This is a genomic window from Streptomyces scabichelini (assembly GCF_011045015.1).
Classification (GTDB): Bacteria; Actinomycetota; Actinomycetes; order Streptomycetales; family Streptomycetaceae; genus Streptomyces; species Streptomyces scabichelini.
Window position 1 is genome coordinate 1 of record NZ_JAAKZY010000005.1, and the last position, 115,343, is coordinate 115,343.

The 115,343-nt window shown below is 70.5% G+C and carries 71 protein-coding genes and 6 pseudogenes (1 of these 77 running past the window's edge); 30 read left to right on the forward strand and 47 right to left on the reverse strand.

Going from position 1 to position 115,343, the window contains the following annotated elements; genetic code table 11:
- From G5C60_RS02580 to G5C60_RS02595, 4 genes are all read right to left on the reverse strand, one after another.
- The coding region (locus G5C60_RS02580; protein ID WP_165254513.1) for an SDR family NAD(P)-dependent oxidoreductase at window positions 1-6,736 on the reverse strand (6,736 nt) is incomplete at its 3' end.
- Window positions 6,733-20,391 carry an SDR family NAD(P)-dependent oxidoreductase gene (locus G5C60_RS02585; RefSeq protein ID WP_165254514.1) on the reverse strand — a complete coding sequence of 4,553 codons (13,659 nt, stop codon included), beginning with the start codon at window positions 20,389-20,391 and terminating at the stop codon, window positions 6,733-6,735. The genes G5C60_RS02580 and G5C60_RS02585, both read right to left, overlap by 4 nt.
- Before the next feature lie 2 nt (window positions 20,392-20,393).
- A complete protein-coding gene (locus G5C60_RS02590) occupies window positions 20,394-43,757 on the reverse strand; it encodes an SDR family NAD(P)-dependent oxidoreductase (protein ID WP_165254515.1) in 23,364 nt (7,787 codons plus the stop codon).
- Window positions 43,758-44,290: 533 nt separating this feature from the next.
- The gene (locus tag G5C60_RS02595) at window positions 44,291-44,674 is read right to left on the reverse strand and encodes a DUF4180 domain-containing protein (RefSeq protein ID WP_165254578.1); all 384 of its coding nucleotides are present in this window, start codon (window positions 44,672-44,674) and stop codon (window positions 44,291-44,293) included.
- Window positions 44,675-45,372: 698 nt separating this feature from the next.
- Between G5C60_RS02595 and G5C60_RS02600 the strand changes: the two genes are divergently transcribed.
- From G5C60_RS02600 to G5C60_RS02610, 3 genes are all read left to right on the forward strand, one after another.
- Complete coding sequence (locus tag G5C60_RS02600; protein ID WP_165254516.1) at window positions 45,373-46,602, forward strand: cytochrome P450 family protein; 1,230 nt, start codon at window positions 45,373-45,375, stop codon at window positions 46,600-46,602.
- 288 nt (window positions 46,603-46,890) lie between these two features.
- Window positions 46,891-47,583 carry a formylglycine-generating enzyme family protein gene (locus G5C60_RS02605; protein ID WP_241266442.1) on the forward strand — a complete coding sequence of 231 codons (693 nt, stop codon included), beginning with the start codon at window positions 46,891-46,893 and terminating at the stop codon, window positions 47,581-47,583.
- 56 nt (window positions 47,584-47,639) lie between these two features.
- Window positions 47,640-48,314 (forward strand): 4'-phosphopantetheinyl transferase superfamily protein, encoded by a 675-nt coding sequence (locus tag G5C60_RS02610; protein ID WP_165254517.1) that lies wholly within the window; start codon window positions 47,640-47,642, stop codon window positions 48,312-48,314.
- A 19-nt stretch (window positions 48,315-48,333) separates the two neighbouring features.
- Here G5C60_RS02610 and G5C60_RS53520 read toward each other — a convergent pair whose 3' ends face one another.
- On the reverse strand, window positions 48,334-48,576 hold the full coding sequence (locus G5C60_RS53520; RefSeq protein ID WP_338145663.1) for a flavin reductase: 243 nt from the start codon (window positions 48,574-48,576) through the stop codon (window positions 48,334-48,336).
- Between G5C60_RS53520 and G5C60_RS02620 the strand changes: the two genes are divergently transcribed.
- The gene (locus G5C60_RS02620) at window positions 48,556-50,403 is read left to right on the forward strand and encodes an MMPL family transporter (protein ID WP_165254519.1); all 1,848 of its coding nucleotides are present in this window, start codon (window positions 48,556-48,558) and stop codon (window positions 50,401-50,403) included. The two genes, G5C60_RS53520 and G5C60_RS02620, sit on opposite strands and share 21 nt — an antisense overlap.
- 346 nt (window positions 50,404-50,749) lie before the next feature.
- Here G5C60_RS02620 and G5C60_RS02625 read toward each other — a convergent pair whose 3' ends face one another.
- The gene (locus tag G5C60_RS02625; protein ID WP_165254580.1) at window positions 50,750-51,331 is read right to left on the reverse strand and encodes a helix-turn-helix domain-containing protein; all 582 of its coding nucleotides are present in this window, start codon (window positions 51,329-51,331) and stop codon (window positions 50,750-50,752) included.
- Window positions 51,332-51,413: 82 nt separating this feature from the next.
- Between G5C60_RS02625 and def the strand changes: the two genes are divergently transcribed.
- The gene (gene def, locus G5C60_RS02630) at window positions 51,414-52,076 is read left to right on the forward strand and encodes a peptide deformylase (protein WP_165254520.1); all 663 of its coding nucleotides are present in this window, start codon (window positions 51,414-51,416) and stop codon (window positions 52,074-52,076) included.
- 16 nt (window positions 52,077-52,092) lie between these two features.
- On the opposite strand, the gene G5C60_RS53525 is transcribed toward def, so the two are convergent.
- The 4 genes and pseudogenes from G5C60_RS53525 to G5C60_RS02650 all read right to left on the reverse strand — a co-directional run bounded on the left by G5C60_RS53525 (window position 52,093) and on the right by G5C60_RS02650 (window position 55,247).
- Window positions 52,093-52,959, reverse strand: coding sequence for a helix-turn-helix domain-containing protein (locus tag G5C60_RS53525; protein WP_338145664.1), 867 nt, complete (start codon window positions 52,957-52,959; stop codon window positions 52,093-52,095).
- Between the two features lie 60 nt (window positions 52,960-53,019).
- Window positions 53,020-53,488: pseudogene (locus G5C60_RS53945) on the reverse strand (transposase); the annotation flags it as partial.
- 374 nt (window positions 53,489-53,862) lie between these two features.
- Window positions 53,863-54,216 carry a hypothetical protein gene (locus tag G5C60_RS02645; protein ID WP_165254521.1) on the reverse strand — a complete coding sequence of 118 codons (354 nt, stop codon included), beginning with the start codon at window positions 54,214-54,216 and terminating at the stop codon, window positions 53,863-53,865.
- A 278-nt stretch (window positions 54,217-54,494) separates the two neighbouring features.
- Window positions 54,495-55,247, reverse strand: coding sequence for a fibronectin type III-like domain-contianing protein (locus tag G5C60_RS02650; protein WP_165254522.1), 753 nt, complete (start codon window positions 55,245-55,247; stop codon window positions 54,495-54,497).
- Here G5C60_RS02650 and G5C60_RS02655 point away from each other — a divergent pair.
- The 5 genes from G5C60_RS02655 (at window position 55,190) to G5C60_RS02675 (ending at window position 62,049) form a co-directional block, all read left to right on the forward strand.
- A complete protein-coding gene (locus G5C60_RS02655) occupies window positions 55,190-56,338 on the forward strand; it encodes a hypothetical protein (RefSeq protein ID WP_165254523.1) in 1,149 nt (382 codons plus the stop codon). The two genes, G5C60_RS02650 and G5C60_RS02655, sit on opposite strands and share 58 nt — an antisense overlap.
- Window positions 56,339-56,620: 282 nt before the next feature.
- Entirely contained in the window at window positions 56,621-58,348 is a 1,728-nt protein-coding gene (locus tag G5C60_RS02660; RefSeq protein ID WP_165254524.1) for an ABC transporter substrate-binding protein, read from the forward strand.
- On the forward strand, window positions 58,348-59,337 hold the full coding sequence (locus G5C60_RS02665) for an ABC transporter permease (RefSeq protein ID WP_165254525.1): 990 nt from the start codon (window positions 58,348-58,350) through the stop codon (window positions 59,335-59,337). Before G5C60_RS02660 ends, G5C60_RS02665 begins: the two co-directional genes overlap by 1 nt.
- Window positions 59,330-60,343, forward strand: coding sequence for an ABC transporter permease (locus G5C60_RS02670; protein ID WP_338145666.1), 1,014 nt, complete (start codon window positions 59,330-59,332; stop codon window positions 60,341-60,343). The genes G5C60_RS02665 and G5C60_RS02670 overlap by 8 nt, the downstream gene beginning before the upstream one ends.
- On the forward strand, window positions 60,340-62,049 hold the full coding sequence (locus tag G5C60_RS02675; RefSeq protein WP_165254526.1) for a dipeptide ABC transporter ATP-binding protein: 1,710 nt from the start codon (window positions 60,340-60,342) through the stop codon (window positions 62,047-62,049). Before G5C60_RS02670 ends, G5C60_RS02675 begins: the two co-directional genes overlap by 4 nt.
- Window positions 62,050-62,349: 300 nt before the next feature.
- Here the strand turns inward: G5C60_RS02675 and G5C60_RS02680 are convergent, their stop codons facing one another.
- Together G5C60_RS02680 and G5C60_RS02685 are read right to left on the reverse strand one after the other, a co-directional pair.
- Window positions 62,350-63,186, reverse strand: a complete 837-nt coding sequence (locus G5C60_RS02680) for a TIGR03619 family F420-dependent LLM class oxidoreductase (protein ID WP_165254527.1) — start codon at window positions 63,184-63,186, stop codon at window positions 62,350-62,352.
- Window positions 63,183-63,872, reverse strand: a complete 690-nt coding sequence (locus G5C60_RS02685) for an alpha/beta fold hydrolase (protein ID WP_165254528.1) — start codon at window positions 63,870-63,872, stop codon at window positions 63,183-63,185. The genes G5C60_RS02680 and G5C60_RS02685 overlap by 4 nt, the downstream gene beginning before the upstream one ends.
- A gap of 63 nt (window positions 63,873-63,935) precedes the next feature.
- Between G5C60_RS02685 and G5C60_RS02690 the strand changes: the two genes are divergently transcribed.
- Window positions 63,936-64,310: a MerR family transcriptional regulator gene (locus G5C60_RS02690; RefSeq protein WP_165254529.1), complete on the forward strand. Its 375-nt coding sequence runs from the start codon at window positions 63,936-63,938 to the stop codon at window positions 64,308-64,310.
- A 264-nt stretch (window positions 64,311-64,574) separates the two neighbouring features.
- Here G5C60_RS02690 and G5C60_RS02695 read toward each other — a convergent pair whose 3' ends face one another.
- From G5C60_RS02695 to G5C60_RS02730, 9 genes and pseudogenes are all read right to left on the reverse strand, one after another.
- Window positions 64,575-65,723, reverse strand: a complete 1,149-nt coding sequence (locus G5C60_RS02695; protein ID WP_165254530.1) for an LLM class flavin-dependent oxidoreductase — start codon at window positions 65,721-65,723, stop codon at window positions 64,575-64,577.
- Window positions 65,716-66,453: pseudogene (locus tag G5C60_RS02700) on the reverse strand (LLM class flavin-dependent oxidoreductase). Before G5C60_RS02700 ends, G5C60_RS02695 begins: the two are co-directional and overlap by 8 nt.
- Window positions 66,450-67,823, reverse strand: coding sequence for an NtaA/DmoA family FMN-dependent monooxygenase (locus G5C60_RS02705; RefSeq protein ID WP_165254531.1), 1,374 nt, complete (start codon window positions 67,821-67,823; stop codon window positions 66,450-66,452). Before G5C60_RS02705 ends, G5C60_RS02700 begins: the two are co-directional and overlap by 4 nt.
- A 20-nt stretch (window positions 67,824-67,843) precedes the next feature.
- Window positions 67,844-69,061: an LLM class flavin-dependent oxidoreductase gene (locus tag G5C60_RS02710; RefSeq protein ID WP_165254532.1), complete on the reverse strand. Its 1,218-nt coding sequence runs from the start codon at window positions 69,059-69,061 to the stop codon at window positions 67,844-67,846.
- 132 nt (window positions 69,062-69,193) lie between these two features.
- Complete coding sequence (locus G5C60_RS53950) at window positions 69,194-69,340, reverse strand: putative leader peptide (protein WP_420907335.1); 147 nt, start codon at window positions 69,338-69,340, stop codon at window positions 69,194-69,196.
- Window positions 69,341-69,351: 11 nt separating this feature from the next.
- Window positions 69,352-69,639 (reverse strand): annotated as a pseudogene (locus G5C60_RS51455) (GNAT family N-acetyltransferase); the annotation flags it as partial.
- Between the two features lie 275 nt (window positions 69,640-69,914).
- Window positions 69,915-70,475, reverse strand: coding sequence for an LUD domain-containing protein (locus G5C60_RS02720; protein WP_241266443.1), 561 nt, complete (start codon window positions 70,473-70,475; stop codon window positions 69,915-69,917).
- The gene (locus G5C60_RS50920) at window positions 70,450-70,869 is read right to left on the reverse strand and encodes a hypothetical protein (protein WP_206439030.1); all 420 of its coding nucleotides are present in this window, start codon (window positions 70,867-70,869) and stop codon (window positions 70,450-70,452) included. The genes G5C60_RS02720 and G5C60_RS50920 overlap by 26 nt, the downstream gene beginning before the upstream one ends.
- A 158-nt stretch (window positions 70,870-71,027) precedes the next feature.
- Window positions 71,028-71,165: a hypothetical protein gene (locus tag G5C60_RS02730; RefSeq protein WP_165254512.1), complete on the reverse strand. Its 138-nt coding sequence runs from the start codon at window positions 71,163-71,165 to the stop codon at window positions 71,028-71,030.
- A gap of 852 nt (window positions 71,166-72,017) precedes the next feature.
- Here G5C60_RS02730 and G5C60_RS02735 point away from each other — a divergent pair.
- Together G5C60_RS02735 and G5C60_RS02740 are read left to right on the forward strand one after the other, a co-directional pair.
- A complete protein-coding gene (locus G5C60_RS02735; protein WP_165254533.1) occupies window positions 72,018-72,587 on the forward strand; it encodes a winged helix-turn-helix domain-containing protein in 570 nt (189 codons plus the stop codon).
- A gap of 342 nt (window positions 72,588-72,929) precedes the next feature.
- Window positions 72,930-73,988: a hypothetical protein gene (locus G5C60_RS02740; RefSeq protein ID WP_241266444.1), complete on the forward strand. Its 1,059-nt coding sequence runs from the start codon at window positions 72,930-72,932 to the stop codon at window positions 73,986-73,988.
- A gap of 92 nt (window positions 73,989-74,080) precedes the next feature.
- On the opposite strand, the gene G5C60_RS02750 is transcribed toward G5C60_RS02740, so the two are convergent.
- From G5C60_RS02750 to G5C60_RS02770, 5 genes are read right to left on the reverse strand one after another with little or no spacing between them, the layout of a single operon-like run.
- Window positions 74,081-74,932, reverse strand: a complete 852-nt coding sequence (locus G5C60_RS02750) for a MurR/RpiR family transcriptional regulator (protein ID WP_165254534.1) — start codon at window positions 74,930-74,932, stop codon at window positions 74,081-74,083.
- Complete coding sequence (locus tag G5C60_RS02755) at window positions 74,929-75,852, reverse strand: ABC transporter substrate-binding protein (protein ID WP_165254583.1); 924 nt, start codon at window positions 75,850-75,852, stop codon at window positions 74,929-74,931. The genes G5C60_RS02750 and G5C60_RS02755 overlap by 4 nt, the downstream gene beginning before the upstream one ends.
- A gap of 33 nt (window positions 75,853-75,885) precedes the next feature.
- Entirely contained in the window at window positions 75,886-76,575 is a 690-nt protein-coding gene (locus G5C60_RS02760) for an ABC transporter permease (RefSeq protein ID WP_165254535.1), read from the reverse strand.
- Window positions 76,572-77,237 carry an ABC transporter permease gene (locus G5C60_RS02765; RefSeq protein WP_165254536.1) on the reverse strand — a complete coding sequence of 222 codons (666 nt, stop codon included), beginning with the start codon at window positions 77,235-77,237 and terminating at the stop codon, window positions 76,572-76,574. The genes G5C60_RS02760 and G5C60_RS02765 overlap by 4 nt, the downstream gene beginning before the upstream one ends.
- Entirely contained in the window at window positions 77,230-78,342 is a 1,113-nt protein-coding gene (locus tag G5C60_RS02770; RefSeq protein ID WP_165254537.1) for an ABC transporter ATP-binding protein, read from the reverse strand. The genes G5C60_RS02765 and G5C60_RS02770 overlap by 8 nt, the downstream gene beginning before the upstream one ends.
- Before the next feature lie 136 nt (window positions 78,343-78,478).
- On the opposite strand from G5C60_RS02770, the gene G5C60_RS02775 reads away from it, so the two are divergent.
- The 3 genes from G5C60_RS02775 to G5C60_RS02785 are packed head-to-tail and all read left to right on the forward strand — an operon-like array spanning window position 78,479 to window position 81,902.
- The gene (locus tag G5C60_RS02775) at window positions 78,479-79,480 is read left to right on the forward strand and encodes an ornithine cyclodeaminase family protein (protein WP_165254538.1); all 1,002 of its coding nucleotides are present in this window, start codon (window positions 78,479-78,481) and stop codon (window positions 79,478-79,480) included.
- Window positions 79,477-81,003, forward strand: a complete 1,527-nt coding sequence (locus G5C60_RS02780; protein ID WP_165254539.1) for an aromatic amino acid lyase — start codon at window positions 79,477-79,479, stop codon at window positions 81,001-81,003. The genes G5C60_RS02775 and G5C60_RS02780 overlap by 4 nt, the downstream gene beginning before the upstream one ends.
- Window positions 81,000-81,902 (forward strand): amidohydrolase family protein, encoded by a 903-nt coding sequence (locus G5C60_RS02785; protein ID WP_165254540.1) that lies wholly within the window; start codon window positions 81,000-81,002, stop codon window positions 81,900-81,902. The genes G5C60_RS02780 and G5C60_RS02785 overlap by 4 nt, the downstream gene beginning before the upstream one ends.
- Here G5C60_RS02785 and G5C60_RS02790 read toward each other — a convergent pair.
- Window positions 81,886-83,544 (reverse strand): urocanate hydratase, encoded by a 1,659-nt coding sequence (locus G5C60_RS02790; protein WP_165254541.1) that lies wholly within the window; start codon window positions 83,542-83,544, stop codon window positions 81,886-81,888. The genes G5C60_RS02785 and G5C60_RS02790 overlap by 17 nt on opposite strands.
- Window positions 83,545-83,566: 22 nt before the next feature.
- Here G5C60_RS02790 and G5C60_RS02795 point away from each other — a divergent pair, with 22 nt between their 5' ends.
- Genes G5C60_RS02795 through G5C60_RS02810 form a run of 4 tightly spaced genes read left to right on the forward strand, consistent with a single transcriptional unit; the run spans window position 83,567 to window position 87,353 of the window.
- Window positions 83,567-84,286: a GntR family transcriptional regulator gene (locus G5C60_RS02795; protein ID WP_165254542.1), complete on the forward strand. Its 720-nt coding sequence runs from the start codon at window positions 83,567-83,569 to the stop codon at window positions 84,284-84,286.
- Window positions 84,283-85,197, forward strand: a complete 915-nt coding sequence (locus G5C60_RS02800) for a 3-hydroxyacyl-CoA dehydrogenase family protein (protein WP_165254543.1) — start codon at window positions 84,283-84,285, stop codon at window positions 85,195-85,197. Before G5C60_RS02795 ends, G5C60_RS02800 begins: the two co-directional genes overlap by 4 nt.
- Window positions 85,194-86,774 carry an aromatic amino acid ammonia-lyase gene (locus G5C60_RS02805; protein ID WP_165254544.1) on the forward strand — a complete coding sequence of 527 codons (1,581 nt, stop codon included), beginning with the start codon at window positions 85,194-85,196 and terminating at the stop codon, window positions 86,772-86,774. Before G5C60_RS02800 ends, G5C60_RS02805 begins: the two co-directional genes overlap by 4 nt.
- Window positions 86,775-86,816: 42 nt before the next feature.
- Window positions 86,817-87,353: a cupin domain-containing protein gene (locus tag G5C60_RS02810; RefSeq protein ID WP_165254545.1), complete on the forward strand. Its 537-nt coding sequence runs from the start codon at window positions 86,817-86,819 to the stop codon at window positions 87,351-87,353.
- Between the two features lie 156 nt (window positions 87,354-87,509).
- Here the strand turns inward: G5C60_RS02810 and G5C60_RS02815 are convergent, their stop codons facing one another.
- The gene (locus tag G5C60_RS02815) at window positions 87,510-87,722 is read right to left on the reverse strand and encodes a glutathione S-transferase family protein (RefSeq protein ID WP_206439031.1); all 213 of its coding nucleotides are present in this window, start codon (window positions 87,720-87,722) and stop codon (window positions 87,510-87,512) included.
- A 206-nt stretch (window positions 87,723-87,928) separates the two neighbouring features.
- Here G5C60_RS02815 and G5C60_RS02820 point away from each other — a divergent pair, with 206 nt between their 5' ends.
- Genes G5C60_RS02820 through G5C60_RS02845 form a run of 6 tightly spaced genes read left to right on the forward strand, consistent with a single transcriptional unit; the run spans window position 87,929 to window position 94,784 of the window.
- Entirely contained in the window at window positions 87,929-88,717 is a 789-nt protein-coding gene (locus G5C60_RS02820) for a GntR family transcriptional regulator (RefSeq protein ID WP_165254546.1), read from the forward strand.
- A gap of 35 nt (window positions 88,718-88,752) precedes the next feature.
- Window positions 88,753-88,980 (forward strand): 4Fe-4S dicluster domain-containing protein, encoded by a 228-nt coding sequence (locus G5C60_RS02825; RefSeq protein WP_018568287.1) that lies wholly within the window; start codon window positions 88,753-88,755, stop codon window positions 88,978-88,980.
- 36 nt (window positions 88,981-89,016) lie between these two features.
- Window positions 89,017-90,360, forward strand: coding sequence for an ABC transporter substrate-binding protein (locus G5C60_RS02830; RefSeq protein ID WP_165254547.1), 1,344 nt, complete (start codon window positions 89,017-89,019; stop codon window positions 90,358-90,360).
- Complete coding sequence (locus G5C60_RS02835) at window positions 90,357-91,241, forward strand: ABC transporter permease subunit (protein ID WP_165254548.1); 885 nt, start codon at window positions 90,357-90,359, stop codon at window positions 91,239-91,241. Before G5C60_RS02830 ends, G5C60_RS02835 begins: the two co-directional genes overlap by 4 nt.
- Complete coding sequence (locus G5C60_RS02840) at window positions 91,225-91,998, forward strand: ABC transporter ATP-binding protein (protein ID WP_165254549.1); 774 nt, start codon at window positions 91,225-91,227, stop codon at window positions 91,996-91,998. Before G5C60_RS02835 ends, G5C60_RS02840 begins: the two co-directional genes overlap by 17 nt.
- 11 nt (window positions 91,999-92,009) lie before the next feature.
- Entirely contained in the window at window positions 92,010-94,784 is a 2,775-nt protein-coding gene (locus G5C60_RS02845) for a fumarate reductase/succinate dehydrogenase flavoprotein subunit (protein WP_338145667.1), read from the forward strand.
- Here G5C60_RS02845 and G5C60_RS51470 read toward each other — a convergent pair.
- The 7 genes and pseudogenes from G5C60_RS51470 to G5C60_RS53955 all read right to left on the reverse strand — a co-directional run bounded on the left by G5C60_RS51470 (window position 94,763) and on the right by G5C60_RS53955 (window position 100,214).
- On the reverse strand, window positions 94,763-94,963 hold the full coding sequence (locus G5C60_RS51470; protein WP_241266461.1) for a hypothetical protein: 201 nt from the start codon (window positions 94,961-94,963) through the stop codon (window positions 94,763-94,765). The genes G5C60_RS02845 and G5C60_RS51470 overlap by 22 nt on opposite strands.
- Before the next feature lie 223 nt (window positions 94,964-95,186).
- Window positions 95,187-95,797, reverse strand: a pseudogene (locus tag G5C60_RS02855) (acyl-CoA dehydrogenase family protein); the annotation flags it as partial.
- The gene (locus G5C60_RS02860) at window positions 95,794-96,990 is read right to left on the reverse strand and encodes an LLM class flavin-dependent oxidoreductase (protein WP_165254551.1); all 1,197 of its coding nucleotides are present in this window, start codon (window positions 96,988-96,990) and stop codon (window positions 95,794-95,796) included. The pseudogene G5C60_RS02855 and the gene G5C60_RS02860, both read right to left, overlap by 4 nt.
- A gap of 53 nt (window positions 96,991-97,043) precedes the next feature.
- Window positions 97,044-98,240: an SfnB family sulfur acquisition oxidoreductase gene (locus G5C60_RS02865; RefSeq protein ID WP_165254552.1), complete on the reverse strand. Its 1,197-nt coding sequence runs from the start codon at window positions 98,238-98,240 to the stop codon at window positions 97,044-97,046.
- Window positions 98,237-98,794, reverse strand: a complete 558-nt coding sequence (gene ssuE, locus G5C60_RS02870; RefSeq protein WP_165254553.1) for an NADPH-dependent FMN reductase — start codon at window positions 98,792-98,794, stop codon at window positions 98,237-98,239. The genes G5C60_RS02865 and ssuE overlap by 4 nt, the downstream gene beginning before the upstream one ends.
- Before the next feature lie 29 nt (window positions 98,795-98,823).
- Window positions 98,824-99,945 (reverse strand): dimethylsulfone monooxygenase SfnG, encoded by a 1,122-nt coding sequence (sfnG, locus tag G5C60_RS02875; RefSeq protein WP_165254554.1) that lies wholly within the window; start codon window positions 99,943-99,945, stop codon window positions 98,824-98,826.
- Window positions 99,946-100,133: 188 nt separating this feature from the next.
- Complete coding sequence (locus tag G5C60_RS53955; RefSeq protein WP_397640147.1) at window positions 100,134-100,214, reverse strand: putative leader peptide; 81 nt, start codon at window positions 100,212-100,214, stop codon at window positions 100,134-100,136.
- 137 nt (window positions 100,215-100,351) lie between these two features.
- Between G5C60_RS53955 and G5C60_RS02880 the strand changes: the two genes are divergently transcribed.
- Entirely contained in the window at window positions 100,352-100,918 is a 567-nt protein-coding gene (locus G5C60_RS02880) for a LysR family transcriptional regulator (protein WP_165254555.1), read from the forward strand.
- A gap of 82 nt (window positions 100,919-101,000) precedes the next feature.
- Here the strand turns inward: G5C60_RS02880 and G5C60_RS02885 are convergent.
- Window positions 101,001-101,212 (reverse strand): annotated as a pseudogene (locus G5C60_RS02885) (hypothetical protein); the annotation flags it as partial.
- Window positions 101,213-101,372: 160 nt separating this feature from the next.
- Between G5C60_RS02885 and G5C60_RS02890 the strand changes: the two are divergent.
- Window positions 101,373-102,059: an SDR family oxidoreductase gene (locus G5C60_RS02890; RefSeq protein WP_165254556.1), complete on the forward strand. Its 687-nt coding sequence runs from the start codon at window positions 101,373-101,375 to the stop codon at window positions 102,057-102,059.
- 251 nt (window positions 102,060-102,310) lie between these two features.
- Here G5C60_RS02890 and G5C60_RS51480 read toward each other — a convergent pair.
- From G5C60_RS51480 to G5C60_RS02910, 5 genes and pseudogenes are all read right to left on the reverse strand, one after another.
- Window positions 102,311-102,433: pseudogene (locus tag G5C60_RS51480) on the reverse strand (IS6 family transposase); the annotation flags it as partial.
- A gap of 79 nt (window positions 102,434-102,512) precedes the next feature.
- Window positions 102,513-103,667 (reverse strand): XdhC family protein, encoded by a 1,155-nt coding sequence (locus tag G5C60_RS02895; RefSeq protein ID WP_165254584.1) that lies wholly within the window; start codon window positions 103,665-103,667, stop codon window positions 102,513-102,515.
- A gap of 98 nt (window positions 103,668-103,765) precedes the next feature.
- Window positions 103,766-106,009: a xanthine dehydrogenase family protein molybdopterin-binding subunit gene (locus tag G5C60_RS02900; RefSeq protein WP_338145668.1), complete on the reverse strand. Its 2,244-nt coding sequence runs from the start codon at window positions 106,007-106,009 to the stop codon at window positions 103,766-103,768.
- The gene (locus G5C60_RS02905; RefSeq protein ID WP_165254557.1) at window positions 106,006-107,001 is read right to left on the reverse strand and encodes an FAD binding domain-containing protein; all 996 of its coding nucleotides are present in this window, start codon (window positions 106,999-107,001) and stop codon (window positions 106,006-106,008) included. Before G5C60_RS02905 ends, G5C60_RS02900 begins: the two co-directional genes overlap by 4 nt.
- On the reverse strand, window positions 106,998-107,483 hold the full coding sequence (locus G5C60_RS02910) for a (2Fe-2S)-binding protein (protein ID WP_338145669.1): 486 nt from the start codon (window positions 107,481-107,483) through the stop codon (window positions 106,998-107,000). The genes G5C60_RS02905 and G5C60_RS02910 overlap by 4 nt, the downstream gene beginning before the upstream one ends.
- Before the next feature lie 292 nt (window positions 107,484-107,775).
- On the opposite strand from G5C60_RS02910, the gene G5C60_RS02915 reads away from it, so the two are divergent.
- A complete protein-coding gene (locus tag G5C60_RS02915) occupies window positions 107,776-108,360 on the forward strand; it encodes a TetR/AcrR family transcriptional regulator (RefSeq protein WP_165254559.1) in 585 nt (194 codons plus the stop codon).
- Between the two features lie 98 nt (window positions 108,361-108,458).
- On the forward strand, window positions 108,459-108,689 hold the full coding sequence (locus G5C60_RS02920) for a PAS domain-containing protein (RefSeq protein ID WP_165254560.1): 231 nt from the start codon (window positions 108,459-108,461) through the stop codon (window positions 108,687-108,689).
- Here the strand turns inward: G5C60_RS02920 and G5C60_RS02925 are convergent.
- From G5C60_RS02925 to G5C60_RS02950, 6 genes are all read right to left on the reverse strand, one after another.
- Window positions 108,683-109,717 (reverse strand): NAD(P)-dependent oxidoreductase, encoded by a 1,035-nt coding sequence (locus G5C60_RS02925; RefSeq protein ID WP_165254561.1) that lies wholly within the window; start codon window positions 109,715-109,717, stop codon window positions 108,683-108,685. The genes G5C60_RS02920 and G5C60_RS02925 overlap by 7 nt on opposite strands.
- Window positions 109,714-110,337 (reverse strand): histidine phosphatase family protein, encoded by a 624-nt coding sequence (locus G5C60_RS02930; protein ID WP_165254562.1) that lies wholly within the window; start codon window positions 110,335-110,337, stop codon window positions 109,714-109,716. The genes G5C60_RS02925 and G5C60_RS02930 overlap by 4 nt, the downstream gene beginning before the upstream one ends.
- Window positions 110,334-111,821 (reverse strand): FGGY-family carbohydrate kinase, encoded by a 1,488-nt coding sequence (locus G5C60_RS02935; RefSeq protein ID WP_165254563.1) that lies wholly within the window; start codon window positions 111,819-111,821, stop codon window positions 110,334-110,336. Before G5C60_RS02935 ends, G5C60_RS02930 begins: the two co-directional genes overlap by 4 nt.
- Window positions 111,818-113,326 carry an FGGY family carbohydrate kinase gene (locus G5C60_RS53530; protein WP_165254564.1) on the reverse strand — a complete coding sequence of 503 codons (1,509 nt, stop codon included), beginning with the start codon at window positions 113,324-113,326 and terminating at the stop codon, window positions 111,818-111,820. Before G5C60_RS53530 ends, G5C60_RS02935 begins: the two co-directional genes overlap by 4 nt.
- Window positions 113,327-113,331: 5 nt before the next feature.
- Window positions 113,332-114,456 carry a sugar ABC transporter permease gene (locus G5C60_RS02945; RefSeq protein ID WP_206439044.1) on the reverse strand — a complete coding sequence of 375 codons (1,125 nt, stop codon included), beginning with the start codon at window positions 114,454-114,456 and terminating at the stop codon, window positions 113,332-113,334.
- A gap of 122 nt (window positions 114,457-114,578) precedes the next feature.
- A protein-coding gene (locus tag G5C60_RS02950) for an ATP-binding cassette domain-containing protein (protein ID WP_165254565.1) crosses the window boundary here: on the reverse strand, window positions 114,579-115,343 show its 3' portion. The gene runs 63 nt beyond the window's last position; 765 of the gene's 828 nt are visible here — the last part of the coding sequence; its start codon lies off the right edge, out of view; its stop codon occupies window positions 114,579-114,581.

The window sequence follows — 115,343 nt, forward strand, 5'->3', positions numbered from 1 at the left end:
TCTCCGACAGGAACAACACCGCCGCGAGCCCCGCCCGCAACTCCTCCCGCAACACACTCAAAGAAGGACCCGACTGAACAGGAGCCGGAGAAACCGGAGGAGTTGGAGGAGTTGGAGGAGTTGGAGAAGCCGAAGGAACCGGCCGCTGCTCCACCACCGGCGAAGCGACCTCCTCGGCCGGTATCAACTGCGCTACATAAGCAGCCAACTCCGCGACCGACGGGTAGTCGTACAACCGCGTCGCAGTCAACGACGTGCCATACGCCTTATTGATCGACTTCACCCACTCCACCCCGATGATGGAGTCCAACCCCAATTCCACGAAATTACGCCGAGGATCAACCTCACTCTCCGACAGGAACAACACCGCCGCGAGCCCCGCCCGCAACTCCTCCCGCAACACACTCAAAGAAGGACCCGACTGAACAGGAGCCGGAGAAACCGGAGGAGTTGGAGGAGTTGGAGGAGTTGGAGAGGCCGAAGGAACCGGCCGCCCCGCCGCATCGCCCATGTCCGTCAGTACGACGTTCCGGGGCTTGGCGACAGGAGTTGTCGTCGGGACCACCGCTGCGCCCGGATCCTGGAGCAGGATCCGATGCTTCTTCCCGGGGACGGCAATCGGTGCGGCCCGCTCGGCGGACGCACGCAGCGCGGTCGGTTCGGCCGGCTTCTTCGGTTCCTGTACCGGTGGGAGCTCCCGAGCGGTCGTCCGTACCGGAGCACGACGCCCGTCAGTGGCCCAGTGCGTCGAGCGCTCGAAGGAGTAGCCGGGCAGCGTGATGATCCGTGGCTTGTCGCCCGTGAAGAGCGCCGACCAGTCCGGGGCGGCGCCCCGGCTGTAGAGATCGGCCAGGCCGCGGCACACCTCCCGGTACCGCTCCACCGGGACGCCGGGTGACCGGAGCACGTCCAGCAGTGCTCGCGCCTGGACCTCCTGCAACGAATGATCCTGGTCGCGTGGTACTTCGCCGCGTTCGACCATGGGGTGTTCCTGGCCGCTCTCGGCCGCGGACAGCACGGAGAGAGCGTCCTCGACACCATTGACGACGACTGAGCAGCGGTGGGCGAAGTGCTGCCTGCCCTCCAGCAGGGTGTAGGCCATGTCCCTCAGCCGCTGGTAGTCGAGTTCCCCCTGCGCGAGGGCCGACCGGAGCTCCTGGACGCGCCTTTGCAGTCCCTCCGGGGTCTTGGCGGACAGAAGCAGCAGCAGAGGCGGGGCCTCGGCGACCGGGGCACGGCGCGCGGGCTCGGAGTAACTCTCCACCACCATATGGACGTTGGTGCCGCTCATCCCGAAGGAGCTCACCGCGCCGAGCCGCGTGCCCGTGGGTCCCGCCGGCCAGGACTTGGTCTCCTTGTTGACGTAGAAGGGGCTGTCCTTCCACGCGATGTAGTCGCTGTCCTGGTCGCAGTTCAGGCTCGCCGGGACGACGCCGTGCCGTACCGACTGGACAAGGGCGATCAAGCCGACAAGGCCGGACGCCGCCAGGGTGTGACCGACATTGGTCTTAGTGGACGTCAGCGCGCAGAAGCCGGTCTTGTCGGTGCGTTCCCGGTACGCCTCGTTGAGGGCGTTCACCTCGATGGGGTCGCCGAGTTGGGTGCCCGTGCCGTGGGCCACGATGTGCTCGATGCGCTCGGCGTCGATTCCGTGCCGCTCGTAGACCTGTCGGTAGAGGCGTCCCTGAGCTGCCCCGCTCGGAGCGGTGATGCCGTTCGTCCGGCCGTCGTAGTTCATACCGCTGCCGCGGATCACCGCGAGGACGCGATCGCCGTCCTCTTCCGCCTGGGACAGGCGCTTGAGGACGAGGGCGGGGACGGCCTCGCCGAGGACCATGCCGTCGGCCCGCTTGTCGAAGGCGTGGCAGACGCCGCTCTCGGAGAGCATTCCGGACTTGGCCATCTCGGTGTAACCGCGCGCGGTGGTCGCCAGGTTGACGCCAGCGACGACCGCGGTGTCGCACTCGCCGCCGCGAAGGCTGGCGCATGCCTGGTGGGCGGCCGTCAGCCCCGAGGAACAGGCGGTGTTGACTGCCAGCACCGGGCCGGAGAAGTCGAGGAGGTAGGCCAGGCGCGAGGCCAGGATCGCCTCGTGCTGGGCGGTGATGCCGCCCTCGCCCCGGGTCAGCTCGGGATAGTCGCCCTGTTCGGCACCGACGAACATGCCGATCGTCCCGGCGCGGAGCTTGCGTTCGCCGTAGCCCGCGTCCTCCAGGGCACGCCAGGTTTCCTGGAGCAGCAGGCGCTGGCGCGGGTCCATGTTCCGCGCCTCACGCGGCGAGATCTCGAAGAACGCGGCGTCGAACTCCGCGATTCCCGGGACGAATCCGCAGCGGACGGCCTCGCGCCGCTCGGCGTCCAGCCCGTCCCAGTCGGCGTGCCGGTCCTCCGGGACGGGTGACAGCACGTCCTTCCCCTGCAAGAGGTTCTCCCAGAACTCGTCGACGGACCGAGCGGCGGGGAAACGGCCGCTCATGCCGATGACGGCGATCGGTTCCGGCTCCCTGTGCGTCCTGGGCCGCGGCGCCGGAGCGGACACGGACCGGTCGTCGGCCGTGGCGCCGGAGACCTCCGCAACCGCGGTCACGGCGGGCGCCGGGGAACTGTCCGGGGCCGCGGCCTGCACCTCGCGGTGCTGCCCCAGTGCCTCCCGGTGTTCCGCGATCAGGTGAGCGACGAGCTTCTGCGGGGTGGCATGGGAGAAGAAGATCGAGGGCAGCACCTCGATCGCGAGACTCTCGCCCAGGGCCCTGGCCAGCTTGACCAGGCTGACCGAGTCGAACCCGAGCTCGGAGAAGTTCTCGTCGGCGTGGATCTGCTCGCGGGGGACCCGCAGTACGTCGACGATCACCGTCTCGAGGGCCGAGAGCACCAGCGCTTCGACGTCCGTGCGTGAGGCCGTCGGCGCCGGGTCCAGGTCCGGGCCCGGTTCCGGTTCCGGTTCCGGTTCCGGTTCGAACATGCGCCGTACGCGTGCCGCATCGCCGGCCATCACGATCTGCTGTGTCTCTCCCTGTCCCAGGAGCTGTTCGAAGAGCGCGAGGCCCTCGGCTTCCCCGAGGAGGCGCAGCCCGCTGGTGGCGAGGTACAACTCGATGCCCTCCGCGTCGTCGAACCCCATGCCGCCGCCACTCCACAGGGGCCAGTTGAAGGCGACCGTCGCGCCGGACAGGGCTCCTTGGCGGACCCGCTGGTCGCGATGGCGGGCGTAGGACGTCTGGAAGCGGTTGGCCACCGAGTAGGCGCAGCCGCCGAAGTCACCGAGGACCGCCGAGGTCGACGAGAAGTAGCAGACGAAGTCGAGGGGTTCCGCGGCCAGCACGTCGTCGAGCACGCGCGTGCCGTCCACCTTGGCGGACAGCAGATCCTGAAAGGACCCGGCATCGCCGTCGAGCAGCGAGCTGCGTTCGGTGACGCCGGCGGCGTGTACGACGCCGTGGATCGGGCCGAACCGCTCGCGCGCCGCGGCCACCGCCTCCCGCATGGCCTGCCGATCGGCGACGTCGGCCTGCCGGTACAGAACCTCGCCGCCCAGCGCCTCGATCTTCGCGATGCTGCGACGCTTGTCGGCGTCGAGGGCCGAGCGCCCGGTCAGCACCATGCGCGCCGACCAGTTCCTGGCCAGGTGCTCGGCGAGCAGGAGACCCAGGCCGCCGGTGCCGCCCGTGATGAGGTATGTGCCGTTCGGCCTGAGGAGGTGCTTGCCCGCACCGGGCAGGCTCGGGCGGACCCGGCTGACGTATCGAGCACCGGCGCGGTACAGCGCGCTCCCGGACGTCCCGGCGGACCACTCGTTCCACAGGCGTTCGAACCAGGCGCCGCGGGCTGTCCTGCCGGACGGGTCCTGGACCTCCTCCAGGACCGCGGCGAACCGCACGTCGGGCAGCGCCCTGCCGAGGGAGCGTTCGAAGCCGAGCCACGACTCCGCGTACGCCCGCTCGACGCCATCGCGGAATTCCCCTGCCTGCAGGACACGGCCCACCGGCAGCCCTGCTGCGGCGATCGCCTGCAGGAGGTGCACGGTGGCGGTGTACGAGCCGGGCTCCGTCGCGTCGTCCAGGAACCACAGGTTCAGGACGCCGTCGACCGCGCCGTACCGCGACCGAATGTCTTGGAAGACGCGGACGCAGTCGTCCAGGCTCTGGTGATCGGCTTCGTAGGAGTGGTCGGACGTCCGGGCGAAGCCCTGTCCCCGCGTGACGAACAGCAGTGTGGCGGCGGGGTCGAGCTCGCGTGCGGTACGGGCCAGTTTGGCCCGGTCCGCCGGGTCGACGATGAGGCAGACCAGGGTGTGCGGCGCGGCGGCGCGGCGGACGGCGGGCAGCGCCTGCGGCTCCCAGAACTCCGCGAAGAGGAGGGCCGCCGGGCCCTGGTCGTCGCCGGTCACGAGGGCGGCGGACCGCTCTGTGGTTCCGTGCGCAGCGAGGGCCGCGGATGAGCGCGTGGTGTCGATCCAGTACCGGTTCCTGGCGAACGGGTAGGAGGGCAGGGCGATGCGGGCCGGGCACCGGCTCCCGTGCAGTGCGTGCCAGTCGACGGTGCTGCCGTCGACCCACAGCGCGAGCAGTGCCGGGAGGTCCCGCCGGGCGAGCGCTTCGGACACGCCCGTGCCGGCGGCCGATCCGCTCGCCCGGCCGCGGACCACGTCCTCGACGTCCTCGCGACCCTCACCGAGGGACCGGAGACGAGCGAGCAGGTCCGGCATGGTGGCCACGACCAGGCCGAGCCGCTCCCGCATGGCCTCGCGCCCCACCTGGAGCGTGTGGGCGAGCACGGGCAGGTCACCGGTCGAGAGGTTCTTCTGCTCGATCCAGTCCGCGAGTTGCGCCGCCTTCTGCCGTAGGCGCTCGGTGGTGCGGGCCGACAGGACGACCGGGACGGGACCGCTGGAGGCGGCGAGGTCCGGCGCGTCGTACGGGTCCGGCCGGTACTCCTCGATGACCAGGTGCGCGTTGGTACCGCCCGCCCCGAAGGAGGAGACGCCGGCGGTCCGAGGCAACTCGCGCTCCTCGCCGTCGACGGTGACGACCGGCCGCGGCCAGTAGGCGAGTGTCTGCTGGACCGCGAAGGGCGTGCCGTCGAAGTCGATGTTCGGGTTCAGTTCGGTGGAATGGATCGAGGGGGCGATCTTGCCGTGCCTCATCTGGAGCAGCACCTTGGTGAGCCCGGAGATGCCGGCGGCGCTCTCGGCGTGGCCGATGTTGCTCTTGACCGATCCGATCGCGCAGAACCGGCCGTCGCGCGTGTGCTCGCCGAAGGCCCGGGCGAGTCCGGCGACCTCGATGGGGTCACCGAGCGCCGTGCCGGTGCCATGCGCCTCGATGTAGCTGACCGAGTTCGGGTCGATCCCGCCCTGTCGCCATGCGTCGGTGATCGCGCGGGCCTGGGTGACCGGACTGGGGACGGAGTAACCGTTGGTCTTTCCCCCGTGGTTGACGGCGACGCCCCGGATGACCCCGTGGATGTGGTCCCCGTCCCGCACGGCTCGCTCCAGAGGCTTCAGCAGCACGGCGCCGACACCTTCGCCGGGGACGTATCCGTCACCCCCTTCACCGAAGCTCACGCAGCGTCCCGTACTGGAGACGAATCGGCTCTGACCGAGGATCAGGTACTTGTTGGGGTGCACCGACACGTTGACCCCACCGGCGATCGCCATGTCGCAGACACCGGAGCGGATGCTCTGGCACGCCAGGTCGATGGCCGTCAGCGACGAGGAGCACATGGTGTCGACGCTCATGCTCGGGCCGTGGAAGTCGAAGTAGTACGAGACCCGGTTGGCGACGGCCGAGATGTTCCCGGACACGGCCACCGGGTTCTCGAGGGCCTGTTCCTGGGCTCCGTACAGCTGGTATTCCGAGTACATGACTCCGGCGTAGACGCCGATGGTGGGGGTGCGGCCGGAGTCCGTCGGCGCGTTGAGCCGGTCCCGGGTGTAGCCGGCGTCCTCGACGGTCTCGTAGACGCACTGGAGGAACAGGCGCTCCTGGGGATCCATCCGCTCCGCCTCGACGGGCGAGATGTTGAAGAACAGCGGGTCGAACTCGTCGACGCCGTCCACGAATCCGCCCCACCTGCTGTACGTCTTGCCGGGCGCGTCCGGGTCCGGATCGAAGTACGCCCCGTGATCCCACCGGTCGGCCGGTATCTCGGTGACGCAGTCGCGTCCGGCAGCCAGATTCGCCCAGAACTCGTCGACGGTACGGGCCTTGGGGTAACGCCCGGCAAGCCCGATGATCGCGATGTCCAGTCCCTGCCGCTCGGGGCGGGCGGGCCCGGGTCGGGACACTGAGGGCGACGGCTTCTCGGCCTGCTGCGCCGACCACCTCGTCGACGAGAGGGGCTTGCGTCGCAGCGGCCCCGTGGATCGGACACCCGTACGGTACGCCGCCACGTCGGCGGCCGGGGTGTCGGCGACCGGGGTGGCGGCAGCCGGGGCGACCGCGTCCGTCGCGGCTTCTCCGAGGAGACTCGACACGTCGAACCGACGGGTGGCGGCCAGGTGCCGGGCCAGCTCACGAGGCGTACCGAACTCGAAGAACAGGGTGGTGGGCAGCGCCCCGAAGACTGCTTCCATCCGCTCCGTCATGGTCATCGCCATGACCGAGTCGATGCCGAAGCTGTCGAAGGCTGCCCGACCGTCGACCCGGACGAGGGGGAGCTTGGTGATCTCGGAGAGGAGGCGCTCAAGGTACTCGCTCACCTTCTCCTCGAGCAGGTCGCTGTCAAAGTGCTTCACGAATCCGCCCCATCGGTGGAGAAAGTAGGGAACTTCCGCTGTGTCGGGACCGGTGCGTCCCCCAGGGCGCGGCCGACAGAAGGAACCGAGACCATCACCTGGCCGTACTCGGAGCGCAGGATCCGGTGGAGGTCCCCGATGCCGTCGGCCCGCGGCGGCCAGATGACGGACTGGCTGTGCCCGAAGCGCTCACCGCCCGCGACGAGGTCCTGCCGGTGCCGCGCGTAGGCGTCCAGGAAGGCGTTCACCGCGGCGCCGTCGACCTGGCCGACGCCACCGTTCACTCCGGAAAGGGAGGAACAGGTCACGAAGAAGTCCAGCGGGAGCGACCGGGTCGCGGCGTCCAGGTTCACGACACCCGCCGTCTCCGGGGCGAGGACGTCCAGGAAGTCCCGGCCCGACTTGTCGACGATGAGTGCGTCGCGGGCGATTCCGGCGCTGTGGATGACTCCGTCGATCCCCCGGTGCCGCTCCAGGATCCGCGCGATCAGTGCGTCCGCCTCGGACGGGCTGGAGATGTCGGCTTGCTCGTAGCTCACCGCGCTGTCGCCCGCCAGGTTCTGCAACGCCTCACGGGACTCGCGGTCCAGAGGGGACCGGCCGACGAGGACGACGGTCGCGTTCCCCGTCTGTGTGGCGATCTCCCGCGCGACGGCACGTCCGAGCGCACCCGCTCCGTCGGCGACGAGGTAGGTTCCGTTCTCCTTCCACGGCAGTGTGTGGGGGGCGGAGCGGACCTCGCACTCGGCCCAGGCCGGCACCTCGCGCAGGCCGTCGACGTACCGCACGAGAGTCTCGTCGGGGCAGCCGCGGTTCTCCCGGATCCGCAGCACGGCGCGCTCGGAGGTGTCCGTCCGGTCCAGCACGACGACCTGTCCGGTGACAGCCGGGTTCTCGAGGCGGGCCGTCCTGAGCATGGCCGCGAGTCCGGAGAGCAGCGTCGCGTCGGGTGTACCGGGAAGCACCAGCTGGACGTGGTTCCGGCCGTCGGCTCCGCGCATGATGGAGCGCAGGTGCCGCAGAACCTGCAGGCCGTAGGCGGTGTACCGGCTGTCCGGGACCTCGTCATCGGCGGTCAGGACGAAGACATCGGCGTCGTCGCCCCGCAGGAGGGGCGCCAGCTCGGGCAGTCCGGCGAGCAGCACGGTCGGTCGCGCGGCGGTGAGGCCGGAGGGCCGGGCCGGTGCGGGTCGGGCTTGCCACTGCGAGTGCAGCAGCACCGGTTGTCCGCTGCGAGCCTCCGTCCCTACGACAGAGGGCGTGTCGCGGTGTTCCGCCGCCGGAGCGAGCGTCGTCGGTCCGTGGTCGGCACGGTCGGATGCGGCCCGATCGAACTGGAGACCGCCGATCCGGATGCGGACCCGGCCCTGCTCGTCGGCCAGGTCGAGGTCGAACCCGGGGGCCTGCGCATCGCCGGCCTGCCGTGCGCCGGGCCGAACCCAGGCCCACATCGAGGCCGTGCAGGCATCGAGAACGAGGACTTCGTCGATGGCGCGGATCACCGCAGGTCCACCGCCGGCGTACGCCCCGTCCTGCCCGGCCGACCGGCCGAGGACATCGGAGCACGCCTGCACCGCGGCGCCGAGCAGGCCCGGATGCAGCACGAACCCGTCCTCGGTGTCGCGCGCCGGGGCAGGCAGCGCCAACTGGATCAGAGCGTGTCCGGGTCCGGTCCCAATGCTCTGGACGGCGCGGTACGCGGGCTCATGAGCGGGTCGGTCGTCGTGGTGGCGCCCGTAGTACTGCTCGGCGGTCAGGCCGGATCCCCCGCAGGCCCTCCGCAGAGCGGGCACGTCGAGCACGGTCTCCTCGGCTCCGTCCGCGAAGTAGAGGACACCCTCGCTGTGTTCGACGGCGTCAGCGTCGCCGTCCCCGCCCGACGGTGTGCTCCTGATCCGGAACCGGATGTCGCCGTCGTCCTCCGGACGCAGACCGACGTGCACTTCGCGCAGGCCGTCGGCCGGATCGAGCGGCCGCGCGAACACGACGTCGCGCAGCACTACCGGCGCCGAGGGATCGACGGTGGCCCGGCTGCTGAGACAGCTCGCGGCCACGGCCATCTCCAGGAAGGCCGCGCCGGGCACGGTCCGAGCGACGCGATCGCCCAGGAAGCGTTCCTGTCCGGTCACGACGGAAGTGAAGCGCTGCTCGGTGAAGTCGGAGGTGTTGACCTGTACGAGCGGATGCAGCGGCGCCGGTCCGCCGAGCGCGTTCGGCTCGGGAGCGGACAGGTCGTCGAAGGCGGAGTACCGCTCGGCCGCGAAGGGGTAGGTCGGCAGCGCGACCCGCCGCGGAGTCTCGGTTCCGTAGAGGGACCGCCAGCTCACGGGCACGCCGTTGACCCACAGTTCGAGCAGCTTCTCGTACTTCCCCTTCTCGGCCCACGCCGCGATCATCACGTCGAGGTCGGAGTCAGACGCGAACAACGTGAGAGTCTGGGCGCCACCGGCGACCGAGCCACGGACGATCTCACCGCCCGCGAACTCGCCTGCCAGGAACCGGCCGAGCTTCTCGACCAGGTCGGGCACGGAGGAGGCGACGACACCGAGGCGTTCCTCCCGTGGTTCGCGGCCGACCTGAAGCGTGTAGGCGACGTCCGTGAGCGCGAGATCCGCGTTCTCGGGGCGGCCAAGCCACTCCACCAGGCGCTCGGCCCGCGCCCTCAGCTGCTCGGTCGTGCGGGCGGACAGCGGTACCACGGCACGTGGGACAGCGGCGGCCGGCGAACCCGGCGTGGTGCTGTCGGGGACGTACTCCGCTATCACGACATGTGCGTTGGAGCCCCCGGCCCCGAACGCCGACACGCCCGCGACGCGCGGCAACGCACCGCGCGTGCCGTCGTCCGACACGGGGGCCGGCCACTCCGCCGGCTCCTGCTGCACCACGAACGGGCTCTGCTCGAAGTCGATGTGCGGGTTGAGCGTCGAGGCGTGCAGGGTCGGGGCGAGACGGCGGTGCTGGAGCTGGAGCAGCACCTTGGTGATGCCGGCGATACCGGCCGCGCTCTCGGCGTGCCCGATGTTGCTCTTCACCGAGCCGATCGCACAGAACCCCCGGTCGTCGGTGTAGGGACCGAATGCCTTGGAAAGCCCGGCGATCTCGATCGGGTCGCCCAGGGAGGTGCCGATGCTGTTCGCGTCGATGTAGCTCACGTCCCGCGCGTTCACACCCGCTCGCCGCAGGGCCTCGCCGATGACCTCGGCCTGCCCCAACGGTTCCGGTACGGAGTAACCGCTCGTCCTGCCCCGGTGGTTGGCGGCGGTGCCCTTGATGACTCCGTAGATCCGGTCGCCGTCCGCGATCGCTCGCGCCAGCGGCTTGAGCAGGACCGCGCCCACGCCCTCGCCCGGTGCGTAGCCGTCGCCTCCGGCGCCGAAGCTGGCGCAGCGACCGTCGCTCGACGCGAGCCGCCCCTGGCTGAGGAGCAGGTACTTGTTCGGGTGCAGCGAGAGGTTCACTCCCCCGGCCACCGCCGTGTCGCAGTCGCCCGACTCCAGGCTCCGGCAGGCCAGATGCACGGCCATGAGCGACGCCGAGCACATCGTGTCGACGCTGAGGCTCGGGCCGCGGAAGTTGAACACATGGGACACGCGGTTCGCGACGGACGCGGAGCTGCCCGACACGGTCGGCGCCGCTCCGGCACCCTGCGACAGAGCGCCGTAGAGCTGGTACTCCTGATACATCACTCCGACGAAGACACCCACCCGGCCGTCGAGCAGGTTCCCCGTACGGTCCTTGCCGGTGTCCCGGACGTACCCGGCGTCCTCCAGTGTTTCGTGCACGCACTGGAGGAACAGCCGCTCCTGCGGGTCCATGATCTCCGCCTCGCGCGGGGAGATGTTGAAGAACTGCGGGTCGAAGTCGTAGGCACCGTCGAGGAATCCGCCCCACTTGCTGTACGACTTCCCGGGGGTCCCCTTGGCCGGATCGAAGAAGCGCGCGTGGTCCCAGCGGTCGCCCGGGACCTCGGTGACGCAGTCCTTGCCGGCGGCGAGGTTCTGCCAGAACTCCCGCACGTCACGGGCCTGGGGGTAGCGCCCCGCCAGTCCGATGATCGCCGTGTCACCGGTTGCCGCGCCCGGGGCCGGGTCGGCCGTGCTCCCCGCCGGAGCGACGGAAGGTACGGGCCAGGTCCGTCCCGCCCCCAGGACGGGCCGCTCAGGGGCGTCCGGCGCGACGGCGGGTGTCTGGCGATGCCCACCTGCTGCGGGGAGAAGCTCGCCGACCTGCTGAGGACGGGTCTCCAGGAGGTGGCGTGTCAGGGCGGTGATGGTCCGGTGCTCGAAGAACAGGGTCTTCGGAAGCGGGCCGAAGACTCCTTCGAGGGTGCGGGTCATCTCCATGGTCATGACGGAGTCGACGCCGTAGTCCTCCAGCGACGCCTCGGCGTCGATCCTGTCGGCGGGCAGGTCGATGACCGAGGCCAGGAGCCGCTTGAAGTAGGCCACGGCCTGCTGCGCGGTGTTCTCGTCCGGGCCCTCCGCGGGCACTGCCGCCCTGCTCCCGTCGGGGACCTCCGCGGCCGCGGCATCCGGCGCGGGCCGGGACCGGGGTGCGGGGCTGTCCACGAGGAGTCCGGCGAGGAGGGTCCGCGCGATCCTCGGGCGGTCGCCCGAAACCACCATCACCTGGTCGGACGGCGATGCCAGGGCCAGGTACAGGGCGCGCAGCCCCTCCCGGTCCGGCAACGGCACGAGCCCGAAGCGTTCGTGCAGCGACCGCTCCGTCGGCGCGTCGACACGCATCCCGCCGTCGGCCCACAGGGGCCAGGCGACCGACAGTGTCCTGCCCCGTCGCTCGCCCCGGGCCACCAGCGCGTTGCGGTGGGCCGCGAAAGCGTCCATGAACGCGTTCGCGCAGGCGTAGTCGGCCTGCCCGACATTGCCCAGAGCCCCCGCGACCGAGGAGAAGGCGACCAGGAAGTCGAGGTCCGCGTCCTGCGTGGCCTCGTCCAGGTGCACCAGTCCTGCGACCTTCGGTGCCAGCACGCGGGAGAACTCGTCCGCGTCCTTCCGCATGACGAACGCGTCGCTGGTGGACCCGGCGGCGTGCAGGATCCCGTCGATCCGGCCGTACCGCTCCCGGGTCTCCTGAACGAGCGTCACGACGTCGTCCCTGACCGTCACATCGGCCTGTACGTAGATCGTCTCCGCGCCGTGCTTCCGCAGTCGTTCAAGGAGCGCGTCCTTGTCCGCGTCGCGGGGCGAACGGCCGGCGATCACGATCCGGGCGCCACGGACCTGCTCCGCGATGTCGTGGGCGAAGACCGCGCCCAGGCCGCCGGCGCCCCCGGTGATCAGGTAGACGCCCCCGTCCTTCCAGGGCGTCACGGCCGGCCGGCAGTCGAGGTCCTCCTCGCGCCACTTCAGGACCTCGCGCAGGCCGCCGAGGTAGCGCACGGCGAAGTCCGCGAGCACCGCGCGGTCCGCCGTCACGCGGGACGCGGCGCGCTCCGGGGCGTCCTGCCGGTCCACCAGCACCAGCTGGCCGAGCAGCCGCGGATTCTCCAGTCCGGCCGATTTCAGGATGGCGGCCAGTCCCGTCCACAGCGACGACTCGACGGCCGGGGCGACCAGTTGGACCCGGACCGGGTGGTGGGCGGGCTCACCGAGCAGCCGCTTGACCTCGGCGAAGACCTGCAGCGCGTAGTCGGTGTAGCGGCGGCCGACGTCCGTGGCGTCCGATGTCAGCCGAACCACTCGCGTGGTGTCCCGCGCCTCGAGCCTGGTGTCCTGCGCCTCGAGTGCCGCGGCGACTTCGGGGAGCTCCACGACCAGCACCAGGCCCTCGGGCGCCGGAGCCGTGACCGGCGCCGGGTCCGCGGCCACCCAGTGAGGAGCGGCGAACAACTCCCGGGTGGTCGTCGCAGCCGTCTGGGCGCGCAGGGCGACGCCCTTGAGCCGGACGCACACCCGCCCGTCGTCGTCACAGACGTCGATGTCGAGGCGACGCAGGCCGTCGCCCTCCCGGTCCGCGCTGTCTCGCACCCAGGCCCACGCCTCCGGTGGGCAGGGCCCGAGGATCTCGACCTCGTCAAGGGCGAACGGCAGCGGCGGTGCCTCGCCGTCAGCCGCGGACAGCAGGCCCGCACACGCCTGCAGGCTGGAGTCCACTGTCGACGGATGGAGCCCGTAGGCGTCCCGGGTGTCCCGCACGGTCGACGGCAGCGCGATCCTGGCCAGGACCTGTCCGTCACCCGTCCACAGACGCTCGATGCCGCGGTGACCCGGACCGTAAGCGATGCCGCGCGCCTCGGCGGTCGCGTACAACTCGTCGGCGTCGGGTCCGGGGATCCGGCACGCGTCGCGCAGTCGCGACAGGTCGACGCGGACGTCGGGGTTCTCGGTCGCGGGTTGCGAGGTCACGTACGCCACGCCCTCGCTGTGGACCGTGTCGGCGGTTCCGGCGGCCGGGTCTCCCGGGCTGAGGATCTCGAATGCGACCTCGCCGTGCTGCTCGGGCCGCAGCCGGACCTGGACGGTCAGCCCCGGCTCGTGCAGGGTGACCGGCCGCGTCCAGACGACGTTCCGGATGCTCGACACGCGGTACGGCTCGTCGAGAGAGGCCGCCACGGCGGCGCGCGCCAGCTCCAGACAGGCGGCACCGGACAGCACGGGCTTGCCCTTGACCTGGTGGTCCCGCAGGAAGAACTCCTCGCCGGTGTAGACCGATGTGAAGCGCTGCCCATGGAGAGTGGAGGTGTTGACGTGCAGGAGCGGATGGAGCTGCGCCTGGCCCTCCGCGCGGCTCGGTTCGGTCGCGGTGCCGTCGGCCAGCCAGTGGCGCTCGCCTTGGAAGGGGTAGGTCGGCATCGATATGCGGCGCGGTGCGAATTCGGATGCGTCGTGGAGCTTCGTCCAGTCCACCACGAGACCGGTCGTCCACAGCTTCACGAGTTCGTCGTACGCGCGCTGCGCGAGCGCCGCGTCCAGCGTCCGTGTCTGTTCCGCGTCGGCGGTGAAGACGGCCAAGGCGCCCTGTCGGCGTTCCACCCTGCCCCGGTACAGGCCGGTGATCCCGGTCTCGCCGTCCAGGAACGCCCGTAGTTTCACGGTGAGTTCACCGGTCGTGGCCGCGATGAGTCCGAGGCGTTCCTCGTACGCGTCCCGACCTGTCTGGAGGGTGTGGGCGATGTCCGCGAGCCTGGCCGCGGCGCCCTCGCCCTCGGCCGTCCAGCGCAGCAGCTGATCGGCCTGCGCCAGCAGGCCGTCGTCCGTCCGCGCGGAGAGGACGATGACGGCGGGACCGCCCTCCGGCGGGAGACCGTCAGCGGGGCGGGCAGCCGGGATGTGCTCCTCGACGATGACGTGTGCGTTGGAGCCCCCCGCCCCGAAGGACGAGATGCCGGCGATCCGCGGCATCGCGGTGCCGTCGGCGCCCGTCGGACGACTCCACTGTGCTGACTCCCGCGCCACGTAGAAGGGGCTGCCGTCGAAGTCGATGTGGGGATTGAGCACTTCGGAGTGCAGGGAGGGCGCGAGTTCGCCGTGCTTCATCTGCAGCAGCACCTTCGTCAGCGCGGCGATGCCGGCCGCGCTCTCGGCGTGCCCGATGTTGCTCTTGACCGACCCGATCGCACAGAACTGCTTCCGGTCGGTGTGCTCGCGGAAGGCCCTGGTCAGTCCAGAGATCTCGATGGGGTCGCCGAGTGAGGTGCCCGTTCCGTGCGCCTCGACGTAGCTCACCGCTGCCGCGTCGACTCCGGCCTCACGCAACGCCTGGCCGATGACGTTGTACTGCGCACGGGGATTGGGGACGGAGTATCCGTTGGTCTTGCCGCCATGGTTGACCGATGTGGCCCGGATGACGCCGTAGATGGTGTCGTTGTCCTCGCGTGCGCGGGCGAGCGGCTTGAGCAGGACCGCGCCGACGCCCTCACCCGGGACGTAGCCGTCGCCGCCCTCTCCGAAACTCTCGCAACGGCCCTTGCTCGACGCGTACTTGCCGCTGCCGAGCATCAGGAACTTGTTGGGGTGCAGCGAGAGGTTCACGCCGCCCGCGACGGCCACTTCGCAGCCGCCCGTCCGCAGGCTCTGGCAGGCCAGGTGCAGCGCGGTGAGCGACGACGAGCACATGGTGTCGACGGCCAGGCTCGGACCGTGCAGGTCGAAGACGTACGACACCCGGTTGGCGATGGTCGACGCGCTGCCGGACAGCGTGACGTTACGGCCGCGTGCCTGCTCCTGGGCGCCGTAGAGCTGGTACTCCTGGTACATCACCCCCACGAAGACGCCGACGTTGCCGGGCAGGCCGTGGCCTTCGTGGCGGCTCAGGGTCTCGCGTGTGTACCCGGCGTCTTCGAGCGTCTCGTGCACGCACTCCAGGAACAGTCGCTCCTGCGGGTCCATGAACGCCGCCTCGCGCGGGGCGATGTTGAAGAAGAGCGAGTCGAAGCGGTCGACGCCGTCCAGGAAGCCGCCCCACTTGGTGTACGTCTTGCCGGACGCGTTCTTGTCCGGGTCGAAGTAGGGACCGTGGTCCCAGCGGTCGGCGGGAATCTCGGTGACGCTGTCGCGGCCCTCGGCCAGATTCCGCCAGAACTCCCGGACGTTCCGCGCCTGGGGATAGCGGCCCGCCAACCCGATGACGGCGATCTCCGTGTCCCCGCCCACCGGCTCCCGACGGCTGCGCCGCACGACCGCCGGGCGGGTGTGCGCGGACCGGGTTCCGGCGATGCCGTCCGTCGAGGTGACGGACGGCTCCTGGGCTTCGTCGACGAGCAGTTCGACCAGGCGCGGCCGGTGGGCACCGAGGAAGTACCCGGCCAGGGCGCTGATGCTCTGGTACTCGTAGAACAGCGTCTTGGACAGCGATCCGAAGACCTTCTCGAGCCGGTTGGTCAGGTTCATCGCCATGATCGAGTCGATGCCGTAGTGCTCGAGGGCGTCGTCCGCGTCGATCCGCTCGGCGGGCATGCGCAGCTCGGAGGCGAGAAGGCCGACCAGGTACTGGCCGGCGCGCTCCTCCAGCGTGCCACCCGGGCGGGCGCCGCCGTCCTCCGCGGCGGCGACGGCCGGTGACGTCGTCTCACCGTGCGGGAGTGCGCGGCCTGCCCGCTCGGCGGAAGCGTCCGCGGCGTACGCCCTGGAGGTGAAACCCCGCAGGAGACACCGCGGCGCACCGGCGTCGTCGAGGAGGTCGATGTCCAGCTTGCGGATGCCGAGCTCGGGCTGGTCGTCGTCGCTGTAGCGGACCCACGCCCACATCTGCGCGGTGCACGGGCCGAGGATGTCCAACTCGTCGAGTGCGAAGGGGAGATGGAGCATGGCGGGGGCAGGGTCGGCGAGGTCGCCGTCCCGGCCGAACAGTCCGACAGCGGACTGCAGGGCGGCGTCCAGCAGGCTCGGGTGCAGCACGTACCCGTCGGCATCGGCGGGCGTCCCGGACGGCAGTCGCAGCCGTGCCAGCGCCTGCCCGTCGCCGATCGCCACGCTTTCGACGCCGCGGTGCGCGGGACCGTATGCGAGACCCATGGACCGGTAGATGCGGTAGCACTCTTCGGCGTCCATCAGTACGACACCGCAGGCCGCCCGCAGCGCGTCCACGTCCACGGCCGCCGGCGCTCCGCCATCGGCGAGGGCCCGTACCGTGCCCTGGCTGTGCACGACGGCGTCCGTGTCGGGCTCACCACCGGCGACGCCGGAGATCTCGAAGGCCACCTCCCCGGCGGCTCCGGCTTGCGCGGCGTACAGGGTCGTCATGACGCGTGCGGCGTTCTCGGCGACCGTCAGCGGCTGGGCCCACACCACGTTGCGCAGCGCGGTCCGACCCGGGCGCCCGTCGAGCGAGGCCTCGAGCGCGGCCCGGGCCATCTCCAGGTACGCGGCGGCCGGGAGCACCTTGCGGCCGTTGACGACATGGTCGGTGAGGAAGAACTCATCACCTGAGAAGACCGAGCCGAACCGCTGGGCGTCGAGGGTGGAGGTGTTGGTGTGGACGAGCGGGTGAAGCCGGGCAGCGCCGGAATCGACGGGGCCCGGTTCCGCGGCCAGGTCGCCCACCCAGTAGCGCTCGCGGGCGAAGGGATAACCGGGCAGCGGAAGCGTCCGGGGGCGCTGTGCACCGTACAGCTTGCCCCAGTCGACGCTCAGGCCCTTGACCCAGAGGCCGAGCAGCCGGTCGAACTTTCCCTTCTCGATCCACACGTCGACGGTCGTGGCCATGTCGCCGTCGTCACCGAGGGCGGTGAGCGCCTCCCGGTGCTCCTTGACGTTGCCGAGGTACAGGTCATCGACATCCTCACCGGCGACGAACGCGGCGAGTTTCGCGGTGAGTTCGGCAGCTGAGGCGACGGCCAGTGCGAGCCGTACGTCCATCGCCTCACGGCCGAGCTGAAGCGTGTGGGCGACGGCGCCGAGGTCGGGGCCGGCGGGGTTCTGACCGCGCAGCCAGTCGAGCAGGTCCCGGGCCCGCTCCCGCAGCCGCCCGGCATCCTTTGCCGAGAGGACGATCAGGCGCGGGGCGCCTTCCTGTGCGGGGGCGGGTGCGGGGTCGGCCCGGCGGTATTCGGCCACGACGACATGTGCGTTGGAGCCGCCGGCGCCGAACGAGGAGACTCCGGCGATCCGGTCGCCTTCCGTGGTCTCCCCGTCGCCGCCGATGACCGCGGGCCGCGTCCACTCGGTCGTCTCCCGCTGGAGACGGAACGGTGTCCGGGTGAAGTCGATGTTGGGGTTGGGATCCTGCGCGTGCAGGCCGGCCGCGATGCGCCCGTGCTGCATCTGGAGGATGACCTTGAGCAGTCCGGCGATGCCGGCGGCGGCCTCCAGGTGACCGATGTTGCTCTTCAGGGAGCCGATGGCGCAGTGCTGCGGGGACCCGGTGCCGGACGCGAACGCCTGGGCCAGGCCGTCGACCTCGATCGGATCGCCCAGCTCGGTGCCGGTGCCGTGCGCTTCCACGAAGCTCACCTCGTCTGCACGGACGCCCGCACCGGCGAGCGCCTCGCGCACGACCTCGGCCTGCGCGACCGGGCTCGGGACGGTGTAGCCGTTGGTCCGGCCGCCGTGGTTGATGCTGCTGCCGCGCAGGACGGCCCGGATGTCGTCGTTGTCCCGCTCGGCGTCGGACAGCCGCTTGAGCAGGACGACAGCCACGCCCTCCCCCGGCACGAAACCGTTGCCACCGGCTCCGAAGCTGCGGCACCTGCCGTCGTCCGAGAGCATCCGCTTGCCGGACATCAGGGTGTAGTTCGAGGGGTGCAGGTAGAGGTTGACCCCACCCGCGACGGCCAGGTCGCACTCGCCGCGGCGCAGGTGCTGGATCGCTTCGTGGACGGCGCTCAGGGACGACGAGCAGAGAGTGTCGACCGGCAGGCTCGGCCCGGTGAGGTCGAGGAGGTACGACACCCGGTTCGCCACCGACGCGAACGACGTCAGGGGGTGCAGCTTCTCGTTCCGCTTCCACAGGTCGGGCCCGTACAGGTCGAACCCGGTCTTCGAGACGCCAGCGAAGACGCCCACCCTGCGACGGTGTGCGTCAGCCAGGCGCTGCCGGGTGTACCCGGCGTCCTCCAGCGCGTTCCAGGACTCCTGGAGGAACAGGCGCTCCTGCGGGTCCATGTTCATCGCCTCTTGCGGCGAGATGCCGAAGAAGAGGGGGTCGAACTCGGCGAACCCGTCCAGGAATCCGCCCCACTTGCTGTAGCTCAGGCCCGCCGCCACCGCCTCGTCGCGGTCCGGGTGGTAGAAGCCCTCCAGCGGCCAGCGGCCCTCGGGGATCTCCGTGACGCAGTCACGCCCGGCGGCCAGGTTCTCCCAGAACTCCCGCAGGTTGCGGGCCTGCGGGAACCGCCCGCTCATGCCGATGACGGCGACCGCGTCCTCGGTGCGCTCGGAGGTGGGCGGGGCCGCGGCAGGCGTCGGCCGCTCGGCGGCGGAGACGTTCGTCGGCCGCCGAGCCGGATCGGCCTGCCGGGCCGCCGCCACCGTCCCCGTCCAGTCCAGACATCCCTGCCGGTGCGCCCGGAGGAAGTAGCGCGCGAGGGCATCCAGCGAATTGAACTCGTACAGCAGCGTCTTGGGCAGGTCGGGGAAGACGTCGGCGAGCTTCCGGTTGAGCCGGGTGACGACGATGGAGTCGATGCCGTAGTTCGCCAGCGGCACCTGAGCGTCGATCTTCGCGACCGGGAGGCCGATGACGCCGCTGAGCAGCTGTCCGAGCCTGCGGACGACCCTGTCACGCAGCGCCTCCTCGCCGATGTCCTCGGCAACTGCCGGGGCGGATGCGGGAACCGGGGCGGCTGCGGCGGTGGTCGCCGGCTGCCCGAGAAGCGTCCGGCGGATGCGCGGGCCGTCGCCCTCGACCGCCATCGCCTGGCAGTGGTCCGACCCGAGGGACTCGTGGAAGACCCTGATGCCCGACTCGGTGCGCAGGGCGTGCATGCCCGTCCGCTCGCGCAGAGCCTGCTCCGTCTCCGCGTCGACCGGCATCCCGCCCTCGGCCCACAGCGGCCAGTTGAGCGAGAGGCTGCGCCCCGTGCGCAGGCCCTGCGCGACCAGACCGCCCCGGTGGTGCGCAAACGCGTCCAGGAAGGCGTTGGCTGCGGCGTAGTCGCACTGGCCGACGTTGCCCGTGACCGCCGCCGTGGAGGAGAACAGGGCGAAGAAGTCCAGTGCGTCGTCCCGGCTTGCGGCGTCCAGGTTGAGGGCGCCGGCCGTCTTCGGGGCGAGGACCTCGCGCACGTCCTTGGCGCTCTTGTGCGAGACGAAACCGTCCCGGAGCACCCCGGCGCTGTGGATGATGCCGTGGATGGCACCGTGCTCACGCCGCACGTCGGCCAGGTACGCCTCGACAGCGTCCGGGTCGGCCACGTCGAGGCGCGCGTACTCCACCCGCGCGTGCGGACGGTTCAGGCCCTCGAGCAGTCGTCGCCGGTCACCGTCGAGCGCGGAGCGGCCGCTCAGCAGGACGGACGTGTTCTGTACGGATCGCAGCAGATCCCGGGCGAAGATCAGTCCGAGCCCGCCGAGGCCGCCGGTGATGACGTACGTACCGCCTTCCCGCCAGGGCAGGGCCGTGTGCTCGGGGCTCGCTGTCTCCTGCCAGGTCAGTACCTCACGTACGCCCTCGCGGAACCGCACGACGGCGTCGCCGCTGCGCTCACGGCTCGCCAAAATGCGGACGGCGGTGTGCCCCGGCTCGTCGGCCGGGTCGACGAGGAGCAGCTGGGGCACGATCCCGGGGTTCTCCAGGCCCGCGCTCCTGACCATGCCGATCAGGCCGGACAGAAGGGCGTCCTCTCCCTGCGGGGAGCAGACCAACTGAACCAGCGTGGGGGGCAGTTCCGGGTCGCCGGTCAGGGGGCGGAGCGCGGTAAGCACCTGGCCCGCGAGGTCGGCGTAACGGTCCGCGAGCCCGGTGGCGCCGGTCCGCAGGGGGCGCACGTCGATCGCCGCGTCCTGCTCGCGCAGTGCGTGTTCCAGTGCCGACGGCCCGGCGAGCAGCACCACGTGCCCCGGCTTCCGCCCGGTCGCGGGGCCGTCGGCCGCCTGCCAGACCGGGTGGCACCGCACCAGCTCGGGCGACGGCGCGTCCGTGACGTCCGCGGGCGATCCCCCGGAGCCCTGACGGTCCTTCAGGAACCGCTTGACGTGCTCCTTAGAGACGCGGTCGGCCTTGAGATCCAGCAGAAGCCGTTCCAGCTGGCTGTCCATGATCAGCGCCCCTCGTTGTCGGTGTTCCGGCCGGAGCCGTCGAGGACGGACCGTCGGATGTGCTCGGCGGCGGCTTCGACGCCGAGGGAGCCGCTCACCACCTCGTCGAGGACGTCGTCGATCCGCGCGTCCGGCAGACCGTCCTCCGGCTCCCCGTCGGCGACGGGGTGGCTGTCGGGGAGACGGCCGTCGACCGGCCGCTCCGCGATCCAGTACCGCTCTCGGGCGAACGGGTATGTGGGCAGCGGGACGACGCGCCCCACTCCCGCCGGATGGAGCACGTCCCAGTCCAGCTCGAAGCCGTTCACCCACAGGTCGAGCACCTTGGCGTACTTGCCCTTGGCCAGCCACGTCCCGACGACCGCGCTCATGTCCGCGTCGGCGGTCAGCGCCGTCAGCGCGCTGTCGGTGCGCGCGGCGCGGCCGCGGTGGAGTCCGGCGCCGTCCCCGGAGCGGTCCAGGAAGGCCCGCAGCCGGTCCCGCAACTCGGCGTACGAGCGGACGACCGTCCCCAGTCGCTCGCTCATGGCCTCGCGTCCGATGTGCAGGGTGTACGCGACATCGGCCAGGGCCGCCCCGGACCGCTCCGTCTCCGGGAGCGCGTCCAGCAGAGCGCTCGCCTGCTCCCGCAGCCGCTCCTCGTCCTTGGCGGACAGGACGATCACGGCCGACTCGCCGTCCGTGACGGCCCCGGGATCCGGCTGGTCACGGACGTACTCCTCGATCACCACGTGGGCGTTGGAACCGCCCGCGCCGAAGGACGAGACGCCGGCCCGGCGCGGCACCTCGGAGCTGACGCCGTCGACGGTGACGACCGGCCGCTTCCATTCCGCCCCCTTGCGCTGGACGACGAACGGCGTCGCGTCGAAGTCGATGTGCGGGTTGAGCTCGTCGGCGTGCAGGCTGGGGGCGAGTTCACCGTGCTGCATCTGCAGCACGGTCTTGAACACGCCCGCGATGCCGGCGGCGGCCTCGGCGTGGCCGATGTTGCTCTTGACGGAACCGATCGCGCAGAACTCCAGATCCTGGGTGTCGTGGGAGAACGCCCGGGTCAGGCCGTTGATCTCGATCGGGTCGCCCAGCGCGGTGCCGGTGCCGTGCGCCTCGACGTAGCTGATCGTGCGCGCGTCGATGCCCGCCCGGTCGAGCGCGTCCCGCACCACCCGGCCCTGTGCGACCGGGTTCGGCACGGTGTATCCGTTCGTGGTGCCGCCGTGGTTGATGCTGGTGCCGCGGATGACGGCGTGGATGTGGTCGCCGTCCCGCTCGGCGTCCTCCAGTCGTTTGAGGACGAGCGCGCCGACGCCCTCACCGGGGACGAAGCCGTTGCCGCCGGCGCCGAAGCTGCGGCACTTGTCCTCGTCGGCGAGCATCTGCAGACCGCACAGATTGATGTAGCTCGACGGATGCAGATAGAGATTCACCCCGCCGGCCACCGCCAGTTCGCAGTCGCCGTGGAGCAGGTGCTCGCACGCCTCGTGGAGCGCCGTCAGCGAGGAGGAGCAGAGCGTGTCGACGGGCATGCTCGGGCCGTTGAGGTTCAGCTTGAACGAGACGCGGTTGGCCGCCGACCCGAAGGAGGTGTACGGCTGGGCGGTGTCGCCGCGGCGCCATCGCTCGGGACCGTAGAGGTTGTGTCCGGCACGGGTGATCCCCACGAAGACGCCGACGCTGGACCGGTGTTCCCGTTCGAGGCGGGCCCGCGTGTAGCCGGCGTTCTCGAAGGCCCGCCACGCCTCCTGGAGGAAGAGCCGCTCCTGCGGGTCGATCTCCGTGGCGTCGTTCGGCGTCATCTCGAAGAACAGCGGGTCGAATTCGGCGAATCCGTCGAGGAAGGCGCCCCACTTGCTGTAGCTCCTGCCCTTCGCCGCGGCGTCCTCCTTGTCCGGCTCGTAGAAGCCGTCGAGCGCCCACCGGTCGGCGGGGATCTCCGTGACGGTGTTCCGGCCTTCGCGCAGCACCGACCAGAAGGCGTCGAGCGTCTCGGCCTGCGGGAAGCGCGCGCTCATTCCCACGATCGCGACGCCGCCGGTGTGCCGGGACAGCGGTGCGGGACGAGCTGCCGTGCGGCCGGCCGCGGGCCGCACCGCGGCCTCGGCCGGCGCCTGCGCGTCCGGGACGGCGGGCCGCGCGGCAGCCGCCGGCGCTCCTTGTTCGGCGGCCGGGTCGTGGCCCACCCCGAGGGCGCGGGCCACGGCCTCGCCCCGCTCGGTGACGAAGTACTCGGTCAGCGCCTCGATCGTGCGGTACTCGAAGAACAGGGTGCTGCTCGTCTCCCCCAGGTCCTTCTTGAGGCCGGTCAGGAGTTGCAGGATGAGAATGGAGTCGATGCCGTAGGCGGACAGCTGCTCGCGGGCGTCGATGGACTCGACCGGGATCAGGAGGGTCCGCGCGACCAACTCCTTCAGGTAGGTGCGCACGGTGTCGGTGAGCACCGCCTCGTCCACCCGGGCCGGAGCGGTCGGGGGCACCGGCTGCGCGACGGCTGACGGCGGTCCGGAGACCGGCGCGGGGAGCGGCTCGGCCGCGGACCGCGGCTGCTCGCCACGAGACCCGCGAATCACCCCGTCACTGAAGCCGACCACTACCTGCTGGCCGAGGGAATGTGCGTCCCGCGCGGGGAACTCGACGTCTACGAAGCCTTCCCACTCCAGCACCGACTGCCACGTCTCAGGCCGCAGGCCGGGCCCCCCGGTTTCGCGCAGATCGCCGTCGTGCGGCCACCAGCCGTCCAGCAGCGCGAACGTCAGCATGCCGAAGACGGTGTAGCCGTCGATCTCGTTGACGACCACGCCCCCACCGGACCGCAACAGCGCTTTGCTGTTCCGCAGTGACGTGCGGATCTCCTCGGTGGCGTGCAGCACGTTGGTCGCGATGACCAGGTCGTACCCGCCCTCGTCGAAGCCCTGCTCGGCGACGGACCGGCCGGCGTCGAAGATCTCGCAGCGCAGGAAGGGATTCCGTGCGCCGAACTCCCGGCGGCCGTGGATGAGGAACGCCTTGGAGAGATCGGTGTAGCAGTATTCGCCGACGTTCTGCTGGTACGGCTGGAGACGGTCCATGACCGTGGCGGTGGTGCCGCCCGTTCCGGCACCGATCTCCAGGATGCGTATCCGGGCTTCGGGATCCTGCGCGAGCCTGCGCTCGACGAGCGCGACGACACAGTCACCGACCACGTCGTTGAAGTAGTCGGCGATCATGTTCCGCTTGTAGATGCCCTCGACCAGGTCCAGCGAGGAGCCGGGGAAGATCACGTCGACAGCGGGGACGGCGCCGATGAGTACCTCCGGCAGCGCGCGCAGCGTCTTGTCGACCAGGTCGACGGACGCGCTCAGTTCGGGGTCCGCGAGCCACTCGCGCCTGCTGCGCTGCCACTCGGCAGCGGTGGCGTCCGGATCGACGGGGTTGGACGCGGCGGCGCGGTAGCAGCCCTCGGACCCGCTCGCCACGAGCCAGCCCTGCCGCGCGAACAGCTTCAGGGTCTCCGACGCCCAGCGGTCGTACTTCTTCAGAATCCCGCCGGCCTGCCGAAAGGAGTCCGCGTCGACGGTGCCCGTCCCGATCCAGCCGCTACCGTGCAGCGCGCACCACAGCAGCCGCAGAAGCAACTCGTCCAGCGTCCGCAGCTTCGACTTGGCCTGGGTCTCCACCGTCCGCAACTGCTCCCCGCGCGCGGGCAGCATCGGGGCGAGCGGCTCGCTCGGGCCCTCCGCCGGGTCAAGGACGCGGATCACTTCGCGATCGGTGTAGCCCTCGAACCGCTCGGGCTCGCTGGTGTTGAGGTAGGCCACCTGCCCGAGCGGAGCGGCCAGCAGCCGCTCGACCGCGTCCATCGCCAGTGCGGGGTCGATGTCGCCGAGGCCCTCGCGCCGGTAGATGCGCTCACGGACGTGCTCCGGCACGTCGAGTCCGCTGCCGACGGCGCCCCAGAAGCCCCAGTTGACCACCTTCACGGCGTACGGGCGTGATTCCGAGAGCCGGCGGGCCAGGGCGTCCTCGAAGGCGTTGCCGGCCACGTAACTGCAGTAGCCCATGGCCGGGTTGACCGACGCGATCGAGGAGAAGAAGAGCATGAAGTCGAGTCCGGCGGCGTCGAAGACCTCCGCCATGCACACGCTGGCATCGACCTTCGCGCTCAGGCCCTGCCTGAACTGCTGCTCGGTCGTGTTGGGCAGGCTCTGGTCCACCAGGCCGAAGGCTGACTGCACCACTCCGTGGACGGTGCCGAACCGCTCCTGGATCCGGGCGTACGCGCCCCGCAGAGAGTCCATGTCGGCGGCGTCGGCCCGGACGTACCACGGCGCTCGGCCGAGCGCGGCCAGCCGGTCGATCTCCGCCTGGATGGCGGCGTCCTTCTCCCGGCGGCCGATCCATACGACCTGGGCCCGGTAGCGCCGGATCAGATCCTCGCTCCAGAGCCGGCCGATGCCCCCGGCCCCGCCCAGGACGACGTAGACCCCGCCCTCCTTGTACGGGGAGCGAGCCGGTGCCAGCAGCTCCACCTGGTACAGGCCGCGCCGGTACCACTGGCCGTCTCGCAGCGCCCGCACGGTGGCGGCCGGGGCCGTGAGCAGCGTACGGGCGGGGAGTTCGTCCGACACGCCCAGGTCGAAGGAGCCCACGCTCCAGTTGGGCAGTTCCTTCGCCATGACCTCGGCCAGGCCCAGCACGGCCGCATCGGCGGGCAGCACCGGCTCGCCCTGCCGCACGGCCTTGGTCTGCCGCGTCACCACGGTCCACGTCAGCTCGTCGGCGCCGTAGCCGAGCTCGAACAGCGCCTTGACCAGCCGGAAGAACGCGACCACTCCGGCGTCGGTGCGGCGCAGCAGCGCGCCGGGCCCGTCGCCCGCGTCCGCCGGGGAGATCCAGACGAGGTGGCGGACCCTGCCGACACCCCGCAGCTGCTCGGTGAGCGATTCGGTGCTCGCCGAGCCGTCAGCGACGAAGTGCGCGTCGGGGCACTCGGCCGCCAGGGCGGCGCGCTCCGTGGCGTTGCCGCCCACGACGACGGTGCCGCTCCGCGTGTCCGGGCCGGGGCCCGGCTCCGGGGCCGGTTCCTCGACCCACAGCGGCGCCAGCGCCAGATGGCCGGCAGCGGTCTGCGAGCTCGGTGCGGGCGTGCGGTCGGCGGTCCGGGCGGGCTCTGTGCGGCGAGGGCTGTCCCCCGAGGGCAGCCAGTGGCGCTGCCGTTGGAAGGGATACGTCGGCAGCGGAACGCGGCGGTAGGTGCCGCTCTCGAAGAGCCGCTCGTACCGGAGCTGGTAACCCTGCAGGTAGAGGGCGCAGACAGCTTCCAGGTGCTCCCGACGGGCCGTCCCGGTCGCGCCGTCGGCGCACTCCCGCAGACAGCTGTCGCCGTACTGCTCCAGAGCTGCCTGCGGGCTCACCGCGTTCTCCGTGAGGTCGGCGGTGCGTACCTCCTGCTCCCGTCCATCCGTGAGCCACCGGCCGAGCAGCTCCACCAGTTGGGCGGTGTCGCGGGCCACGCATGCCAGCCGGACGGGGCAGTGCCGCCGGCCCCGCACCAGGGTCGAGCTGATGTCGCCCAGGTCGGTGTCCGGGTGGCGGCGCAGGTGCTCCACCAGCCGTTCGGCCTGGCTCCGCAACTGCTCCGGGGACAGGGCGGACAGCACCACGAGGTGGTCCTGGACGGGCGCGGTGTCGCGGCGCGGCAGGTCGGGGGCCTCCTCGACCACCACATGGGCGTTGGTACCGCTGAACCCGAAGGAGCTGAGTGCCGCGCGCCGCGGATGGCCGGGCTCGGCCGTCCAGGGGCGGTGCACCGTGTTGACGTAGAACGGGCTGCCCTCGAAGTCGATGTGGGCGTTGCCCTTGTCGAAGTGGAGGCTGCGCGGCAGCTCGCGGTGGCGCAGGGCGAGCAGGATCTTGATGAGCCCCGCCATCCCCGAGGCGGGCGCGGCATGCCCGATGTTGGTCTTGACCGAGCCGATGGCGCAGTACTCGCGTTCGTCGGTGTAGTGACGGAACGCGCGGGTCAGCGCCTGGAATTCGATCGGGTCGCCGAGCTGGGTACCGGTGCCGTGCGCCTCGACCAGCTGGATGCCCGCGGGGTCGATGCCGAAGGTGTCGTACACCTGGCGCTCCAGCCGCTCCTGCGACTTGGCGCTCGGCGCCGTGATGCCGTTGGACGTCCCGTCCTGGTTGATGCCCGAACCGCGGACCACGCCGTGGATGTGGTCACCGTCGGCGAGGGCGTCCCGCAGCCGCTTGAGCATGACGACGCCGGCACCCTCGCCGGGGACGAAGCCGTCCGCGCCCTCGGCGAAGGTGTGGCACTGACCGGTCTCCGAGAGCATCCCGGCCTTGTGGGCGTTCAGGTAGTAGTCGGGGGCGCACTGCGCGGACACTCCGCCGACCAGGGCCGTCTCGACCTCGCCCGTACGCAGGGCCTGGCACGCGAGGTGGAGGGCGACGAGGGATCCGGAGCACGCCGTCTCGACGGCGATCGCGGGACCCTGCAGGTCGAGGAGGTAGGAGAGGCGTGCCGGGATGATCGCCTCGGCATTGCCCCACATGGCCTGCGCGGGGGCGTCCTCGCTGGAGCCGGGCAGGTAGTCACTGACCTGGGTGCCTATGTAGACGCCGCAGGACCGGCCGCGGATGGCGTCACCCGCGTGACCGGCGTCCTCCAGTGCCTTCCACGCCTCCTCCAGCACGATCCGCTGCTGCGGGTCCATGTAGGTGGCTTCGAGGCCGGATATCTGGAAGAACATCGGGTCGAACCGGTCGATGTCGTCCATCAGCGAGGCATACCGGGGGTACGGCGCGCCCGGCGCCACGAAGGCCGACATGTCCCAGCGGGAGATCTCGCCGACCAGGCTGCGGCCGTCGGCGAGGTGCTGCCACAGCTGATCGGTGTCCTTGGCCGTGCCGAACCTCCCGCTCATGCCGATGATGGCGACCGGCTCGCCGGCAGGGTCGGGGACGGCGGCGGACACGGCAGGCCGCGGCGTGCCGGCCACGGCGGGCACGGATACCGCGGCGGGCGCGGTCACCTCGGCAGGCGGGGCCTGCGGCTCGGGTACGGCCGTCGGGGCGGCCGCGGGAATCGGGGCCGCTGCCGGGAGCGGCGACAACGAGTCGAGATGGTGCTCCGCCACGTAGGCCGCCAGCGCGCGCACCGAGCTGTGGTCGAAGAGATCCGTGACGGAGAGCGAGATGCCCAGGTCGGTGCTGAGTTGCTGCGTGAGCTCGACGCCGAGGATGGAATCCACGCCGTAGTCGGCGAAGGAGTCCTCCTCGGCTATCTCCCGGCGATCCAGACCCAGCGACGTCTGGAGCCGCTCGACGATCACGGACCGCACCCGCTCCTGCGCGTCGTCCGCACCCTGCGGCGCGGGGCTGTGCGCGCCGGTCCGCTCGCCGGTCCCGGCCACCACGATCTGGTGACCGGCGTCGTGCACGGGGGCGGCGGGGAAGGACACGGCGGTGAAGCCCTCCTCCTGCAGCACCTGCTGCCAGGTTTCGGGGGCAAGCCCCGGGCAGCCAGGTATGCGCAGGTCGGGGTCCTGGTAGCGCCACCAGCCGTCGAGCAGCCCGAAGGTCAGGTGCAGGAACGGGGTGCGCGTCGCCAGCTCGTTGAGGACGAGTGCGCCGTCCGCGCCCAGCAGCGCCCGCGCGTGCCGTGCCGCCGCCCGGATGTCGCGGGTCGCGTGCAGGACGTTGGTGGCGAGGACGATGTCGTAGCCGCCCTCGTCCAACCCCTGCTCCGCGGGGGCGCGTTCCGCGTCGAACAGCTCGAACCGCAGATACGGGTGGTCGGCGCCGAACTCCTGCCGCCCGTTGCGCAGGAAGTACTGGGAGACGTCGGTGTAGCAGTACTCCGCCACGCTGTCTCGGTACGGCATCAACCGGCGCAGCACCTTCTCGCTGGTGCCGCCGCTGCCGGAGCCGATCTCGAAGATGCGGACACGGTGGGCGGGGTCGCGGTCGAGCAGGGCCTCGACGCGGGCCGCCACCAGCTCCGCCACAAGCTCGTTCAGCGCCGTGGCGCTGTCGCAGTCCCGGTACACACCTCGTACGAGACTCATCGACGACCCGGGGAAGATCACGTCGGTCGCGGGCCGTCGGCCCGCGAGGACCTCGGGCAACGCGCGGATCACCGGCTCCAGCATGTTGACGTAGGGGTTGGCACCTGCGCTCTCCCGGCACACCACCTCCCAGCGCCGCCACACGTCGGCGCCGTCGAGACGCGCTCGGTCGGTCGGGGTGTAGCGCTCGGCGTCGTGCTCGAGGTAGCCGTGCTCGGCCAGGATGCGCAGGCTCTCGGTGAGCCAGCGGTCGTAGCCGCCACCCGGATGCAGGGCGGCCCTCAGGTCGGCGACAGACCCGCCGGCGCGGTTCATCCCCACCGTCCGCAGCTGCAGCAACAGCAGTTCGCAGAGCAGGGCGTCGTCGAAGCCCCGGGCGCTGCCGGAGTCCGCGAGCACGCGCTGCAGCAGCCGGTCGTCCGTGCCGCCGGAATCGGTGGGACGGGTGTCGTCACCGGTCCGCCGCGGAGCAGTGGTCTTCTCCAGGGCGAGCTGGTGGTACGGCCCCGAGAGCAGGAGGTCCAGCGCCGCCATGCCTTCGGCGGGTTCGATGGAGCCGATGCCGCTCTGCTCCATCCGCTGTTGGTACGCGGACGAGGCGACGACGCCGACGCTGCCCCAGTAGCCCCAGTTCATCACCTTCACGGTGGTGGGACGGCTCTGCTGCCACAGCCGGGCGAACGCGTCCTTGAAGACACAGCCGGAGACGTAGTTGCTCTGCCCGGCGGATCGCTGGAAGGAGTTGGTCGAGGAGAAGAACAGCACGAAGTCCAGCGGGGCGTCCGCGAAGACCTGCGCGATGCGGACGCTGACGTCCACCTTCGCGCGCACGGCGGCCCGGAAGCGTTCCTCCGGCATCCTGGCCACGCTCTGGTCGAGCAGCGCGAGCGCCGAATGGACGACGCCGTTGATCTCGGGGAAGCGAGCCCTGATCCGCGCGACGGCGGCCGCCAGCGCCTCCCTGTCCGTGGCATCGGCCTGCACGTACCAGGGTGCCGGTCCCAGGTGGGACAGTTCGTCGATCCTCGCCCTGATGGCCTCGTCCTCGGGACGGCGGCCGATCCAGACCACCTGTGCCCCGTAGGTGCGTACGACGTGCTCGGTCCAGACGGCGCCGAGGCCGCCGGCGCCGCCGATGACCACGTAGACCCGGTCACGCCGGTACGGCACCGCTTCCGCGGGGAGCGCGTCGAACGGCACCGGTGCCAGGGTCTGCCGGAACCAGCGCCCACCACGGTGGGCCCAACTGCCGTCGGACGGCTCCGCCGGCAGGCGCAACGCCTCGCGCAGCACGTCGTCCCGCACTGCCTCCACATCGGCCAGGCGCACCCGCCACCGCGGGTTCTCCTTCGCCAACGACCCAAGGAGGCCGTGCACGCCGGCGTGGGCCGGGTCGATGCGATCGGTGTCGACGACGGCCTGGCTGCGGACCGTGAGGGCGGTCCACTCCAGGTCCCGCTTGTCGTAGCCGAGTGCCAGCAGCGCCTTGGCCAGCCGGAAGCCGGCGTACACACCCTCCTCCTGACGGGTAATCAGGTCCTCGCTCTCCGGCAGCACCTGAGTACCGCCGCCCGCGACCCAGACGACGCCGCCGTAGTGGCCGCCGCGCGCGAGCCGCTCCCGCAGACCGTCGACGGTGTCGTCGGCCCGCAGCAGCAGAACGTCCACGTCCTCCCCGCGCCCGGTGAGGACGGAGGCCAGCTCCTCCGGGTCCGTGCCGACCAGCAGCGTCCGCCCCCGCGGCCCGTCGCCGTCCGCCGAGGGTCCGGGCTGTGCCGGCTCCCAGCGCGGCTCGAGCAGCACCGGGCTCCCGGCGGCGGGCCGCTCCGACGTCGGCGGCAGCTCGGCCGCGGCGCGCAGGGGCCGGGTGCTGAACGCCCTGAACCTCACCCGGACCTCGCCCTGGGCATCGCACAGGTCGACGTCGAACTTGTCGCCGCTCTCCGTGGTGCGCCTGAGCGACGCCCACATGACCGGCTCGCAGGGGCCCAGGATCTCCACCGCTTCGACGGCGTACGGAAGATGGAGGCCGCCGCCGTACCGCAGGCCGACGGAGGCCTGCAGTGCGGCGTCCAGCAGTCCCGGGGGCAGCACTTGGGTGCCCGGGCCGTACTCGGGCGCCTCGGGCAGCGCGAGTTCGGCGAGGACTTGGGCGTCTCCCACGAAGAGCCGCTTCAGCCCCTGGAACGAGGGCCCGTACACGATGCCCTGACGCCGGTAGACGAGATACACCTCCGTCGCGGCCATCTCGTAACGGCCGCACTCGGCCCGCAGTCCCGCGAGATCGAGCCGTGGCCGCGCCGCCGCTCCGCCATGGGACTCGATGCGCCCCTGGCTGTGTACGACGGGGCCGTCGGCGCCGGGGGCCAGGACGCGGTAGCGGGTGACCGCGACGCCGTCCGGCTCCAGTTCGACGTGGAGGTCGACCGGGGTGTCCCCGACCCCGACCGGCCGCAGCCACACGACGTCGCGGAGCGTGACTCCGGCTGCCGGTGCGCTCTGCTGTGCCGGAAGCGCGGCATGGGCGGCGCGGACCAGCTCCAGGTGGGCGACGCCCGGCAGGATCTTCTTCCCGCCCACGACGTGGTCGCGCAGGAAGGACTCCGATCCGGTGAGCAGCGTGTCGAGCCGGCGTCCCGTGGCATCGGCACGGCCGGGTGCGGCCGCGAACATCACGTCCGGTGCCGGCCGCGTCGTGCGCTGCCGCCACAGGCGCTTCCTGGCGAAGGGGTAGCCGGGCAGCTCGACCGGCGCGGTGCGTCGGCCGCCGAACAGGCGGCGCCACTCCAGGTCGTACCCCTGGCAGTACGCCCTCGCCGCGGCGCGCAACGCGTCCCGCACAACGGTGCCGTCGTGGTGCTGTCCGGCCGCCTCCTCCAGCAGCCGGTCCCCGGCCCGCCGGGCCTCGCCGCTCGGCGCGAAGTCCTTGGGCACCTCGCCGGTGAGGACGTCGGGGTCGTGCGCGTCCGCGGACCACGAGCGCAGCAGGCGCACCGCCTCGGCTGCGTCGCGGGCGACGACGGCGCAGCGGTGCCGGAAATGGGGCCTCCCATCGAGCAGCGTCGCACCGACGTCACGCAGGCCGGGCTGCTGCTGCCCGGGGTCCTCCAGGAAGTCGATCAGGTCGGCGACACGCTGCCGCAGCGAATCCTCGGACTTGGCCGACAGGGCCAGCAAGTGGGCGGGCATCTGAGTGACCTCGTTCTCTCCGCCCGCCGGGCGACTCTCGACCACCATGTGCGCGTTGGTGCCGCTCATGCCGAAGGAGCTGATGGCAGCGGTCCTTCGGCGCCCGGCGGCCTGGGGCCATGCCCGGTTCGTCTTGTTGACGAAGAACGGGCTGTCCTTCCAGTCGATGTACTCGTTCTCCTGCGCGCAGTGCAGGGACCCGGGGATCGTCTCGTGGCGCATGGCCTGCAGGACCCCGATGAGGCTGACGAGCCCGGAGGCCGCGAGCGTGTGCCCGACGTTCGGCTTCACGGACGTCAGGGCGCAGTACCGCCGCTTGTCGGTGAAGCCCCGGAAGACGTCGTTGAGCGCGTTGACCTCGACTGGGTCGCCGAGCCGCGTGCCGGTGCCGTGGGCGACCACGTACTCGATGTCGGCCGGGTCGACGCCGTGCCGCCGGTAGGTGTCGCGGAGCAGCGCGACCTGGGCGTCGCCGTTCGGGGCGGTGATGCCGTTGGACCTGCCGTCGTAGTTGATGCCGCTGGCACGGATGACGCCGTGGATGCGGTCGCCGTCGGCCACAGCGGCCGAGAGCCGCTTCAGCACCACGACGGCGACGGCCTCGCTGAGCACCATGCCGTTCGCGCGCTTGTCGAAGGCGTAGGTGACGCCGTCCTCGGACAGCATTCCGGCCTGCCGGGTACGGGTCAGCAGCTGCGAGGTCGTGATCAGGCTGACGCCCGCGGCCAGAGCGACGTCGGACTCGCCGTTGCGGATGCTCGCACACGCCTGGTGAGCGGCCACAAGACCCGACGAGCACGCCGTGTTGACGGCCATCACGGGCCCGCTCAGGTCGAGCAGGTACGACAGGCGGGCGGCGAGGATGCCGTCGTGGTTGGCGGTGACGCTGCCCGTCTCGGGGTCCAGGGTGTCGTAGTCACCCTGCTCGACGCCCACGAACATGCCGATCCTGCGGGTCGCCGCGGGTGTCCAGCCCGCGTCCTCGAGGGCGCGCCACGATTCCTGCAGCAGCAGCCGCTGGCGCGGGTCCAGGCTCCGCGCCTCGTTGGGGGATATCTCGAAGAACAGCGGGTCGAACTCGTCCGGTCCTGACACCTGCCCGACGCGGAATGCCGCGAAGGAGCTGTCCTGCGGCTCGCCCCACAGGTCGAGGCGCTCGCGCGCGACGGGGCTGACGACGTCGCGGCCCTCCGCGAGGACGGACCACAGCTCGGAGGGGTTGTCGGCGCCGGGGAACCGCCCGCTCATGCCGATGACGGCGATGGCGTCGTCGTCCTCCGTACGCGTCTCCCGGACGCCGCGGTCCGCGCCCGCGTCCGGGGTGCCGCCCGGATCGCCGACGGGCCCCGGCCGGCCGACGGGGCCCGGCTCGTCCTGTGGCGGTGCGGGCTCCGCCTCTGCGGGTCCGGAGACGGTGTCGTCGACGCCGCGGTCGCCGTAGAACGCGGCCAGGAGATCCTTGTGCTCGGTGGCGAAGTACTCCCTCAGTTTCCGCAGCGTGGAGCGGCTGTAGAAGAGGGCGGGCGTGACCTCGACGCCGAAGTGCTTGCCGAGCCCGGTGGCCAGTCCGGCCAGACTCACCGAGTCGAAGCCGTAGTCGGCGAGGTTGTCGTCCTCGTAGAGCCGGTCCGGGGACAGGCTGACCGCGCCGCTGACGATCTGCCGCAGGTCGTGCGCGAGGCGTTCCTCGACAACGGGGGCCGACGCCGTGTTCGGGCCGCCCACGACCGCGGTGACGGCGGGGCGGGCCGCGGTCGCCGCCGGTCGCGCCGGGGCGGCGGCCGGAGGCGTCAGCCCCAGGAAGCGCGACACCCGGCTCGGATCGCCGACCAGGATCATGTGCTGAGCGGCCTCCTGGGCCAGCAGCCGCTCGAACAGGGCGATGCCGTCCGCTGTCTCCAGGAAGTCCTGGCCGCTCGACTTCAGCAGCATCGTGGTGGTGTCGTGGTCGAAGCCCATGCCGCCCTCGCGCCACAGCGGCCAGTTGACGACCACGGTCCGGCCGGACAGGCGGCCCGCGCGCACCTGGGCGTCGCGGTGTCGTGCGTACGACATCTGGAAGCGGTTGCCGACCGCGTAGTCGCAGGTGCCGAAGTCGCCGATGACGGCGGCGGTGGAGGAGAAGTAGCAGACGAAGTCCAGCTCTTCACCCGCCAGCACCTCGTCCAGCGCGATCGTCCCCCGGATCTTGGGGTCAAGGACGTCCTCGAAGGAACGCAGATCCTTCCGCAGGATGCTGCCCTGCCCCTGGACACCGGCCGCGTGGACGACGCCGTGCAGTGCCCCGAAGCGCTCGTGCGCCTGTGCCACGGCCCGCTTCATCGCGTCCGCGTCGCAGCTGTCCGCCTGGACGTACACGATCCGCTGCCCGGCGCCGAGTCCGCGCAGCGCCTCCTGGCGTGCCTCGTCCAGCGGGGAGCGGCCGGTCAGGACGAGGTTCGCCGCGAAGTGCTCCGCGAGGTGCCGGGCCACGATCAGCCCGAGCCCACCGCAGCCGCCGGTGATCAGGTAAGTGCCGCCGTGCCGGAGGGCACCGGAGCGGTTCTCGTCGAGCGTGGTCTCACGGACGCGGCTCACGAAGCGGCCGCCCGAGTGGTACAGCGCGCTGACCGCCCGCTCTTGACGCAACTCGGCGACCAGCCTCGCCACCCAGGCGGCGGTGTCCGCCGGCCGCAGTGGATCGGCGGCGTCCTGGAGCACGGCCACCACGGACAGCTTCGGCATCACCATGCCCAGCGATCGCTCGAAGCCGAGGTGCGCCTCCAGCAGCGCGCGCTCCCGGCCGTCGCGGTACTGCCCGGCCACCATGCAGCGGCGTACGTCGAGCCCGGAGCCGGCGATGGCCTGAACCGTCAGGACGACGTCACCGAAGTCGCCGTCGACGGCTCCTGGTTCGAGCGCCTCCATGCTGACGACCGCGTCGACGGGAGCGGGTCCGGCCGCGATGTCCCGGAAGGCTTCCAGGTAGTCCTGGGCCGAACCGCGGCGGACCTCGTAGCGGTCAGGGTGTGTCTTCCGACAGGTGTCTCCGTGTCCGACGAAGACCGTGTGGAGGCCGGGGTCGAGTTCCCGTGCGGCCCGCGCGATCGCCTCCTGACGCTCCGCTCCGGTGCACAGGAAGACGATGCCGTGCGGCGCACGCTCGGTGCCCGCGTCCAGAGGCGCGGGCTCCCAGTCCTCCACGAAGGCGAGTGGCCGGGTCCGTTCCTCGGCGGACCGGTCCGCGTGCGCCACGGCTCCGGCCGCCGCTGCCGGCTCGGCCGGGGCCACCGTCCGCGGCGGCTGGGGCGCGAGCGCGGGAGGCGCGTCGAGCCAGTGGCGTTCCTGGACGAACGGGTACGTCGGCAGGGAGATGCGGAGCGGCTCGGTGTGGCGGGCGAGGGACGTCCAGTCGAGGGCCAGGCCCTTCACCCAGACGTTGGCCAGCTTGTCGTGCCGGCCCTGGGCGAGCCACTGCTGTACCAGGTCCCGCATCTCCTCGTCGGCTTCGAGGAGAGCGACGGCGTCCTTGTTCTGCCGCACGCCCCCGCGGAAGACGTTCGCGGTCTCCTGATCACCGTCGAGGAACGCACGCAGTCGCTCGCGCAGCGCTTCCCGCCCGTCGGCGATCAGGGCCAGGCGTTCCTCCATGGGCTCGCGGCCGACCTGGAGGGTGTAGGCGATGTCCGCCGGATCGGCGTCGTGGCCAGCCCCGGCCAGCCACGTGAGCAGTGCCTGGGCCTTCTCCCGCAGCCGCTCGTCGTCCTTCGCCGACAGCACCAGCAGCTCCGGACGCGGGGCCCGGGCCGGACGTGCGGGCCGCTCGGGCCCGGGCTGGTACTCCTCGATGATCACGTGCGCGATGGCGCCGTGCGCGCCGAACGACGAGACGCCGGCGATCCGGGGCAGGGTCCGCTGCACCCCGTCGACCGTCCGGGTGGGCCGCTCCCACGGTTCCAGCCTGCGCTGTACGTAGAAGGGCGAGTTCGGGAAGTCGATGTACGAATTCAGCTGCTCGGAGTGGAGGGAGGGCACGAGCATCCTGTGCCGCATCTGGAGCAGGACCTTGGTGACGGCGACGACGCCGGCCGCGCCCTCCAGGTGACCGATGTTGGACTTCACAGAACCGATCGGGCAGTACTGCTTCCTGTCGGTGTGCTTGCGGAACGCCCGGGTCAGACCGGTGACCTCGATCGGGTCGCCGAGGGCGGTGCCCGTGCCGTGGCCTTCCACGTAGCTGATGTCCTCGGCCGAGAGCCCGGCATCCGCCAGCGCGGCCGCGACCATGTCCGCCTGCGCCAACGGGTTGGGCACGGTCATGCCGTTCGTCTTGCCGCCGTGCACCGTGGCGACGCCTCGGATCACACCGTGGATGTGGTCCCCGTCCTCGACCGCCTGGTCGAACGGCTTGAGCAGGACGCAGCCGACGCCCTCGCCGGGTACATAGCCGGTGCCGCCCTCGCCGAACGAGCGGCAGCGTCCGTCCTCGGAGAAGAAGTTCATCTGGCTGAGCGAGACGTACTTGTTGGGGTGCAGCGACAGATTCGCGCCGCCGGCGAACGCGAGCGACGAGGAGCCGTTCCGGATGCTCTCGACCGCCATGGCGATCGCGTAGAGCGACGAGGAGCAGGCGGTGTCGACGGTCAGGCTCTGCCCGTGCAGGTCGAAGAAGTAGGAGACGGCGTTGGAGGCGGCGGCGCGGTCGGACAGGACGACGTCCTCGCCGCTGTACAGCTGGTACTCGTTCCACATCATGCCCAGGTAGACACCGACCTTGCGGGCCTTGTCGGGGCTGAGGGACTTGCGTGTGTACCCCGCGTCCTCCATCGCCTCCCAGGCGGACTGGAGGAACAGCCGGGTCTGGGGGTCGGTCAGTGCGGCCTGGTTCGCCGACATGTTGAAGAACAGCGCGTCGAAGTTCTCGGCGCCGTCGATGAAGCCGCCCCATTTGCTGGAGCTCTTGCCGGGTGTCTTCTCGGCGGCGTAGTACAGGTCCTTGTCCCACCGGTGCGGCGGGATCTCCTCGATGCAGTCCTGGCCGCGCTCCAGCACCTTCCAGAACTCGTCGAGGTTGCGCGACTTCGGGTACCGGCCGCTCATGCCGATGATCGCCACGTCACGCGGGCGTCCCGCGGCCCGGCCGTTCGCCTTCTTCGCCGACGGTGCCTCGCCGGGGTCCGGGGCGCCGGTCCTCACCTCCGCGAACCGGCCCTGCGGCGTGACCGGCCGGGAGGGCACGGCGACCCCGGGCGCGCTCTTCGCCGGCGCTTCCGGAGCCGCCGCGGTGGACCGCGCCGACCCCAGAAGCTCGGTCAGGCGTGCCGCCTGGTGCTCGGTGAAGTACTCCGCCAGTTCCTGGATCGTGCGGTACTCGAAGAACAGCGTTCCCGGAAGGGAGTCGAAGTCCTTCGTCAGAAGCCGCATCAGCTCCATGATCTGGATGGACTCGATGCCGTACTCCCCCAGCTCCGCGGCGGCGTCGATCCGCGCCTTCGGAATGTGGAAGACCTGCGACAACCGGTCCCTCAGATACTCGACCGTCCGGGTGAACATCTCACCCGTGTCCTCCACAGGCGCCGGTTCCACGCCCTTCGTGACGGCCGTGGGCTCGTTCACGGTCACCGGCTCCGGCTCGGCACCGGCCCGTTCAGCCCCGGCCCGCTCGGCCCCCGCGACCCGCAGGACCTTCTCGATCTTCCGACGCTCGCCCTTCGTCACGACGACCTGGGTCTCGTCGGACATCAGGATCTCCAGCAGCGCCCCGATACCCTCCTCGGTCCGCAGCCCTCGCATACCCGAGTGGTCGTGGTAGAGGGTCTTCGCCGGGCCGTCCTCGGCGAGCTCGCCGAGCATGCCGCCCTCGTCCCAGTACGGCCAGTTGACCGATACGCTCCTACCGTGCCGCAGGCCCTGCGCCCGCAACTCCTCCCGGTGCCGGACGTAGCCGTCGAGGAACCGGTTGGCCGCGGCGTAGCTTCCCTGTCCGAAGTCGCCGACGTAGGCGGCGATGGACGAGAACACGAGGAAGAAGTCGAGCGGGTCCTCGGCGGTCAGTTCGTCGAGATGGACGGTCCCGTGCGTCTTCGGCGCCAGGACCCCCTCGAATTCGGCCCAGTCCACGTCCAGGACGCCTGTACCGCCCATGACGCCCGCGCCGTGGAAGACACCGTCCAGATTGCCGAATCGTTCCCGCGCCGCGTCGAGCGCCGTGCTCACACCGTCGCGGTCGGCCACGTCACAGGCGAGGTAGAGGATTTCGGCCCCGGCGGCCTCCAGTGCGGCGAACTCCTCCCGCAGCGAGGCGTCCGGCTCCCGGCGGCCGAGCAGGACGAGCCGCGCACGGCACTCCCGTGCGAGGTACCTGCCCAGGTGCAGGCCCAGGGCCCCGGCGCCACCGCTGAGCAGGTAGACGCCGCCCTCCTTGAGAGGCAGCTCGGAGGCACCGCTGCGCGCTCGCGCGGTCCACGGCCGCAGCACCCGCTCCGAGCGGGCGCCGTCGGCGTGCCGGATCTCGTGCCAGCCTCGCGGGGCGGAGCCCTCCGCCCGGCCGAGCTCACGCAGCACGCTGCCGGCGACGGCGTCCGCGTCCCCCGTGTCGGCGACCTGGAGGCTTCCCACCCGGAACAGGTGGTCGACCGCCGTCATGGCACGGCCGAAGCCCAGAAGCGCCTCCGCTGCCGCCCGCTGCGGCCCGGCCCGGTCCGGCAGCACGGAAAGGTACTGGACCTCCTGCTCGGTCCCGCTCCGGTGCACGGACCGGAACAGGTGCAGCAGGCCCTTCAGCTCGATCGTGAGGTCGGACGGGTCCGGGGTCAGCGGCCAGAAGTTGACGATCGCCCGCGGTGACAGGTCACGTTCGCCCAGGGTCCGCAGAAGCCGGTCGAAGTCCTCGGCACTGCGGCGGTCCACGGTGAACAGGTCCGGTCCCGACTCCTGGAACGCGCTTCCGCTCCGCACACGCACGACGCGGCCCACGTACTCCGACCCGAGTCGGGTGCCGCGCGTGTCCTCGTCGTCGAGGATGAGCAGGGTACGCCCGGCGCCGGGGGACTCCGCCTCGCGGGCGGAGCGGGCGTCGGTGTCGGCATCGGTCCAGCGCGGGACGTAGTAGTGCAGCTTCTCGCTCTTGTCGGCCGTGAACTCCTTGAACACCAGGCCGGTGAGACGGACGCACTCGATGCCGCTGTCGTCGCAGATCGCGAGGTCGACACTCATCGTGCCGTCACGAGCGATCCGGTGGACGGTGGCATGGCAGTAGGACTGCCGCGGAATCGGTGCGAAGACCACGAGCTCTTCGAGGCTGAACGGAATGCGCAGCACGCCGTCCTGCTCCCCGATGCCGCGCAGCGCGTTGAGCGCGGCATCGAACAGCGAGGGATGCAGGGTGAAGCGGGGGTGCTCCTCTTCGAGGCCGTCGCCCAGCACGATCCGGGCCAGGGCCTCGGTCTCGCCGCAGTACAGCGTCTCCATCGCCTGGAAGGTCTCGCCGTACCCGAATCCCAGTTCCCGGAGGCTCGCGAAGATCTCGGCGTTCTCGCGGCGGGTGGTGCACCGCGCCTTGATCGCGGGGATGTCGATCGCGCCACGCGGCCGCGTGGGCCGGTCGGCTGCGTAGCCCGCCCGGCCCTGGGAGAAGACCGTGCGTTCTCCCTCGGTCCCGTCGTGGACGACGAACTCCAGCGCGTCCTGTTCGAGCGGAGTCAGCTCGATGTGCACGGTCCGGGACGCACCGTCCATGACGATCGGACGGCCCCAGATGATGCCGCGCAGGGTGACGCTGTCGGAGCCGGTGGCCAGCCGGGATGCGGTGTACGCCATCTCCATGTGGGCGACTCCGGGCAGCAGGATCTTCCCGTCCACGACGTGGTCGCGCAGGAAGAACTCGCTCGCCGACAGGCATTTGGCGAAACGCTGCGACCGGAGTGTGGAGATGTTGCTGTCCAGCAGCGGGTGCAGCACGGTGGACGCGGGAAGGGTGTTCGGCAGCGCCGCGCGGCCGGACCTCGCCGAGTCGGCCCAGTAGGTCTCGCGGGCGAAGGGGTAGCCGGGCAGCGACACGCACGGGAGCGGCCGGTCGCCGAAAAGGTTCTCCCAGGCCAGCTCGTAACCCTGACAGTAGAGGTCGGCCAGAGCCCGGACCGCGTCCCGGTACCGGGTGTCCCGGTCTCCCGCGCGGACGCGTCCTATCAGCTCGTTCCCGTACTCGGTGAGCGCGTTCTGCGGGCGGAAGTCCCTCCCGGGCAGCCCGCGGAACACCTGGGGGGCCTTCTTGCCGTCGAGAACCTGCTGCAGCAGCCGCTCGGCGTCCTGGGGGGTGTCCGCGACCAGCGCACAGCGGTGCGCGAAGTGGTGCCGCCCCGCGAGCAGGGTGCTGCTGATCCGCCCGAGCCCGACGTCATCGGCCCCACCGGCCCGGAGGAAGGCGAGCAGGTCCGCCACCCGCGTCCTGAGCGCCTCCTCGGTCTTCGCCGACAGCGCGAGCAGGTACGAGGGCCGGGAGACGGCCGGATGCCCGGCCGATCCGTCGCCGTGGCTCTCCACCACGACGTGGACATTCGTCCCGCTGATGCCGAAGGAACTGACGGCGCCCGTCCGTTCCCGCCCCGGTCGGGCCGGCCACGGCCGGGCCTCCTTGTTGACTCGGAACGGGCTGCGCGTCCAGTCGATGTACTCGCTCTCCTGCTCGGAGTGCAGACTCGCGGGCACCGTCCGATGCCGCAGGGCCTGCACCAGGGCGATCAGGCTGACCACGCCCGAGGCGGCCAGGGTGTGCCCGATGTTCGTCTTGACCGAGGTCAGGGCGCAGTACTGGGTCTTGTCGGTGTGCCGGCCGAACGCCTCGGTCAGCGCGTTCACCTCGATGGGGTCACCCAGCCGGGTGCCCGTGCCGTGGGCGATCACGTGCTCGATGTCGGCCGGTTCGACGCCGAACCGCTGGTACACGGAGTCGAGCAGGGCGACCTGTGCGGGCTGGCTGGGCGCGGTGATGCCGTTGGTGCGGCCGTCGTGGTTGAGGCCGCTCGCCGTGATGACCGCGTGCACCCGGTCACCGTCGGCGAGGGCCTTGGCCAGCGGCTTCAGTACGACGGCGGCGATCGCCTCGCCCATCACCATGCCGTTGGCACGCTTGTCGAAGGCGTGGCAGACCCCGTCGGGCGACAGCATCCCGGCCTGGGTGGCGTGCTCGTAGAACTGGGGCCCGGCCAACAGGCTGACGCCCGCGGCGACCGCCGTGTCGCACTCACCGCTGCGCAGGCTCAGGCACGCCTGGTGCACGGCTGCCAGACCGGCCGAGCAGGCCGTGTTGACGGTCAGGACCGGCCCGGAGAAGTCGAGGAAGTAGCTGAGTCGCGCGGCCAGGATTCCGTCGTGGCCGGAGGTCAGCGTCTGTTCGTCCTCGGCCAGACCCGGGTAGTCGCTCTGTTCGGCGCCGACGAACATGCCCATGGTGTTGTCGCGGAGTTGCTTCGCCCCGTATCCGGCGTCCTCCAGGGCCCGCCAGGACTCCTGCAGCAGCAGACGCTGCCGGGGGTCCATGTGCTCGGCTTCCTTGGGGGAGATCTCGAAGAAGAGCGGGTCGAACTCGGCCTCGCCGGGTAACCATCCGCCCCTGACCTCCGAGGCGCCGGCGACGCCGGCCCAGTTGCCCAGCCGGTGCGCGGGGATCGGCGTCACGGCCTCCCGGCCCTCGGCGAGCAACTGCCAGAATTCGTCGACCGTGCGGGCCTGTGGAAAGCGGCCGCTCATACCGATGACGGCTATACGGTGGTCGCCGTCATCACGGGCATCGGCTCCGGGCGGCGTCGCAGGGCGGGGCGCAGGGGCGGACTCGTCCCGTGTAACGGTGGACGCCTCTCCCGCGGCGGGGGCCGTCTCGTCGACGGTGTTCTCGTCGGCGGCCGCGTACTTCCCCACCACGGCGTCGGCGTACTGCTCCTCGAGGAGACGGTCCCTGAGCATCTCCAGGGTGAAGTATCCGTAGAAGAGCGACGGCGCGACGTCGATGCCGTAGTGCTCGCTCAGCCGAAGGGCGAGCTGCGTGTTGCCGACCGAGTCGCACCCGAGGTCGGACAGCCGGTCCCGTGGATGGATCTCGTCGGCGGAGAGCTTCAGCACGTCGCTGACGAGGCTGCGGAGATCCGCCTCGACACGTTCCCGGACGTCGGTGTCCGTCCGCTCCCCCCGGCGTGTTCGCGCGGTCTTGTCCGGCACGAGCCCCCCCTGCTTGATATCGGACTCCGGCTCCTCGCCCGTCGCGGACGCCGGCGTCCCGGTGGGAGCGTTCTCCTCTGCGGCGTCCGGTGTGATCCAGAAACGGTGCCGGTCGAACGCGTAGGTCGGCAGCCGAAGCCGCCGTCCCGGGAACGACGTGAACAGGGCCTCCCACCGGTGGTCGTGTCCTTCGGCGAAGGACTCCGCCAGGTCCAGCAGCCGCTCCCGGTACTCGGCGGCGGGGAGATCGGTGCCGAGGTCGAACTCGACCTCGTCGGCGGGCCGCAGTGCTCCGGCCGGCTCGCTGTCCGAGGGCGTGCCCGCCGGCTCGTGGAAGCAGTCGTCGGCTCGCCCGGTGTCGAGCAGCAGGGTCAGCTTCGCCCGGAGGTCGTCATGGTCGCGCACGACCAACGTGGTCCGGCGGTCGAGGTGTTCCCGGCCCAGGAGCAGCGTGGCACTGAGGTCGTTCAGGTCGGCCTGGGCACCGTCGCCGTCGAGCCATTCCCGCACATCGCGGAGCCGCCGACGGAGCGCGGTGCCAGTTCTGGCGGACACGCAGACGAGGTACGCGTGGCGGTCCTGCGGATCGGCCGGTGCGGTGGTCGGCGCCTCTTCGAGCACGACGTGGGCGTTGGTGCCGCCGATACCGAACGAGCTGACGCTCGCGCGACGGGGCAGCGGTTCACCGGCCTGCGAGAGCAGCGGTTTCCACTCATGCAGCCGGTCGACGATGTGGAAGGGTGTGCCGTCCAGGTCGATGCGCGGGTTCAGCCGCTGGAAGTCCCGCAGAGCGGGCAGCTGCCGGTGCTCCAGCGCGAGCAGCACCTTGATCAGGCCGGCGATCCCGGCAGCGGCTTCCAGGTGGCCGATGTTGGGCTTGACCGAGCCCAGCCCGCAGTAGTTGTGCTCACGCGGGTCCGCCGTCTCACTGCGCGCTCGGCGGAAGCCCTCGACCAGCCCCTCGATTTCGACCGGATCGCCGGTCGGCGTGCCCGTGCCGTGCGCCTCGACGTACCCGATGGTCTCGGGGGAGACGCTCGCCCGGACGATGGCGTCGGCGACGACCTGCGCCTGCGCGTCGTCGCTGGGATAGGTGAGGGTGCGTGTCCTGCCGCTGTGGTTCACGGCGCTGCCCTTGATGACGCCGTAGATGTGGTCACCGTCGCGCACAGCGTCCGCGAGGGGCTTGAGCAGGACGGTGCCGCCGCCCTCCCCGCGCACATAGCCGTCGGCTCGCTCGTCGAAGGGATGGCACGAGCCGGTGGGCGACAGCATGCCGGTCTTGGCGAAGGAGGTGTGCCGAGCCGGGGTCAGTACGAGGTTGATCCCGCCGGCGAGCGCGAGTGCGCACTCGCCTTGCTGCAGGGACTGGACCGCGAGGTGGAGGGCGTGCAGGGAGGCGGACGACGCCGTGTCGACGACCACACTGGGGCCGTGGAAGTCGAAGAAGTGGGAGATCCGGTTGGCGATGACGGCGCCGATCGTTCCCGTGGAGTGGTGCGCCGCGACCTCGCGCAGCTGCCTCTCCTGCAGCTCCTTGTAGTCCAGGTTGAACGAGCCGATGAACACCCCTACGTCGCGCCCAGAGAGAGCGCTGGGCGCGATGGCGGCGTCCTCAAGACAGGACCAGGCGAGTTCCAGCATGATCCGCTGCTGCGGGTCGGTGCTCTCCGCCTCCAGCGGGGAGAGGCGGAAGAACTGCGCGTCGAAGGCGTCCACATCGTCGATCAGGCCGGCCCATCTGCCGGGAGGGCGCCCCGCATCTTCGCCGCAGGCCTCCGCCGACCCGCCTCTCCCCATGTCCCATCGGGCCTGTGGCACTTCACCGACCTGCGACCGGTCGTTCCTGATCACGTCCCAGAATTGGCGGTGGTCGTCCGCCCCGGGAAATCGACAGGCCATGCCGATGACAGCTATGGGGACATGCTGCGACATCACTGGAGACTCCCCTTATCGTTCGCGATGTTGTGGACCACCACCGTGGCCGCCCTTTACCGAACCCGGGCACGCCGAACCGGCAGAAACCTCTCCTGGTGAGCGGCTCGAACCGTGGACGCTGCCTGGCTGCGTCGCAGCCGGCTGCCGGCCTCCCCCGCCGGGGTGCCGCTGTCAGATCTCACTGGCTCCGCGTGGCCGCGGTGGCTGCTGCCTTCCCTGGGAGTGTGTGCGTTCACCGACCGCAGCGCGCATCCCGACGGACAGGAAGGCCACGAGGTACGCCTGTACTGGGGACCACGTTGTCCCATGTGCCCGAGGCCGGCAGCTGTGCCGCCTCGAAGGCAGGTTGACACTCATGGCGGTGGTGTCACGCGCGAGGGGGCGACTGCATCGTCACGCCCCGGTCAACAGCTGTGCGTTCGCCGTCCGGGGAGCCTTCCAGGCACCCGTTCGGCAGAGACCAGGCCCGGACGTCCGTGCCGACACACCTTCGGCCCGCCCCACGTCGGCTTTCGTCGTCAGGACGGGCGCTAGCCCCGCACTTTCGCGCCTGTGGTCTCCAGGCGTGCGTCGAGGGCTTCTACGTCGGGAAGGAACCAGATATGACTTGCCGTATTGGATTCGTGCACCAGAGCGCGCAGTGCGGCACTGGCCTCCATATGTCGGGAGATATCACCGATGATGGCCAGCCGCATTCGATAGTTGACGAACTTCTGCATGATTTCGCCAGCGATACGGGTGCCGAGAGAGAAGAATTTTTCGTCCAGGCGACTCACAGGCACGGCCACGATCTCGGCGTCGAACAGTGCCGAACCGATCAAGTCCAGTGCGTCCTGCTCGGTGACCACGGGGGGTCCGGCCGGGTCGCACATCAATACCTGTAACCCGCGCCGTTCCTGTAGTAAGTCCGTCAATTCGCTTCCCCCGTAGTGAAAAATCATGAGCACGATCGCCGAGGAAGCTAACACGCACGTGATTAACGGGTCAACGTCCCCCAAGGCCACGGAAGACTATTCCAGCCAAGTTGCAACATACATGTTTACCGGCCGTCCGCCCCCTGCTGCGCGACCGCGGATCCCCCAGAATCGCCGGTTCCCCCAGGGCCCACTCGCCGGTCGGGCGGATGACGGACGGGCCCCTGACGCGCCACAAGAGAGCGGGCACCCACGAGCGCGAGGCGGTTCCGCCTGGTCGGCGCAGGGAACCGCACCGGAACGGGTCAGTGGCCGGAAATCGGCAGGCAAGGTTTTCGGAGCCGGACCCGCCCGGACCGCGGCAGCACGGCCACCGGATCGCCGGCCGGCGATCCCGGAGCCCACGAAGGGGTGAGGGGTGGCGGCCGCAGGCGTCCCCCTACCGAAACGCGCCACTCCGATTCCCGCGCCCAGTACGCTCGGCAAGCTCCCGCAGGTGCGGACCGCAGGCGTTTCACGCTTTCCCGGTGGCTCACCGGACGATTTCTCGCGCGAAAGCCCAAGCCGCTTCCGCTCGCCGGGGAAGTCTTGCGGAACACGGCATTTAATGATCGACTGCCCGCACCGGCTCCCCGTACACCCATTCATGGTGCGCACCGAATTCGTCGTTGAAAGTTTGATTGACAACGGGAGGAATTATGTCCAGCGGCCACGACGGCGCGGCTCCGCTCCAGATAGACGAGAAGGAATTCGAGCAAGATCCGCATGCGTTATACGACGTGCTTCGCTCTGAGGCACCGGTCCGCGAAATCATCGCACCGGGCGGGACCAAGGTCTGGCTCGTCACTCGCTACGACGACGCCAAGTCCGTACTGAACGACAATCGTCTGTCCAAGAACATCGAGGCCGGCCAGAAGGTCATCCAGCGGCACACCGACGGCGAGACCGGCATGGTGTTCGCCAGCGAGTTGGCCGCGCACATGATGAACGCCGATCCGCCGGACCACACCCGGCTGCGCAAGCAGGTCAACAAGGTGTTCACGCAGCGAGCGGTGGAGAAACTGGGTCCCCGGATCGAGGAGATCACCACCGAACTGCTCGATGCGATGGAGGGCCACGACGAGGTGGACCTGATGCGCGCCCTCGCCTACCCGCTGCCCATGGCGGTGATCTGCGAGCTCCTGGGCGTTCCGTCCGACGACCAGGAGCGCTTCAAGGGCTGGGTCCCCACCCAGCTCTCCGGCGGGGATCCGGAGAGCATGGCGCAGGCCACGACGGCTCTGCTCGGATATCTGTACGAATTGATCGAGAGCAAGCGGTCGGAACCGGCGGACGACCTGCTCACCGGCCTGGTGCGCTCCAGCGACGACGGCAAGCTGAACACCCAGGAACTGGTGTCGATGGCGTTCCTGCTGCTGGTCGCGGGCAACGAGACGACGGTCAACCTCATCGGCAACGGCGCGTACGCGCTGCTCCGCCACCCCGACCAGCTCGCCGCTCTGCGCGCGGACCGCTCCTTGATGCCCGGGACGGTCGACGAGCTGCTCCGCTACGAGAGCCCGGTCAACACGTCGTCGCTGCGCTTCACCACCGAGCCGATCGAGGTCGGCGGCGTGGTCATACCGGAGGGCGAGCTGGTGGTGGTCGCTCTCACGTCGGCCAACCGGGACGAGTCCCAGTTCCCGGACGCGGCCAGCCTGGACATCCATCGTCAGGCGAGCGCCAACCTGTCCTTCGGACACGGCATCCACTACTGCGTCGGAGCGCAGCTGGCCCGGCTGGAGGCACAGATAGCCTTCGACCGGCTCTTCGACCGGTTCCCGCACATCCGGCTGGCGGCCGACCCGACCGACCTCCGCTGGCAGCCGGGAACGGCCCTGCGCGGGCTGAGATCTCTGCCCGTGTCGCTCGGTGCCGAGCAGGGCTGACTCGCCCGGTGCGGGCTTCCCGCGCGGCGAAGCCCGGAAGAGCTGCGGGGTCGCCCGGCGCCCGTGAGCCGGCCGCACCGGCGTTGACGCCCTAGGCCGGTGGCAGTTGCTGTAAGGGAGCGTGACCGCGGCGGCGAAGCGTCGCGGTCACGCTCCCTCCTCCGCGCACAGATGTGGCCGTGGTCGGTGTCCGCGTGCCCTTGGTGATCTACTTGTGCATCTGCGGGTGCCTTGACGGCAATCGCCCCGTTGAGGACCACGAACCGAGTGTGTAGGAGTAGGACTGCGATGAGCCATGAATCAACGCTGCGTCGGTTAGCCGCCGAACCCATGATCGACCTGCCCGCCGGAGAGATCGTGCTGCGGGACGAGGGCACGATGACGGACTGGAAGGTCGAGGTCGCCGCCTTCCAGTTGGCGCCGACTCCGGTCACCCGCGAGCTGTACGCCGCTGTGCTGGGCGAGGCGCCGGAGAGCTCAGCGGGGCCTCGAACGCCGGTGACCGAGGTCTCATGGAAGGACGCCGTCCGGTTCTGCAACCTGTTCTCGCAGGTGGCCGGGCTCGATCCCTGCTACTCGATGGGCGACAGCCGCGACGCGGAGGACGTGGTCTGCGACTGGGCGGCCAACGGCTACCGTCTTCCGTCCGAGGCGGAATGGGAGTTCGCCTGTCGCGCCGGGAGTTCGGACGTCCGCTACGGAGAGCTGGACGAGATCGCGTGGTATCGCGGCAACTCCGGGGGCGAGCTGCACGACGTCGCGCAGCGGGAGCCGAACGCGTGGGGCCTCCACGACGTGATCGGCAATGTCTGGGAGTGGTGCTGGGACGTCTACGACCCCCGGGTCTACGGCCCGTACCGCGTCTTCCGCGGCGGCGGCTTCTTCGATCAGCCCCGGGGGTGCCGGGCGTCGTGCCGCCGCAAGAGCCACCCGACCCTCGCCATCGACGACCTCGGATTCAGGCTCGCCCGATCGCTGTGAGCGCGGCAGGTGGAAGAAAGCTCGGGAACGGGGGGCGTGGGACATGGGGTGTTGTGGTGATCGATGAGTTACTGCCTTCGCCCATCGGCACGGGCAGCACCTTCGTCGACTACGGCGCGGCGCTGACCGCCCTGTACCCGCAGGAGGCCGCCGCCGTCGCGAGCGCCAAGCCGAAGCGTCGACAGGAATACGCAAACGTCCGCATGTGCGCGCGCCGCGCCATGAGCGAACTGGGCGTGCCGCCGGCGCCCGTGCTGTCGGGCGCGCGTGGTGAACCGCTGTGGCCCGACGGCATCGTCGGCAGCTTGACCCACTGTCCCGGGTTCCGGGCCGCCGCCGTGGGCCGCTCCTCCGCGTTCGTCGGGCTCGGCATCGACGCCGAACCCGACCTTCCCCTGGCGGAGAATTTGCTGGAGTTCATCTCGCTGCCCCAGGAGCAGGCGCGGGTACACGCGTTGACGCAGTCCTCTCCCGGAGTCTGCTGGGACCGGTTGTTGTTCAGCGCCAAGGAGACGGTGTTCAAGATCTGGTTCCCGCTCGCCAAGCGCGAACTCGACTTCGACGAGGCGGACATCCGCATCGACCCCGACTCCGGCACCTTCTCCGCGCGACTGCTCGTCCTGGGCCCCACCGCCGACGGGGAGCGCATCGAAGGGTTCAACGGCCGGTGGCTCTCCCGCCAGGGCATACTGCTCACCGCGATCGCCCTGCGGCGGACCACGGCGCCGTGACCGTCACGGCTTCAGTCAGTCACTCTCGGCCGGCCGTCACGGAGCCGAAGGCCCTCCCGTACCAGACCAGCGGTGCGCCCTCGGAGCTTGGAAACCGTGCGTCGATGACCCTGCCCGCCAGCAGCTCGTGGTCACCCACCGGGATCGTGTCCAACGCCGCGCAGTGCAGGGACACGTGCGCATCGTCCAGGCAGGGCGGTCCGCCACCGCGCCACTGGGTGAAGTGAAGGCGTATCCAGCCATGGCAACTGTCCTTTATCACCTGGGCCGTGCGGCCTTCCGGTGGCGTTGGTTCGTCACCTTGTTGTGGGTGGCGGTACTGGGCGCCGCCGGTTTCGCCGCTTCGAAGGCGCCCGCCGTTGCGGATGAGGGCTTCACCATGCACGGCTCCCAGGTCGCCAGTGCCGTCGACCCCTTCCAGGCGAAGGCGATGAGCAGGGACGGTACGACGGCGTACGCGACCGTCAGCTTCAAGGCCGGCGCCGACGACCTGACCGATGCGAGCAAGAAGCACCTGGAGCGCGCCATCGACGGGGCCCGGGATGCGGGCCTGCCCGTCGAGGTCGGCGGCGACACGCTGGCCACCCAGCCCTCGGCTGGCGGTGCGGTCAAGGTGATCGGCATCGCGGTGGCCACCGTGGTCCTGCTGATCACCTTCGGGTCGCTGGCCGCCGCCGGGTTGCCGCTGCTGACCGCGACCCTCGGTGTCGGCGTCAGCGTGGCCGGGGTCATAGCCGCGTCGGAGGCGTTCGGCCTGTCCGAGAGCACCGGCACCCTGGCCACCATGCTCGGTCTGGCCTGCGGCATCGATTACGCCCTGTTCGTCGTCTCCCGGTATCGGGAGGAGTGCGCGAAGGGGCACACGCCGCGGGAGGCAACAGGTCTCGCTGCCGGTACGGCCGGTTCGGCGGTCGTCTTCGCCGGCCTCACTGTCGTCATCGCGCTGGCGGGGCAGTCCGTCGTCGGCATTCCGCTGCTCACCAAGATGGGGCTCGCCGCCGCTGCGACGGTTCTGGTCGCGGTGCTGGTGTGCCTGACGCTGGTCCCGGCCGTCCTCGGGTTCACCGATCCTGCGATGCGCACGCTGTACCGGGACTGGGCGGACATCGCTCGCGCCGTAGTGGCCCGCCTGCGAGGGGAGGCGGCGCGCCGGCCGGACGACCCGCGTCTGGCCCTGCTCGTCGGTGAACTGTCGGTGCGCGACGAGGACTTCCGGCGGTGGTGGGCGGACGACCGCGTGACGGAAAAGTGGACCGGCGCCCAGCACCTGCATCACCCCACCGTCGGCGACCTCACCCTTCGGTGGGACGCGCTCACCGGCACCGCCGACCGCGATCAGCAGCTTGTTGTGTGGACGGCCGAGCCCGGCACGCCGTCCCATGACGCGCTCCGGCTCCTCGTTCTGTGGACCGTCCAGTCCGTGCAGCGGGCTTTCGACCTGCTGGAACGCATCGCGACGCACCCCGAAGGCGCACGGTTGAGCAAACTCGCCGACGGCGCCGGCCTGAACCGAAGCACCGCCCACAATCTGCTCGCCTCCCTCGAAGGGCTCGGCTACATCACCCAGGACAAGAAGGGCGCCGCCTACCGGCTGACCGGCAAGCTCAACCGCCTGCTGCGCCTGGACGCCGAGGCAGAACACGCCCTGCGCGCCCGCATCCGGCCCGTACTCCAGAAGGTGAGCCAGGCATCGGGCGAGTCCACCTTCCTCGCGTTCGCCACCGGCACCGACTACCTGTGCGTGGACGCCGTGCAATCGGACCAGCCCCTGCACCTCGCCATCAGGCCCGGCGAGCGAAAGCCGCTGATCGGCGAGGCGCTCGGCCACGCCCTGCTCACAGCCAACGCCGACCTCGCTCACTTGGTCCGCGCCGATGACCCGGATCGGTGGGAACGCCACGCACAGGAGATCGCCGACGCCAAGCACCGCGGCTTCGCCCTCGACCTGGACAGCCAGCAGGCAGGGATCTCGTGTGTCGCGGTCGCGGTCACCCCACGCGCCGCGATCGCCGTTGCCGGGCCCACCAACCGCCTCCCGGAACCACCCCTCATCACGTCGCGGATGTCGTGGTACGAGAACCGCTCCTGACAAGGGTCCTGTTGTTTGTGGCTATCGCCGAGGCGGTCGCGGCAGGACGGGACCAAAGTGATGGGTGCCAACCCGCTTGTTCCATGCCGCGCAGGCCGAGTGCCAGATCGATGCCCGCTAATCAGCGGGACAAGTTTTGAGTCGGCCGCGGTTGGACCTGACGGTGCACCCGGCAACACGCTCAGACTTGACACAGAATCGACCTGGAAGCGTAGGTTCTCAGCCGCTGTGTCATGCGGCGACGCGGTGACCTGGACGTTTTCAGGCTGTCTCACGTCGAGTCATGTGCCTGCTGTCTCAGCGTCGTGTCATTTCCTCAGGTGAGTGCAGAACGGCCGACCACTCCTCAGTCCTGGTCCGCGCCGTCTGCTGTGTGGGGAAGCAGGGGGAACAGTCGGGTGATGAGGGCCACCGGTCGAGCGCCGTCGGGCCGGGCCAGGGGGCGTTGTTCGCGGTCCTGGTAGGGCGCGAGGGCCCGTCGGATCACGTCCGCGACCCGGCTCATCTCTTCGGGTGTCAGGTAGGCGACGGCGCTGAAGGCTTCGTCGTGGCGCCATTCGGACGGCGCTTCATCTCGCTGGGTCAGCCATCGCTGCCAGCTTTCGTCCTCCAGCCCACGAGCCAAGTCGCCGAACTGCTCCTCCGCCATGGGACCGTCGGCAGCGGGGGTGTGCTGCCTCAGACGCCATGGCCGTGCGCGGCCCCCGCGGTGGGGGGCTTCTTCGATGTATCCGTGGCGTGCGAGCTGGCGTAGGTGGAATGAGCAGAGGCCAGAGCTGTAACCCAGCCGGGAGGCGGCTTCGGTCGCCGTGACGGTGCCGACTTCAGCGAGCAGGTCCAGCAGGGCTGTGCGGACTTCGTGCTCACGCAATTCTTCGCCGCTGCCTGCCGCCTGGTCGTCCGGGGTGTTGACGTCATCTTCAGTCACTTTGCAAGTGATAGTCCTGCTGAAGGCGATCAGCTGCGGTGACCACCACGGCATCTGTGGCGTGCGCAAAAGGGAGACAGTCATGTCTGTTCGTCACGAGCGGTCCCATTCCGTCGACCGACGAGTCCGTGTGCAAGGCCGCCCGGTGGACACCTATCCGGCTCTGCCGCCAGAGGCGGGACGGGGTTCGGTTCGCAGGGTCACGGTCGTGGGCGAGGAGGTGCTGAGCCGTCCGCGCCGGGAGGTGACCGAGTTCGGGACTCCGGAGTTGTCGGCGTTAATCGACGACATGTTCCTGACCATGTATGTCGCCGACGGTGCCGGCCTGGCCGCCAACCAGGTTGGCGTTGGCCTACACCTATTCGTGTACGACTGCCCGGACGACTATGGAATCCGGCATGTCGGTCACATCATCAACCCGGTTCTGGACCTGCCCGATCCAGGGAGTCGGCGACTCGTTGACGAATTCGAGGGCTGCCTGTCCGTGCCCGGTGCCGCCATGGCGGTTCCCCGCACCGATCGTGCTGTCGCTCGTGGGTTCGACAAGGACGGCGACCCTCTCGTCATTGAGGGATTGGGTTACTTTGCCCGGTGTCTGCAGCATGAGACCGATCACCTTATCGGCCACACGTATCTTGATCGGCTCTCCAAGCGGGACCGCAAGGACGCGTTGCGGCAGATGGAAGACCGCAGGGAGGACGTCTTCGCGCAACGCGCGATCAAGGCCGCCAGTTTGGGTCGGTGAGACGCCGCATTAGCGTCTAGCCAGGGGTGCGGACCATTGGTCCCGTCGCTGAGTGGATCGCTGCGACAACAGCTTCGCCGAGTGGGGTCAGTCTCATCGGTGATGCCGTGGTTGCGCGGATGAAGAGCGGGTGCCCGATCTCTCGTTTCAGCCTCCCGATCCTGGTGATCAGTGCGGTGTGATGGGTCCCGAGCGCTTCGGCTGCTTCCTTGAGCGTTCGATAGTGCGCCACTGCGGCGAACTCGCGAAGGCGGTCCCATGCGCCGGGTCCCGTGAAGGCAGGACGGAGGATTTCCGGTGCCTCTCTGGCCTGAGCTGCCAACTGCGCGAGTTCGGGGCGGGTGTGCCCGTTCACCTTGGTCACGGGGATTCCGTGCAGCTTGGCCCAGCGGGTCATGGTCGTGGGGCTGAGGCCCTTCTCGCGGCCGAGCTCTGCCAGGGTCCGGCCGTGGACCAAGTACTGCTCGCGGAGCCATGCTCCGTCGACGTAGCCCTTGCGCGGGCCCGTTGCGTTGGGCTCGCGGATCTCGATGCAGTACTGCTCGGCGAGACGCCTCGTAACGTTGCGGCTGACGCCAGCGAGGTCCGCGATCTGGCGGAGGCCGAGACGTTCTGCGTAGTAGAGCCGCCGGAACTCGTCCGGCGGGAAGGCATGCTTCGCGATCCGCATGGCCTCGCCGTCGTTCCGCCGGCGACTGCGTGGCCTCGGCTGGGCCGGTGCGGGAGACCGGTGCAGCAGAACTCGGACAGCTTCATGTGACGTCCCGAGTTCGCGGGCGGCCTGCTCCGTCGTCATGGACGGTGAACGGATCATTTGATGAAGAATGCGGATGTCGATCTTCTCCAGGTCATGACCTGTTGTTTCCAGGCCGCTGGCAATCACTGTGCGAAAAGCCGGGACGGAGCGGCCACGGGCGAAGTGGTGTGCGGGGGTGTACGGCTATGCGTGCAGCGCGTAGTACACGCGGCCGTCGGTCCACACCGTGGTCACCGTGACGATGCCGTTGTGCGTCTTGCCCAACCGGCCCAGCCACTGCCGGCCCACGTGCGCGGTGGCCGTGCCGTCTTTGCGGTCCCCGGAGTCGTCGATCGCGATGACCCCGCCGTCGTGTGGAGCAGTCGCCGACTGCTCACGCAGCAGTTCCAGCCCCCGGTCATTGACCTGCTCGGCCGCCCAGGGCGACTCGGACAGGAAGAGCTGCACCGCTGCACCCCCGGCATGCCCGCACCGGCCACCGGCTCCGCCCCGGCCAGACGGGTGATCGTCTTGTTCCGCTCCCGCGGCGCCAGCAGCCCGTCAGGTACTCGCGAAAACCCCGCCGCTGGGCCAGGCCGAAGAAGAGGTCGTCGAACTGGGCCGCGTACTTCTCCAACGGACCCGGCGCGGGCGGACACGGACGGCGCGCAGTCATCTTCAGCCCCCAGCCACGCAGTTGGCTCCTATCAGCGGCCTACGACCAAGGTCTCCTGCTGGCCGGTGCCTTGCAGTTCTCCCCTTTCGGCGGGTCGGCGGGTGTCGGAGGTACCGTCACCCGGGGCGACCAGGCGCAGCAGCACCCGTAACGGGCATCGAGCCTCATACCGCCCTCTGAGTGAAGAATTCCCAACCATCCTGGCAAACCCGCGGATCAGCACAAGATCCACGGACAGCATCAGTGCGACAGGACACGGCTGATCTGGTCGCTGAGTGCTTTAGTCGGTCGCTCGAGCGCCGCGGTTGACCCGGCTGAACACAAGGCCGCGGTTTCTGCAGGGCGACTGACCCGAGCGGAGTTCGGTCTGTCGCTCAGTAGCCGGGCGGGATCCGGTCCTGCGGCCCGTCAGCCACCTCTGCCGCGCCGTCTTCCATCTGCGCCCGCTTGGCCACGGCCGGGTCGGTCGAGTCCGAGACCAGCTCCGCGATGCGCAGGGTGCACTCCCACTCCGTCAGCCTGCCTTTGATCACCACCAGGTATGACTCCTGGTCGGCGAAGCGGTACACGTGGCGCCGCTTCTCGACGATATTTTTGCTCGGCACATACGTGTGGAGGGCAGCACGGAGTGCCTGCAGTGCCTGGTCCTTCGTTTCCTGCCCACGGGCGATGAACTCGGTCCTGTGCACGTCGCTGTAGTACTCCGCGATCACGACCCAGTTGCCCATGCCCACTCCCGCTCGGCGCCGTTGCCAGTCAGCCACAGCTCAACCGCCGGGACAAGACCAATGCAGACCGAGGGGGACCGCCACGCCGCGGCGGGTGGGACGAGCGGCTGACTGGCAACGGCGCCGAGCGGTTAGAGCGGTCCACAGGACGCAGGCACGCTGCCCCAAAGAAGGCGAAAAGCAGGGGCGGACGACAGAGGGAGTCCGCCCCGCCGACCCTCGGGTTGGCGGGGCGGCGGGCCGGCGGGGCGGGGGGTCTTCAAGTTCGTATTCGGCCTTCAGAGCCGGATGCGGAATCCTGCGCTGAGCTGTTGCTCCCGCCGTGAGCTGGGGCCGACGCGGAGTGTGAACTCACCTGGTTCGACCACTCGGCGGTTGTCGGCCGTGACCAGTGAGCACTGCGAGGCAGGGATGCTGAGGTGGACGTCCAGGCTTGCGCCGGGACGGATTTCGACCTGAGCGAAAGCCTTCAGCTCCTGCTCGGCCCAGGTGACGCTGGTGGTCAGGTCGCTGATGTATGCCTGGACCGTTTCCAGGGCCCGGCGGCTGCCGCTGTTGGTGAGCCGCACCGTGGCGTCGACGGTGCCGTCGACGGCGACGTCTTCCTCCTGCACGACAAGGTCGGAGTAGGTGACGGTGGTGTAGGAGAGGCCCTCACCGAACGCGAACATCGGGTCCTGGGTGAGATCCGCGTAGCGGTTCCCGTGCTGGCCTCGCACCTGGTTGTAGAAGACCGGTTGCTGCCCGACGTGGCGTGCGAAGGAGACCGGGAGCCGGCCGCTGGGTTCGATGAGTCCGAGGCAGAATTCGGCGATGGCGCGGCCGCCGCGCATGCCCGGGTTGAACGCCTCGATGAGTGCCGCCGCGTTCAGTGCCGAGTCCGGGAGGGTGCTCGGCTTGGACTGGGCGAGTACGACGGACGACAGGGGATCGGACGGTGCGTCGTGGAGTCGTATGAAGGGGAGCCCGCCGCGTGACAGAGGAACAGGCCCGGTTCTACTGGCTTCCCCATCCTGGCGCCGCAGCTCCATCGGACCCCTGGCAGCCCCTCAGCGACGCCGTCTACTGGGAGCGCTCAGCCCGCGCCCCGGACCGCCGGGCGCTGTTCGCCTCGGCCCCGGACTGGGCGGACGACCTTCAGCGAGTAGCGCGCGCAGTCTTCGCAGCGGACCGGTACACCAACCGCAGGAACGGCTTCGACCGCTGGACTCGGCACATCGCCCTGTCGGTGCCGGTCGCCAACCCGGACCGCTGGCAGCGTGCCTTGCCCTCCCTCACCGCATTGCCGGCGATGGTTACTGGGGACCGCTGGGAGATCTCGTTTCGTCCGTCGGGCGGGAAGCTGGTCCGCGGGGGACCGATCTCTTTCCCCGTCGAGCAGTACGCACGAGAAGTCGCCCTGTTCTCCGGCGGACTCGACTCCCTCGGCTGGGCGGCCCAGCGCGCCACGATACGCAGCCCGCGCGCCCTGCTCCTCGCCATGTTCGAGGAAAGGAACTTCGAGACCGAACAGGACCACGTGTACGACGCCGTGTACGGCCTGCGCGAGCGCCCCGTGCGCCGCCTCGACCAAAGCCAGACAGTACGCGGCCCTCGCGGCACGGGCCTGCGGCCGGATCGCTCCACACGCTCGCGCGGCCTCCTGTACGCGGCGACCGCCGTGCATGGGGCCGCAGCGGAACGCATCTCGGTCGTCCACCTGCCGGAGAACGGCCAGCTCGCGCTCAACCCACCACTGTCCGCCGCCAGATCGGGATCCTGCTCAACCCGATCGGTGCACCCGTGGACGCCGCATCACCTCAATCAGGTGATCGCCGAGGTGTCGACAGGGGAAGAGGACCCGGACCCAACTATTCGTGTGGAGTACCCCTTCGCGACGCTCACCAAGGGCGAAGTCTGCGCAGAGGGAGGGCTTTCGGCGAAGACCGTACTCCGTACGCTGCCGATCCCTGGGATCACACCCTGGCCCGCGGAAGGCGTCCTGACGGCGTCCGGCACAAGGACGTGCCGTGCCGACCTGAACCCGCCGGCTGCTGCGGTCGTGCACGATCCGCATACGCGGTATCGGGATGCGAGAGCCGGTGTCTCACATCCCGATACTGCATTGTCCCGCGCGACCTGATCGATCAAGCTTCTCCTCATGTCGCCTCACCGTCTCTCCGAAAGCGCCGGCTTCTGCCTTGTGCTCATCGGTGTGCACGCGCACGCGGTGTCCGACATCGACTGTCGCTGAGTCCCGGGCTCGAAGAGGCGTTCCTCGCCTCCCCGTTGTCACCATCCCGAGCCCAATCCGGCACAACCCCACTTCTTGTGTCGTCGGTGCGGTCTCGCACAACTCAGCGCTCACAGCCGGCTGTTCACTGCCTTCCGACGGCACTCCAGCCTCGAAAGGCATCCATCCCCCATGCGTGAACGCAGACTGATATCCCAGCGCGCCACCGTGACCGCCGTCAGCCTCGCCCTCCTTGGAGGACTCGCGGGCTGCTCCGGGCCGAAGGACAACGCCGCGGATTCCGGAGGGGGCGACGGAAAGCCCGCCAAGGGCGGCAAGCTCACCGTGCTCAACTCCGAGGCTCAATCGGACTTCGACCCGGCCCGCCTGTACACCTCCGGCGGCGGCAACGTCCCCTCGCTGGTCTTCCGTACGCTGACGACCCGCAACCGGGCGGCCGGTGCCGCGGGCACGAAGGTGGTCCCCGACCTCGCCACGGACCTCGGCACCCCCAGCAAGAACGCCACGGTGTGGACGTACACGCTCAAGGAGGGGCTGAAGTTCGAGGACGGCTCCGCCATCACGTCCGCCGACATCAAGTACGGCGTGGAGCGGTCCTTCGCCGCCGAACTCTCCGGCGGGGCCCCGTACTTGCGCGACTGGCTGATCGGCGGCGACACCTACCAGGGCCCCTACGAGTCCGGCTCGGGCAAGAAGACGCTCGACTCCATCGAGACGCCGGACGAACGGACCATCGTTTTCAAGCTGAAGAAGCCTGTCGGCGACTTCCCCTACCTGGCGACCCAGACCCAGTTCGCGCCCGTGCCCAAGGACAAGGACACCGGCACCAAGTACGAGGAACACCCGATCTCCTCCGGACCGTACAAGGTCGTCAAGAACACCAACGACGGCGAACGGCTCCAGCTGGAGCGCAACCCCCACTGGTCCGAAAAGGCCGACGACCAGCGCAAGGCATACGCCGACACCGTCGACGTGCGCTCCGGACTCGACCCGGCGGTCATCAACCAGCGGCTGTCGACCAGTTCGGGGGACGACGCGCGTGCGGTCACGACGGACACGAACCTCGGTCCCGCCGAGCTCGCCCAGACCGGCCAGGACAAGGCCCTGAAGTCCCGGGTCGGCGTCGGGCACTTCGGCTACACCAACTACCTGGCGTTCAACCCGAAGGTGAAGCCGTTCGACAAGCCCGAGGTGCGGCAGGCGATCTCGTACGCCATCGGGCGCAGCAGCGTCATCAACGCCGTGGGCGGTTCCTCGCTCGCCGAGCCCGCCACCACCTTCCTGCCGAACCAGAAGGCCTTCGGCTACACGCCGTACGACCACTTCCCGGCGGGCAAGAACGGCGACCCGGCGAAGGCCAAGGAGGTGCTGGCGAAGGCCGGTTACAAGAGCGGGCTCTCCGTGACCCTCACCCACTCCACCGACGAGGGCGAGATGGGACCCAAGGTCGCCTCGGCCGTCCAGCAGTCCCTGGCGAAGGCCGGCATCACGGTGAAGCTCAAGGGCCTGGAGGGCAACGCCTACAACGAGGAGCGCTGGGACGCCGACGGCACCCCCGGTTTCTTCCTCACCCGCTGGGGCGCCGACTGGCCCGCCGGCTACCCGTTCCTCGCCCCGATCTTCGACGGCCGGCAGATCGTCAAGGACGGCTCCAACTTCAACCACGCGCAGTTCAACGACCCCGCGATCAACAAGGAGTTCGACGCGATCCACGAGCTCACCGACCTGAACGCAGCGGCCGAGCGGTGGGGCGCCCTGGACCAGAAGATCGGTGAGCAGGCCCTCACCGTGCCGCTCTACCACCCGGTCTACCAGCGGCTGGTCGGCAAGGACATCAAGAACGTCGTCATCAGCGACTGGACCGGCGTCCTCGACATCTCGCTGGTGGCGGTCAAGTAATGACTGTGCAGGACGTGTTGACTCCCGGGGCGGGCGAACCGGCCGCCCCGGGGCCGGCGGCGGGGGCCCGCGGTGCGTGGCGCAGGCTGCGCACCCGGCCCTCGGCCGTCGTCGCGGGCGCGGTGCTCGCCGCGCTGATCCTCGCCGCACTCGCCGCGCCGCTGCTCACGGCGCTCGCCGGACAGGACCCGTACACCTACCACGACGAGCTGGTCGACTCCGCGAGCGGCGGCGCACCGAAGGGTTCCTTCGGCGGTGTCAGCGGCGAGCACTGGCTGGGGGTCGAACCGGGCACCGGGCGCGACCTGTTCGCCCGGCTGGTGTACGGGGCCCGGGTGTCGCTGCTCGTGGCGGCGGGGGCGACGGTGCTGCAGGTGGTGATCGGTGTGAGTGTGGGCCTGGCCGCGGCGCTCGGCAGCAGGTGGGCGGACCAGGTCCTCAGCCGGGTCACCGATGTGATGGTGGCGCTGCCGATGCTGGTTCTCGCCATCGCGCTGACCACCGTGGTGCCCGACGACTTCCCGCGCCCGCTACTGCTCGTCCTCGTCATGGGCGTCCTCAACTGGGGCGGCACCTCCCGGGTCGTACGGGCTCAGACCCTGACCCTGCGCCGTCTCGACTTCGTCGCCGCGGCCCGGCTGGGCGGCTCGGGCCCGTTGCGTGTGGTCCGGCGGGAGCTGCTGCCGTCGCTCGCGGCGCCCGTCATCACCTACGCGGCCATCCTCCTGCCGTCGAACATCGTGCTGGAGGCGTCGCTGTCGTTCCTCGGCATCGGCGTGAAGCCGCCCACGCCCTCGTGGGGTCAGATGCTGTCGACGGCGACCACCTGGTTCCGTGCCGACCCGATGTACGTCCTGCTGCCGTCCGGGCTGCTGTTCGTCACCGTCCTCGCCTTCACCGTGCTGGGCGACGCGGTGCGCACCGCACTCGACCCGCGCGAGGCGAGCCGTCTTCGGGTGGGCACCCGCAAGGAGAAGACCCGTGACTGACCGTTTCCCGTTCCCGGGCGTGCGCTTCGCGGCGAAACGCCTGCTGGGTGCCGTACTGGTCCTGCTGGTGCTGTCCGTCGTCCTGTACGCGCTCTTCTATCTCGTCCCCGGCAACCCGGCCCAGCTCGCGTGCGGAGAGCGCTGCAGTCCGGCCCAGGTGGCGCAGGTGCGCGAGCGACTGGGGCTCGACGAGCCGGCGCATGCCCAGTATCTGCACTTCCTGCAGGGCGTGTTCGCGGGCCGCGACTACTCGGCGGGCACCTCGCTGCAGCACTGCTCCGCGCCCTGCCTGGGCTTGTCCCACCAGAACGACCAGCAGGTCACCTCGCTGATCGTGGAAGGGCTCCCGGCCACCGCCTCGCTCGCCTTCGGCGCGATGGTGGTGTGGCTGGCGCTGGGTGTCGGTACGGGGCTGTTGTCCGCACTGCGGCGGGGAGGGGCGACCGAGCGCGTGCTGACCGTCCTGACTCTGGCCGGGACCGGCACGCCGGTCTTCATCCTGGGTCTGCTGCTGCTCATGTCCGTGTGCGCCTATCTGCAGTGGCTGCCGTTCCCGTCGTACGTCCCGCTGGCCCAGGACCCCGAGCAGTGGGCCTGGAACATGCTGCTGCCCTGGCTGACGCTGGGCCTCTTCGAGAGCGCGAAGTACGCCCGGCTCACGCGTTCCTCCACCCTGGAGGTCCTCGCCGAGGACCACATCCGCACCTTCCGTGCGTACGGGGTGAGTGAACGTGCCGTCGTCGCCCGGCACGCGCTGCGCGGGGCGCTGCCTCCCGTGATCGCCCTGAGCGCCCTGGACCTGGGAACGATGATGGGCGGCGCGATGCTCACCGAGCAGCTCTTCGGCCTCCCGGGCCTTGGCCGACTCCTCATCGAGAGCGTCCGCTCCGTCGACCTGCCGGTCGTCGTCGGTGTGGTCCTCGTCATCGGGACAGCCGTGGTTCTCGCCAACGCCGTCGCGGACGTCCTCTACGCCATGGCCGACCGAAGGGTGGTCCTGTCATGACACCGGAGCAGCGGGCTGCGGGTTCTGCAGCGGAGACCGCCGAACCGCTGATCGACGTCCAAGGACTGACCGTCGACTTCCCCACGAGCGAGGAGACCGTACGGGCGGTCGACGACCTCTCCTTCCGGCTCACCGCCGGGCAGGCGCTCGGCATCGTGGGCGAGTCCGGTTCCGGGAAGAGCACGGTCGCCGCGGCGCTGCTGGGCCTCCATCGCGGCACCGGAGCACGCCTGACGGGCACCGTACGGGTCGGCGGAACCGACGTAGGGACCGCGTCCGTACGGGAGTTGCGACGTCTGCGCGGCGGCACCGCCGCCATGGTGTTCCAGGATCCGCTGTCCTCCCTCGACCCCTACATGGCCGTCGGCGACCAGATCGCCGAGGTCCACCGGACCCACGCGCCGCATGTCTCCCGGCGCGCGGCGCGGCAGCGCGCGGTGAGTGTGCTGGACAGAGTCGGCATCCCCGACGCGGCACGCCGCTCCCGGTCCCGGCCGCACGAGTTCAGCGGCGGCATGCGGCAGCGCGCCCTGATCGCGATGGCGCTCGCCTGCGAACCGCGGGTGCTGGTGGCCGACGAGCCGACCACCGCTTTGGACGTGACGGTCCAGGCCCAGATCCTCGACCTGCTGCACGACCTGCGCGAGGAGACCGGCATGGGCCTGATCCTGGTCTCCCACGACCTGGGTGTGATGGCGGGCAGCGTGGAGGACATGCTGGTCATGAAGAACGGGCGCGCCGTCGAGCACGGCCCGGTCGGCACGGTCCTCAGCGCCCCGCAGCAGCCGTACACCCGCGAACTGCTGGCCGCCGTGCCCCGGGTGGAGACCCGTCGTACCCCGGTCGCCTCCGTGGCTGCCGTCTCCGGCGCATCCGGCGGAGACGTCCTGCTGGAAGCGGTGGAGGTGCGCAGGGAGTTCGGGCGCAGGAAGGACCGCACGGTCGCCGTGGACGGTGTGTCGCTGACCGTGGCGCAGGGAGAGACCCTCGGGATCGTCGGTGAGTCGGGCAGCGGCAAGACCACACTGGGCCGGATGCTGGTCCGTCTGCTGGAGCCGAGCGCCGGCTCCGTCCGTTACGCCGGGCGCGAGTTGACCGGTATCCGCAGCGACCTGCAGATGGTTTTCCAGGACCCGGTCTCCTCGCTCAACCCGCGCCGCAGCATCGGCGAATCCGTCGCCGACCCGCTGCGCGCCGCCGGAACCCTCACCGACGCGGAGATCACACGGCGCGTGCGGAAACTCCTGGAGCGCGTCGGGCTCGACCCGCGGTGGTACCACCGCTATCCGCACGAGTTCAGCGGCGGTCAGCGCCAGCGCGTCGGTATCGCCCGGGCGCTCGCACCCGGCCCCAGGCTCATCGTGTGCGACGAACCGGTCTCCGCACTCGACGTCACCACCCAGGCGCAGGTCCTGGACCTCCTGGCAGAGCTCCAACGCGACCTCGGGCTCGGCCTGGTGCTGATCGCCCATGACCTTGCGGTGGTGCGACAGGCCAGCGACCGGGTGGTGGTCATGCGCCAGGGCACCGTCGTCGAGGAGGGCTCTGCAGACGCGGTCTACGACGCCCCCCAGGATCCCTACACCAAGGCCCTGCTGGCAGCTGTCCCGGTGCTCGACCCGGCGGAAGCGACCCTGCGACGTGCGGCTCGCAGAAGCAGCGACGGCGGCAGGGTACTCAGGGCGGCTGCCGGGTGGCGTCTCTGATTGGCTCAGTGATCCTGAGCGTTGCTCAGGCGTGTGAGCCGATCGTCTTCGTGCCCTGGTGAGGAGGGTGCCCGACGTCGCCTGGGCGCCGGGCGCGCACGTGACACTCCGTCACGGGATCATTAGGTTTCACTGATCCGAACGATGAGCCTGTCCGGTGCGTGTCCGCCGTGGTTGCCCCGATGTGGCCGGGGCAACCACGGCTGGTCCTGGCCGGGGAGGGTCATGGCTGGGGGCGGACGCTCCAAGTCCTCCCCCTCCCCCGGCCCGGCACCTATCGACCGTCACCCATGCTCGTGATCAGAGGCTCCGCACCGCCGGGTCGGCCGGCAGCGCCCGAGCGAAGGCGGCCATCCGCCGGGCGTACCCGTCAGGGTCGCCGAAGTGCACCGCGAGGTGTTCGGCCCCGGCGGCCCGGAAGGCCTCAGCCGTGTGGGCGGCCTCGCCGACGGTGCGGTCCGGGCCGTGCCAGTCGATCCGGGTGCCGGCGGACACGGTGCGGCCGTCTGTACGAGCTCGCAGGTACGCCAGCCGTTCGCCGAACGCCGCCGGGTCCAGGCCCACGCCCTGCCAGACGTCGGCATACCGGGCCGCCCGGCGCAGGGCGGCGTCGGTGACACCGCCGGTCATCACCGGCACCGGACCGTCGGGGCGCGGCTCGAAGACGCCCGTCTCGAAGCCGTACCAACGGCCTTCGAAGGGACCTTGGCCGGCCCGGAACAGGTGCCGCAGCAGTGCGACGGCCTCGTCCGTGCGGGCCGCCCGGCTCCTGAAGTCGGCGCCGACGGCGGTGAACTCGCGCTCGTCCCAACCGATCCCCACACCCAGGGTGATCCGCCCGCCGGACAGTCTGTGGAGGGTCGCGACCTGTTTGGCCACCACGAAAGGATTGCGCATGGGCAGGACGAGTACAGAGGTGCCAAACCGGATCCGAGTGGTCGCGGCTGCCAGCCAGCCCATGGTGACCAGCGGTTCGAGGACCCCTCCGTACACCGGGCCGTACTCGCCGGGCGGCAGGATGTGATCGGGGAGCCATGCCGTGTCGTAGCCAAGGGCCTCGGCCTGCTGTGCCAGGTCGGCGAGTCGGCGCGGGTCGGCGCCCGCGGTCTCGTTCGGGAGGATGACCTGTAGCTTCACTCCCCCTCACCGTCCGTCCCGTCCGAAAACGAGAGGGGGTGGAGAAAGTCGAGGACGGGCTTCAGCCACTCCTCCGGCCGCTCGACCATGACCACGTGGTCGCTGTCGATCTCCGTGTACCGCGCGCCCCGGATCCCGGCCGCCAGGGCGCGTGAGCCCGCAGGCAGGACCATGCTGTCGCTGGTCGCCGCGACGACCAGCGTCGGGACGGCGACCCCGGCCAGGTCACCGGTGGTGTCGAGGGAGGGGATCAGGTCGATGTGCGGGTGGAGCTCGGGCGGCACCTCGGCCCGCCAGCCGGGGAGGAGGCCGAGCAGGTGGTCGTCGGGCCGCGCGAACCCGGCGGTCAGGACGAGCGCGGTCACCCGCTCGGGATGGCGTACGGCGGCGCGCACCGCCACCAGCGTGCCGAGCGAGAAGCCGAGCACCGCGAACCGCCCGACGCCGCGCCGAACGGCGGAGTCGACGACCGCGTCCGTGAGCTCATCGAGGTCCAGTGGGAGAGCGGCGACCGGGGTCTCTCCCGAGCCGGGGTAGTCCGGGGCGACGACGGTGCGGGTGGCGGCGAGAGCGGGCAGGACCGGGGCGAAGTTGCTTTCGATGCTGCCGGTGGCGCCGTGGGCGAGCAGCAGTCCTGGGCCGGTTCCGGTGACGGTGGTGGCGAGGACGTGGAATGAATCGCGCATGCCTCGTACGTTGACCCATCACACCGGTGTGAAGGTCAAGTCCAGGTGTGGCGAGGAGAATCGATGCGGATAGGCGAGCTGGCACGGCGGACCGGAGTCGCGGCCCGGCTGCTGCGGTACTACGAGGAGCAGGGCCTGCTGTGCCCCGACCGCGACAGCAGCGGATACCGCGTGTACGCGCCCGACGCCCCGTACGTCGTCGCCCGCATCCGGGGCATGCTGGCGGCCGGGCTGACCACCGACGCCATCCGCGAGATGCTGCCGTGCGCCACCGACGCAGGGCCGGGGATCGACCCCTGCCCGGAGGTGCTGCGGACGATGACCGCGCACCTGGAGCGAATGGACGCGGACATCGAGTATCTGCGCCGCCGCCGGGCCGCGCTGGCCGCGTTCCGTGACGCGACCGAGGCGCGGCAGAGACGGGCGCGGGCCCGCTGAAGGGTACTGGCCGCCTTCCACGCTGACTGCAGGAGCTCAGCAGCAACAGCAGGCGGTCCGCTCTCATCGCGCGATCGCCACTTCGTCACCGTATGGCTGACACGGGATGTCAGCCATCGGGTCGATCCGTCGCTTCCACCTTCACCGCCGGTGACGAGCGCGTGGTCGTCTTCGCGGGGAAGGTCTTCCGCTATCGGCGCGGCGACGAGACGGGCCGCGCCGAAGCCATCGCGTACGGGGCCGGTCGGTGGGCACTCCCGAGCATCAGCCCGACCGGAAGGAGTGACCCCGGCGGCGCCATTCTTCCGCCAGCAGTTCGTACGAGCGGACCCGGTCCGCATGGTCGTGGGTGATCGTCGTGATGAGCAACTCCTCCGCGCCCGTGGCCTCCTGGAGCTGTTCCAGCTGATCGGCCACCCGGCCCGCGGAGCCGACGAACTGCGTGTCGAGGCGGTCCTGGACGAGTGCGCGATCCTCGTCCGGCCACGCGTGGGCCCGCGCCTCCTCCGGCGTCGGGAACTCGATGGCGCCCTCGGCGGTGCGGATGCTGCGGACCCACGGGCCGTAGCCGGTGGCGAGTTCGCGGGCGCTTGCGTCGTCCTCGGCGACGACGACGTCGGCCGACACGCTGACGTACGGCTTGTCGAGGAACTCGGAAGGCTGGAAGAAGGCCCGGTAGCCGTCCACCGCTTCCAGGACCGTGGCCGGGCTGACGTGGTAGTTCGCGGCGAAGCGCAGGCCTCGTCCGCCCGCGACCTCCGCGCTCTGGCCGCCGCTGCTGCCCAGGATCCACACCTCCACGTCGGCGCCCTCGCCCGGGACGACGTGCGCCTCGACGCCCTCCGGGGAGCGATAGGTGCCTGCCAGGAGGGAGAGCAGGTCGTCGATCTGCTCGGCGTAGTCCTGCGACTCGGCGTTCGGCAGCAGGAGCAGCTTGCGCTGCAGGGCGATCCGGGGCGAGCGAAGCAGGTACTCGAAGGAGAAGCGGGGAGGGATGAGCAGGCCGTTCGGGGCACGGCCGTCGACGACCGGGGTCGCCGTCGGCAGCGGGGCCGCCTTCTCTCCCGGTGGACGGCCGCCGGAGCGCCCCAGGCCGAGGTCGAACCGGCCGGGGTGCAGTGCGTCGAGCAGGCCGAACTCCTCCACTGTGGACAGCGCGGTGCGGTGTCCGAGCTGTACGGCGCCGGAGCCGAGCCGGATGGTGGAGGTGGCGGAGGCGGTCAGGGCCAGGACGACGGCAGGGGACGTGCCGGCCACGCCGGGGTTGAGGTGGTGCTCGGCGAACCAGTAGCGGGCGTATCCGAGACGCTCGGCCTGCTGGGCGAGGTCGATGGAGTTGCGCAGGGCATCGGCCGCCGTCGAGCCGGACGGGATCGGGACCAGGTCGAGTACGCCGAGAGGGATGTCAGACACGGGCGGGCTCCTCCTCAGGGATCGGTGGCACCGGAAGGACCGGGCCCCATGGGAACGGCGGGTCGGGGATCCCGCGTCGCAGCACCGGAGCTGCCTCGGACTGGAAGAGTTCCAGCGAGTCGCGGTGCTGCCTGTCCGTCAATCCGCCGGCGTCCGCGTGCAGATGCAGCACCGTGTGGCCGAACTGCTCGTGGTAGCGGTGCACCTTGTCGATGATCTGCTGCGGGCTGCCGATCAGGGCCGAGCTGCGCTCGACGAAGTCCTCGACGGTCGAGAAGACCGGCATGAGGCCCAGCCGTTTCTGGAAAGCCAGGCTGGCCCCGAACACCTGCCGGTACGTGGTGATCGCCTCCTGGGACGTTCGAGCCACCTAGATGCCCGCCGTGCCCGCGCCGACGGCGGCCAGGTCCGCCGACTCCTTGCTGGTGGCGCTGCCGTGCCAGACCCGGACGGGCTGCTGGCAGGGCCGCGGCCACACCTCGGCGTCCTTCAGCGCTGCGGTGAACAGCCGGATGCGCCGGGTCAGTGCCGCGATGTGGCTGAGGACCACGGTCGGCGAGGAGGAGGTGAACGGCCGCTCGTGACGCTCCACGCCGAAGCCGTCGAAGCCCAGCTCCTCGGCGAGCAGGGCGTTGTCGAGGACCTCACGGAAACGGTCGTGGGTCGGCTTCTGAAGGCCCGTGATCGGATCCGGGCAGTGCACGATCAGGGTGATCGGGAGGAACTTCACGACGCCGCCCGCTCGTCGCGGACGTCGTCCGGGTGGGCGAGGCCGAGGTGGTGGCGCAGGGTCGGGCCCTCGTACTCGGTGCGGAACACGCCCTGTTCCTGGAGAAGCGGGACGACCTTGTCGGCGAAGGCGTCGAGGCCGGTGGGAGTGATGTGCGGGACGAAGATGAAGCCGTCACTGGCGTCGGTCTGCACAAACTCGTTGATGGTGCGGGCGATGGTCTCCGCCGAACCGATGAAGTTCTGCCGGTTGCCGGTCTCGATGACCAGGTCGCGGATCGACCAGTTGTTGGCGGCGGCGAGCTCGCGCCACTCGCGGGCAGTGGCCAGCGGGTCCCGGTACATGCGGACCTGGGCCCGGCCCTTGGAGATGTGGTTGTCACTGACGTCCGGGTCGATGTCGGGGAGCGGCCCGTCCGGGTCATAGGAGGACAGGTCCCGGTTCCAGACGAACTCCAGATGCTTGAGGGCGGTGGCCCCGCTGACCTGCTGGCGGCGCACCTCCTTGGCCAGCTCCTCCGCCTCGGCATCCGTGTCGGCGAGCGTGAAGGTGGCGGCCGGCAGGATGAGCAACTGGTCGGGGTCGCGGCCATACTTGGCGAGGCGGTTCTTGACGTCAGTGTAGAAGGCCTGGCCCGCCTCCAGCGTGGCGTACCGGCTGAAGATCGCGTCAGCGCTGGACGCGGCGAACTCGCGCCCCTCGTCGGAGTCGCCCGCCTGGAAGATGACCGGACGGCCCTGCGGGGAGCGCGGGACGTTGAACTGGCCGTGGATGTCGAAGTGTTGCCCACTGTGGACGAAGGCGCCCGCCTTGGCGTCCCGCAGGAAAGTGCCGGTCTCCTGGTCGGCGAGGATCTCGTCGCCGTGCCAGGAGTCGAAGAGTTCGTTCGCCGTGGCCAGGAACTCCTTGGCCCGGGAGTAGCGCTCCTCCTGCGGCAGGAACCCGCCACGGCGGAAGTTCTCGCCGGTGAAGGCGTCCCAGGAGGTGACCACGTTCCAGGCGGAGCGGCCGCCGGAGAGGTGATCCAGGCCGGCGAACTGGCGGGCCACCTCGTAGGGCTCGTTGAAGGTGGAGTTGATGGTGCCGGTCAGACCGAGATGCTCGGTCACGGCGGCGAGCGCCGCGAGAACGGTGAAGGTGTCGGGTCGGCCCACGACGTCCAGGTCGTAGATCTTCCCGCCCTGCTCCCGGAGCCTGAGTCCCTCGGCGAGGAACAGGAAGTCGAACCTGGCGCGTTCTGCGGTCCGGGCGAAGTGCGCGAAGGAGCTGAACTCGATGTGGCTGCCGGCCTCAGGGTCGCTCCACACGGTGGTGTTGTTGACGCCGGGGAAGTGGGCGGCCAGGTGGATCTGCTTCAGCGGCTTGCTCATGGTCGTACGGTCCCTCCGGCTCAGGCAGTGGCAGCTGTGGCAGCGGCGTAGCGGTTGGCGGGGCGGGCCAGGCCCAGCAGTCCGCGCAGGGTGTCGGCCTCGTAGGCGCGGCGGAAGGCGCCCCGGCGCTGGAGTTCGGGGACCAGACCCCGGGTGATCGCCGGGAGGTCGTGGCCGAGGACGGCCGGACGCAGCCGGAAGCCGGTGAGACCGGCCGACTGCAACTCCTGGAGCAGATCGGCGAGTTGGACGGGCGTGCCGGTGAAGATGTGGGCGTCGCTCGTGTACGGCTCTCCCGCGAGGGCGTCGAGGCGCTCGCGTCGAGCCGTCGCGGCGGCCGGGGTGTCGTCCAGGAAGACCACCAGGTCACCGAAGATGTGCAGGGGCTGGTCGGCACGGCCTGCCACCTCCTGCTCGGCACGGATTTCCTCGACGATGGCGCGGGCCTGGCCGGCATCGTGCGGGGTGACGTAGCCGATGTCGGCCTGGCGGGCCACCAGACGGTACGGGACGGTCTGGTGGGCGAGGGCGGTGACGACGGGCTGTCCCTGCGGCGGGCGAGGGGTGATGGACGGGCCCTTCACGCTGAAGTGCCTGCCCTGGAAGTCGATGTAGTGCAGCTTGTCGCGGTCGATGAAGCGGCCGGTGGAGACGTCCCGGATCTCCGCGTCGTCCTCCCAGCTGTCCCAGAGCCGGCGTACGACTTCCACGTAGTCGGCGGCCTCGTCGAAGAGATCGGTCATCAGGTCCTGCGCGGCCGGGCTGTCGTAGGCGTCGATTCGGGGGATGGTGCGGCGGCCGAAGTGCACGGCCTCGTTCGGGCGCGCGGTGATCTGCACCCGCAGGCCCGCCCGGCCGGTGCTGACGTAGTCAAGGGTGGCGATCGCCTTGGAGATGTGGAACGGCTCCGTATGGGTGACCACTGTGGTCGGGACCAGGCCTATGTGCCGGGACAGCGGGGCGATGCGGGCCGCGATCAGGACGGCGTCCAGACGGCCGCGCACCTGGTCGGTGCGCTCGTCCGGGTCCAGGAAATGGGAGGACTGCGGGCCGAGTCCGTCCTCGATGGTCACGAAGTCGAGCAGGCCGCGCTCGGCCTCGGCGGCCAGGTCGGCCCAGTATCCGGCGGCGAACAGGTCCCGGGGACGGGCCACCGGCTCGCGCCAGGAGGCCGGATGCCAGCCGGTGCCGTCCAGGGCGACGGCAAGATGCAGGGAAGAAGGGGGTGTTGACGACACGAGTGGGTGCCTTCCTGGAAGTCCTTACGAAATCGCCGCCCCTCGCGCAGGGAGGGGCACGGCGGTGACGAGCGCGGGACGGGGTCCCCCGGCCGAAGTCCCCCAGCCTCCGGCCGGGGCCCCAGAGGAAGGTCAGGGGCGACAGAGCGCGCCGGCCACGCGCTGCAGATCTATGTGCGGCCGGGAGTGGAGGCGGACGACGCGGCGCGGGTTCAGGACACGAGGGTGGGGCAGGTGTCGCATGTGCCGCACCTCCGTCCGCCGCGCCGTACTGCACATTGCGTCGTGAGTCACAACGCCCCGGCTCCGCGGTGTGTTCCTGGGGTGCGCACCTGGAGGATCCTCGTCCGGCGGCGCAGGGTGAAGCCGATCGACTCGTACAGCCGGATCGCGTGCGTGTTGGTCGCTCAGGCGCAGCAGCGGGGCGTCCCCGCGTTCCCGGATGCCCGCGGCGACCGCGCGCACCACAGTCGGGTGGCCGGTCCCCGGCCGCGGTACGCCGAGTCGGTGCAGACGGCGCTGATCTCCGTCCAGCCGGGCAGCCTCAGCCTCCCCCAGCCTCCGGCCGGGAGGGACCCCCACCTCGCTTCGCTCGGCGAAGCGGGCGTGCGGGCAGGCCAGTGCGGCCCAGACCGCGTTGTCCAGGAGGTGTGTGCTCGGGTTGGCCGGCGCTGGGGGGATCACCCCACCATGTCTAACAGGCAGTTCAGGGGTGAATCATTGCAGCTGCATGAAATTCCGCCGGGTCGGGTCGGCTCCGGTCTGGTCGGCCGACGGGAAGGGGCCCAGAAGCCGACAGCATCGCGGATCAGGACGACCACGCCACGCTTGGGGAGGGCTTCGCGCTCCAGGATCAGGATCTTGCCGATGAACGAGATCTGGCCGTAGTTCTCCTGCAGTCGGCGCCACTCCGTGGGCAGACTGCAGTCCCGGATGCGGCGCAGCCCGGTCGCCACGTCAGGGACGATCTTCTGGGCTCCGACCACCCAGATCGCTTGCGGGCGCCCGACGCGTACGGGGCGAGCTGGCTGCCGGTCGCGGAGCCGACCAACAGAACGCCGTCCTCGGAGACCGCGTGCACACTGCCCACCACGACGTCGGGCGTCGCGGCCAGCCGGATACGGGCGTTGACGTCTTCGCCCAGGTCACCCGCGGTGGTCCGTACGCAGTGCAAACGGCCGGAGTCGTCGACGGCCTCGGTGATGCCTGTCAGCCTCAGCGTCTCGCTCGACGCCGTGAACACCGACTCCCCGTCCGGGACGAGTGAAAGAACGAGTCCGCGCGCGTCGGTCACGGTGTCCACGACGTGCACGACGAAGCCGTTGCCGCGCAGGGCCTCGGCCGCGCGGTCCAGCCGTGCCTCGTCGGCGGGGATCGCGAAGGTCTCGTCAACTGCGGGTGCGTGCACGGTCATAGGGGTCTCCCCGGCGGTGGATCGGTTCCGTCTGGTCACCCTCGGATGCGTCGCCGAAGCCTGCGCTTGAACCCTGCTGCTGTCCGTCCGAGGAGACACCCATGCCCCCACCCGTGCGAACCGGCGGTCCGGCAACCGTCGAACTCTCCTGGAAGTCGCGCCGGTCGACGCCGGACGGCACCTGACGGGTGGCTCGGGCCGCCGCGAGCCAACTGACGGCCCAGGTCCGGCTGTTCGTGATCTGCGTCGGGGCGCCGCCCGCCGCGATGGTGGACGCCGTCGTGTCGTAACAGTCGAGCACTACGGACGAACGCGGCTGCTCCTCCACCACGGCGGCCGCGGCGGACGGGACGGTGACGGAGGCGGCCGGCAGGACGGCCGAGCCCAGCGCCACCAGGACAGGACAGACGGGATGACAGGTTTCTGAACGGCTTCACGCGTACTCCTTCGCGGACGTGCGGATGACCGGTGGTGTTGTTGACGCCGGGGAAGCGAGCGGCGAGGTGAACTCGCGTCCGACGCTTGGGCGTTCGGGAGACGTCGTGGCGTGCGTCATCGCACCGGCTCGGTGTCTCGGGTGCAGCGGCCGGCGTGGCGGGGCAGATCGAGGTGGTCGCGGAGCGTGCGGCCTGTGTAGTCGGCGCGGAACAGGCCGCGTTCGCACAGCGCCGGCACGACGTCGTGGACCACGTCGGGCAGATCAGCGGGGGGGCCGAGGTCGGGCGGAGGTGGAAGCCGTCGACGCCGATGGCCGCGTGTCAGTCGGCGAGCAGTCCGGCGAGGTCCGTGGCGGCGCCGGTGAAGCGTAGTTCGGCGGGCGGGTTCCGGGACCGGTGCCGCTCCCGGGATCGACCGCGACGCGTGCCAGCACCCGCAGCACCGCCGCGCGCAGGTCGCGTACGAAGCGGCCGGCGCGCTGGATTGGGGTGGGCGGCGGGGTGCGGTTGGCGCCGCGGGCGCAGCGGCGCTCCACGTATTCACCGACGAGTCGTCCACCATCGAGGGCCCGGTGCGGCCCGGCCCCTCGCTCGCCGAGCGGGCCGCCCAGTTCTCCGGCCGGGGCCCACGCACACCCCGTACGTCGCCCTCGGCAGCCCCCCCCACCAACAACCGGGCCGTCGCCGCCTTCGCCATCCCCTCGCACCAACGCGCCGGCCTTCCGCCAGAACGACGAGGTGGCCCGCGCGCTCCTGCGCGCCCTGAGCACCACCGAGGCCGAGACGGCATCGTCTCCGGTGGACGGCCTGTCTCTCAGAGTGTGAGATCTTCCCTACTTTTCCTATGGAATAACTAGGGAAATCTTGACGGTGTTCACCGCGGTGCGCAGGATGATGAACATGTCCCGTAAGCAGCATCGACTCGTTCGTCGTCGGCACGTCGACTTTGGTCACGTCGTCAGTGCCGCCTGCTGTCGCGCGTAAGGCACGCGGCTCACACATTCACCCGTGCCACTCCGCTCCCCGCTCTTCCCAGGCGATCAGGCGAAGTGCCCCACTACACCTGGTGCCTGGTGGCCCGACACTCTTCTGAGGGACAACCGCCATGACCACCGCACTTCCGGCCCAGGCCACTCCACACGATCCGCCACTCTCCGACACACCCCACCTTCGCCTGGTGGGCGATACCGCGCAGAGAGGCACCCAGGGACACACTTCCACGCCGCTCGTCGGCTACCTCGTGCTTGTCCCGGAGGGCACCGATCCCGCCGAGCTCTTCGTCAAGGACAGGCCACGGCCTGAGATCCGACCGGTCGGCTCCGCGGTCTCGGCCCCTGTCCGGCCGACGGGAGACGAGGCCGTCCGCATCGATCCGGCGCGACATGTCGCCGAGGTGGACGGACGCGAACTCGATCTCACCTACCTGGAGTTCGAGCTGCTGGCGCATCTCGTTCAGCATCCCCACCACGTGCAGTCGCGCGATGGGTTGGTGGCCGCCGTCTGGGGCTACGACCATGTCGGCGACGGCCGCACGGTTGATGTCCACATCGCCCGCCTACGCCGCAAGCTGGGCGAAGCTCACCGACACCGGATCGTCACCGTTCGGCGCGTGGGCTACAAGTACGTGCCCGACCAGCAGGAGAGCCCCGACGCCGCGCTCTGCGGCCGACCTTGAGGAGACCACTTCCATAGGCCTTGCCTCCGCGCCGTCCCGCTCCACCTAGCCATCCGACCGGACCAGACCCGGCCGAGCTCACTGGCTGCGCGTGGCCCGCGAGGCGGCGGACGACCTGGCCACGGACGCGGTGGCCAGGAAGCAGGCGGGCAAGGCCCCGCTCGACGAGGTGTCCCGGCTGCGCGACCGACGGCGCGATCGGTCAACTGCTCGGCTCTCACTACTTCCTGTCGTGGAACGCCCGGTTCTTCGCGGGGCCGTCCCGCCGCGCAGATCGAGGAGCGGTCCGCAGCTGAGGAGTGGTGTTGGGGCGGCGGTTTCGCGCGTCAGGAGCCGCCTCTGATGCTGGCCAGGACCTCCAAGGGACTGGTGCTCGTCGGTCGGCAGAGCCATACCAGCGGGGTCCTGGTCGCCGACCGTCTCGCCGTGCGCGCCGCGCGGAAGGACACGGGTGAGCCAGTCGCCGTCGTGGTGGATCCCACCCGTCCCGGTGTGGCGATCGACGGCGACGCCGACACCTTCGGCCAGCGGCTCGCGGCCGGCGGCAGCGTGGAGTTCGACGACGTACCGGTGGGTACCGACGACGCGCTCGGCTCCCTGGCCGCGGACGAGGACATCCTGTCGCCCCTGGCCGCCCTGGCAGCTCCGGTCGGACGCCTCTTCTCCGCCCAGCTCCTTCTCGGCATGGCCGAGGGAGTGCTCGCCGAAGCCCGTGAGTACAGCAGGACGGACCACTCACCCTTGCACCCCGCCTGGCCGGTCGGCACCCCGCATGACCCACAAGTACAGACCGCCTACGGAGAATCCACCGTCCTCACCCGCGCCGCGTCGGCACTCACCGATCAGGCACTGGAAGCTGTGCGCGGTGGGCTGGCATGCGGCGAAGCTCTCACCTACGACGAGTACGCGGACATCTCCGTCCTCGTGGCCATGGCCGAAACCGCCGTCCGCCGCGTCCAGGACAGCACAGGAGCCCACCACGCGCACCCTCGACATCATCGGCGCCCGCTCCACCTCCGCGCGGCTGGGCTTCGACCGCTTCTGGCGCAATGCCCGGACCCACACCCTGTACGAGCCCGTCCGTCACCGGCTCCGCGACGTCGGCGACTACTTCCTCAACGGTGCCCATCCTCCGTTCGTCCTGCCCGCCCGACCGGAGGCGGTGACGTTCGGGCGTTCTCCTGGCGGTCACTGATGGCCGCCGAGATCACCGCCTCCTCGCCCGAACTCGGCGTCGGTCTCGACCAGTTGCTGGAGAACGAGCGCAACAACAGCAGCATGTCGCAGGTGTTCCTGGCCATCCCCCTGATCCTGCTCGTCGGTATCGCCATCGACCTGCTGCTCTTCAGCCCGCTGGAGCGGCGGGTGCTGCGCAGCCGCGGCCTGCAGCTCCCCCGCTGAACGCACGGACAGCGAGCAGCACCGGCCTGCCAGGGGCATCGCCCCACAGCCGAGCCGGTACTGCTGTGTACGGAGGATGCGGCCCGACCCAGTCAGTCGACGAACAGCCCCCGCGCCGCGGCCCGCGCGTCGAACTCCTCCAAATGAACCTGGGCGTCCGGCAGGGCGTCGCACATCGCCTCCAGGAGGACCTGCCCCAGCAGCATGGGGGCGCTCACGGTGTCGAACACCAGGCCCGTGCCCACGGCCGCCGGCAGGAGCAGGTCGCTGTGGGCGGCCACCGGGGCGAACGTGCCGTCGGCGATCGTCACCACCGTGAGCCCCGCGTCCCGGGCATGGGCGAGCGCGTCGAGGACCTCGCGCGGATGGCGCGGCAGCGCGAAGCACAGCAGCGCGCTCGCGCCGGCGTGCCGAGCGGTGTCGATCCGGTCGGCGAGCAGCGAGCCGCCTTCGTCGAGGAGACGTACGTCCGGGTGGACCTTCGTGCTGAAGTACGCGAAGCCCCGTGCTGAAGCGGCGGAGGCGCGCAGCCCGAGCACCGGCAGCGGCCGGGAGGCGGCGAGCAGCCGGCCAGCCTCGGCCAGGGGCGCGGGGTCCGCGAGCAGGGCCGTCAGCTGCCGCAAGTTGTCGATCTCGGCCTGTACCGCCTGCTGGTACGGGTTGCGAGGGTGCCCCTCGATGTCCGCGTCGGCGACGGGAGCGAGCTCCCGCACGTGCCGGCGCAGCGCCGGGTACCCGTCGAAGCCGAGAGCGGCCGCGAAGCGGGTCACCGACGGCTGGCTCACCCCGGCCAGTTGGGCCAGTTCCACGCTCGACAGAAAGGGCACGGCGGCAGCCTGCCGGACCAGGCAGTGCGCGATGCGGCGCTGTGTGGGGGTGAGCCGTCGGCCCTCGAAGAGCTGGTGCAGCCGCGCGAGGGCCGTCGGTGTACTCGCACCGGTCAACTCACGAGTCCGGCCGACGTCAGCCACTCCTCGGCGACGGCGCTCGCGTCCTCCTTGTCGGTGACGAGCTTCTTCATCATCTCCACCAGGTCCTCGGTGGTGAGCTTGGCCGAGATGGCGTTGAGGGCCGCCTTGGCCGTGTCGTCAACCGTGGACTTGTAGACGAGGGGCGTGACGTTCTGCGAGGAGAAGAGGTTCTTCGGGTCCTCGAGCACCACCAGCTTGTCTTCGACGATGGCGGGGTCGGTCGTGTAGATGTTGGCCGCCTGCACCTTGTTGTCGTTCAGCAGCTTGAGCAGGGTGCTCTGGGCGCCCGCGTCGAGCGGCTGGAACTTCCCGAACTCGACGCCGTAGACCTTCTTCAGACCGATCCAGCCCTGCGTACGGGTCTTGAACTCCGAGCCTGCGCCGATCGTCCAGTCCCCAGCGACCGGCTTGAGGTCGGCGAGAGTCTTGAGGTTGTACTTCTCGGCGCTCTCGGAGGTGACCGTGACCGAGTCCTTGTCCTCGGCCTGGGCGGAGTCGAGGATCTCCACCGACGACGGGAGCTTCTCCTTCAGCTCGGCGTTGATGGCATCCGTGCTGGTCGCGGTGCTGGTCTTGTCGACCGCGGTCGCCAGCAGGGCGCCGTTGTACTCCGGGAAGACGTCGATGCCGCCCTTGACCACCTGGTCGTAGTAGACCTCGCGGGCTCCGATGTCGAACTTGCGGGTCACCTTCAGGCCCTTGGCCTCCAGGGCCTGCGAGTAGATCTCCGCGAGCAGCTGGTTCTCGGGGAAGTTGGCCGAACCGACGACGAGGGACTTGCTGTCGCTGTCGCCGCTGCTGCCGGTCAGCGGATTGCTGTCGCTGTCGTCGCCGCTGCCGCAGGCGGTCAGCGAGAGTGCGGCGATCAGACCGAAGGCGGCGGCGCGGTACATGCTTCTCATGGGGTGTTTCCTTTCTCGAACAGCTCAGGACTTGGACGCCGAGACCCTGAGGCCCGGCGAGACGAGGGAGCGCCGCAGCGCGGTGAAGAGGATCTGGACGACGAGTGCGAGCACGACGACGACGGTGGAGCCGCCGACGACCAGCTCGTAGTCGTTGCGTGAGAGCCCGTCGACGATGAAGCGGCCCAGGCCGCCGAGGCCGGGGTAGGCGGCGACGGTCGCGGTGGCCACTACCTGGATCGCGGCGATCCGCAGGCCGAGGAGGATCAGGGGCAGCGCCATCGGGACCTCCACCCGCACCAGTACCTGCCACTCGGTCATGCCGACCCCCCGCGCGGCGTCCCTGGTGGCCGGGTCCACGCCGCGGACGCCCTCGAATGTGTTGATGAGGATCGGCGGGACCGCGAGGGCGACCAGGGCGACCAGTACGGGCGTGGTACTGAGCCCGGCGAGCGTGACGACGAGGACCACCAGGCCGAACGTGGGGATCGCCCGGACCAGGTTCACCACGCTGGCCACGGCGAACGCGCCCCGTCCGGTGTGCCCGACGAGCAGCCCCAGCGACAGCCCGATCAGAGCGGCGAACAGCAGCGAAACGCCACTGTAGGTGAGGTGTTCCAGAAGCCGCTGCGGGATTCCCTCGTCACCGTGCCACTGCTCCGAGGAGGTCAACCAGTCCCCGATGAGCTGGAGTTGGTCCAGGAGGTCATTCATGACGCCGTCACCTTGCTCCGGGACCACGGGGTGAGCAGCCGCTGCGCCAGCACCAGCAGCGCGTCGGTGGCGAGTGCGAGCAGCATGATCAGCACGATCGCGGTGACGATCGGAGTCGGGAAGTCGAGCTGGAGGCCGCGGGTGATGTAGTAGCCGAGACCGCCCTGTCCGATCAGCTGCCCCACGGCGACGAGGCTGATGGACGAAACGGCGGCGACCCGTACCCCGGCGATGACGACGGGTACGGCGATCGGCAGTTCGACCTGGACGATACGGCGGACCGTACCGAAGCCCATCGCGGTGGCCGCCTGCCGGACCGGTTCAGGGACGGAGGCGAGGCCGTCGACGACGTTGGGCACCAGGACCGACAGGGTGTAGAGCGTCAGCGGGATCATCACGGTCTGTTCGGTCAGCCCGGTGTACTTGACGAAGATCATGAACAGGGCCAGTGACGGTATCGAGTAGAGGATGTTGGTCACGGTCAGGGTCGGCGGGTACAGCCATCGCCAGCGGTGGCAGAGGACGCCGAGGGGCACGGAGATGATCAGCCCGAACAGCACCGGAAGCAGGCCGAGTCGTAGATGGATACCTGTGTAGTCGGCGAGTTCACCGGCATGATCACCGATCCAGCCCCAGCGGACCAGCGGCTCACCGTCACTCATCGCTGACCACCCCGGCCTCAGCGGCGGCCATCACGGCGGACAGCTCGTAGGCGTCCGCGACTCCGACGACCGCGCCGTCCGCGTCCACGCCCACCGCGAGCCGGGAGGGTGACAGGAGCGCCGAGTCGAGGGCGGCCCGCGCCGAGTCGCCGACCAGGCTGAAGGTGTGACCGAGCGGCGTCAGAGGTACGTCCGCGAGCGTGCCGCTCTCCGGCAGCGCGGCAGCCTCGGTCCAGCCGAGCGGACGCCGCTCGTCATCGACGACGAGTACCCAGGGCTCGTCCGCGGCCCGGGCCCGTGCCACGGGAGAGGTCGCCGGCAGTACCGCGCCGTCGCGCAGCGGCACCTCGGCCGCCGTGACGAAGGACAGTCGGCGGATGCCCCGGTCCTGGCCGACGAAGCCGGCCACGAACTCGTCCGCGGGGTGGGCGAGCAGCCGCTCCGGGGTGTCGAACTGGGCGAGCTTCCCGCCGGTCCGGAACACCGCGATGTTGTCGCCGAGTTTGATCGCCTCGTCGATGTCGTGGGTGACGAACACGATGGTCTTGTTCAGCTCCTTCTGCAGGCGGATGAACTCCGCCTGCAGCTCGGCCCGGACGATCGGGTCGACCGCGCTGAACGGCTCGTCCATCAGCAGCACCGGCGGATCGGCGCCCAGTGCCCTGGCCACCCCGACCCGCTGCTGCTGCCCGCCCGAGAGCTGGTTGGGATACCGCTTGGCCATGTCGCCCGGCAGCCCGACCAGTTCCAGCAGCTCCGCCGCCCGGGCCCGCGCCTTCTTCCGGTTCCAGCCGAGCAGCAGCGGCACGGTCGCGATGTTGTCGAGGATGGTCCGGTGCGGAAAGAGACCCGCGTGCTGGATCACGTACCCGATGCCGCGACGCAGCTCGGGCGCGTTGATCTCCCGGATGTCCCGGCCGCGCAGGCTCACCGTGCCGGTCGTCGGCTCCACCATGCGGTTGACCATGCGCAAAGTGGTGGTCTTGCCACAGCCGGAGGGACCGACGAGGACCGTGATGCCGCCCTCGGCCAGCTCCAGGGACAGTTCGTCCACGGCTGTGGTTCCGTTTGGATAGTTCTTGCTCACCGCGTCGAATCTGATCAAGACTGCCCCTTACCCGACTGCATATGGTCATGCAGAGTTACGGGTGACTGAATGGCAGTCAATGGCCTGCTGTGAACGGCGTATTACATTCGTACGAAATTGGCAATTTCCCAGCTCAGAAGTGGGGACACATCCCATGGAACCGGTCTGGTTCACCTTCCTGAACGGCTCGGACATCGCACAGCTCGACCTGACCGACAGCGAGATACTCGACGCCGTCGAGGAGGGACTACGCGCTCAGGGTTCGGGCGAGGCAGTGATCGAACCGCGCGTCCACCTCAGGCCCGATCCGGCGTTCAACGGCCACTTCAACGTCCTGCGCGGCTATGTCGCCCCACTCGCCCTGGCCGGGGTCAAGATCGTGGGCGATTACGTCGACAACTACAGGGCCGGCCTGCCCTCCGAGATGGCCTTGCTCAACCTCTTCGACCCACGTACCGGCATGCCGGTGGCGGTCCTCGACGCCACCGCCCTCACCGAGATGCGCACCGGCGCCCTCACCGCGCTGGGAGCACGCCATCTGGCCCGCCCGGACGCCAAGGTGCTCGGTCACATCGGCGCCCGAGCCACGTCGTACTGGAACGTGCGGCTGCTCGACCGGATCTTCGACCTCGGCGAGATACGCGTCCACTCGCGCCGCCCCGACAGTCGCAAGGCCTTCGCCGAGCGACTGGAGCGGGATCTCGGCAAGCCGGTGATCGTGACCGCGGACTGGCGGACCTGCGTGGAGGGCGCGGACATCGTCGTGGAGGCGTCACGTCTGGAGCGGCCGGAGCCGCTGCTCAGGACCGAGTGGATCGCCCCCGGAGCCCTGGTCGTGCCGTACGGAACGAACAGCGCAGTCGAGCTCACCCTCACCGACATCATGGACAAGATCGTCGTCGACGACTGGGGTCAGGCGCACGCCGGGCCGTTCGGCGCCCTGCGCGCACATGTCGACTCCGGCAGGCTCGACGAGTCCCGTCTGCACGCGGAGTTGGGCGAGATAGTCGCCGGCCGCAAGCCGGGCCGGGAGAGTGACGACGAGACGAACCTGTTCTGGCACCGCGGCCTCTCGCTCTCCGACATCGCGCTGGGTGCCGCCATGCTGCGGAAGGCCGAAGAGCTGGGCGTCGGCCAGAAGTTGAGGTTCTCGTGACCGGGGTCGTCGTCGACGGCAGGTCGCTGTCGTACGACGATGTCGTCGCCGTCGCCCGGCACGGCGCCCACGTCGTCCTCGCGGAGGAGGTGTTGCCCCGGCTGCGGCGCGAACGGGCCGTCGTGGACGACGTGGTGGACCGTCAGGTGCCGACGTACGGTCTGACGACGGGCCTTGGCACTCGCTCGTCGTACGCACTGCCACGGGACGAACTGGCGCTGTTCAGCGTCCGTACGGTCCGGGGACGGGCCAACGCGGTCGGCGATCCGCTGCCGATCCCGGTCGTGCGCGCCGCCGTCCTCGCCCGCGTGAACGGCATCGCGGGCGGGGGCAGCGGGGTGCGGCCGGAGATCCTGCGGCTGCTCGTGGCCATGCTCAACGCGCGGGTGCATCCGGTGATACCCGAAGTGGGGTCGATCGGTGCCTCCGACCTGGTCCAGATGGCCCATGTCGGTCTGGTCGTCATCGGGGAGGGCAGCGCCGAGTTCGCGGGCGAGGTGCTCGACGGCCGCACGGCACTGCGGCGGGCAGGCCTCGCTCCCGCCGAACTCGGTCCGAAGGACGGGCATGTGCTGTGCGGCGCAAGCCCTCTCGCGGCCGGTCAGGGTGCGCTCGCCCTGCACGAGACGGCCACCCTCCTCACGCTGGCCCAGGCGGTCACGGCCCTGACCTACGAGGGCTTCCGGGCGAACACGAGCCCGCTGGACACCCGAGTGCTGGGCCTGCGCCCCGCCCCCGGTCAGTCCCGGGCGGCGGGCGAGCTGCTCGCTCTGCTGGTCGGCGGTGAGCTGGGCGATTCCCGGAACGCTCGGCGGCTCCAGGACCCGATCAGTCTGCGCTGCGCGGCCCAGGTGCACGGAGCACTGCACGCCGCGCTGGACTTCGCCGACGCCGCGCTCGGACCGGAGCTCAACGGCCTGGGCGACAATCCGGTGGTCCTGGCCGACACCGGCGAGATCCTCTCGTCAGGCAACTTCCACACCCCCGCCCTGGCACTGGCCCTCGACACCCTCGCACTGGCCCTGACGCAGACCGCGTCGCTCTCCGCCGAACGCATGCGCCGACTGCTCGACCCCGCCGTCACCGGGCTGCCCGCGAACCTCTCGCCGTACGGTCCTGAGCACTCGGGATTCGCCCCGCTGGCCAAGACGGCGCAGGCGCTCGTCGCCGAGATCCGCATGCTGTCCGCGGCGGTGAGCACCGACCCCCGCCACGGCGCGCAGGCCGTCGAGGACGACTCGACCAACGCGTCGCTCGGGGCCCGGAGGCTGACGACGATACTCACCCGCCTGCGCCAGCTCCTCGCCGTGGAGGCCGTGGTCGCCGCGCAGGCGGTGGATCTGGCGGCGCCGCCCTCGCTGGGGCGGGGACCGGACTTCCTGCACCGCGCGATCCGCAAGGCCGTGCCTCCCCTGGACGACGACCGTCCCTGCGGGGTGGACGTGGAGGTGGTGAGCCGCGACATCCTGGGGTCCGACGACGTCCGGAGCGCGCTGCGCGCCATGGTGGGAGAAGCGTCATGACCGATATCGACGTACACCAGCATCTGTGGACTCCCTCACTGGTGGAGGCTCTGCGCTCCCGCCGAGAACCGCCGTACCTCGACGGCTGGACCCTGTACCTGAACGGTGAGCCGCCCTACGACATCCCGCCCGCCGACCATGACATCGCCCGGCGTACGGATGTCGTCGCCGCCGACGGTCTCGGCCGGGCGCTGGTCTCGCTGTCCGCCCCGATCGGCGTGGAGTGGCTGCCGGCGGCCGAGGCGCGGCCGCTTCTCGACGCCTACCACGACGGCGTGGCCACGCTCCCCGAACCGTTCGGCGCCTGGGCCGCCGCCTGTGTACGGGACATCGACCCGGACGCTGTGGCGGGGGACCTCGCCCGGGGGTTCGCCGGTCTCCAGCTCCCCGCGAACGCCCTTGCCGACGCGGCCGGTTACGCGCGCTGCTCCCCCCTGCTCGATCTGCTCGAAGAGCGCGACCTCCCGCTGTTCGTCCACCCGGGGCCCGCGGCCGCCGACGCGTCGGCAGGGCCTGGCTGGTGGCCGGCGATGGTGCCCTACGTCCAGCAGATGCACGCCGCCTGGTTCGCCTTCCGCGCCTTCGGCCGACCACGTCATCCGCGCCTCAGGGTCTGCTTCGCGCTGCTGGCCGGGCTCGCCCCACTGCACACGGAGCGCTTCGCCGCCCGGGGCGGACCGCTGGGAGGAGTCGACTCCGACGTGTTCCTCGAGACGTCCTCGTACGGTCCGACCGCCGTCGCCGCGATCGTCCACGCCCTCGGTGCGGACGCCGTGGTCCAGGGCTCGGACCGGCCCTACGCCGAGCCGCCGCGGCATCCCGACTTCGGACTGGGCGGGGCCGCGGCGTACGCCTTCCGCATCGCCAATCCTCGGCGGCTGCTCACGGGAAAGGAGTGATCGTGCCGAGATCGAGTCCGGTGTCCTGGGCCTTCTTCGTGGCCTCGTCGTACCCGGCGTCCGCGTAGCGGGCCACACCCAGGGCAGGGTCGGTCCAGAACACCCGGCGGATCTTGCGTTCCGCCAGTTCGCTGCCGTCGGCGACGACGGTGAGACCGGTGTGGATGCTGCGGCCCACCCCGACTCCGCCGCCGTTGCCGACGGACACCCAGGACGCGCCCTGGGCCGCATTGAGCAGCGCGGCCAGCACGGGCCAGTCGGCGATCGCGTCGCTGCCGTCTAGCATCCCCTCGGTCTCCCGGGACGGCGAGGCGACGGCGGCGGGGTCCATGTGGTCCCGGCCGAGGGCCAGCGGGCCGATCTCGCCGCGCCGGACGAGCTCGTTGAGGCGCAGGCCGACCTCGTGCCGTTCGCCCAGACCGAGCCAGCAGATGCGGGCGGGCAGTCCCTGCACGGTCACCCGGACCCGGGCCAGCTCGAACCACCGCTCCAGGGAAGGCGATCGAACCACGTCCAGTACGGCGTCCTCGCTGCGGCGCAGGTCCCGCGGGTCGCCGCTCAGACAGACCCAGCGGTACGGGCCGACCCCGCGCGCGAAGATCGGGCGTACGTACTCGGCCACGAATCCGGGGAATTCGGCGGCTCGGGCGGCTCCGGCCGCCACCGCCTGGGCGCGCAGGTTGTTGCCGTACTCGAAGACGACCGATCCGCCCTCGCGCAGAGCCTGCAGAGCGTTCGCGTGTGTGCGCAGTGATGTCCGTACGGCGTCACGGTAGGCGGCGTCGGGCGGGCGTGCCGGGTCGGGCGTGTACCCGATGGGCACGTAGCCGTGGTCGAGGTCGTGCGCGGCCGTCTGGTCCGTGGCGATGTCCAAGGCGACTCCGTCGGCGACCAACCTGGGCAGGATCTCGGCGATGTTGCCGACGAGCGCGATGGCGGCGGGGTCGGACGAACCGGCGAGGTCGGCGACCGCCGCCTCGTAGTCGGGCGCGATGCGGTCGACCCAGCCCGCGGCGAGCCTGCGTCGCGCGCGCTCAGGGTCGACCTCGACAATCAGGCCGCGACCGCCCAGGTTCGCGATGGCCAGGCCCTGTGCGCCACCCATTCCGCCGAGCCCGGCGGTCACCACCCGCCGCCCGGCGAGCGTGCCGCCGAAGTGACGGCGGGCGATGGCCGCGAAGGTCTCGTGGGTGAAGCCGAGGACGCCCTGCGTGCCGATGTAGAACCAGGCGGCGGCCGTCATCTGCCCGTACATGGTGAGTCCGGCGTCTTCGAGGCGGCGGAACTCAGCCTCGTCCGACCAGGCCGGCACGACCATCGCGGTCGAGATGAGGACACGCGGGGCGTCGGGGTGCGTCGGCAGCACCGCCACAGGCTTGCCCGACTGGACCATCAACGTCTCGTCGGGGCCCAGGCGTTCAAGGGCTGCGACGATCGCGTCGTAGGCCTCCCAGGAGCGGGCGGCCCGGCCGCGACCGCCGTAGACGACGAGCCGCGCGGAGTCCTCGGCGACGGCGGGGTCGAGGGTGTTGAGAAAGCAGCGCAGGACGCCCTCCTGCTCCCAGCCGCGGCAGCGGAGTTCGGCGCCCGTGGGCGCCGGGACGCCGAGTCGTCCGTCACGAAGGGGATTGATTGGATCCATGGATCCAATCTAGTATCCGGGCATGTGTCCGTCGCCGTCTTCATCGAATGACGCCCTCAGCGTCGCGAGCCTCGCCGACCAGATCGCCTACCGGCTGCGCGCCGACATCCTCGATGGGAAGCTGCCGTTCGGCGCCCGCCTGCAGCACGAGGAACTGGCCGCGCGCTTCGGCGTCAGCCGGACTCCGATCCGTGAGGCACTGCGCCAGCTGCAGGCCCTCAACCTCGTGGAACTGGCGCCGAATCGCGGAGCGACCGTGCGCACGCCGTCCCGGGCGGAGCTCGTCGAGGTCTATGAACTCCGCGCCGAAATGGAGGGTTTCGCCTGCGCGCTGGCGTGCGACCGTGCCTCAGCCGGGGATCTGGACGAGCTGGAGCGCGCCCAGGAGCGGCTCACACAGGCCGTCGCCGAGGCCGGGCGCATCGACGACGCGGAACTCGACGCGGCCGTGACGGACGCGAACACCGCCTTTCACGCCCTGATCCACCGGGCCGCCGGCAACCGTCGCCTGACCGAGTCCGTCCAGGGGCTGCTGCACGTCTTCCCGCGCGACCTGGTGTGGCGGGTCATCGCCCATGACGAGAGGGCGCTGACGGCCATGAACGTGCACGAGCACCGGTCCATCGCCGCCGCCCTGCGCGCCCGCACTCCGGACGCCGCACGCGCGTTGATGCGCGACCATGTCCGCGGTGCCGGCCAGATCCTCCTGGCTCACCTCGACGAGCAGAGATTCTGGGGATGAGCGCGCCCCTCGACCGAGTGCTGGTCATCGGCGGCGGCACCATGGCCACCGGCATCGCCGCCCGCCTCGCCGCCACGGGCATCGAGACGGTCGTGCTGGTACGCCGCCGGGAAGCGATCGCGCCGACACGGGACGAGATCGCCAGGCGGGTGGAACAACTCGTCGCATCCGTACGGCCGGTGACCGTCCTCGTCGACCACGCACCTGGGCCGTTCGCGCTGGCCGTGGAGTCGATCGCCGAGGACGCGGCAGCCAAGCGCGCCGTGCTGGCGCGGGCCGAGACGCTGGTAGCGGACGACGGGATCCTGGCGACCAACACCTCCTCGCTACGGCTGGCCGATCTCGCCGAAGACCTCACCCGTCCCGAACTCTTCGCCGGTTGGCACTGGTTCAACCCAGCCGAACTCGTTCCGCTCGTGGAGGTGACGGGCGGGCCGCGCACCGCGCCGGACACCCTGGAACGACTCGCCACCCTCTCGTGGGCCATCGGCAAGGAGCCGATCACGCTCCGGCGCGACCACGCCGGCTTCGTGGCCAACCGGCTGCAGTACGCCCTGCTGCGCGAGGCGTACGCGCTGGTCGAGGAGGGCGTCTGCGGTGCGGAGGACGTCGACCGGGCCGTCGTCGCCGGGCTCGGGGCGCGCTGGGCGGCGATCGGCCCGTTCGCGTCGATGGACGCGGCGGGACTCGACGTCCACGAAGCCGTCACCGAGCAGCTGTTCCCCCAACTCTCCCGCTCGATCGAGGTGCCCGCCCTGCTGCGGGAGACGCGCCGCGGCGGTGCGAACGGGATGAAGAGCGGCCGAGGGCTGCTGGGCGGCTACCCGCCCGAGTCCGCACAAGACATCGTGGCGCGCCGGGACGCGGTCCTCGCGCTGCTGGCCGGTACCGGACGGAAGGTGACGGAATGACGTCCCTGTTGGAACCGCAGGAGGGCACGGCGGCCCTCGGGGAGCCTCAGGCGTCCCTCGCGGGACCTGGAAGAGGCGCCGCGTCCTCGGCGGAACCGGACGAGGGCGTGATCGTCCTGGGCGACCGTCCGCTGCGTCCGGCGGATGTGGTGGCGGTGGCGCGGGGCCGACGTGTCGTGCTCGGCCGCGGGGCCTACGAGCAGATGCGGGCCTCGCGCGCCGCACTCGAGGCGGTGCTGGCCCGGGGAGACACCGTGTACGGACTCAACACGGGCGTCGGCGCGTTGAAGACCGAGGCGATCCTGGCCGACCGGCAGGCCGCGTTCCAGCCCCTACTGCTGCGCGCGCATCGAGTGGGCCACGGACAGCTCGCGCCCGCGGAGTTCGTCCGGGCCGCCATGGTGGCACGGGCCGCGGGGCTCGCGGTCGGCGTCGCGGGTGTGCGTCCCGAAGTCGCCGACGCGTACTGCCGGGCCCTCGACACCGACGTGACGCCCCGCGTCCACCTGATCGGGTCGATCGGGCAGGCCGACCTGAGCCAGCTGGCGGAGATCGGCCTGGCTCTCATCGGCCACGGTGCCGATGGCGAGGCGCTGATCGCACGCGGCTACACGCCGATCGAACTCGGCCCGCGCGAGGCGGGCGCGGTCGTCAACAGCAACGCGTTCTCGGTCGGCATCGCCTGCCTCGCCCTGGAGCGCGCGACCCGCGCCGTCCGGGCCCTCGACGTGTCCGCGGCGCTGTCGCTGGAGGCCCTGACGGGGAACGTCGATGCCGTCCACCCCGCCGTCGCCGGAGTGCGTCCGTACACCGGTGCCCACGAGACGATCGTTCGCCTGCGTGCGCTGCTGGCAGGCGGCGCCTTGCTGAGCGGCGCCAGGCCGCCCCGCTCCCTCCAGGACCCGCTGGCGTTCAAGGTGGTGCCCCAGACCCACGGTGCGGCACGGCAGGCGCTCGCGCACTGTGCCCGCGCCGTCGAGGTCGAGCTCGCCTCCTCCGGGGACAGCCCGATCATGCTCGTCGACGAGGACCGTGCCATCTCGACCGGCAACCACGACATAGCCCCCGTCGCCATCGCGCTCGACTACGCGCGGCTCGGGCTCGCGCAGGCGGTCACAATCGCGGGCGAGCGTGTGCAGAAGCTGCTGGACTCCGCCTTCACCGGCCTGGCGACCGGACTCCGGGCCGATCCCGCCGCGCCCGACGACGGGCTGGCGATCATCGCCAACGGCGCGGCGAGCCTGGCCGGTGAGGCCCGTCTGCTCGCCCAGCCCGTCACTCTGGAGCAGCCCACCAGCGCGATCGCGGCTGGTATCGAGGACCGGATCACGATGGCCCCTGTCGCGGCCCGTCGGCTTCATGAAATGGCCGGTCTGGCGCTGCGGTTGGCCGCCGTGGAACTCATGTGCGGCGCCCAGGCGGTCGACCTCCGTGGGCACGCCGGCGACCTGGGCGAGGGCACGGGACGTGCCTATACGGCGACTCGGCGATCGGTTCCCTTCGTCGGTGCGGGCCAGGCGCCGGACGGCGACCTTGACGCACTGGAGGACTGGCTCACCGGCAACGCCGTCCCGTAACACTCCCACACTCCATGACCGGCACGGCACAGGGGAATGACCATGAGCACGAGCCCGATCGACACCACCGCCCTCACCGAACTCGGCGTGTCCGACCGCCCGTTTCTGCCCGAGGAGTGCGCCGACCGGGCCCGTCGGGCGGCGGCCTTCGTCGACACGAGCGCGCTCGACCGCTCCGGCTCCGGCTCGTATCTGCTGCTGTGGCGCGGCGAGCACTCCGAAGCCTGGCTGAACACCTGGTGGGAGTCGCGTGACACCGGCTACCACGACCACCAGGGTTCCTGTGTCGGCGTGCACGTGATCGAGGGCACCGCATGGCAGGAGGGATTGCCGGTGGGCGGCCCGCGCCGCGCTCGCCAGTACGGACCCGGCGAGTCGTTCTCCTTCCCCGGCTCGGGCGTCCACCGGATGGACCATGACGCCGGCGCCATCACCATCCACGTCTACTCGCCGCCGCTCCACGCCATCGGCCACTACGAGATCATCGATGGCGAACTCCACCGCACCCCTGGCCCACCCGACGAGGGCTCACCCGCGAGCCCCCGACTGCTCGACGCCCTCAACTCGGTCGGCAACTGAAGGTCGGCTGAAGGCCTGTCACCGGCGCCGGTACGGCGCAGGGTCGGGTGCTCGGGAGCAGGGGCGGCGTTCGCGGGGTGCAGTACCTCCACCGCGGCTTCGGTGGTGCGGCGCTGCAGCGGGGGGAAGTAGTGGCGGCGCTGGATACGGCGCAGTTCAGCACGCAGCTTGCGCAGGGTGCACCAGTGTGACCCACAACTGCACGTCGGCGAGGGTGAGTTCGCCACCCAGCACCTGCTCCCAGGAACCGGGCCGCCACTCCAGCGCGTCCAGCGCGCGCAGGAGAGTGGCCAGGGCAATGTCACGTGCCGCCCAGTCGCCACCGGACTCGCCGGCGCGCTGGTCCGACTCCTGGACCGACCGCCTCAATTCCCCGCTGCCTGAGCCGGCTGCGCGCCCGGCCGGCGCAGCGGACGGGACGGGCACAGGACCTTCCCGTGCGGTGCCGGCGGATCCTGGCAGATCTTCCCTCCAGTCCACCGAAAGCCCAGGTCAGCGACACATCCGGCGATGCGTCAGGTGGCGCAACACTTCCGCAACACCACTATCCCTACCGGATCGGTATGGTCCCGAACATGCCACCCACCGACCGCATCCGAGACCACGCCGGCCAGGGCGCGCCCACCGTCGCCGCCCAGCGCACGCGGCGTCGGCTGCGCGCGGACCAGGCACGCCAGCTCGCCGACCTGCTGCGTCACCAACTCCTCACCGGGGGCTTCCCGGCCGGCACCCTGCCGCACGAGTCGACCCTCGCCACCGAGTACCGGGCCTCGCGCAACACGGTCCGCCAGGCCCTCGACCTCCTCCGCGCCGAGGGCCTCGTGGAACGCCTCCCCGGCGTCGGCACGGTGATCGTCGCCCAGAAGTACCCCCACGGACTCGATCGTCTGATGGGCCTCGCGGAGACCCTGCACGAACACGGCCGCGTCACCAACGAGGTCCGCACCATGGGTCCGGTCCCGGCCCCCGCCCCGGTCGCCGAGCGCCTCCGCGTCCCACCCGGCTCCGACGTCCTCTACATCGAACGCCTGCGGCGCCTGAACGGCCTCCCCCTGTCCCTGGACCTCACCTACGTCCCCCTGGACATCGGTACGGCCCTGCTCGGCTGCGACCTGGAGAACACCGACGTCTTCCGTCTCCTGGAGTCCCTCACCGGCCAGCGCCTGGGACACGCCGACATCACGCTCGAGGCGGTCAACGCGGACGCCCATTCCGCCGCCGTGCTCCAGGCCCCACGCGGCGCGGCCGTCCTGATGCTGGAACGCCTCACGCACCTCGCCGACGGCCGCCCTGTCGACCTGGAGTTCATCCGCTTCCGCGGCGACCGCATCACGATGAGCGGCTTGCTGCACCGTTCCCTCTGACACCACCTCGCTGAAGCACCTTTCTGGAGACAGCCATGCCCTTGGCGCCCCAGCGGGCCGACGTGCCCGTGACCATCGACGAGTCGAAGTGCATCGACGGCTGCACGCTCTGCGTGGACATGTGCCCGCTGGACTCCCTCGCCATCGACACCAGCAGCGGCAAGGCGTACATGCACGTCGACGAGTGCTGGTACTGCGGCCCGTGCGCGGCCCGCTGCCCCACCGGAGCCGTCACGGTCAACATGCCCTATTTGCTCCGCTGATCCCCTTGACCTGCTCCGGTGAAAGGCCGAACCGCCATGAATCGCACGGCAGTCGCAGCATCCGCAGTCGTCCTTCTGCTCCCGCTCAGCGCCTGCGGCGGTGATGCCGAGGCCGGCGACGGCTCCACGGTCACCGTCACCGTCGGCTACCAGTCCAAGACCATCAACACGGTCACAGCCGGCACCCTGCTCCGCTCCCTCGGTTACTTCGAGAAGCAGCTGACCTCGCTCGGCGACGGCGTCACCTACAAGGTCGTCTGGCAGGACTACGCCACCGGTGCCCCCATCACCGCCCAGATGACCGCCGGGAAGATCGACATCGGCTCGATGGGCGACTTCCCGCTGCTCATCAATGCCGCCCGCGGCAAGCAGCTGAACCGCCCCACCCACTTGGTCTCGGTCACCGGCTACAACCTGCGCGGTGGCCTCAACACCATCGTCACCGCACCCGACTCCAAGCTGACCTCCCTGAAGGACCTTAAGGGAAAGAAGGTGTCCACGAGCGTCGGCTCCGCCGCCGACGGCACCCTGGTACGGGCCCTGCAGCGCGCCGGCATCGACCCGAACGAGGGCATCGAGAAGCTCAACCAGCAGCCCGCCGTGGGCGCGTCGGCCCTGGCCGCGGGCAGCGCGGACGCGCTCTCGCAGTTCGTTGCCTGGCCCGGCCTGCTCACCTACCAGGGCAAGGCGAAGGCCCTGTACGACGGCGCCCAGCTGAACCTGCCCACCTTCCACGGGGTCACCGCCCGCGAGGACTTCGCCGAGGACCGACCGGCCGTCCTGGCGGCGTTCCTCAAGGCCCAGGCACAGGCAACCGACTACCTCAACACCCACCCCGTCACCGCCGCCGAGAAGGTCGCCGAGGCCACCGGTCTGCCCGCCGAGGTCGTGTACCTCTACAACGGTGCCCACGGCATCTCCACCTTCGACCCGGCGGTCAAGCCGCAGCTCGTCTCCGCGCTGAAGCAGGACGTGTCGGTCCTGAAGGCGGCGAAGCTGACCGGCGACGTGGACGTGAACTCCTTCGTCGACGACCGGTACGTGAAGAAGGCCCTGGGGACGTCCTACACCAAGCAGCTCGCCGCCACACCCCCGGCCGCCGCGAGCGAGGTGTGGCCGAAAGGCTCCGCACAGACGCGGGCCTTCAAGTCGCCCGCCGAACTGCTGAGTTACCTGGCCGCCCACCGCGACACCGTCCGCGCCGCCTACGTCCCCGACGCCACCACCGGCACCTCCTGGTTCGCCGACAAGGCGGCGTGGGTGGCCGACGGCGAGAAGCTGCTGCCGTTCGTCGCCCCGGCGACCGCACAGGCGTACGTCGACCGGCACGACGGGGCGCGTGTCATCACTTACGCCGACGCTCTGGAGCGTGCCTCGTGAGCCGGCCCGCACCACGAGCCGCCCGGTACGCACTGCGGGTGACCGCCCTCGCCGCCGCCCTCGTCCTGTGGCAGTTCCTGACCAGCCTGGACGTCGACCTGTGGCTGCGCTTCTCGCAGTTCCCCACGGTCACCGACGTCGCCCACGCCTTCGCCGACCGCCTCGCCGGGGCCGACTACTGGACGGACCTCACCGACAGCCTGACCCGCATCCTCACCGGCTTCCTGCTGGCGGCGGTGCTGGGTGTGGCAGGGGGCGTGCTCGTGGCACGCTCCCGACTGGCCGAGGACCTGCTGGGCCCACTGCTGGAGGTGGTCCGCCCGATCCCGGCCATCGCCCTGGTCCCCGTCGCGATCCTCCTGTTCCCCTCCAACGAACAGGGCATCGTCTTCATCACCTTCACCGCCGCCTTCTTCCCGGTCCTGGTCTCCACCCGGCACGCCGTCCGTGCGCTGACGCCCGTGTGGGAGGAGGCCGTGCTGACGATGGGCGGCGGCCGGTGGCGCATCCTCGGCTCGGTCGTCCTGCCGGGCGCCCTGCCCGGCGTCTTCGGCGGCCTGTCGGTCGGCATCGGCGTCTCGTGGATCTGCGTGATCTCCGCCGAGATGATCTCCGGCCAGTACGGCGTCGGCTACCGCACCTGGCAGGACTACACGATCGTCGACTACCCGGGCGTCTTCGTCGGCATGGTCACGATCGGCGTCCTCGGCTGGCTCACCTCCATGGCCGTGGAACTCCTGGGCCGCCGCCTGACCCGCTGGCTGCCGCGTACGTCGTACGTCCCCGGCGCGCGCGTCCCGCGGCGGACGCGCGAAGCCCCCTCCCCCGCACCGGTCGGCCCCCGGCCCAAGGAGGACGCGTCTCATGACCAGCTCGTCTGACGTCCGTTCACCGTCCCGCACCGGCACCGGCACCCGCCTCGCCCTGCACGACGCCGCTCTCGGACGCCCCGGCGCGCCCGTGCTGGACAAGGTCGACCTTGACGTGGCCCCCGGAGAGATCCTGACCGTCGTCGGCTCCTCCGGCTGTGGCAAGTCGACCCTCCTGCGCACCCTGGCCGGCCTTCTGCCCCTGCTCTCCGGAGAGATCACGCAGGACGGACGCCCCCTGACCGGCCCGTCCGCCGAACGCGCCCTCGTGTTCCAGGAGGACGCCCTGCTCCCCTGGCGCACCCTGCGCGCGAACGTCGAACTTCCCCTGGCCATCAAGGGGTTGTCCCGCGCCGAACGCCGTATCCAGGCCGAGGCGTGGCTCGACCGGGTCGGACTCGCGGAGCACGCCCGGCGCTGGCCGCACCGCGTCTCCGGTGGCCAGCGTCAGCGCGCGCAACTGGCGCGCGCCCTGGCCGCCGGCCCCCGTGCCGTCCTGATGGACGAACCGTTCGGCGCCCTCGACGCCCAGACCCGCGCCGGCATGCAGGACCTGCTGGTGGAGGCGCTGCGCGGCACGGGCGCCACCGTCGTCTTCGTCACCCACGACGTGGACGAGGCCCTCTTCCTCGGCGACCGCGTGGCCCTGCTGGGCGCGGGCCGCCTCATCTCCGTACGGGACGTACCGCGCCCGCGCGAGCGCGCCGTCCACGACGATCCGGCGCGTATCGACCTGCGGCGCGAAGTCCTCACGTCACTCGGTTCTTGAAAGGCCCTCTGGTGGACACCTCCCTGCAGATCCCGGACCTCACCGACGCGGACGAGATCGTCTGCGACGTCCTCGTCATCGGCGGCGGCACCGCCGGCACCATGGCGGCCCTGACCGCCGCCGAACACGGCGCGGACGTCCTGCTGCTGGAGAAGGCCCACGTCCGCCACTCCGGCGCGCTCGCCATGGGCATGGACGGCGTCAACAACGCGGTCATCCCCGGCCGCGCCGAGCCCGACGACTACGTCGCCGAGATCACCCGCGCCAACGACGGCATCGTCGACCAGTCCACGGTCCGCCAGACCGCCACCCGCGGCTTCGCCATGGTCCAGCGGCTGGAGTCCTACGGCGTGAAGTTCGAGAAGGACGAGCACGGCGAGTATGCCGTACGCCAGGTCCACCGTTCCGGCTCCTATGTGCTGCCGATGCCGGAGGGCAAGGACGTCAAGAAGGTCCTGTACCGGCAGCTGCGGCGGCGCGAGATGCGGGAGCGGATCCGGATCGAGAACCGGGTGATGCCGGTCCGCGTACTCACGGCGGAGGGGCGTGCCGTGGGCGCGGTCGGCCTCCACACCCGCACGGGCGCCTTCGTCACCGTCCGCGCGGGCGCGGTCATCCTGGCGACCGGCGCCTGCGGCCGCCTCGGCCTGCCCGCCTCCGGCTACCTGTACGGCACGTACGAGAACCCCACCAACGCGGGCGACGGCTACGCGATGGCCTACCACGCGGGCGCCGAGCTGACCGGCATCGAGTGCTTCCAGATCAACCCGCTGATCAAGGACTACAACGGTCCCGCCTGCGCCTACGTCGCCAACCCCTTCGGCGGCTACCAGGTCAACCGGCACGGCGAACGATTCGTCGACTCCGACTACTGGTCGGGCCAGATGATGGCGGAGTTCGCAGCGGAAGTGGCGAGCGACCGGGGCCCGGTCTATCTGAAGCTGAGCCACCTCCCGGAGGAGTCGGTCTCGGCCCTGGAGTCGATCCTGCACTCGACGGAGCGCCCGACCCGTGGCACCTTCCACGCGGGCCGCGGGCACGACTACCGCACCCATGACGTTGAGATGCACATCTCCGAGATCGGCCTGTGCGGCGGCCATTCGGCCTCAGGAGTACGGGTCGACGACCACGCCCGTACGACCGTCCCCCGCCTGTACGCCGCCGGGGACCTGGCCTGTGTCCCGCACAACTACATGATCGGCGCGTTCGTCTTCGGAGACCTGGCGGGCGCGGACGCGTCCCAGTACACGCCGTACGAGGGGGAGTTGCCCCTCGACCAGCTCCATGAGGCGCACGAGCTGATCTACAGCCCGCTGCGCAACCCCGACGGCCCGCCGCAGCCCCAGGTCGAGTACAAGCTGCGCCGCTTCGTGAACGACTACGTGGCGCCGCCGAAGTCCGGCGCCCGGCTGTCGCTGGCCCTGGAGGCATTCGAGCGGATGCGCGCCGACATCGCCGCGATGGGCGCCCGCACTCCGCACGAGCTGATGCGCTGCGCGGAGGTGAGCTTCATCCGCGACTGCGCGGAGATGGCCGCGCGGGCCTCCCTGGCCCGCACGGAGTCCCGCTGGGGCCTCTACCACGACCGTCTCGACCACCCCCACCGGGACGACGTGTCCTGGTTCCACCACCTCGACCTGCGCAAGTCCCCCACCGGTGCGATGGAGTTCACGGCGCGCCCCGTCGCTCCCTATCTGGTCCCGGTCGACGGCCTCACCGCGGTCGGCGGCACCTCCCGCCACCTCGGCGAGGTCCACCCGGAACAGGTGGCGACCGCGGGGGCCCGGGAAGCCGCGCCGGTGGCGATACGGCAGGAGCCCGCCCTGACCGACACGACCGCCCGCCCCGATACCGACACGGAAGCTCCGGCCACACCGCGTCTGCTCGAACTGCTCTCTCTCGCGGAAGACGAGCCCCGACTCTCCGCCCTCGCGCCCTACCTGACCGACCCCGAGCCCACCGTTCGCCGGACGGCCGTCACCGTGCTGACGGAGACGGTGCCTGCGGGCACCGGTCCGGCACTGGCCGCCACGCTTGCCGACCCCGACGTCGGCGTCCGCGCTGCCGCGGCCGCCTCACTGCGCGAACTGGTCGAGACGCTGGACCCTGAACCAGCCCTGCGCGACGGCCTCGCCGCCGCCCTGTCCGAAGCCGACCCCGTCGCCCGTGCCGCCGCACTCGACGTCCTGCGTGCCCTGCGCCTCGGTGACACCGGACTGTTCACGGACTCCCTGACGGACGCGGACATCGCCGTGCGTATCGCGGCCGTGCGAGCACTCGTGTCGGTCGACGCCGCCGGGGAGCTGGCCCGCGCGGCCACCGTCGACCCGTCCCGCGAGGTCCGCGTCACCATCGCCAAGGCCCTGGCCACCGTGGCCGCGGGGCAGCCCGACGGCACCACGTCGGCCGGCCCCGGACCCGACATGGTCCTCTCGGCCCTCACCGAGCTCATCGACGATCCCGACGCCCTGGTGCGTGCGGCCGCCTATGAAGCACTGGGCACGACCGGCTGCCCGGCACCACTGGCCGCACGCGCGGAGTCAGCCCTGTCCGACCCGGCCTGGCAGGTCCGGGCAGGGGCCACCACCGCCCTCTCCCTCGCGGCCCCCGGCCTCGCCGTACCCGCACTCGCCAAGGCCCTCGCCGACCCGAACGCCGACGTCCGCAAGGCCGCCGTGGCGGCACTGACCCGGCACCGTGCCACCGAGGACGCCCGAGCGGCCCTGGCCACGGCGACGACGGACCGGGACGCAGACGTCAGGGCCTATGCGGCCCGGGCACTGTGACCGAACCGCTGCGACGACAGAGGGGGCGGAAGGACCGAACGTTGGACGATCTTGACGTGGACGGCCGCCTCTTCGTCGAACCACTGGTCGAGGTAGTCCTCGTCCTGTCCGAGCGCGGCGGCGAGCGCCCGCCGCACCTCACGGCTCACGCGCAGTGCCTCGGCCTGCAAGCGCAGCACGACGTGCCTCAACTCCGGTAGTTCCGGTAGTGCGGACGGCCATTGGTTGGGGCCGACCAGACGCAGTCGTCGGGATCGTCCCGGCCCGCATCGAGCGCCGCCCGTTCCGGACCGATGTCAATCTGCTCGCGCCAGTCGGCGCTGCCCGCCGCGTACTCGGTGCCGGTGCGCGTATAGCCGCGGAACTGCGGTGAGTTGAGGTTCTCGATCTCCAGCCGCTGTGCACGGTGCCGCTTGCGGTGCCGCGCTGCCCGATGCCGTCCCAATCGTCGTCGACGGTGGCACCGGGGGCGTCGTACCCGACGAAGGCGGCGGTGAGGCTGCGTCCGGGGCGAGCGCGAAGACCGGGATCCAGTGGGCGAACAGGGCTCCGGTGGCGTAGTTCTTGGTACCGGTCAGGGTGTACGAGCCGTCGGCCCGGGGCTGCAGGCGGGTGGCGAACTCCAGCGCGTGGTTGGTGCCCTTCTCGGCCAGGGCGTTGCCGAATCTGCGCCCGGCCGGCAGTTCGGCGTAGAAGAAGTCGCGCTGCTGCGTCGTACCATTCTCCTTCAGCACCTCCACGAAGAAGAAGTGGTTCTGCGGAATCTGTCCGATGCTGGCGTCAGCCGCCGACAGCAGCCGCACGACCTCGCCGAGGGTGCGGGTGCTGACCTCGGCGCCGCCGTGGGAGCGGGGCACGCTGATGCCCAGCAGTCCGGAGGCCGACAGTTCGTCGAACTCGGCGCGCGGCAGGATGCGCTCGGCGTCGCGCAGGGCGGCCTCGCGGGCTGACTAGGCGGCCAGTTCTGCGGCGACGGCTACCGCTTCGGCGTCGTCGGCGATCACATGCGTCATCGCGGACTCCCGGCACCGGCGAAGGGGACCTGGGCGGAGGGGGAGGTCTGCCGGCCGAAGGGGTGCTGCCACAGGCCCTGCGCCTGAAGTTTCGGCAGGACGCCCTCGCCGAACCAGTACGCCTCCTCCAGGTGCGGATAGCCGGAGAAGATGAACTCCTCGATGCCCAGGGCCGCGTACTCCTTGATCCGCTCGGCGACCTCGTCATGGCTGCCGACCAGGGCGGTGCCCGCACCACCGCGCACCAGGCCGATCCCCGCCCAGAGGTTGGGGTGGATCTCGAGACCGGTGGGGGTCCCCCCGCTCGAGCGAAGTCGAGAGTGGGGGAGGTTGCCGCCGCCGTGCAGGGAGAGCATGCGCTGCTGGCCCTCGGACTCGCTGCGGGCGAGCCCGGCCTGCACCGACCTCACCGTCTCCGGGTCGAAGCCGTCGACGAGCCGGTTCGCTTCCGCCCAGGCCTGCTCGGACGTGTCCCGCGTGATGACGTGCAATCGGATGCCGAAGCGGAGGGTACGGCCCTTCTCGGCCGCCAGCCGCTTGATCCAGGCGATCTTCTCCGCGACCTGTGACGGCGGCTCGCCCCACGTGAGGTACACGTCCACGTGCCGGGCGGCCACCTCCCCGGCGGCGGGCGACGAGCCGCCGAAGTACACCTCGGGCACCGGATCGGGCAGCCGGGCCAACTGCGCGTCGTCGACCCGCAGATGCTCACCGTCCAGGTCGACGCTCTTGCCCTCCCACAGCCCCCGGACGATTTGAAGGAATTCACCGGTACGGCGATACCGCGCGTCCTTGTCCAGGAAGTCGCCGTAGGCGCGCTGCTCGTGGCTCTCGCCGCCGGTGACGACGTTGAGCAGGAGCCGTCCGCCGGTCTGTCGCTGGAAGGTGGACGCCATCTGCGCGGCGAGCGTCGGTGAGACGAAGCCGGGGCGGAGGGCGACGAGGAACTTCAGCCGCTCCGTCTGCTGGCTGACCATGGCGGTGGTCAGCCACGCGTCCTCGCACCAGGCGCCGGTGGGGGTGAGCGCGCCGACGAAGCCGAGGTCCTCGGCGGCGCGGGCGATCTGGCTGAGGTAGGCGACCGTCGGCGGCCGGTCGCGCCCGGACTCCGTGGCGGGGGTGCCGTGGCCGCCGCCGACGACGTGACGGCTGTCGCCATTGGTGGGCAGGAACCAGTGGAAAGTGAGGGACACGTGAGGTCTCCGATCAGGGATCCATCAGGAAGGTGCGTGAGAGCGGAAGGCCGTCAGAGCAGGCCGTGCCGCGGCGGCTTGGTGCCGTTGAGGACGTACCGGCCGATGTGCTGGATCTTCCAGCGGGCCGGGTCGTGCAGGGTGTGGGTGCGGGCGTCGCGCCAGTGGCGGTGCAGGCCCAGGGAGTCGAGGGCCGAGCGGGTGCCGGAGACCTCGAAGAGCGCGCTGCCGACCTCGACGGCGGCATCCGCAGCCGCCACCTTGGCCGTGGCCACCGCGATCGAGGCCTCGGCGGCCGTGGCGTCGGTCAGATCGGCTGCCGCGGCGTCCACGGCCCTCGCCGCCGCGGTGAGCAGCGCGTCGGCGGCCCGCACCCGGATCGCCAGTTCGCCGAACCGCTGGATCAGCAGCGGGTCGTCGGCCGCGGTCGCGTGCCCCTCGTCGACGCTCTCGAACCAGGGGCGGCTCTTCGTACGGACGAACTCCACCGCCTCGGTCAGGGCTCCGGAGGCGATCCCGGCGTCGATGGCGGCGTGCAGCAACTGAGCTACCGGGCCATGGAGTTGGGGCCCCCGGAAGGTGAGGTGGTGCGGCACGACCCGGTCGGCGGGGACCGGAACCGACTCCAGGCGCACGGTTCCGCTGGCGGTGGTGCGCTGTCCCATCCCGTCCCAGTCGTCCACGACCGTCAGGCCGGGCGCGTCCCGCGGCACGTACGCCACGTGCAGGTTGTCGTCGTCGGCGCGGGCGAGGACGGGGATCCAGTGCGCGAACAGCGCTCCGGTGGAGTAGTGCTTGACGCCGTCGAGGACGTACGACCCGTCCGGGCGGCGCGCGAGCCGGGTGCGGATGTCCTGGATGTGCCGGGTGCCCGCCTCGGACTGGGCGTTGCCCAACCGTTTCCCCTTCAGCACCTCGCCGAAGAAGAACGACTTCTGCTCGTCGGTCCCCTGCCGGCGCAGCACGTTGATGTACACGAAGTGGCTCTGTGGGATCTGGGCGAGGCTGGCGTCCGCGGCGCCCAGCAGGCGGAAGATCTCGGCGAGTGTCTCCGCGCGGACGTCCGCGCCGCCGAACTCCGCGGGCACCGTCACGGCGAGCAGCCCGGAGGCCGACAGCCGTTCCAGCTCCGCGTGCGGGAGCCGACGCCGCGCGTCCCGCTCGGCGGCGTCCTTGCGGAAGTCCGCGGCGAGTTCCGCGGCGACGGCGAGGGCCTCGTCGTCGCCGTTGATCACGGTCGCGGCGCTCATCCGGTGGCCGCCAGCAGGGTCGTACGCCCGCCGAGAGCGGCCGAGAACTGGTCGGTGACCTGCGCCAGGGCCTCGGCCGCGCCGGGTACGACGGTCAGCGCGCCGTCGTCGCCCACGGTGATGTCCTTGTCGAGCGTGAACCAGCCCTGGACGATGTGCGCGGCGCCCATGGAGCTCAGCACGGGGCGCAGGGCGTAGTCGATGGCCAGGACGTGGGCGGTGGTGCCGCCGGTGGCCAGCGGCAGAACCGTCTTGCCCGTCAGCGCGTACTGCGGGAGCAGGTCGAGCAGCGACTTCAGCAGCCCGGAGTACGCGGCCTTGTAGACGGGGGTGCCGATCACCACCCCGTCCGCCTGCTCGAACAGCGCGGTGGCCCGGGTGATCTCCGGGTGCCGGAAGTCGGCGCCGAGCAGGGCTTCGGCGGGGAGAGTACGGACGTCCAGTGGGATCACCTCGTGCCCCTGCGCGAAGAGCCGGTCGTCCAGATGGCGCAGGAGCCGTGCGGTGCGGGAGGTGGCGGAGGGGCTTCCGGAGACGGACAGGACGGTGGCCATGCGGGGACCTTTCAGGAGTACGGCGGAGGTCAGGCGTGGACGGTGACGGGCTCGGGTTCCTGGGCCTCCAGTTCGCGCACGAGGGGCAGCACGCGGCGGCCGAAGTACTCGACCTCCTCGTGGTAGTGCAGGAAGCCGAGGAGGAAGAGGTCGACGCCGAGCCGCTTGTAGGCGACGATCCGATCGGCGATCTGCTCCGGCGTGCCGATCAGTCCCGTACGGAAGCCGTCGTTGTACTGGACAAGGTCCTCGAAGGCGGAGTCCTGCCACATGCCCTTGCCGTCCCCGGTGGACGGACCGGCCTGCTGTACGGCGTCACGGAAACCGTGGACGGCCTGTGTGTCGGCCTTGGCGACGATCTCGCGGAGTGTCTCGCGGGCCTCGGCCTCGGTGTCCCGTGCGATGAGGAAGCCGTTGAGGCCGAACTTCGGTGGCGTACGGCCCACTTGGGCGGCGGAGAGACGCACGTCGTTGATCTGTTCGGTGACGCCGTCGAAGTCCTTGCCGTTGCTGAAGTACCAGTCGGAGACGCGACCGGCCATGGCGCGGGCCGCCGTGGAGTTGCCGCCCTGGAAGATCTCGGGGTGGGGCCGGCCGGGGACGTCGACGGGCTTGGGCTTCAAGGAGAAGTCACGGATGCGGTAGAAGTCGCCGGCCAACTCCGCGTGGTCCTCGGTCCAGATGGCGCGCAGGGCGCGGATGAACTCCTCCGAGCGCCGGTACCGTTCGTCGTGCTCCAGCCACGGTTCGCCGAGGGCGGTGAACTCGCCCTTGAACCAGCCGCTGACGACGTTCACCGCGAAGCGGCCGTGCGACAGGTGGTCGGCGGTGGCGCCGAGCTTGGCGAGCACACCCGGGTGCCACAGGCCGGGATGGACGGCGGCGATGACCTTCAGCCGCTGGGTGGCGAGCAGCAGGGCGAGGCTGAAGCTGGTCGACTCGTGCTGGAACTCGGCGCCATAGCTGGCCATGTAGCGGACCTGGCTGAGGGCGTAGTCGAAGCCGTTGTTCTCGGCGAGCACGGCCAGTTCGCGGTTGTAGTCGTAGCCCCAGTCGGTGCGCTGCTCGATGGTGCTGGTGACGAGGCCGCCGCTGACGTTCGGCACCCAGTAGGCGAAGCGGACGGGGTCGGATCCGGGCGGTACGGGCATGGGGAGCTCCTGGCAGGAATGCGCACGCGAAAGGGCGCGTGCGGTGACAGGGAAATGTGTTCAGTGATCGGGATTCAGGCGTGCGGGGACGACGTGCCCGGGAAAGCCGAAATCAGCACGGAAAACGGCCGAACGTGGAATTCACGAAGGGAGATCGGCGCATGTCCGAGGGTCTCCCTCGGGTGCGCTCAGACCCGACAGCGACAACAGGAGCTGGAGACACGCGCGAGGTCGACGTGGCGTCGCCGCGTGAGATCGTGTCGCTTCATGTCACCGATCCAACCAAGTGGGCGTCCGGCCGGTCAAGAAGGCCCGGAGGTGATTCCACATGGTGAGAGTCGGTATTCACGAGGTTGTGACAGGGATTCCCTTGAACTCGGCTCGCGGCGGGCGGCAGCCTCCTGGTGTGCGTATCGAACAGCTCGAGTGCATCGCCGCCGTCACACGGTTCGGCTCGCTGCGGCGGGCTGCCGAGGAACTGCACCTGTCCCAGCCGGCGCTCAGCGAGACCGTACGCAATCTGGAGCGCGAACTGGGCGTGGACCTGCTGGAGCGCAAGCGGTCCGGGGCGAAGATCAGCGATGAGGGCCGGGAGCTGCTGCCGCACATCACGAATGTGCTGGACACGGTCGACCGACTGCGCGGCTCGGCCGGCGACCAGCACCGCATCAGCTCCACCGACGGCGCCGAGATGGGCAAGCTGATGGTCGCCGAGGGGCTGGGGGCCACGGTGCTGCCCGACTTCAGCGTCGTCGGCGACCCGCTGGAGCGGCGGGGCGCGATCACCGTGCGTCCGCTCGCGGGGGACGGAACCGAGGTGCTGCTGGTGGTGCAGCGCCGCCATTCCGGTTCCGTCCCGCGGGCCGTCCGCGATCTGCACGAGCTCTTCGTACGCAACGCCCGCGCGTACCAAGTCTCTTGCTGTACTTCGCCCAACGGCTGTCCAAGTCTCCTGGTCAACCAGACGCTCTGATCCATGTCTCGTCGGCAGCGACGTCCCGTGCTGTGGCGATCGGCCACGCCGACAGAGGGACGTCGCTGCCGGGGGGCGGCGGTCAGTGCGCCTTTGGTCCGGTGACCGCGGTCGCACGGCCCGGCGTGGCGGCGGCCGCGACGAGTGCGCCGAGCACCGTGCAGAGCCGGGTGATGCCGTCCTGGTCCTCCGCGGCAAGCCAGTCGGCGAAGTCGCTCACCCCGTCGGCATGTCGCGGTGCTCGACGGAGAGGCAGGTGTCGATCAATGCCTGCTGGGCGGCGTCGCATTGACCGGTTCACTGCTCGAGTTCCCCTGGGCCTGCGTCTGTGACACACGCCCCATCAACCCTCCCCAGTTTGATGCCAGTTGGAATCTAACCTATGCTGACTTTAGATTATGATCATAATCTAAAGTCGGATCCGATCACACGACCCCAACAACCGGGAGCAGACATGGAACTCAAGAACGCCGTCGCAGTGGTAACCGGCGCCAACCGCGGGCTCGGACGCCACCTGGCCGCCCAACTCCTGGAGCGCGGCGCGAAGGTGTACGCGGCGGCACGCCGCCCGGAGACTGTCGACCTGGAGGGCGTGACCCCGCTCCGTCTGGACGTGACGGACGAGGAGTCGATCCGGGCCGCAGCCCGTATCGCATCCGACGCGACACTGCTGGTGAACAATGCCGGCATCTCCACGGGCACACCTCTGATCGCCGGCGGCCAGGACGCGGTGCGACTGGAGATGGAGACGAACTTCTTCGGCCCGCTCGCCGTGACTCGGGCCTTCGCCCCGGTCATCGGGGACAACGGCGGTGGCGCGATACTGAACGTCCTGTCCGTGCTCTCCTGGCTGCACGTCGCCGACCACGGGTCGTATTCGGCGGCCAAGTCAGCCGCATGGGCGCTGACCAATGCGACCCGGGAGGAGCTGGCGCCTCGCGGCATCACCGTATCGGCGCTGCACGTCGGCTACATGGACACCGACATGGCCGCCGTCATCACCGGCGAGCAGAAGGCCGACCCCGCCGACGTCGCGGCCCAGGCCCTGGCGGGCATCGAGAAGGGTCTGCCCGAAATCCTCGCCGATGAGACCACACGGCACGTCAAGCAGGGCCTGGCCGCAGCACCTGCCTCGGCATGAGGCCGTATCCGGGAAGGTAGCGGGACGAACGGAGCTCCCATCCGGTTTCGGACCAGAACGGAGACGGTGATCGGGGCTTTCGTGGCGGAGTGGTGTGGCGACAAGGCCTCCCTACGTGGCCGTTTCACATGCCGACGAGAGCCGGCCACCGCTCCGTACCGCTCCTCGGTTTCCCCCGCCCTTCCCTCCACTTCCGCAAGCCGGCCGGGCCCGCGACACCGGCGCGGCGCCCGGCCCGCGCGGTGCGCTGCGTCCGGGTCGACGGCCCGCCACAGATACTGCCGCAGCGAATCGGCGTACCGCTTCCCGAACTTCACACACCAGCGGCGGCCGGTCTCGTAGGAGACGATCACGCCGTGCTCAAGCATCAGCTCAACCCGGAGATCGTCCCACCCGCTCAGCCAACGTGACAGCGCCTGTCCCGGTCGTCCTGACGGATGGCTGGCGGTCGCGTCACGCGGCCACTCGCGCCGATCGTCCCGGTCGGCGCCCGTCAGTGTCATGGTGGATCGGTGTGTGTGAGTCGCTCAAGGGCAGGCCTGTTCCGCCGTGGCGGGCGGCGACGATCTCAGCCGCGATGGACAGGGCCGTCTCCTCGGGTGTGCGGGCGCCGAGATCGAGGCCGATCGGTGAGTGCAGGCGCGTCAGTTCGGCTTCGGTGAGGCCCGTTTCGCGGAGCCTGCGGTCGCGGTCCTCGTGCGTGCGGCGTGAGCCCATCGCGCCGATGTAGGCGGCCGGCAGCCGCAGTGCCGTCTCCAGGAGGGGTACGTCGAACTTGGCGTCGTGGGTGAGGACGCACACCACCGTGCGGTCGTCGGACCGGGCGCGGTGCAGGTAGCGGTGCGGCCAGTCGACCACGATGTCGTCGGCCTCGGGAAAGCGTGACCGGGTGGCGAAGACGGGCCGGGCATCGCACACCGTGACGTGGTAACCGAGGAACTTGCCCACGCGCACCAGCGCCGCGGCGAAGTCGATGGCACCGAAGACGAGCATGCGCGGCGGCGGCACGATCGACTCGACGAGCAGGGTCAGGTCCGGTTCGCAGTGGGATCCGTCCTGCGCGATGTCGAAGGTGCCGGTGCGGCCGGCGTTCAGCAGCGAGCGGGTTTCGTCGACGACGGCGCGGTCCAGGTCGGGATGTCCGCCGACTTCACCTTTGTAGGATCCGTCGTGACGGACCGCCAGCGCCCGCCCGAGGAGCCAAGCCGGGCCACGGACCACGCGGGCGAGTGCCACCGCCTCGCCCCGGGCGGCAGCCGTCAGCGCCGTCTGGAATGTCTTCCTGTCCGGTCCGCCGGCGGGTATGGGGGTGACCAGGATGTCGAGGACGCCGCCGCAGGTCAGGCCCACGGCGAAGGCGTCCTCGTCGCTGTACCCGAACCGCTCGCGCACCGCCACGCCGTCGGCGAGCGCCTGGGCGCACAGGTCGTAGACCGCGCCTTCGACACAGCCGCCGGAGACCGAGCCGATGGCCGTGCCGTCGGCGTCGACGGCGAGCGCGGCGCCCGGCCCGCGCGGTGCGCTGCCGCTGACGGCCACGACCGTGGCGACGGCGAAGTCCCGCCCCTCCTCGAGCCACCGGTTCAGCACGTCCGCGATGTCCAGCATGGGCATGTCTTTCTTGTCGTAGTGCGAACATCGGGCCGTCGTCGCGCCTGCGGCACCCGTAAGGCCACGCGCGACGACGGCCCACAACTGCCGTCGTCTCAGAGCAGCTTGTCCAGCGTGATCGGCAGGTCCCGGATCCGCTTGCCGGTCGCGTGATGGACGGCGTTCGCGATCGCGGCCGCCACGCCGGTCGTGCCGACCTCGCCCAGCCCGATGATGCCCAGGGGCATCGTCTTGTCCGGTTCGTCGAGCCAGTCGACGTCGATCGGGGGGATGTCGGCGTGCACCGGCACGTAGTAGGAGTCGAGCCCGGCGCTCATGGTGCGCCCGTTGCGGGGGTCGACCAGGCTCTGCTCCGACATCGCCATGCCGATGCCCATGACCACAGCCCCGCGCAGCTGGCTGGCCGCGGTCTTGGGGTTGATGATCCGGCCGACGTCGAACATGCCGAGCCAGCGCGAGATCCGCAGTTCGCCGGTGTCGGCGTTCACTCGCACCTCACAGAATTGCGCGCCGCGGGCGGCTTTTGACCAGCGCTGGTCCTTCAGGAAGTTGGACAGGAAGCGGCCCTGACTGCCCAGCGCACCCAACCGTGTGTCCGACCCGACCGAGGCCTCGATGAACGGGCGCCCCGCCGCGCGCAGGGCGGACGCTGGTTCCTGACCGGTCGTGCCCGTACGCCGGGCCAGGGCACTCACCTTCCGGGTCAGCTCGGCGCACGCGGCGAGGACGCTGGTGGCCACCGTCGCCGTCTGGTTCGAGTTGCCGGCCATCGGTCCGGACGGCAGGGTCGAATCGCCGTACTCGACCCGGACCTTCTCGTACGCGATGCCGAGCGCGTCCGCGGCGATCTGTGCCTGTACGGTCGCGGCGCCCATGCCCATCTCGTGGAAACCGCACTGCACGAGCGCGCTGCCGTCGTCGCTCAGCCGTACCTTGACGTCGGCGACCAGGCGCAGGGCCGGGTGGTAGGCCGTGGCCGTGCCCATGCCGACGAGCCACTCGCCGTCCCGCATGGAGCGGGGTTCGGGGTTGCGGTCCGCCCAGCCGAAGCGTTCGGCGCCCCTCTCGAAGGCTTCACGCTGCATCCGCTGGGAGAACTTCTTGCCATCCGTCGGATCCGTTGCGGGCTCGTTGCGCAGCCGCAGGTCGATCGGGTCCATGGACAGCTCGTAGGCGAGTTCGTCCAGCGCCGATTCCAGCACGAAGCTGCCGATCGCCTCGCCAGGGGCGCGCAGCCAGGTGTTGGGCATCAGATCCATCGGGACGAGGTTCTGCCGGGTCAGCATGTTCTCGGCACCGTAGAGGTGCCGGGCCGGCGAGCTGGTCGCCTCGAGCAGGCCCCCGGCCGAGCCCGTGCGGGTGATGCTGTCCTGGATCAGCGAGGTGAGCCGGCCGTCACGGGTCGCACCGAGTGCGATCCGGTTGGTCGAGGCGGTGCGCCCACCGGTGGCGCGGCTGACGGCCGTGCGACTCAGCGCCAGGCGCACGGGCCGTCCGACAGCCTTGGCCGCCATCGCCGCGATGACCGTGCCGGGCCAGACGGCGAACTTCCCGCCGAAGCCGCCTCCCAGGAACTCGGCACGGACACGGACGTGGGACGCCGGCACACCGAACCGCCAGGCCAGGTAGCGGCCGGTCTGGTTGATCGCCTGGGTGGTGTCGTGCACGGTGAGATGGTCACCGCTCCAGACGGCGATCGTCGCGTGCGGTTCGATCGCGTTGTGCTGCAGGCCGGGCGTGGTGTAGCGCAGGTCGACCGACACCTCCGCAGCGGCCAGCGCCGCCTCCGCGTCGCCCTTCTTCTTCAGGCCGGCGAAGGCGAGGTCGCCCTTCGCCGGGGTGGCGTTCTTCTGCTCGGCGGCGAAGTCCACCCGCGCGGGCAGCCGGTCGTAGGTCACTTCGACGAGCGACGCGGCATCGTTCGCCGCGGCCGAGGTCTCCGCGACCACGACGGCGATCGGCTGGCCGTCCCAGAAGACCTGATCGGTGTTGAGGTAGTCGACGTCGGTTCCCGAGACGTCGGGTCCCAGGTCACGCACGATGTTGGGTTTGCGAGGTGGTTTGATCCTCGGCGCGTTGAGGTGGGTGACGACCGCCACGACGCCGGGCACCGCGGCCGCCGCGGCCGTGTCGATGCCGGTGATCGTGCCACGGGCGACGGTGGCATGGACCAGTGTCGCGTACGTGAGGTTCGGGTAGTGGTGCTCGGCGGAGAACCGCACCGCCCCGGTCACCTTCGCGTGGCCGTCCCGGCGGTCCACCGGCCGGCCGACCGCGCCCCCGACGGGTACGGAGGTGTCCGCGCCGGGCTCGGAGCCTGTCCTGGTGCGTGTGGTCACGATGCGCTCCGCTCGGCGTTGAGTTTCCGCAGCACGGCCACGACCGTCCGCTGGGCCAGGTCAATCTTGAAGGCGTTGTCGGGCAGGGGCAGGGCGGGGGCGAGTTCGGCGGCGGCGGCGTGGGCGAAGCTCTCGTCGGTGGCTTCGGCGCCGAGCAGGTGCTGTTCCGCGATGTGTGCCCGCCACGGCTTGGTCGCGACGCCGCCGAGTGCGAGGCGGACGTCGGTGACCACGCCGTCCTCGACGGCCAGCGCGGCGGCGACGGAGACGAGGGCGAAGGCGTAGGACGCGCGGTCGCGGACCTTGCGGTACCGCGAGTGGGTCGCGACCGGCACCGCAGGCAGTTCGACGGCCGTGATCAGCTCGTCGGCGGCCAGCACCGTCTCGATGTGCGGCGTGTCGCCGGGCAGCCGGTGGAACTCGCCGACCGGGATACGCCGCACGCCGCGTACGCTCTCCACCTCGACGACCGCGTCGAGCATCGTCAGCGCCACCGCCATGTCCGAGGGATGCGTCGCGACGCAGTGCTCGCTCGCCCCCAGCACCGCACTGCCGCGGGAAAACCCGCCGATCGCGTCACAACCGCTGCCGGGCACACGCTTGTTGCACGCCGAGGCCTCGTCGTAGAAGTACATGCAACGGGTGCGCTGCAGCAGGTTGCCTCCTACCGTCGCCATGTTCCGCAGCTGGGCGGACGCCCCCAGCAGGATGGCCTGCGCCAGCACCGGATAGCGGGTGCGGATGAGGGGGTCCGCCGCGAGCCGGCTGTTGGTCACCAGGGCGCCGACGCGGAGGCTGCCGTCGGCAAGTTCCTCGATCCCGGTCAGCGGCAGGCGGGTGATGTCCACGACCGCCGCCGGCTCTTCGATGCCCTCCCGCATGAGGTCGACAAGGTTCGTCCCGCCCGCGAGGAACTTCACGCCTTCGCTGCCGGTGATCGCGTGCAGCGCCGTGGCCGTGTCCGGTGCGCTGAGGTAGGAGAACGACTTCACTTCGCGACCTCCTTGATCGCCGAGACGATGCCGTTGTAGGCGCCGCAGCGGCACAGGTTGCCGCTCATCCGCTCCCGGATCTCCGCCTCGTCCAGCTCCCCGCCCGTGTCGGCGAGGTGCTCGGTCGCCGCGCTGGGCGCACCCTCCTTGTGCTCGGCGAGCATGCCGATCGCCGAACAGATCTGGCCCGGCGTGCAGTAGCCGCACTGGAATCCGTCCGTGCGGACGAACGCCTCCTGGAGCGGGTGGTCGACCCCTTCGATGGTCGTGATCTCGCGGCCCTGGTACTGCACCGCCAGTGCGAGGCAGGCGTTGATCCGCCGGCCGTCGGCCAGCACCGTGCAGGCGCCGCAGGCGCCCTGGTCACAGCCCTTCTTGGTGCCCGTATGGCCCAGGTACTCGCGCAGCGCGTCCAGCAGGCTCACCTGTGGTGAGACGTCCAGCCGTTGGGCGGATCCATTGATCCGCAGCTCGATCTCCACGTAGTCATTCCTCCGGTTCGCCCGTGGGCTCGTTCTCATGGGGGCCACCAGGCACATAGGCCGGGACAAGAGGGACTCCGCTCCGCGGACTGCGAAGCCGCCGACCGGGGAACCGAATCACGAGAGTACATCCATAATTAAAACAAGAACGTAGCACTTTGACGAGCTACCGCATCTTAGAAGTCTCGATTTTACATTCACATGCAACAGCATTGATGCAAATCATCATAAATCCGCAGGCCAGGCGTATGGTCTTCGGTGCATCACGAATCAACAACGGGAGTGAAGAAGCATGGGTCGACCCCTGCGGGCCGATGCCGCGCGCAGTGTGCGCGCGATTCTGGAGGCGGCCGAGCACGTGCTCGCCGAAGACCCCGGCGCCTCCATGGAGCAGATCGCCGAGCAGGCGGGCGTGGCCAGAACAACCGTGCACCGGCGGTTCGCCAACCGCCAGGCCCTCATCGAAGCACTCGCCGCCTCGGCGAAGCAGCAGCTCATGGAGTCCATAGAGGACGCCCACCTGGACACCGCCCCACCGCTCGTGGCACTGCACCGCGTCACGGCGAACGCACTGCGGATCAAGAGCGTCTGGCGGTTCACCCTCGGTCACCCCCTCGCCGACACACCCCTCACCGCGGTGATCTGGTCCGAGATCAACGCCGGTGCCCTGGAGTTCCTCGCCCGGGCCCAGCGCGAAGGGCTCCTCGCCCCGGAAGCGGACCTCATGTGGGCGCGGCGGGTCTACTACGCCCTCCTCGACGAGGCTCTGCACGGAGGCGGCGCGGATCTCGCCCCGGACCAGGTCCGGCAGAACGCCGACGCACTGGCCACGCTCGTCGTCGACACGTTCCTGCGCGGCATGGGACCCCACGGCTGAACAGCCGGGCCTGCGGCCCCGTCCCGTCTTGCCCTCCGCCGCCAGCCGTACCGTCGTGGACAGTGCCCGGACACAAGGGCAGAGAGGCCAGGTGCGCCATGCCTCGCACCGGCGGGCCGCCCGGCCGACGCGCACAACAGCCGGACAAGGCCCACGCCGTCGAGTCCGTGACCATTACGGTGACGGACGGCGACGCACGTGTGGCCTACTGGAGCCGCGAGGCCCAGGAGTTCCTGGGATACACCTCTGCGGAGATCATCGGCCGGCCCTTGGACGATCTGCTCTCCGCCGACTTCGCTGCCAGCCTCCGCTTCCAGGCAGCTCAGTGAATTCGGGCGAGAACGTCTGGATTTGCGCAGTGCGCGAGTGGCTGGCCTTGCAGGAATCGCTCTACTTCCGAGGCCACGATGGAGGCGGCGTTGAAAGCGGTCTGCTTGCTGGCGCCGGCCAAATGGGGCGTCATGACGATGTTGGGGGTCGTCAGCAGGCGTGAGCCCGCGGGAATCGGCTCGCGAGGGAAGACGTCGAAGGCCGCGCCGAAGAGCTTTTCGGCGTCCAGGGCGTCGCACACGGCGTCGTAGTCGACGAGGGACCCGCGGGCACAGTTGACCAGCACGCCGCCCGCGGGCATCAGGTCGATCATCTGCCGGGAGATCAAGCCTTCGGTTTCCGGAGTCGCGCGGGCGTGGACGGTCACGAACGTGGAGCGCCGCATGAGGTCCGCCAGGTCGGTGACCTCGGCCGGTGACACGTCGTCCGGACGGACAAAGGGGTCGGCGACGAGCACGTGGGCGCCGAAGCCGCGCAGGATGCGGGCGACCCGGGAGCCGATGGCGCCGTATCCGACGATGCCGACGGTGCTGCCCTCGAGCTCCGGCCCGACCTTGTCGAACATGTAGTAGTCACCTCGCCAGGTGCCTGCGGCGAGGTCCGCGTGGGTGGCGGGGACGCGTCGGGCCGCGGCCATCATGAGGGCGACCGTGTGCTCGGCGGTGGCGGTGGCGTTGCGCCCGGGGGCGAAGGAGACCGCGACGCCGTGCCGGGTGGCTGCTTCGAGGTTGGCGTTGACGGGGCCGCCGCGGCTGACGCAGAACAGGCGTAGATCGGGGCTGGCTTTGAGGATCCGTTCGGTGAGCGGTGCCATCTGGGTGACGCAGATGTCGACTCCGTCGAGGGCCTCGATGAGCTGGTCCTCGGTGCCCGATGCCTCCCGTACCTCGGCCACCTCCCCGAAGGGCTCGACCGGCCAGGGCAGGGTGAGTTCGCGGAAGGTCGCGCCGGGTGCGGCCGGCCGGAGCCTGTCGGTGAGCAGGCAGTTGAGGACGAAGTGGTCACCGGCGGCGAGGATGGTGGTCACTTGAGCTCTCCTGGGGTCACGGGGCGGTTCAGTGTCAGCAGCGAGGGCCCGCCGTCGTCGAGCACGACTTCGTTCAGGGCGCAGTTGGCCAGGAACGGGAAGGTCCGGCGGTACTGGCGCAGCGGCAGGCCGAGTATGCGGCAGAGCGCGAGCCGGATCGCGGTGGAGTGGCCCACGACGAGGACGCGGCCTTCGCGGTGATCGGCCTGGAGGTCGGTGAGGAACTCCAGATAGCGGTCGCTGGCGGCCAGGGGGTTCTCTCCCTTGGGGAAGTGGTTCGTCACCGGGTCGGCCTGGAAGGCTGAAAGGTGGTCGGGAAACCGCTGATGCATCTCCGCGCGCGTGAGGCCCTCGGCGATACCGAAGTCGAGTTCGCGCAGCCGTTCGTCCACGCTCACCGGCAGCCCGGTGCTCACCGCGCTGTCGCGTGCGGTTTCCTGCGATCGTGTGAGTGGGGAGGCGAAGATCGCGGTCAGGTCCGCCTGTTCCGCCCAGTCCGCGAGAGCGCGTGATTGTGCGTGGCCGCGCTCGGTGAGCGCGATGTCGGTGCTGCCGGCATACCGGTTTTCGGCGTGCCACAGGGTCTCCCCGTGTCGGACGAAGATGGCATGGAGGCTCAATGTGCCGTCCTTTCTCGTGCGTGGGTCGCGACGACGCCGGGGAGCCAGCCGCGTTGGACAAGCAGATCGAGCAGTCGGAAGTAACCCTCGTCGTGCGGGTTTTTCTCTGAACGGCGTGGTTCGAGGGTCCGGTCGAGTCGCACCATCGCGGCGGCCACGCTGTCCAGAGCGTCACGGCTCGATGCGGCCAAGACCGCCATGCCGAGCGCGGGTTGCGCGTTGCGCGGAAGGGTTACCGGGCGTTGCAGTACATCGGCGCGCAGCTGGTTCCACAGGGGGTTGCGGGTGGCCCCGCCGGTGAGGACGATCGCTCCGTCGGTCGGGGCGCCGAGCAGGTCCACGTAGTCGAAGCAGAGCCGTTCGATGTATGCGGCGCCCTGGAGCAGTGCGGCGAAGGACTCGGCCCGGGTGGCCGGCTCGCGGCTGCCGAACGCGCGGGCGTCCGCGGCGACGAACGGGAACCGTTCTCCCGGGGAGACCAGCGGATAGCGCAACAGGTCGGTGGGCAGCAGTGCCGCGGCCTCGCGGGTGAGCATGTCCAGGTCGGCGTCCGCGAATTCGCGTGCGACCAGGCCGGCTCCGACACTGGATGCTCCGCCGGGCAGCCAGTGGCCAGAGGGCGATCGGTGGGAGTAGACGACCCCGTGCGGATCATGGACGAGGTCTTTGGTGACGCCTTTGAGGACCAGCGTGGTGCCCATGACCGAGTTCCAACTGCCGACGGCCGTCGCGCCGGAGCCCAGTTGTGCCGCGCAGCCGTCGGTCATCCCGGCGACGACGGCGGTGCCTTCGCTGAGCCCGGTCTCGGCGGCGGCCGCGGCGCAGACCTGGCCGATGACCGTGCCGGGCAGCACCAGGTCGGGCAGCATCGCGCGGGGGATCTCCAACGCGGCGAGAACGGGCTCGGGCCAGGTCACCTGTGCGGCGTCGGCGCCGGTCTTGAGCGCGTTGCTGGTGTCGGTGGGCACCTCGTGCCCGACGAGCTTGCTGTTGATGACATCGTTCTGATGCGCCAGTCGCCAGCCGTTCTCAGCGGCGTGGGGATAGTGGTTGAGCAGCCATCGGAGCTTGGGCAGAGCCCAGGATCGCTGCATCCGCCGGTAGCCGGCCTTGGCCCACTGCTGCTCCCCGGCGGCGTTGACCTGCTCTGCCTCCGCGGCGGCGCGCCCGTCGTCGTACATCAGGGCTGGTGTCACACAGAGGCCACGGCGGTCCAGCATGGTGATGGTGCCGGAGGTCGCGTCCACGGCCACCCCCTGGACCCGGCGCAGGTCGGCACCCGCGGCGCGTGCCCGGTCGATCGCCGTGAGGACGGCGCGCCACCACTGCTCGGGGTGCTGTTCATGGCGATCGCCCTCCCGGCGGCTGGTCAGCGGGCACGAGCCCTCGCCCAGCAGACTGCCGTCGGACGCGGCGACGACCACGCGTACGCCCTGAGTCCCCAGGTCGATGCCCAGCCAGGCATCGCTTCCGCCGGCGGTCATGCGCCGACTCCACCGGTCGAGGTCGGACGTGTCTGTCCGCGGTCGCGCGTCCACAGCGGCCGGTTCAGCTCCCGCAGCTGCAGGAAGTCGGCGTACCGGTCGCTGAAGTCGTCGAACGCCTCCGGATCGGGCTGGTATGTGGCGGCAACCTCCACGTACCGGGCGGCGGCGGTCGGGAAGTCCGGCTCACGGCCGGTGGCGACCAGGCCGGTCAGCCAGGCGCCGCGGGCCCCGACCTCCGCGGAGGCGGGAATCGTCACAGGAAGGCCGGTCACATCGGCGATCAGCCGCATCCAGAAGTCGCTTCTGGTGCCGCCGCCGCAGAGCGCAAGTCTGTCCGGTGAACCCGGGGCCGCGGCCAGGCAGTCGCGGATGGTCATCGTGACTCCCTCCACCAGCGCGCGGGCCACGTCTTCGCGGCCGGCTTCCAGGGAGAGGCCGGACAGGGAACCGCGCGCGGTGGGGTCGAAGAACGGGGCACGCTCGCCGGCCGGGGAGAGGTACGGGATGAACCGCACCCCGGCTGTATCGCGGCTGCCCCGCGCCGCCAGATCCATCAGATCGGTGACAGAAGTCAGTCCGAGCAGCCCCGCCCCCCAGTCCAGGACGTCGCCGCCGCTCATGGTGGGGAAGGCGCGGAGGTAGCGACCGGGGACGCCGAGCGTCACGGTGATGCCCACCGGTTCGTCGGTGACCACCGTGTCCGTGATGACCTCGGTGGACAGGGTGGTGCCGAGGATGCAGCACGCCTGTCCTGCGGTCACCGCGCCGGCGCCGATGGCGGTGGCGCAGATGTCGTACGGCGCCAGCACCACCGGGATTCCTGCGGGCAGGCCGGTCTCCGCGGCTGCCGAGGTGCTGATCGTGGTGACCCGGTGGTCGTCGTCGCGCAGCTCGGGCATGAGTTTCCGCGCCCACTGCAGGCCGTAGAGCTCGAACAGCCGGTCGGACCAGTCGCGCCGCCTGATGTCCATGAACGGTGCCGAGGCGTCCGACTCGTCGACGGCGGGCTCACCCGTCAGCTTCAGGTGAAGCCAGCCACCGCAGGTCAGCAGGTGGCTCGATCGGGCCACCCGGTCGGGGTCGTTCTCGCGCAGCCAGGCCAGTACGGCATTGGGCATGCCGGTGGACACCCGCGACCCGCTGATCCGGAACGCCTCCCGTGTCACCCCGTCGCGCTCCCACTCCGTGATCTGGGCGGTGGCCCGTCCGTCGTTCCACAGCACGGCGGGCCCGGTGGGACGGCCCTGACCGTCGACCAGCCAGGCGCCGTCGCCCTGTGCGGTGACGGCGACCATGTCGGGTACGTCGGGGAGCGCCGCGACGACTTCCCGGACGGCGTCGGCAACCGCGGCCCAGACCTCGGACATGTCCTGCTCGGCCCACCCGGTACGGGGCCGCATCACCTGGGTCGGCCGCCGGCTGACCGCCAGCTCCTTCCCGTCGTCGGCGTATCCGACCACCTTGATGGTGGTGGTGCCCGCGTCGATGGCGATCGCAGTCACCCGCTTCACCCCCGACCGTGGGCCTGGCGCGAGCGCCGGGCGACGGAGTCCAGGCCGACGGCGATGAGCAGGACCGCGCCGGTGATCATGAACCGGTAGGAGGAGTCGAGGTTCAGCAGAGTCAGACCGCTGGAGATCGACTGGATGACCAGGACTCCGAGCAGGGCGGCAATGGCCGAGCCGCGGCCGCCGAACAGGCTGGTCCCGCCGATCACCGCGGCGGCGATGGCGTTGAGGTTGACGTCTCCGGTACCGGTGCTCTGGTTCGCCGCGGCCAGTCGCGACGCGGCCAGGATGCCGCCGACCGCGGCCAGGCCGGAACACAGGACGAACGCCGAGGTGTAGACCCGCCGCACGTTGATGCCGGCCCGGCGGGACGCCTCGGCATTGCCGCCGACCGCGTAGATCGATCGTCCGAACTTGGTGCGGGACAGCACGTAGTGCATCACCAGCACCAGGGCGACGAAGAACACGAACATCCAGGCGACGCCGCGGGTGCGGTTCAGGTAGAAGACCGCGATCAGCAGTCCGGCCAGCAGCAGAAGCGACTGCATGACAAGCCACTGCGGCGACGAGGACGACAGCCCGGCCCCGCGGCGGGTTCGGGCCCGCACCCACCCGGTGGCCAGGAACCCACCCGCGGCCACCACGGCCAGCGCGTACGCCATCCAGTGGGGGACGAACCACAGCTGTGCGAACTTCACCAGGGTGGAGTCGTAGGGCAGGTTGATCGCGTTCTGGCCTCGAAGCAGCCACAGCTGTACGCCGAGGAAGGCCAGCAGCCCTCCCAGGGTGACCACGAAGCTGGGCACGCCGAAGCGGTTGAGCACCTGGCCGTAGAGCCATCCGACCAGGCAGCCGCCGGCGACGGCCGCGAGGAGCGCCAGCCACATCGGTTGCTCGTTCTTGACCATGACGACGGCCGTGATCGCGGCCGACGCACCACTCACCGATCCCACGGAGAGGTCGATCTGGCCGACCAGCAGGACGCAGACGATCCCCAGCGCGAGGACGCCCACCGGGACCATGTCGAAGGACAGGTTCACCAGATTGGTGCTGGACAGGAAGGTCGGATTCAGCAACTGGAAGATCGTCCAGATCACCACGATGCCGGCGACGACGGGCAGCATGCCGAGGTCTCCGCCCCGGACGCGGCGGATCGTGGCCCTGATGCTGTCGGTGATGCCTTGCGGCGTTACAAGACGCTCATCCTGTAGGTCGGTGGCCGTTGCCACCGAGTCTTCGGTGATGGTCACAGCTCTTCCTTCTCTTCCTGCTTTTCCTGCGGGGAAGTCAGCCGGCCTGCGGCTCGCCGCGAGACCACGTTGTCGGTCGCGCCGGTGATCGCGGCGACGATCTCTTCGGAGGAGACGTCCTTGGCGTCGTACACACCGTTGTTGCGGCCCAGCCTCAGCACCGCGACGCGGTCGGCGACCGCCCGGACGTCCTCCATGTTGTGGCTGATCATCACCACGCCGAGTCCGCTGTCCTTGAGCCGCTCGACCAGGTTGAGGACCTCGGCTGTCTGCGCTACGCCCAGGGCGGCCGTCGGCTCGTCGAGCAGGACGATCTTCGGATTGCTCAGCAGGGATCGGGCGATCGCGACCGTCTGCCGCTGGCCGCCCGAGAGGGCGGCCACCGGGACGCCGAGTGAGGGGATCTTCGCCGACAGCTGTCGCAGCAACTGCCAGGAGCGCTTCTCCATGGCGACGTCGTCCAGCATCCAGGGCCGAAGTTCCTGGCCCAGGAACAGGTTCGCCTTGACGTCGAGGTTCTCGCACAGGGCCAGGTCCTGGAAAACGGTGGCTATGCCCATCGCATGGGCAAGGGCCGGTGAGCCGAGAGACACCTTCCTGCCGTGTACGAAGATCTCCCCCGCGTCCGGGGTGTACACCCCGGACAGGATCTTCACCAGCGTGGACTTGCCGGCGCCGTTGTCCCCGACGATGGCGACCACCTCACCGGCCGCGACGTCGAGCTCGATATCGGTCAGCGCGGCGACCGCGCCGAAGTTCTT

What these genes read in the sequence shown, in the direction of transcription:
- G5C60_RS02585 (WP_165254514.1), bottom strand. Translation starts at nt 20,391, where the DNA reads ATGGACAGCCAGCTGGAACGGCTTCTGCTGGATCTCAAGGCCGACCGC.
- G5C60_RS02590 (WP_165254515.1), bottom strand. Translation starts at nt 43,757, where the DNA reads ATGTCGCAGCATGTCCCCATAGCTGTCATCGGCATGGCCTGTCGATTT.
- G5C60_RS02600 (WP_165254516.1), top strand. Translation starts at nt 45,373, where the DNA reads ATGTCCAGCGGCCACGACGGCGCGGCTCCGCTCCAGATAGACGAGAAG.
- G5C60_RS02605 (WP_241266442.1), top strand. Translation starts at nt 46,891, where the DNA reads ATGAGCCATGAATCAACGCTGCGTCGGTTAGCCGCCGAACCCATGATC.
- G5C60_RS02620 (WP_165254519.1), top strand. Translation starts at nt 48,556, where the DNA reads ATGGCAACTGTCCTTTATCACCTGGGCCGTGCGGCCTTCCGGTGGCGT.
- def (WP_165254520.1), top strand. Translation starts at nt 51,414, where the DNA reads ATGTCTGTTCGTCACGAGCGGTCCCATTCCGTCGACCGACGAGTCCGT.
- G5C60_RS02645 (WP_165254521.1), bottom strand. Translation starts at nt 54,216, where the DNA reads ATGGGCAACTGGGTCGTGATCGCGGAGTACTACAGCGACGTGCACAGG.
- G5C60_RS02650 (WP_165254522.1), bottom strand. Translation starts at nt 55,247, where the DNA reads ATGGAGCTGCGGCGCCAGGATGGGGAAGCCAGTAGAACCGGGCCTGTT.
- G5C60_RS02660 (WP_165254524.1), top strand. Translation starts at nt 56,621, where the DNA reads ATGCGTGAACGCAGACTGATATCCCAGCGCGCCACCGTGACCGCCGTC.
- G5C60_RS02665 (WP_165254525.1), top strand. Translation starts at nt 58,348, where the DNA reads ATGACTGTGCAGGACGTGTTGACTCCCGGGGCGGGCGAACCGGCCGCC.
- G5C60_RS02675 (WP_165254526.1), top strand. Translation starts at nt 60,340, where the DNA reads ATGACACCGGAGCAGCGGGCTGCGGGTTCTGCAGCGGAGACCGCCGAA.
- G5C60_RS02685 (WP_165254528.1), bottom strand. Translation starts at nt 63,872, where the DNA reads ATGCGCGATTCATTCCACGTCCTCGCCACCACCGTCACCGGAACCGGC.
- G5C60_RS02690 (WP_165254529.1), top strand. Translation starts at nt 63,936, where the DNA reads ATGCGGATAGGCGAGCTGGCACGGCGGACCGGAGTCGCGGCCCGGCTG.
- G5C60_RS02705 (WP_165254531.1), bottom strand. Translation starts at nt 67,823, where the DNA reads ATGAGCAAGCCGCTGAAGCAGATCCACCTGGCCGCCCACTTCCCCGGC.
- G5C60_RS53950 (WP_420907335.1), bottom strand. Translation starts at nt 69,340, where the DNA reads ATGTGCAGTACGGCGCGGCGGACGGAGGTGCGGCACATGCGACACCTG.
- G5C60_RS02720 (WP_241266443.1), bottom strand. Translation starts at nt 70,475, where the DNA reads ATGACCGTGCACGCACCCGCAGTTGACGAGACCTTCGCGATCCCCGCC.
- G5C60_RS02735 (WP_165254533.1), top strand. Translation starts at nt 72,018, where the DNA reads ATGACCACCGCACTTCCGGCCCAGGCCACTCCACACGATCCGCCACTC.
- G5C60_RS02740 (WP_241266444.1), top strand. Translation starts at nt 72,930, where the DNA reads ATGCTGGCCAGGACCTCCAAGGGACTGGTGCTCGTCGGTCGGCAGAGC.
- G5C60_RS02755 (WP_165254583.1), bottom strand. Translation starts at nt 75,852, where the DNA reads ATGTACCGCGCCGCCGCCTTCGGTCTGATCGCCGCACTCTCGCTGACC.
- G5C60_RS02760 (WP_165254535.1), bottom strand. Translation starts at nt 76,575, where the DNA reads ATGAATGACCTCCTGGACCAACTCCAGCTCATCGGGGACTGGTTGACC.
- G5C60_RS02765 (WP_165254536.1), bottom strand. Translation starts at nt 77,237, where the DNA reads ATGAGTGACGGTGAGCCGCTGGTCCGCTGGGGCTGGATCGGTGATCAT.
- G5C60_RS02775 (WP_165254538.1), top strand. Translation starts at nt 78,479, where the DNA reads ATGGAACCGGTCTGGTTCACCTTCCTGAACGGCTCGGACATCGCACAG.
- G5C60_RS02785 (WP_165254540.1), top strand. Translation starts at nt 81,000, where the DNA reads ATGACCGATATCGACGTACACCAGCATCTGTGGACTCCCTCACTGGTG.
- G5C60_RS02790 (WP_165254541.1), bottom strand. Translation starts at nt 83,544, where the DNA reads ATGGATCCAATCAATCCCCTTCGTGACGGACGACTCGGCGTCCCGGCG.
- G5C60_RS02795 (WP_165254542.1), top strand. Translation starts at nt 83,567, where the DNA reads ATGTGTCCGTCGCCGTCTTCATCGAATGACGCCCTCAGCGTCGCGAGC.
- G5C60_RS02800 (WP_165254543.1), top strand. Translation starts at nt 84,283, where the DNA reads ATGAGCGCGCCCCTCGACCGAGTGCTGGTCATCGGCGGCGGCACCATG.
- G5C60_RS02805 (WP_165254544.1), top strand. Translation starts at nt 85,194, where the DNA reads ATGACGTCCCTGTTGGAACCGCAGGAGGGCACGGCGGCCCTCGGGGAG.
- G5C60_RS02810 (WP_165254545.1), top strand. Translation starts at nt 86,817, where the DNA reads ATGAGCACGAGCCCGATCGACACCACCGCCCTCACCGAACTCGGCGTG.
- G5C60_RS02820 (WP_165254546.1), top strand. Translation starts at nt 87,929, where the DNA reads ATGCCACCCACCGACCGCATCCGAGACCACGCCGGCCAGGGCGCGCCC.
- G5C60_RS02825 (WP_018568287.1), top strand. Translation starts at nt 88,753, where the DNA reads ATGCCCTTGGCGCCCCAGCGGGCCGACGTGCCCGTGACCATCGACGAG.
- G5C60_RS02830 (WP_165254547.1), top strand. Translation starts at nt 89,017, where the DNA reads ATGAATCGCACGGCAGTCGCAGCATCCGCAGTCGTCCTTCTGCTCCCG.
- G5C60_RS02840 (WP_165254549.1), top strand. Translation starts at nt 91,225, where the DNA reads ATGACCAGCTCGTCTGACGTCCGTTCACCGTCCCGCACCGGCACCGGC.
- G5C60_RS02865 (WP_165254552.1), bottom strand. Translation starts at nt 98,240, where the DNA reads ATGAGCGCCGCGACCGTGATCAACGGCGACGACGAGGCCCTCGCCGTC.
- ssuE (WP_165254553.1), bottom strand. Translation starts at nt 98,794, where the DNA reads ATGGCCACCGTCCTGTCCGTCTCCGGAAGCCCCTCCGCCACCTCCCGC.
- sfnG (WP_165254554.1), bottom strand. Translation starts at nt 99,945, where the DNA reads ATGCCCGTACCGCCCGGATCCGACCCCGTCCGCTTCGCCTACTGGGTG.
- G5C60_RS53955 (WP_397640147.1), bottom strand. Translation starts at nt 100,214, where the DNA reads ATGAAGCGACACGATCTCACGCGGCGACGCCACGTCGACCTCGCGCGT.
- G5C60_RS02890 (WP_165254556.1), top strand. Translation starts at nt 101,373, where the DNA reads ATGGAACTCAAGAACGCCGTCGCAGTGGTAACCGGCGCCAACCGCGGG.
- G5C60_RS02895 (WP_165254584.1), bottom strand. Translation starts at nt 103,667, where the DNA reads ATGCTGGACATCGCGGACGTGCTGAACCGGTGGCTCGAGGAGGGGCGG.
- G5C60_RS02915 (WP_165254559.1), top strand. Translation starts at nt 107,776, where the DNA reads ATGGGTCGACCCCTGCGGGCCGATGCCGCGCGCAGTGTGCGCGCGATT.
- G5C60_RS02920 (WP_165254560.1), top strand. Translation starts at nt 108,459, where the DNA reads ATGCCTCGCACCGGCGGGCCGCCCGGCCGACGCGCACAACAGCCGGAC.
- G5C60_RS02935 (WP_165254563.1), bottom strand. Translation starts at nt 111,821, where the DNA reads ATGACCGCCGGCGGAAGCGATGCCTGGCTGGGCATCGACCTGGGGACT.
- G5C60_RS02945 (WP_206439044.1), bottom strand. Translation starts at nt 114,456, where the DNA reads ATGCTGCCCGTCGTCGCCGGCATCGTGGTGATCTGGACGATCTTCCAG.